Annotated in this window: 102 protein-coding genes and 1 riboswitch (2 of these 103 only partly in view); of the genes, 59 read left to right on the top strand and 43 right to left on the bottom strand. The window is 48.1% G+C overall.

All coding sequences use genetic code 11. The features are described 5' to 3' along the window. The 3 genes in view from AB8S08_RS11370 to AB8S08_RS11360 are tightly spaced (each overlapping or abutting the next) and all read right to left on the bottom strand, a layout consistent with a single transcriptional unit that may run on beyond the window. Nucleotides 1-1,138: the 5' portion of an AAA family ATPase gene (locus tag AB8S08_RS11370; RefSeq protein ID WP_369742813.1), read on the bottom strand. It extends 41 nt beyond the left edge of the window; only the first 1,138 of its 1,179 coding nucleotides appear in the window; the start codon lies at nt 1,136-1,138; its stop codon lies off the left edge, out of view. Beyond that, nucleotides 1,135-3,000 (bottom strand): DrmB family protein, encoded by a 1,866-nt coding sequence (drmB, locus tag AB8S08_RS11365; RefSeq protein ID WP_369742812.1) that lies wholly within the window; start codon nt 2,998-3,000, stop codon nt 1,135-1,137. The genes AB8S08_RS11370 and drmB overlap by 4 nt, the downstream gene beginning before the upstream one ends. Next, nucleotides 2,997-6,143, bottom strand: coding sequence for a helicase-related protein (locus AB8S08_RS11360; RefSeq protein WP_369742811.1), 3,147 nt, complete (start codon nt 6,141-6,143; stop codon nt 2,997-2,999). The genes drmB and AB8S08_RS11360 overlap by 4 nt, the downstream gene beginning before the upstream one ends. A 345-nt stretch (nt 6,144-6,488) precedes the next feature. On the opposite strand from AB8S08_RS11360, the gene AB8S08_RS11355 reads away from it, so the two are divergent. Next, on the top strand, nt 6,489-9,605 hold the full coding sequence (locus tag AB8S08_RS11355) for a DUF3427 domain-containing protein (RefSeq protein ID WP_369742810.1): 3,117 nt from the start codon (nt 6,489-6,491) through the stop codon (nt 9,603-9,605). A gap of 137 nt (nt 9,606-9,742) precedes the next feature. Then, nucleotides 9,743-10,183, top strand: a complete 441-nt coding sequence (locus tag AB8S08_RS11350; RefSeq protein WP_369742809.1) for a hypothetical protein — start codon at nt 9,743-9,745, stop codon at nt 10,181-10,183. A 14-nt stretch (nt 10,184-10,197) separates the two neighbouring features. Here the strand turns inward: AB8S08_RS11350 and AB8S08_RS11345 are convergent, their stop codons facing one another. From AB8S08_RS11345 to AB8S08_RS11330, 4 genes are read right to left on the bottom strand one after another with little or no spacing between them, the layout of a single operon-like run. Further along, nucleotides 10,198-11,364, bottom strand: coding sequence for an HNH endonuclease (locus AB8S08_RS11345; protein ID WP_369742808.1), 1,167 nt, complete (start codon nt 11,362-11,364; stop codon nt 10,198-10,200). A 1-nt stretch (nt 11,365) separates the two neighbouring features. After that, nucleotides 11,366-11,977 (bottom strand): class I SAM-dependent methyltransferase, encoded by a 612-nt coding sequence (locus tag AB8S08_RS11340; protein WP_369742807.1) that lies wholly within the window; start codon nt 11,975-11,977, stop codon nt 11,366-11,368. 54 nt (nt 11,978-12,031) lie between these two features. Next, nucleotides 12,032-12,451, bottom strand: a complete 420-nt coding sequence (locus AB8S08_RS11335; RefSeq protein WP_369742806.1) for a secondary thiamine-phosphate synthase enzyme YjbQ — start codon at nt 12,449-12,451, stop codon at nt 12,032-12,034. Nucleotides 12,452-12,480: 29 nt separating this feature from the next. Continuing rightward, complete coding sequence (locus AB8S08_RS11330; RefSeq protein ID WP_369742805.1) at nt 12,481-13,239, bottom strand: hypothetical protein; 759 nt, start codon at nt 13,237-13,239, stop codon at nt 12,481-12,483. A gap of 129 nt (nt 13,240-13,368) precedes the next feature. Between AB8S08_RS11330 and AB8S08_RS11325 the strand changes: the two genes are divergently transcribed. The 5 genes from AB8S08_RS11325 to AB8S08_RS11305 all read left to right on the top strand — a co-directional run bounded on the left by AB8S08_RS11325 (nt 13,369) and on the right by AB8S08_RS11305 (nt 17,638). Beyond that, on the top strand, nt 13,369-15,222 hold the full coding sequence (locus tag AB8S08_RS11325; protein WP_369742804.1) for a DUF885 family protein: 1,854 nt from the start codon (nt 13,369-13,371) through the stop codon (nt 15,220-15,222). A 116-nt stretch (nt 15,223-15,338) separates the two neighbouring features. Continuing rightward, on the top strand, nt 15,339-15,641 hold the full coding sequence (locus tag AB8S08_RS11320) for a helix-turn-helix domain-containing protein (RefSeq protein ID WP_110075584.1): 303 nt from the start codon (nt 15,339-15,341) through the stop codon (nt 15,639-15,641). Then, nucleotides 15,631-16,851, top strand: a complete 1,221-nt coding sequence (locus tag AB8S08_RS11315; protein ID WP_369742803.1) for a type II toxin-antitoxin system HipA family toxin — start codon at nt 15,631-15,633, stop codon at nt 16,849-16,851. The genes AB8S08_RS11320 and AB8S08_RS11315 overlap by 11 nt, the downstream gene beginning before the upstream one ends. Before the next feature lie 24 nt (nt 16,852-16,875). Continuing rightward, nucleotides 16,876-17,322, top strand: coding sequence for a YaiI/YqxD family protein (locus AB8S08_RS11310; protein ID WP_110075582.1), 447 nt, complete (start codon nt 16,876-16,878; stop codon nt 17,320-17,322). Between the two features lie 61 nt (nt 17,323-17,383). Further along, on the top strand, nt 17,384-17,638 hold the full coding sequence (locus AB8S08_RS11305) for a DUF1653 domain-containing protein (protein WP_369742802.1): 255 nt from the start codon (nt 17,384-17,386) through the stop codon (nt 17,636-17,638). A 1-nt stretch (nt 17,639) separates the two neighbouring features. Here AB8S08_RS11305 and AB8S08_RS11300 read toward each other — a convergent pair whose 3' ends face one another. The 3 genes from AB8S08_RS11300 to AB8S08_RS11290 are packed head-to-tail and all read right to left on the bottom strand — an operon-like array spanning nt 17,640 to nt 18,922. After that, nucleotides 17,640-18,098: a VOC family protein gene (locus AB8S08_RS11300; RefSeq protein ID WP_369742801.1), complete on the bottom strand. Its 459-nt coding sequence runs from the start codon at nt 18,096-18,098 to the stop codon at nt 17,640-17,642. 10 nt (nt 18,099-18,108) lie between these two features. Beyond that, nucleotides 18,109-18,315: a helix-turn-helix transcriptional regulator gene (locus tag AB8S08_RS11295; protein ID WP_055438999.1), complete on the bottom strand. Its 207-nt coding sequence runs from the start codon at nt 18,313-18,315 to the stop codon at nt 18,109-18,111. A gap of 1 nt (nt 18,316) precedes the next feature. Further along, on the bottom strand, nt 18,317-18,922 hold the full coding sequence (locus tag AB8S08_RS11290; protein ID WP_369742800.1) for a hypothetical protein: 606 nt from the start codon (nt 18,920-18,922) through the stop codon (nt 18,317-18,319). 195 nt (nt 18,923-19,117) lie between these two features. On the opposite strand from AB8S08_RS11290, the gene AB8S08_RS11285 reads away from it, so the two are divergent. Further along, nucleotides 19,118-19,660, top strand: a complete 543-nt coding sequence (locus AB8S08_RS11285; RefSeq protein ID WP_369742799.1) for a DUF805 domain-containing protein — start codon at nt 19,118-19,120, stop codon at nt 19,658-19,660. A 3-nt stretch (nt 19,661-19,663) separates the two neighbouring features. Here the strand turns inward: AB8S08_RS11285 and AB8S08_RS11280 are convergent, their stop codons facing one another. The 3 genes from AB8S08_RS11280 to AB8S08_RS11270 form a co-directional block, all read right to left on the bottom strand. Next, nucleotides 19,664-19,942 (bottom strand): peptidylprolyl isomerase, encoded by a 279-nt coding sequence (locus AB8S08_RS11280; RefSeq protein ID WP_313933183.1) that lies wholly within the window; start codon nt 19,940-19,942, stop codon nt 19,664-19,666. 11 nt (nt 19,943-19,953) lie between these two features. Beyond that, nucleotides 19,954-21,372 (bottom strand): M28 family peptidase, encoded by a 1,419-nt coding sequence (locus AB8S08_RS11275; protein WP_369742798.1) that lies wholly within the window; start codon nt 21,370-21,372, stop codon nt 19,954-19,956. Nucleotides 21,373-21,546: 174 nt separating this feature from the next. Further along, nucleotides 21,547-23,067 carry a phospholipase D family protein gene (locus tag AB8S08_RS11270; protein ID WP_369742797.1) on the bottom strand — a complete coding sequence of 507 codons (1,521 nt, stop codon included), beginning with the start codon at nt 23,065-23,067 and terminating at the stop codon, nt 21,547-21,549. Between the two features lie 158 nt (nt 23,068-23,225). Between AB8S08_RS11270 and AB8S08_RS11265 the strand changes: the two genes are divergently transcribed. Beyond that, the gene (locus AB8S08_RS11265; protein ID WP_369742796.1) at nt 23,226-24,752 is read left to right on the top strand and encodes an acetyl-CoA hydrolase/transferase family protein; all 1,527 of its coding nucleotides are present in this window, start codon (nt 23,226-23,228) and stop codon (nt 24,750-24,752) included. Nucleotides 24,753-24,772: 20 nt separating this feature from the next. Here the strand turns inward: AB8S08_RS11265 and AB8S08_RS11260 are convergent, their stop codons facing one another. Next, nucleotides 24,773-25,978: a TonB family protein gene (locus AB8S08_RS11260; RefSeq protein WP_369742795.1), complete on the bottom strand. Its 1,206-nt coding sequence runs from the start codon at nt 25,976-25,978 to the stop codon at nt 24,773-24,775. Then, nucleotides 25,972-26,364 carry a BlaI/MecI/CopY family transcriptional regulator gene (locus AB8S08_RS11255; RefSeq protein ID WP_369742794.1) on the bottom strand — a complete coding sequence of 131 codons (393 nt, stop codon included), beginning with the start codon at nt 26,362-26,364 and terminating at the stop codon, nt 25,972-25,974. Before AB8S08_RS11255 ends, AB8S08_RS11260 begins: the two co-directional genes overlap by 7 nt. Before the next feature lie 216 nt (nt 26,365-26,580). Here AB8S08_RS11255 and AB8S08_RS11250 point away from each other — a divergent pair, with 216 nt between their 5' ends. From AB8S08_RS11250 to AB8S08_RS11240, 3 genes are read left to right on the top strand one after another with little or no spacing between them, the layout of a single operon-like run. Then, nucleotides 26,581-27,357: a hypothetical protein gene (locus AB8S08_RS11250; RefSeq protein WP_369742793.1), complete on the top strand. Its 777-nt coding sequence runs from the start codon at nt 26,581-26,583 to the stop codon at nt 27,355-27,357. A gap of 27 nt (nt 27,358-27,384) precedes the next feature. Further along, nucleotides 27,385-28,485, top strand: a complete 1,101-nt coding sequence (locus AB8S08_RS11245; RefSeq protein WP_369742792.1) for a sensor histidine kinase — start codon at nt 27,385-27,387, stop codon at nt 28,483-28,485. Nucleotide 28,486: 1 nt separating this feature from the next. Then, nucleotides 28,487-29,230: a LytR/AlgR family response regulator transcription factor gene (locus AB8S08_RS11240; protein WP_369742791.1), complete on the top strand. Its 744-nt coding sequence runs from the start codon at nt 28,487-28,489 to the stop codon at nt 29,228-29,230. An 8-nt stretch (nt 29,231-29,238) separates the two neighbouring features. Here the strand turns inward: AB8S08_RS11240 and AB8S08_RS11235 are convergent, their stop codons facing one another. Both AB8S08_RS11235 and AB8S08_RS11230 read right to left on the bottom strand, forming a co-directional pair. Next, the gene (locus AB8S08_RS11235) at nt 29,239-29,424 is read right to left on the bottom strand and encodes a diguanylate cyclase domain-containing protein (protein WP_369742790.1); all 186 of its coding nucleotides are present in this window, start codon (nt 29,422-29,424) and stop codon (nt 29,239-29,241) included. A 180-nt stretch (nt 29,425-29,604) separates the two neighbouring features. Beyond that, nucleotides 29,605-30,408, bottom strand: a complete 804-nt coding sequence (locus tag AB8S08_RS11230; RefSeq protein WP_369742789.1) for an N-acetyltransferase family protein — start codon at nt 30,406-30,408, stop codon at nt 29,605-29,607. 236 nt (nt 30,409-30,644) lie between these two features. Between AB8S08_RS11230 and AB8S08_RS11225 the strand changes: the two genes are divergently transcribed. The 4 genes from AB8S08_RS11225 to AB8S08_RS11210 all read left to right on the top strand — a co-directional run bounded on the left by AB8S08_RS11225 (nt 30,645) and on the right by AB8S08_RS11210 (nt 36,866). Then, nucleotides 30,645-31,931, top strand: coding sequence for an ectonucleotide pyrophosphatase/phosphodiesterase (locus tag AB8S08_RS11225; RefSeq protein WP_369742788.1), 1,287 nt, complete (start codon nt 30,645-30,647; stop codon nt 31,929-31,931). A gap of 114 nt (nt 31,932-32,045) precedes the next feature. Continuing rightward, nucleotides 32,046-33,194, top strand: a complete 1,149-nt coding sequence (locus tag AB8S08_RS11220; protein ID WP_369742787.1) for a GGDEF domain-containing protein — start codon at nt 32,046-32,048, stop codon at nt 33,192-33,194. 83 nt (nt 33,195-33,277) lie between these two features. Further along, nucleotides 33,278-35,350, top strand: coding sequence for a polyphosphate kinase 1 (gene ppk1, locus AB8S08_RS11215; RefSeq protein ID WP_369742786.1), 2,073 nt, complete (start codon nt 33,278-33,280; stop codon nt 35,348-35,350). Continuing rightward, a complete protein-coding gene (locus AB8S08_RS11210) occupies nt 35,343-36,866 on the top strand; it encodes an exopolyphosphatase (RefSeq protein WP_110075570.1) in 1,524 nt (507 codons plus the stop codon). The genes ppk1 and AB8S08_RS11210 overlap by 8 nt, the downstream gene beginning before the upstream one ends. 5 nt (nt 36,867-36,871) lie before the next feature. On the opposite strand, the gene upp is transcribed toward AB8S08_RS11210, so the two are convergent. Further along, on the bottom strand, nt 36,872-37,501 hold the full coding sequence (gene upp, locus AB8S08_RS11205; protein WP_110075569.1) for a uracil phosphoribosyltransferase: 630 nt from the start codon (nt 37,499-37,501) through the stop codon (nt 36,872-36,874). Nucleotides 37,502-37,615: 114 nt separating this feature from the next. Here upp and AB8S08_RS11200 point away from each other — a divergent pair, with 114 nt between their 5' ends. The 3 genes from AB8S08_RS11200 (at nt 37,616) to katG (ending at nt 42,353) form a co-directional block, all read left to right on the top strand. Next, a complete protein-coding gene (locus AB8S08_RS11200) occupies nt 37,616-38,074 on the top strand; it encodes a cytochrome c family protein (protein WP_369742785.1) in 459 nt (152 codons plus the stop codon). A gap of 60 nt (nt 38,075-38,134) precedes the next feature. After that, nucleotides 38,135-39,964 carry a diguanylate cyclase gene (locus tag AB8S08_RS11195; RefSeq protein WP_369742784.1) on the top strand — a complete coding sequence of 610 codons (1,830 nt, stop codon included), beginning with the start codon at nt 38,135-38,137 and terminating at the stop codon, nt 39,962-39,964. Between the two features lie 163 nt (nt 39,965-40,127). Further along, nucleotides 40,128-42,353, top strand: a complete 2,226-nt coding sequence (katG, locus tag AB8S08_RS11190; protein ID WP_369742783.1) for a catalase/peroxidase HPI — start codon at nt 40,128-40,130, stop codon at nt 42,351-42,353. A gap of 96 nt (nt 42,354-42,449) precedes the next feature. Here katG and AB8S08_RS11185 read toward each other — a convergent pair whose 3' ends face one another. Both AB8S08_RS11185 and AB8S08_RS11180 read right to left on the bottom strand, forming a co-directional pair. Further along, nucleotides 42,450-43,457: a c-type cytochrome gene (locus AB8S08_RS11185; protein ID WP_369742782.1), complete on the bottom strand. Its 1,008-nt coding sequence runs from the start codon at nt 43,455-43,457 to the stop codon at nt 42,450-42,452. 14 nt (nt 43,458-43,471) lie between these two features. Beyond that, nucleotides 43,472-44,125 carry a cytochrome c gene (locus tag AB8S08_RS11180; RefSeq protein ID WP_369742781.1) on the bottom strand — a complete coding sequence of 218 codons (654 nt, stop codon included), beginning with the start codon at nt 44,123-44,125 and terminating at the stop codon, nt 43,472-43,474. 176 nt (nt 44,126-44,301) lie between these two features. Between AB8S08_RS11180 and AB8S08_RS11175 the strand changes: the two genes are divergently transcribed. Further along, on the top strand, nt 44,302-45,330 hold the full coding sequence (locus AB8S08_RS11175; RefSeq protein ID WP_369742780.1) for a hypothetical protein: 1,029 nt from the start codon (nt 44,302-44,304) through the stop codon (nt 45,328-45,330). Between the two features lie 7 nt (nt 45,331-45,337). Here AB8S08_RS11175 and AB8S08_RS11170 read toward each other — a convergent pair whose 3' ends face one another. Further along, nucleotides 45,338-45,922, bottom strand: coding sequence for a hypothetical protein (locus AB8S08_RS11170; RefSeq protein WP_369742779.1), 585 nt, complete (start codon nt 45,920-45,922; stop codon nt 45,338-45,340). Between the two features lie 30 nt (nt 45,923-45,952). Further along, the gene (locus AB8S08_RS11165) at nt 45,953-46,246 is read right to left on the bottom strand and encodes a GGDEF domain-containing protein (protein WP_369742778.1); all 294 of its coding nucleotides are present in this window, start codon (nt 46,244-46,246) and stop codon (nt 45,953-45,955) included. A 110-nt stretch (nt 46,247-46,356) separates the two neighbouring features. Between AB8S08_RS11165 and AB8S08_RS11160 the strand changes: the two genes are divergently transcribed. From AB8S08_RS11160 to AB8S08_RS11150, 3 genes are read left to right on the top strand one after another with little or no spacing between them, the layout of a single operon-like run. Continuing rightward, nucleotides 46,357-46,974, top strand: a complete 618-nt coding sequence (locus tag AB8S08_RS11160; protein ID WP_153826930.1) for a glutathione S-transferase family protein — start codon at nt 46,357-46,359, stop codon at nt 46,972-46,974. A gap of 3 nt (nt 46,975-46,977) precedes the next feature. Next, nucleotides 46,978-48,486 carry a flavin-containing monooxygenase gene (locus AB8S08_RS11155; protein WP_369742777.1) on the top strand — a complete coding sequence of 503 codons (1,509 nt, stop codon included), beginning with the start codon at nt 46,978-46,980 and terminating at the stop codon, nt 48,484-48,486. Then, on the top strand, nt 48,483-49,427 hold the full coding sequence (locus AB8S08_RS11150; RefSeq protein ID WP_110075558.1) for an alpha/beta fold hydrolase: 945 nt from the start codon (nt 48,483-48,485) through the stop codon (nt 49,425-49,427). Before AB8S08_RS11155 ends, AB8S08_RS11150 begins: the two co-directional genes overlap by 4 nt. Before the next feature lies 1 nt (nt 49,428). Here AB8S08_RS11150 and AB8S08_RS11145 read toward each other — a convergent pair whose 3' ends face one another. The 3 genes from AB8S08_RS11145 to AB8S08_RS11135 are packed head-to-tail and all read right to left on the bottom strand — an operon-like array spanning nt 49,429 to nt 50,878. Next, on the bottom strand, nt 49,429-49,782 hold the full coding sequence (locus AB8S08_RS11145; RefSeq protein WP_369742776.1) for a DUF6694 family lipoprotein: 354 nt from the start codon (nt 49,780-49,782) through the stop codon (nt 49,429-49,431). Nucleotides 49,783-49,811: 29 nt separating this feature from the next. Next, a complete protein-coding gene (locus tag AB8S08_RS11140) occupies nt 49,812-50,402 on the bottom strand; it encodes a TIGR00730 family Rossman fold protein (protein WP_369742775.1) in 591 nt (196 codons plus the stop codon). Continuing rightward, nucleotides 50,399-50,878, bottom strand: coding sequence for an EVE domain-containing protein (locus AB8S08_RS11135; protein ID WP_162014567.1), 480 nt, complete (start codon nt 50,876-50,878; stop codon nt 50,399-50,401). Before AB8S08_RS11135 ends, AB8S08_RS11140 begins: the two co-directional genes overlap by 4 nt. 129 nt (nt 50,879-51,007) lie before the next feature. Between AB8S08_RS11135 and AB8S08_RS11130 the strand changes: the two genes are divergently transcribed. Continuing rightward, nucleotides 51,008-51,646, top strand: coding sequence for a biliverdin-producing heme oxygenase (locus AB8S08_RS11130; RefSeq protein ID WP_369742774.1), 639 nt, complete (start codon nt 51,008-51,010; stop codon nt 51,644-51,646). A gap of 32 nt (nt 51,647-51,678) precedes the next feature. After that, a complete protein-coding gene (locus tag AB8S08_RS11125; RefSeq protein WP_369742773.1) occupies nt 51,679-54,336 on the top strand; it encodes an EAL domain-containing protein in 2,658 nt (885 codons plus the stop codon). On the opposite strand, the gene AB8S08_RS11120 is transcribed toward AB8S08_RS11125, so the two are convergent. From AB8S08_RS11120 to AB8S08_RS11105, 4 genes are read right to left on the bottom strand one after another with little or no spacing between them, the layout of a single operon-like run. Then, on the bottom strand, nt 54,322-55,611 hold the full coding sequence (locus tag AB8S08_RS11120; protein WP_369742772.1) for an anti-phage deoxyguanosine triphosphatase: 1,290 nt from the start codon (nt 55,609-55,611) through the stop codon (nt 54,322-54,324). The genes AB8S08_RS11125 and AB8S08_RS11120 overlap by 15 nt on opposite strands. Then, nucleotides 55,608-56,339, bottom strand: coding sequence for a class I SAM-dependent methyltransferase (locus AB8S08_RS11115; protein ID WP_369742771.1), 732 nt, complete (start codon nt 56,337-56,339; stop codon nt 55,608-55,610). The genes AB8S08_RS11120 and AB8S08_RS11115 overlap by 4 nt, the downstream gene beginning before the upstream one ends. After that, entirely contained in the window at nt 56,320-57,630 is a 1,311-nt protein-coding gene (locus AB8S08_RS11110) for a diguanylate cyclase domain-containing protein (RefSeq protein ID WP_369742770.1), read from the bottom strand. Before AB8S08_RS11110 ends, AB8S08_RS11115 begins: the two co-directional genes overlap by 20 nt. Beyond that, nucleotides 57,623-58,108 (bottom strand): YajQ family cyclic di-GMP-binding protein, encoded by a 486-nt coding sequence (locus AB8S08_RS11105; protein WP_369742769.1) that lies wholly within the window; start codon nt 58,106-58,108, stop codon nt 57,623-57,625. Before AB8S08_RS11105 ends, AB8S08_RS11110 begins: the two co-directional genes overlap by 8 nt. Before the next feature lie 171 nt (nt 58,109-58,279). On the opposite strand from AB8S08_RS11105, the gene AB8S08_RS11100 reads away from it, so the two are divergent. From AB8S08_RS11100 to AB8S08_RS11075, 6 genes are all read left to right on the top strand, one after another. Beyond that, the gene (locus tag AB8S08_RS11100) at nt 58,280-62,866 is read left to right on the top strand and encodes an EAL domain-containing protein (protein ID WP_369742768.1); all 4,587 of its coding nucleotides are present in this window, start codon (nt 58,280-58,282) and stop codon (nt 62,864-62,866) included. Then, entirely contained in the window at nt 62,867-64,312 is a 1,446-nt protein-coding gene (locus AB8S08_RS11095) for a GAF domain-containing protein (protein WP_369742767.1), read from the top strand. A 98-nt stretch (nt 64,313-64,410) separates the two neighbouring features. Then, nucleotides 64,411-65,340, top strand: a complete 930-nt coding sequence (locus AB8S08_RS11090; protein WP_369742766.1) for an alpha/beta fold hydrolase — start codon at nt 64,411-64,413, stop codon at nt 65,338-65,340. Then, nucleotides 65,334-66,401 carry a hypothetical protein gene (locus AB8S08_RS11085; RefSeq protein ID WP_369742765.1) on the top strand — a complete coding sequence of 356 codons (1,068 nt, stop codon included), beginning with the start codon at nt 65,334-65,336 and terminating at the stop codon, nt 66,399-66,401. Before AB8S08_RS11090 ends, AB8S08_RS11085 begins: the two co-directional genes overlap by 7 nt. An 83-nt stretch (nt 66,402-66,484) precedes the next feature. Further along, complete coding sequence (locus tag AB8S08_RS11080) at nt 66,485-67,768, top strand: O-acetylhomoserine aminocarboxypropyltransferase/cysteine synthase family protein (RefSeq protein WP_369742764.1); 1,284 nt, start codon at nt 66,485-66,487, stop codon at nt 67,766-67,768. Between the two features lie 75 nt (nt 67,769-67,843). After that, complete coding sequence (locus AB8S08_RS11075) at nt 67,844-68,821, top strand: alpha/beta fold hydrolase (RefSeq protein ID WP_369742763.1); 978 nt, start codon at nt 67,844-67,846, stop codon at nt 68,819-68,821. A 13-nt stretch (nt 68,822-68,834) separates the two neighbouring features. Here the strand turns inward: AB8S08_RS11075 and AB8S08_RS11070 are convergent, their stop codons facing one another. The 3 genes from AB8S08_RS11070 to AB8S08_RS11060 all read right to left on the bottom strand — a co-directional run bounded on the left by AB8S08_RS11070 (nt 68,835) and on the right by AB8S08_RS11060 (nt 72,247). Then, nucleotides 68,835-70,199, bottom strand: a complete 1,365-nt coding sequence (locus AB8S08_RS11070) for a DASH family cryptochrome (RefSeq protein WP_369742762.1) — start codon at nt 70,197-70,199, stop codon at nt 68,835-68,837. Nucleotides 70,200-70,238: 39 nt separating this feature from the next. Next, the gene (locus AB8S08_RS11065; protein ID WP_369742761.1) at nt 70,239-71,345 is read right to left on the bottom strand and encodes an NADH:flavin oxidoreductase; all 1,107 of its coding nucleotides are present in this window, start codon (nt 71,343-71,345) and stop codon (nt 70,239-70,241) included. A gap of 74 nt (nt 71,346-71,419) precedes the next feature. Further along, complete coding sequence (locus AB8S08_RS11060) at nt 71,420-72,247, bottom strand: MipA/OmpV family protein (RefSeq protein WP_369742760.1); 828 nt, start codon at nt 72,245-72,247, stop codon at nt 71,420-71,422. Nucleotides 72,248-72,435: 188 nt separating this feature from the next. Between AB8S08_RS11060 and AB8S08_RS11055 the strand changes: the two genes are divergently transcribed. Together AB8S08_RS11055 and AB8S08_RS11050 are read left to right on the top strand one after the other, a co-directional pair. Beyond that, nucleotides 72,436-73,674, top strand: coding sequence for an NRAMP family divalent metal transporter (locus tag AB8S08_RS11055; RefSeq protein ID WP_369742759.1), 1,239 nt, complete (start codon nt 72,436-72,438; stop codon nt 73,672-73,674). A gap of 129 nt (nt 73,675-73,803) precedes the next feature. After that, nucleotides 73,804-76,974 (top strand): amidohydrolase family protein, encoded by a 3,171-nt coding sequence (locus AB8S08_RS11050; protein WP_369742758.1) that lies wholly within the window; start codon nt 73,804-73,806, stop codon nt 76,972-76,974. Nucleotides 76,975-77,041: 67 nt separating this feature from the next. Here the strand turns inward: AB8S08_RS11050 and AB8S08_RS11045 are convergent, their stop codons facing one another. Next, the gene (locus AB8S08_RS11045) at nt 77,042-78,706 is read right to left on the bottom strand and encodes a M48 family metallopeptidase (protein ID WP_369742757.1); all 1,665 of its coding nucleotides are present in this window, start codon (nt 78,704-78,706) and stop codon (nt 77,042-77,044) included. A gap of 31 nt (nt 78,707-78,737) precedes the next feature. Continuing rightward, entirely contained in the window at nt 78,738-79,328 is a 591-nt protein-coding gene (locus AB8S08_RS11040) for a LemA family protein (RefSeq protein ID WP_369742756.1), read from the bottom strand. A 130-nt stretch (nt 79,329-79,458) separates the two neighbouring features. On the opposite strand from AB8S08_RS11040, the gene gmk reads away from it, so the two are divergent. From gmk to AB8S08_RS11020, 4 genes are read left to right on the top strand one after another with little or no spacing between them, the layout of a single operon-like run. Next, on the top strand, nt 79,459-80,103 hold the full coding sequence (gmk, locus tag AB8S08_RS11035) for a guanylate kinase (RefSeq protein WP_110075535.1): 645 nt from the start codon (nt 79,459-79,461) through the stop codon (nt 80,101-80,103). Between the two features lie 44 nt (nt 80,104-80,147). Then, nucleotides 80,148-80,423, top strand: coding sequence for a DNA-directed RNA polymerase subunit omega (gene rpoZ / locus AB8S08_RS11030; RefSeq protein WP_110075534.1), 276 nt, complete (start codon nt 80,148-80,150; stop codon nt 80,421-80,423). A gap of 5 nt (nt 80,424-80,428) precedes the next feature. Continuing rightward, nucleotides 80,429-82,543, top strand: a complete 2,115-nt coding sequence (gene spoT, locus AB8S08_RS11025; RefSeq protein ID WP_110075533.1) for a bifunctional GTP diphosphokinase/guanosine-3',5'-bis pyrophosphate 3'-pyrophosphohydrolase — start codon at nt 80,429-80,431, stop codon at nt 82,541-82,543. A gap of 57 nt (nt 82,544-82,600) precedes the next feature. Further along, nucleotides 82,601-82,993, top strand: coding sequence for a RidA family protein (locus AB8S08_RS11020; protein WP_110075532.1), 393 nt, complete (start codon nt 82,601-82,603; stop codon nt 82,991-82,993). On the opposite strand, the gene AB8S08_RS11015 is transcribed toward AB8S08_RS11020, so the two are convergent. Continuing rightward, complete coding sequence (locus AB8S08_RS11015) at nt 82,990-84,318, bottom strand: Na+/H+ antiporter NhaC family protein (protein ID WP_369742755.1); 1,329 nt, start codon at nt 84,316-84,318, stop codon at nt 82,990-82,992. The two genes, AB8S08_RS11020 and AB8S08_RS11015, sit on opposite strands and share 4 nt — an antisense overlap. Before the next feature lie 130 nt (nt 84,319-84,448). Here AB8S08_RS11015 and AB8S08_RS11010 point away from each other — a divergent pair, with 130 nt between their 5' ends. After that, nucleotides 84,449-85,972, top strand: coding sequence for a bifunctional GNAT family N-acetyltransferase/carbon-nitrogen hydrolase family protein (locus AB8S08_RS11010; RefSeq protein ID WP_110075530.1), 1,524 nt, complete (start codon nt 84,449-84,451; stop codon nt 85,970-85,972). A 38-nt stretch (nt 85,973-86,010) separates the two neighbouring features. Continuing rightward, a complete protein-coding gene (locus AB8S08_RS11005) occupies nt 86,011-87,663 on the top strand; it encodes a fatty acid--CoA ligase (protein ID WP_369742754.1) in 1,653 nt (550 codons plus the stop codon). A gap of 85 nt (nt 87,664-87,748) precedes the next feature. Here AB8S08_RS11005 and AB8S08_RS11000 read toward each other — a convergent pair whose 3' ends face one another. Further along, nucleotides 87,749-89,047, bottom strand: a complete 1,299-nt coding sequence (locus tag AB8S08_RS11000) for an amidohydrolase (RefSeq protein ID WP_369744202.1) — start codon at nt 89,045-89,047, stop codon at nt 87,749-87,751. A 22-nt stretch (nt 89,048-89,069) separates the two neighbouring features. Beyond that, nucleotides 89,070-89,726, bottom strand: coding sequence for a TIGR01621 family pseudouridine synthase (locus AB8S08_RS10995; protein ID WP_369742753.1), 657 nt, complete (start codon nt 89,724-89,726; stop codon nt 89,070-89,072). A 110-nt stretch (nt 89,727-89,836) separates the two neighbouring features. On the opposite strand from AB8S08_RS10995, the gene trmH reads away from it, so the two are divergent. Genes trmH through hemB form a run of 12 tightly spaced genes read left to right on the top strand, consistent with a single transcriptional unit; the run spans nt 89,837 to nt 101,196 of the window. Continuing rightward, nucleotides 89,837-90,523, top strand: coding sequence for a tRNA (guanosine(18)-2'-O)-methyltransferase TrmH (gene trmH, locus AB8S08_RS10990; RefSeq protein WP_110075526.1), 687 nt, complete (start codon nt 89,837-89,839; stop codon nt 90,521-90,523). After that, nucleotides 90,520-92,601: an ATP-dependent DNA helicase RecG gene (gene recG / locus AB8S08_RS10985; protein ID WP_110075525.1), complete on the top strand. Its 2,082-nt coding sequence runs from the start codon at nt 90,520-90,522 to the stop codon at nt 92,599-92,601. Before trmH ends, recG begins: the two co-directional genes overlap by 4 nt. Nucleotides 92,602-92,644: 43 nt before the next feature. Continuing rightward, nucleotides 92,645-93,400, top strand: coding sequence for a bifunctional demethylmenaquinone methyltransferase/2-methoxy-6-polyprenyl-1,4-benzoquinol methylase UbiE (ubiE, locus tag AB8S08_RS10980; RefSeq protein WP_110075524.1), 756 nt, complete (start codon nt 92,645-92,647; stop codon nt 93,398-93,400). After that, complete coding sequence (locus tag AB8S08_RS10975) at nt 93,400-93,996, top strand: SCP2 domain-containing protein (protein WP_369742752.1); 597 nt, start codon at nt 93,400-93,402, stop codon at nt 93,994-93,996. The genes ubiE and AB8S08_RS10975 overlap by 1 nt, the downstream gene beginning before the upstream one ends. Before the next feature lie 47 nt (nt 93,997-94,043). Then, a complete protein-coding gene (gene ubiB, locus AB8S08_RS10970; protein WP_369744201.1) occupies nt 94,044-95,651 on the top strand; it encodes a ubiquinone biosynthesis regulatory protein kinase UbiB in 1,608 nt (535 codons plus the stop codon). Between the two features lie 17 nt (nt 95,652-95,668). Further along, complete coding sequence (tatA, locus tag AB8S08_RS10965; RefSeq protein ID WP_110075522.1) at nt 95,669-95,893, top strand: Sec-independent protein translocase subunit TatA; 225 nt, start codon at nt 95,669-95,671, stop codon at nt 95,891-95,893. 3 nt (nt 95,894-95,896) lie between these two features. Then, nucleotides 95,897-96,244: a Sec-independent protein translocase protein TatB gene (tatB, locus tag AB8S08_RS10960; protein WP_369742751.1), complete on the top strand. Its 348-nt coding sequence runs from the start codon at nt 95,897-95,899 to the stop codon at nt 96,242-96,244. Continuing rightward, nucleotides 96,237-97,001, top strand: a complete 765-nt coding sequence (gene tatC / locus AB8S08_RS10955) for a twin-arginine translocase subunit TatC (protein ID WP_369742750.1) — start codon at nt 96,237-96,239, stop codon at nt 96,999-97,001. Before tatB ends, tatC begins: the two co-directional genes overlap by 8 nt. Nucleotides 97,002-97,003: 2 nt before the next feature. After that, nucleotides 97,004-97,555, top strand: coding sequence for a hypothetical protein (locus tag AB8S08_RS10950; RefSeq protein WP_313933234.1), 552 nt, complete (start codon nt 97,004-97,006; stop codon nt 97,553-97,555). Nucleotides 97,556-97,563: 8 nt separating this feature from the next. After that, nucleotides 97,564-98,352: a TatD family hydrolase gene (locus tag AB8S08_RS10945; RefSeq protein ID WP_110075518.1), complete on the top strand. Its 789-nt coding sequence runs from the start codon at nt 97,564-97,566 to the stop codon at nt 98,350-98,352. 7 nt (nt 98,353-98,359) lie between these two features. After that, complete coding sequence (locus AB8S08_RS10940) at nt 98,360-100,165, top strand: diguanylate cyclase (protein WP_369742749.1); 1,806 nt, start codon at nt 98,360-98,362, stop codon at nt 100,163-100,165. 26 nt (nt 100,166-100,191) lie between these two features. Next, entirely contained in the window at nt 100,192-101,196 is a 1,005-nt protein-coding gene (hemB, locus tag AB8S08_RS10935) for a porphobilinogen synthase (RefSeq protein ID WP_110075516.1), read from the top strand. Nucleotide 101,197: 1 nt separating this feature from the next. Here hemB and AB8S08_RS10930 read toward each other — a convergent pair whose 3' ends face one another. Then, nucleotides 101,198-102,130 (bottom strand): Ppx/GppA family phosphatase, encoded by a 933-nt coding sequence (locus tag AB8S08_RS10930; RefSeq protein ID WP_369742748.1) that lies wholly within the window; start codon nt 102,128-102,130, stop codon nt 101,198-101,200. Between the two features lie 6 nt (nt 102,131-102,136). Then, nucleotides 102,137-103,408: an ATP-dependent RNA helicase RhlB gene (gene rhlB, locus AB8S08_RS10925; RefSeq protein WP_153826895.1), complete on the bottom strand. Its 1,272-nt coding sequence runs from the start codon at nt 103,406-103,408 to the stop codon at nt 102,137-102,139. Between the two features lie 88 nt (nt 103,409-103,496). Between rhlB and trxA the strand changes: the two genes are divergently transcribed. Both trxA and rho read left to right on the top strand, forming a co-directional pair. Continuing rightward, nucleotides 103,497-103,823, top strand: a complete 327-nt coding sequence (gene trxA, locus AB8S08_RS10920) for a thioredoxin TrxA (protein ID WP_110075513.1) — start codon at nt 103,497-103,499, stop codon at nt 103,821-103,823. 228 nt (nt 103,824-104,051) lie between these two features. Next, nucleotides 104,052-105,317, top strand: a complete 1,266-nt coding sequence (gene rho / locus AB8S08_RS10915; protein ID WP_110075512.1) for a transcription termination factor Rho — start codon at nt 104,052-104,054, stop codon at nt 105,315-105,317. Between the two features lie 51 nt (nt 105,318-105,368). On the opposite strand, the gene AB8S08_RS10910 is transcribed toward rho, so the two are convergent. After that, nucleotides 105,369-106,349, bottom strand: coding sequence for an endonuclease/exonuclease/phosphatase family protein (locus AB8S08_RS10910; protein WP_369742747.1), 981 nt, complete (start codon nt 106,347-106,349; stop codon nt 105,369-105,371). Nucleotides 106,350-106,470: 121 nt separating this feature from the next. On the opposite strand from AB8S08_RS10910, the gene ubiD reads away from it, so the two are divergent. From ubiD to AB8S08_RS10880, 6 genes are all read left to right on the top strand, one after another. Continuing rightward, on the top strand, nt 106,471-107,949 hold the full coding sequence (gene ubiD / locus AB8S08_RS10905; protein WP_110075631.1) for a 4-hydroxy-3-polyprenylbenzoate decarboxylase: 1,479 nt from the start codon (nt 106,471-106,473) through the stop codon (nt 107,947-107,949). Between the two features lie 31 nt (nt 107,950-107,980). Further along, on the top strand, nt 107,981-108,685 hold the full coding sequence (gene fre / locus AB8S08_RS10900) for an NAD(P)H-flavin reductase (protein ID WP_369742746.1): 705 nt from the start codon (nt 107,981-107,983) through the stop codon (nt 108,683-108,685). Nucleotides 108,686-108,706: 21 nt separating this feature from the next. Then, a riboswitch (TPP riboswitch) is annotated at nt 108,707-108,817 on the top strand. Nucleotides 108,818-108,871: 54 nt separating this feature from the next. After that, nucleotides 108,872-111,022 (top strand): TonB-dependent receptor, encoded by a 2,151-nt coding sequence (locus AB8S08_RS10895; RefSeq protein ID WP_369742745.1) that lies wholly within the window; start codon nt 108,872-108,874, stop codon nt 111,020-111,022. Between the two features lie 9 nt (nt 111,023-111,031). Continuing rightward, on the top strand, nt 111,032-111,598 hold the full coding sequence (gene pnuC / locus AB8S08_RS10890) for a nicotinamide riboside transporter PnuC (protein ID WP_110075508.1): 567 nt from the start codon (nt 111,032-111,034) through the stop codon (nt 111,596-111,598). Continuing rightward, on the top strand, nt 111,580-112,359 hold the full coding sequence (locus AB8S08_RS10885; protein ID WP_369742744.1) for a phosphotransferase: 780 nt from the start codon (nt 111,580-111,582) through the stop codon (nt 112,357-112,359). The genes pnuC and AB8S08_RS10885 overlap by 19 nt, the downstream gene beginning before the upstream one ends. Before the next feature lie 58 nt (nt 112,360-112,417). After that, nucleotides 112,418-113,773 (top strand): MFS transporter, encoded by a 1,356-nt coding sequence (locus AB8S08_RS10880; RefSeq protein WP_369742743.1) that lies wholly within the window; start codon nt 112,418-112,420, stop codon nt 113,771-113,773. 96 nt (nt 113,774-113,869) lie between these two features. Here the strand turns inward: AB8S08_RS10880 and AB8S08_RS10875 are convergent, their stop codons facing one another. From AB8S08_RS10875 to AB8S08_RS10865, 3 genes are all read right to left on the bottom strand, one after another. After that, on the bottom strand, nt 113,870-114,067 hold the full coding sequence (locus AB8S08_RS10875) for a DUF3185 family protein (RefSeq protein WP_110075505.1): 198 nt from the start codon (nt 114,065-114,067) through the stop codon (nt 113,870-113,872). A gap of 158 nt (nt 114,068-114,225) precedes the next feature. Beyond that, the gene (locus AB8S08_RS10870; RefSeq protein ID WP_153826891.1) at nt 114,226-114,699 is read right to left on the bottom strand and encodes a Dps family protein; all 474 of its coding nucleotides are present in this window, start codon (nt 114,697-114,699) and stop codon (nt 114,226-114,228) included. A gap of 89 nt (nt 114,700-114,788) precedes the next feature. Further along, nucleotides 114,789-115,343 carry the 3' portion of a rhodanese-related sulfurtransferase gene (locus AB8S08_RS10865; RefSeq protein ID WP_153826890.1) on the bottom strand. The gene runs 375 nt beyond the window's last position, so only the last 555 of its 930 coding nucleotides appear in the window; its start codon lies off the right edge, out of view — the gene reads right to left on this strand; it ends in the stop codon at nt 114,789-114,791.

The raw sequence follows: 115,343 nt of genomic DNA, 5'->3' as shown, positions 1-115,343 counted from the left end.
TTGGTAGCCTTTCCATTAACTCTCTATTTTCTTGAAGGTTTTTAAGTAGAAAAAGCTTCTCTTTCGCACGTGAGGCATTAACGTACATAGACTTTTTAAAAGCCACCTCGTCAACTGAGCTCTTGATTTTCCAGATACTATCCAAGCAGACGTACACGACATCAAACTCAAGGCCTTTCACCGATGCATCGCACAAAACCACGATGCCGCCATGAGCGAAATCAATTTCGACCGTATCATGCGAGTTTTTGTAAGTCGCTACAGTCGGTCTTGGATTCTCCAGATTCATTCCTAGAGTACGTAGGCGGCTGATATAAAACTCCCTATCCTTGTGATCACCGACGATGACCCCGATCAGCTTTCTTGGGTCATTGTCGGCTTCCCTAAGTATTAACTTTATAGCGTGAAGCCTATACTTGCACTTTAATAGGGTCGGTATAAAACCAGCAACTCGTGTTGGCTCGTTTGAGGGCGGTGTCGACTTGTCACTATAGAAGAACTGTGAAAACTTGGCTATCTCGCTAGAATTTCGGTAATTCTCTTTAAGGGTCAAGACATCGTTATTGCTCAATGCTAAAGCGTCAACTAACTCCTCTCGGGTGGATTGTCTCTCGGTTATGGTTTGATTAAAGTCGGCCGCGACAAAGATATTCTCAAACCCGACACTCACCAAAAAGTTATAGAACCCCTCTGGCATATCCTGCCCTTCATCCACAACGAGATAAACACCCTTATTTACCTTAGCGTGGTCAGATGCGCGAACGCTTGCCTCCATAACTTCATAATCGATATCGTAATCCGATTGGGCAGCCGGTAATTTAGGTAGCTTCCTCCCTTGCTTTACCTGCTCGTCATAAAATTCACCAAGCCACTTAAATATTGTTGATGTTGTTATTTTCATGGCATTATCGCCAAATGATGTCCTCATCACTTGTTGGCAATAGCTATGAAGTACCTTGTTATATGCAAGAAACAATGCATCACCCGATGCACTTAATTGCTTCAAACGCTGCATTACTAGAACCGACTTCCCAGTTCCTGGTCCCCCTAGCAAAAGCCAAAATCCCTCTTTAGGCTTACCTAATACCTTAAATTGCTCATCTGACAATTCAGGAAGCCTTATTATACGCTCGTTCATGCGGCCCCCACTTGTTCACGCCTTTTCCCGAATACAAAGCTTTCGAGGCTAGGCAGTGCGTGCTCTTTTGAGCCAGAAATTAATTTCCGATCAAGTAATATATTGAGATAATCGCAACTCGTTTCGGGGACTAGTGAGCAGGCATGACATGCAGCCATATTCAAACTGTCAATACCCTGTCCACTTGCTTCACTGCAAACAGGATCAAGTGAACACCATTCAGCGCGCTTTGACATCGCTACGAAATTTGCCAGAAACTGTTTAGCTCTCCCCTGTTCCATAAGGCCACCTAATGTTCCCGCCACATCGGCAGATGTAGTGTAAATCAACACACCAGCCATATTTAAAGCTCGAGAACAATAAATTCTTTCACGAATAGATGCTGCAGGATAACCAGCTGAAGACTCAAGCTCACGAATGAACAAATGAGCAATCGTATGCAATAACACGAATCTAGGTGTTACACCCGCGCTGCTTAAGCTAGGTAATTCAACTGATGAAGATTCATAAGACCTGCTTAAATTATCTACATAATTTCTTACGGAATCTTGTCTTTCCCATTCACTGAGAAGATCATTATTCAGCGAGAAGAAAATGCCCTCGCCGAAAAGCTCTGTAGCCGGAAGCCATGAAGACTTTTGCTCAATATCAGGAGGCACAATTATGGGGTCATCTTCATTGCCTCGTTGAAACCCTTTAAAAATGAGAATCTCTCGTAGCCTTTTGACTATTACCAAATTCTCAATAAGCTTCGACACATATTCGTATTGAGGAAATTCTGAGTCGATAACCTCACGAAACCTATCTGTTTCATGTTCCGGAACAAAATCCTCATCCTCTTGCAGGTTGTCTAGCTCAGTTAGGAATGCCAAATACTCTTCTTCTTGTGGGTCTTTTTCGCTTTCCCAGTCAACAGGTTCTTCATACTCATTATCAAGTACCTGCTGAACAGCAGCACTTAATTCGTGTGGCGAGCAGCCAAGGCTTCTTGCTTCTTGACGTATGCGGGATTCCTTTCTCCTGGGGTTGCTTGCTATCAAATCAGATAAAAAAGCCGAACGATTTTTGAGTTGTTCAACGAGTGATGTTTCCTCTAACCTTCTGGACTCCGGAGGGATGACAATTCCTCTAACAGTAACAGGGGAATAGGTTATCGGATCGTTTATTTCTTTTACGTAGTATTGCGCGCTTTTACCATTCTCTGACTTATGAACAGGTTGGTGTTTGGTCGGGTTAAGCCAAGGCTGCACCTCGTTTACAAAGGCAAGTCGAGCTCGAGGTAGTTTTTGGCTTTGCGAGCATTTAGTACAGACGACTGATTCTTGCCCATTTACTCCCTGTATCTTGAGGAAATTTATATCATCATCAATTCGTCTTCTACATGAGCTGTGTTTCGTGTGACAAAGTGAATACCAATCTACCTCACTCAAGTAACCATTATTACCAATCGCACACCACGTTACTTGCTGAAGCTCACCGTTGCAGCTAGGCTGTCGACAACATAACTTTTCCGCATTCGCATCTAAATTCTGTTTAGCCCAAGGGTTTAGGTGCAGTGCCCCACATTTTCGACAAAAGCATGTTTTTGGGAAAAGTACGGCTGGTATAGTAGCTCCGTAAACTCTTCCGCTATCGACCTTGGAAACAGGCGGAGCTCTTAGTTCGCGCCCTTCGGCAAGTTGACTTGATATACGTTTTACATAAGAAATTGCTCTTGATGAATCTTCAGCACTATTCCAAAATCGAGTATCGCAAATTACTGCGGTTCTATAGTTGGCCAGTCGAACAATTGAGCCAACGCCAGAATAGCCAAGCAAATGTGAAAACCGCACCGGCGTGTAGTACAAATCGTCTTGCTTCATAACGCGTGCTCCATTATTTGCCTCACACAGCACAAGTTAGCCTCACTCTCGACATTGCGCATCGAGTTTAAAGTAGGCCATGCGCGACCAACGTTATTCAATAACTCAGTCGGTTCAATAAGGTTATTGCTAGAGCGATCTCGGGAAAAATATACAAGTGAATGTTGAGAGTTTTGCGCACGATCATGCCATTCTGCGACCAAGCCTTCGAACTGTTTTTGAACCTGTTGCCGCGCTTCAGCATGAGAACCAAGAGCAATAAATATTCGGTTTTTCAAATGCGATAGCGTTTTCTGTATTCCGGGCTCATTTATATTAAACAGGCCTGCAGCACCATTTTCGTGCATTCTCGGCGCACCATGGCGTACCGCTATCACAAGCGCCGCATGCAGCGCTCTCTTTCGCGCCTGATAGGTAAAGGGCGTTACACTGGAGGGTTCAACAAATCGGTAAAATGACTCATGATAGGTTCTAAAATTCTCGTAATGCGACCAGCTTCTCGACTGCCCCTTTAAGTAGTTAACGAGCACCACGCCAGGCGTTTCTCCCCGACCAACACGACTACTAGCCTGAATATACTCAGCTGTTGTTAACGGCTGTCCGTTAATAATCATCAATGCAAGGCGGCTTACATCCAGTCCAACTGAGATCATCGTTGACGCGAGGCCCACATCAACGTGTCGTTCATCTTCATCAAATCGATGGGATAGTCGGGCAAAGGACTTGGGAATTTCCTCAGGTTCTGTTTGACTCGTTAACGTTATTGTCTTTAGCGCATTGCGTTTATCGATAACGGACCGTACACGCTCTCTACTTTCTACATCAGTTACACCTTGCAAATATGCTTTTAACGCAGCCTCAAGTTTAGCTCGAACATCGCTTTCAAGCACAGTTGACGAATTATTCACTGACTTGAGACTGGAGTGATACACAAGCAAAGTCCACCACGCATCTATAAAATCGGAATCATTCTCTGCAAAAGCTTCTATTGGCGCTGCTAATGCTGCAGACATTATTGGCCCTAAGGATTTCGATTGGGCAATTAATGCTGCTAAAATTCCAACATATAAGCGCCCCGGTTTTTCTGAAAGCGGAACTTCTCTAGCGAAGTAAGCATCTTTGTGATTTAACCCAGAAGGCGGGAAGACAGCTGACTCTCTAGCAAATAATGATCTCGTCTGTTCATGAGCATTCCGAATAGTGGCCGTCGATGCGACATATTTAACTGTTAATCCCCGTGCACGGACTAACGCATCAATGCCGGCCTCATATAGTCCAAAAACAGAACCGATTGAACTACTAATAAGATGAAGTTCATCTTGAATTATCAATTCCGGAGGACGCTGTTGGTCTACTCCGAAAAAACGACTTGCTCTGCCATCCCATGCGAGTCGAGCAAACTTATCAACAGTGCCTAGTAACAAAGTCGGAGGGTTATCGTACAAGGCTTCATCCACTACCTTTATGGGTAAGTCCCCATTCTTGTAGAAGTCACACATAGAATTACAGCATTGGAACGATAACTGGCCATTCTCAAAAACATAGCTATCTTTCGTGAAACCGATATCACACCAAGGACAAGAAGTGAGAACTAGACGCGAATATCGCCCTTTAGTCCATAATTCGTTTGCTTCGGTATTTGTATTGGGTGAAGTGCTCGCACCCACCCAGAACCCTGAGGTAAATGGTTCATCCCCTAGTAAGGAAGGTCGGTCTCGTCGTAATAACTCTAATGCGCAAATAAGCCGATTTGCACGCAAAAATTGTTGTGATGCAAGCAGCCTCAACGTATAGCGCATCACACATACCGTCCCCGAACCAGAGGTTGGGTACTCTAGTCGACGGAAAATAAACAATATCGCCATCAGCCCTAAATAAGCTTCTGTCTTACCACCGCCAGTGGGAAACCATATTAAATCCAATATATCTCGGTCTCGACTGTCTTGGTTCAAAGTTGACTCTAACGCAACGAGTATGAAACCCAACTGAAAGGGCCTCCATTTAAATTCTTTCAATTCATTTAAAGAAGTTGAGTCTTGACTCACTGCACATTGATTCACCTGCGACAACATAGCTTGGTTTGCCAAAGAAAATGCTGTCCTTGCAGTGGCACTGGTGCGTAAAAAGCTAATTGCTTTCCTCATACGAGCTACAGCTGAAGTTTGTTTTTCGATAATCTTCGACGCTGATTTTTCGTCTAATTGCCATTCCTCATCGGTTAACGCATTTTTTTCTTTTTCTATCCATGAACCGTAGTTATTAATAAAATTCTCAAGATCATCAATTACCGCGGCTTGAGTTTGCAACGTCATCAAATAACGAGAATCTAAAACTAAGGACTCACTATCGCCCGTATCAGCGGTCATTTGTGGGATTTCAATCGTGGGGACGAAATCAGATTTGATAAGCCAATTACCATTAGTTAATTTGTCCCACGTTACTGCAGCACCGTGCCCGACGGCTAGAGTTTTCACTTGTCGGTATCGGAATTCAATTTCTCTTTGCTCATCGTCTAACAATGCACGGTCCGTCATCGGATATCCCGAAAGTGAGCCGCCTACAATTTCACATGATAGATGCGCTTCGAATAAGCAATTTTCGTTGAATTCTCGGTAATCAGATTCTGTAGATAGAAACTTATGGTTATACAACGTTACCGTTACTATATGACCATGGGTTAAAGGGCGTGACGTCAACGACAAAGTTGCATTACCTTCTAGGACGAGTCGTGTTGTTTGCTCCTGAGTTAATGCAAGAGTTATATCTTCATCGAGCAGCTTCGACTTAGTCCAAGAGTCTTTATTTTTTTTGCTAGAAAGATCATCGCTTCCAGCTTTCCGATAGTTGTAAATGCTCGCACCACAAGTGATAGCTAACTCAACTGTTTCGCCACTAATAAAGAATGAAAATCCGACGGAGCTGGGTGGTTGATATTTTCGGAAAGAATTTGAGCTGCCACTAGTTTCACTATCAGACAACTCATCGGCTGTTTCCTCAAGAGAAGGAGCATTATTCAATGGCGCGAGTATTGCTGTCACATGATGATCGGAGGGTTGTCGCGAGACTAATTCTTCTGGTGCATTTGCACCAGCAATCAACACATTTCTTATGTGTTCTACCAATCTATTGCGTAGCTGTTGCATCACGTTCCTAAAGTCTCAGGACTATTTGTTTCACAAAGCGCAATCTCACATTGAAGCGCAAAGCTTTCATAACAATTAATCATAAATATATTGGTTAAGAATGCAATAGGGTTGTAAATGCACCGTTAATAACACAATCAAATCATAGATTACTTATGCCGCTAAGCATAGAAGCAACTTTGATGTTGTCTCAGGGCAACGCACTCTACCTTTCTAACTTTTTTCGTTGGTATACCTTGTCGCGACCTTGATTAGAGGCTTTGTCAACTTGTCCTTGCATGTATTGTCTCTTTGCCAAAAACCTGGCACTTTAAGGATCTAGGTTTACAGCTAGGGAAGTCGGTAATGAAAGAAGGATTTTATGAACTTTTAAAAAGCGAAGAGCTCGAGCAAGCGATCGCTGAATCTGGTTTGAGTGAAATCAGTGAAAAGTTGGATTTAAAAACGAGCAGCCGACATCTAGCTGAAGTAATCACCGAAGAAATTTCCAATGCGTTAGCTGAATTACAAAATAACGGCGGCACAGAAAATGAAAAAATTCTGCGTCAGCTCGAAATTTTAAATGAGCTTTTGGTTTATGCTCGAAATATTGCGAATTTAGAGCCTGCATCCCCCTATCAATGTCCGCCGTCCGTTCTGCGCGCTCTTCATCGCCCTGAGCAAAAAGTGAACTTGCCTCAAGTGGGCATGGCGCAACCTTGGCTATTTACCTCAGGAAAAGATTCCCCAGCTCTATTTCATGAATTAAAAGCAGAGTTATCAAGCTGTCAGCACGTTGATATTTTGATGAGCTTTATTACCATGTCAGGTGTGCGAAAAATCATCAATTTACTTCGTGATATTACCGCGGTTGATGCGCACCAACAGTCTCGTACAAGCCTTCGCATTATCACCACTACTTACACGGGTGCGACTGATCTGAAAGCAGTAAAAATGCTCGCTGAATTACCCAACTGCCAGGTGAAAATTTCTCTTGATGGCCGGCGCAATCGGCTTCATGCAAAAGCCTGGATTTTTGAACGCGATACCGGTTTTGGTTCTGCTTATGTCGGCAGCGCAAACCTTTCAGGCGCAGCACTTATGGGCGGTCTCGAATGGACGGTTAAATTCACCGAAAGGGGTCAGAACTTCCTGTATCAACGGGCGCGTGCTCATTTTGAAACCCTTTGGCAAGATGAAGAGTTTCAAAGGTTCAATCCTAACAACGAAACGCACGAGAAAGAGCTTCGTGGGGCCTTAGCTCGTGAGCGCGGGGTTAAGGATCTTGGCGAGAATGTCATCACCACCTTCTTTGATATTCAGGCAAAACCGTTTCAGCAGATTATTCTTGACCAATTAGCGAACGAACGCGCGCATGGGCGTTTTCGTAATTTATTGGTTGCAGCCACAGGCACCGGTAAAACGGTGATGGCTGCGCTGGATTATAAGCGAATCTGCCAGCAACAGGGTGGGCAGCCCAAGGTACTATTTCTTGCGCATCGAAAAGAAATCCTGCAACAGTCATTGCAAACGTTTCGGCACGTGCTGCGCGATGGCTGTTTTGGCGACTATCTAGCTGACGGGCATGAGCCAGAATCCAAGACCCATTTGTTTGCGACCATTCAAAGTGTCAACAGTCGGCAACTTGTGGATGAATTAGGTGACGATTTCTGGAATATGGTGATCATCGATGAATGTCATCATATTGAAGCCAATTCATTTAAGTGTTTGATCGAGCAGCTAAACCCCAAATATTTACTAGGTTTGACAGCGACACCCGAGCGCTCTGATGAGTTAAATATCCTTCAACATTTTGATTTACGACCTGATGGAACACCTTCTGCCCAAATGCGTTTATGGCATGCTTTAGAGCAACAACTCTTGGCGCCTTTTGAATATTATGCCTGCGCAGATGGCATCGACTATTCCGGTGTGAACTGGCGTAGCGCAAATGAAACCGCACAGCTAGAACAGTTGCTCACGGGAGAAACTGGCCGTGCTATTGCGGTACTTAGAGCGTGGGAAGAGCACGTTAGCGCCATTAATGAATGTCGTGCGCTGGCTTTTTGTGTTTCGATTGCGCACGCCGAGTTCATGACTCGGTTTTTCCAGCAGCATGGAATTAATGCAGCATTAGTTACTGGCCAAACGCCATCATCAGAGCGAGCAAAACTTCCTGCCATGCTCGAGCGTCGCGAAATAAACGTCATCGTTACTGTAGACCTCTACAACGAAGGTGTCGATTTACCCTTTGTCGATACGCTTTTATTACTGCGCCCAACCCAGAGTGCAACGCTTTTTCAGCAGCAAATTGGTCGAGGATTACGTTTGTTTGAAGGGAAAGACAGCTGTTTGATTCTTGATTTTGTTGGGCAATATTCTGAAGACTTCCGCTTTGACGTGTTATACAGCTCACTTACTGGGCTCTCCAAAAGAGAGGTGATTGATGGTGTTGATCATGGGTTTGGAAACCTTCCGCCGGGCTGCTATTTACAAATGCAAAAGCAGGCACGAGAGCAGATACTGAATAGCCTGCGCTATGCGGTAAATTTGAATTGGCTTCGTTTGCAGACCGAGTTAACAAGTTATCGCGCGAGGCATGGTGCTGAAGAAATTCACTTAGCTGAATTTGTACGGGAACAGGCATTAGAGTTCGAAGATATTTACCGCAAAAATGGAGCGTCTGGTTGGACTCGATTAAAGCGTGATGCGCAAATGATTAGCGGAGTTCCAACCGAGTTGGAAACAAAGCTTAATAGACGTTTCAAAGACGTGCTGCACATAGATGACCCAGACTATTTAAGTGTGATGCGAGCAATTGGCCAAGGCGAGCTTACTGAGGATGAACTCTCCCATAAGCGCGCTTTAATGTTAGCCTACCAAATATGTGGAGGGAGCGGAGTTCAGACCCAAAGCCGTTTCTTGCAAGATTTAGCCGCAACACCAGAACTCATGAAAGAGTTAGTCGAACTGGCGGACGCGCTCGATGCTGCCACAAATGAACAATTTAAGCCTCTGCCAGAATTAGAAACGACCGGATTAAAACTTCATAGTGCCTACAAAATTCGCGAAATACTTACTGCTTTAGACTATTACACTGAAACTAGCTACTCGCCATTTCAAGCTGGAGTTTGGCGTAGTCACGAGGCCAAGCTTGAAGTCTTGTTCGTAACCTTAGATAAGCAAAACGCGCAGCATGAAGGTGTCGCTTACGATGATTACGCGATTAACAAAGAGCTATTTCATTGGCAATCGCAAAACACCACGGCACCGCATGGTGCCGTAGGGCAACGCTATTTAAATAGCGCTACCAACGGTTGGCAATTCCAGCTTTTTGTTCGTGAAAATAAAGATAAACCTTATCGAGCGTGTGGGCCGTTAGAATTTGTAAAAAGCGAGGGTTCTAAGCCGATGAGCATAACTTGGAAGTTGAAACATCCGCTAACCGCCAAGCTCTTTCAGGCCTATTCGGTGGTTCGTTGATACGTCCTATTTAGAAGCTTATGCTGGCTGTGAATACTATGTCATGATTATCCCTTAGCTCGCGCTAGTTTAATCGAGTAATTTGAAATAAAATTAACACTTTCAATGGTATACCGATTTATATGGAGTTGTATTAGGTGTTTTCTGGAATTGTTAATGGTTGGAAAAAAGGCGATGCAGTATCACTGCTTTCTACGGCACTCAAAAGAGTTATACAAACTTACCCTCATTTGCAAGGAATTAAAAAAACAACGGGGCTTGCAACCGAGATAATCGATATAGGTTGGGAGGCTAATGAAAGTCTATTTTCAGGAAGACGAGGGCCACGGCCGCATCGAATTAGTATCGCATTCTGGTCCGTTTCATACGCTCTCGAAAATACCAAGCCGTACAGCGAGATTAATCAACTCATGGTCTTTACGTTCGCAATGTTTGCCCAAGATATAGCTATGCATAGTCACAGTTATAACTTTAATGAAATAGACGAACTCATATTAGATGATGCCTACTCTCGTGGAGAAAGAGTAAGAAGCGATGCAAACCAAGCGAAATCAACCCCAATAGCTACCGATGGATAGCTGCTATGATTTGCTTACCCTAACTTCTCAAAATAAACATCCCGATGCTGCTCAATAAACGACAGGTGTTGCTCTTTCAGCGGCACCTGCATGTCTTTATGAATGCCCAGTGCATAATAGTCGCCAAGTGCGTCAGAAATCAGAATTCGGCCTTTTTCGTTGAATGAAATAAAGTGCAAATCAAACGCTTTATCTAGGTTGGGCGTTAGTAATAGACCGTTGTATGGATCTAATCGCTCAGCGTTATCGCTTGTTGACCATGGTTTAATGTGTGATGCCATTAGTAATGAAATATTGTTGTAGCCGGTTACGGCACAACCACCCCATTGTTTAATTAAACGCTCGCGAAACTTACCTTGGCCACGACGAGCTTGCACCAACACTGCTTTGGTTGTTTCGGCAATACTGTCATCATGTTGAATATGGTCGATGTCTAGTTGCGCTTCCACGTCGCTAAGTTGGTCCAAATATGCGCGGTATAACTCTAAAGCTTTCATACAATTTTCGACATGTGTCGACACAAGGCCGCCGTAAGTTGTGTTGGTAGCATCACTAATGCCGCGTAATTTATTAATCATGCGTGCTACATCGAAATAGTCATAAACAGTGAAAATGTTTGGTTGATCAAGGCCATCAAGTATCATTAAATCAGCGACTTTCTCTTTTAAAGCGACTACGTACTCATCTACTTTCGTTTCTGAGTGGCCAATAGCTTTAGCCCAGATCTTAAATCCGGCCTCATGTGTGTCGAGGTTCTCAGCGACGGCAGCTTTAAGTTTGTCGGCCGTTGTTGGGTTTTGCAGAAGTTTAAACAGCTCAACATCAATAAATGCATATTCAACAGTCTTAGCCAACGATGTCTCAGATGGTGTTTTTATTGCGTCATACTGAGCCTGCGCGTCAGGTTTAATGTAGTGGTGCCAAAAAGCTGATGAACGCAAATAATAAAACGGAAATGCAGCGTTAAGTTTGTCGCGAGGGGTTTTTAGTTGCTCAAAATAAAGCGCGAAACGGTTCTTCAATGTGTCATCAAAATAAATGCGCGAGTCGGTAATTAACCCGTCTTGGATGAGATCAATTACCGCAAATAGCATGCAGATTTTATGCGGGCTGGTGCTTCCACCCGTACGATTCGGCCGCACATCTTTAAATTGCTGACAGTAGTGTTCTAATGTAGCCATTCTAGGCCCCCGTCCCATCATCCGGCAACGTCAACAACACGGTTTCCCAGGCGACATCCTGCCGACCAAGCTGGTCATCACGGGCATTCAGAAGTCGAAAACTCAAGCCTTGCTGCTGCGCATATTGTTTCAATTCATTGGCCGATACAGGGTGCATGGTCCGGGAATCTGGACTGGCACCGTGCCGCAGTGAAACCACCATTTTACCGTTGGGTTTCAGTAGCGAGCTTAATTTACGAAAGGCGCGCTGGCGCGAAGACGGTGCCACATGCATCCAAACGGCGCTCAGTAAAATCAGGTCGAATTTCGTCGCATGACGCTGCACATGGGTAAGTTCAGGTAAGCTATCGTTTATCCAATGAATAGACGGGCTTGAATTATATTGCTGAGCGCGTTCGCGAATGCCATCTGCTGGCTCGACTGCATAAACAGTGAGCCCGCGAGCAGCGAGGTAACGGGCATCACGGCCTGAACCAGCACCAACATCCAGCACTAAGCCTTCTGTTGGAATGAGATCAAGCCAGTCGCGGTGTACTTGCTCAAAATCAAGGCTGTCATATTGCTCAGCAAGCGTTTCAGCGTTACGGGTGTAATAGTGAATTGTATCGTCCATAAGTACGCAATAACTTACCCTGTTGTGCGAATAGAACCACTATAAACCGAGTTGCTAAAAACTCAAACTAACCACTAATCGCCGAGCTCCGCCATGGTTGCGGTGTTCGCATAAGTAAACCCCTTGCCAAGTGCCCATATTCAATCGGCCATTAGTTACGGGAATGGTCACCGAGCTGCCCAACAAGCTTGATTTTAAATGAGCGGGCATGTCGTCTGGGCCCTCATAGGTATGCCGATAATAGTGCGCGTTTTCGGGCACCATTTCGTTAAAGTGGCTTTCAAAGTCTTGGCGTACCGTGGGGTCAGCGTTTTCGTTAATGGTTAACGAGGCCGAGGTGTGCTGAATAAATACATGCAATATGCCGGCTTCTACCGTATCCAGTTCAAATAACGCACGCTCAATATCGTCGGTTATTAAATGAAATCCACGTGGTTTGGCGGCAATAGTTATGGTGGTTTGTTTTACTGTCATGCGTACCCTCCATGTCGTATCTTACTCTACTAAAACTTTCTTGCTATCCACAAGGTTATCAGTTGCGTCAATGCTCCAACAATCACTGCGGTGCTGTACGTTATCAGTAAGCTAAATTGGGGTAGTCCGTAACTAACCACCGCAAAGAATAAAGTGAAACTGGGTAAACTCAGGGCTAAGCCGCGCATGACCATACGGGCAGACTCGGGCCCAACAAATCGGTGCGCAAATACAGTAAGAATGATGACCATAAAAGGGAAAGCCGCCAATATGCCACTGGCCGCGGCGCCAATGTGTGGTGCAATAGCGGATACAATTATAACTAGTAGCACAATGAGTATCATGCGGGCAGGAATATCCCAGCGCGATACGGGGACCACTTTATGTGCGTACTGTCGACGCGGTACCAGCACTATAGCTAAGGTACCCATAGCCGCGGCTGCGAGTAGGGTTTGTCCAAGGGTTAACGTGAGTGCCTGGGCTAACAAGGCTACTAGTATAAAGGCTGCCGTTGCGGCGCTAAGGGCGACCAAGATTCCGCGTTTGGCTAAGGCGTAGTAGGTTACGGCGATGGCAGCTTGGGCGCAGGCAGCGATGAGAGTGCCCTGAGCGGCATTTGCTGCGAACTCGGGGCCAAACTCTATGGCTAAAAATACCGAGATGGGGGCGGAGGTTAGGGGCAGACCTGCCAAAATTCCCCCAATCGCATGGCCCCATTTACGTGAGGCTAGCGAGGCAGCCAACAGCAGTAGCGGTGAAATAATAAGTTTGGAAAGTAATAATGACACCGCAAGCCCTGCATCCAATGATGTGAGAACAGCTATTGTAACTAGTCTTAGGTACCTGATGCCAGTAAATGGATCTAAAAGCCTATACAGTGCTAATCTAAAGCCCACATAATAATAAGGAGAACACCCATGGCGAACACCAAAACTCATGTAGCTCTGGCTATTGCGCTGGCGCTTGGCACCGCAGCTTGTTCAGAAGCTCCTGCACCTAGCGAGCAGTCACAGCAAGCCGCTACCCAGCAAGTGACTGCAGCTGAGCGTCAAGCGGAGTCAGAAAAGGCCAACCAGCTGTTTGAAGATATCTTTAAGCAGGCGGTTATGCGTAGCCCTATGTATCAGTCGTACTTGGGGATAAAAGATGACCAAGACCAGTGGGACGATATCTCTGATGCGAAGGCCGACGAAGAGCTGGCGATTGCAAAAGAGAACTTAGCTAAGGTTGAGGCTATTGATGAGGCCAAGCTAGACGAGCAGACCTATTTAAGCTGGCAGCTGATGAAGCAAGACCTTGAGGAGCAAATCGCAGATTACCAATGGCGTCATTACAATTACCCGGTAAACCAAATGTTTGGTCTGCATTCTAGTGTGGTGTCTTTGCTAATTAACCAGCATCGTATTAGTGAAGTAGAAGATGCTGAAGATTACATTGCTCGTTTGAATGGCTTGCCTGAACTCTTCGCGCAGTTGCAAGAGAACTTAAAGTTGCGTGCTGAAAAAGGCATTATGGCACCGAAATTCGTGTATCCGTACGTGATTAGCGATAGCCAAAACATCATTCAAGGTGCGCCTTTTGATGACGGCGAGCCAAGTGTGTTGCTAGAAGACTTCACCAATAAGATAAGTGATTTGGACATTGATCAAGCCCAGTACGATGCCTTGGTTGGTGCGGCTGAGCAGGCGCTGACCCAAGCAGTGAAACCCGCTTATGAAGGCTTAATTAGTGCGGTAGAAGAACTTGAGCAGCAGGCTGACACCAAAGACGGTGCGTGGAAGTTCCCTGACGGTGAAGCTTTTTACAATAACGCCCTGAAACGTACCACAACCACGGATTTAACCGCCGACGAGATTCACGAGATCGGGTTAAGCGAAGTGAAGCGTATTCATGATGAAATGCGTGTGATCATGCAGCAAGTTGGCTTTGAGGGCACCTTGCAAGAGTTCTTTGTGCATATGCGCAACAACCAAGATTTTATTTATCCTGATACTGCCGAAGGCCGCCAGCGCTATTTAGCAGAAGCTACTGCGCTTATCGACACCATGCGTGAGTTTTTAGACGAGCTGTTTATCACCAAGCCTAAAGCTGACATGATTGTTAAAGCGGTAGAACCCTTCCGTGAAAAGTCAGCCGGTAAAGCGTTCTATCAGCAGCCTTCTATGGACGGCAGCCGCCCGGGCGTTTACTACGCCAACTTGTACGACATGGCCTCGATGCCAACTTACCAAATGGAAGCGCTGGCGTACCACGAAGGTATTCCGGGGCACCACATGCAAATTGCGATTCAGCAAGAGCTTGAAGGTATTCCGTCGTTCCGTAAATTCGGTCGCTACACCGCCTACAGCGAAGGCTGGGGTTTGTACACCGAGATGCTACCCAAAGAATACGGCTTTTATAAAGACCCCTACTCAGACTTTGGTCGTTTAGCTATGGAGCTATGGCGCGCGGTTCGTTTGGTGGTTGATACTGGTATTCATGCGAAGCAGTGGACTCGCGAAGAAGGTATTGATTTTTACGTGAGCAATACGCCCAACGCTGAAGCCGATGCTCGTAAGATGGTTGAGCGCCACATTGTGATGCCTGGCCAAGCCACGGCGTACAAAATTGGTATGCTGAAAATTGTTGAGTTACGTGAAAAAGCGCGCACCGCCCTTGGCGACAAGTTTGATATTCGTGAATTCCACGATGTTGTACTTGCCAACGGCCCGGTGCCTTTGAATGTGCTTGAGCAGTTTGTTGACGACTATATTGCCGACAAACAGGGCTAACGCCAATCAGTCAGCCTTAACCTACGCAAAATATGGCGAGTTAATTGCTAATTCGCCATATTTTGCTATTCTGTTTGTGTGTTTCTTAATCGATAGTGCAACCTAAGGCTAAACACATGCAAACAGTTGACGATTTTCACGCTACACTTGGCGAATTAATTAAACGCCAGCGGGCACTCACAATGCCGCAGCGCGACTTCGCCCTGCGTGTTGGTTGCAGCCAGCGCACGCTTACCCGCCTTGAGCAAGGCCAGCCGGTTAACTCTGAAACTTTGTTTAACGCGCTAGCGGTGTTAGGGCTATTGGATGACTTTATTGCGCTAGCAGACAACAAACTTCATGCTGCCAAGCATTTACCCGAGCGCAAGCGCCAGACCGACAGCGAGAATTTCAACGAGAGTTTCGATAATGACTTCTAGCGCTTATGTGTTTATTGAAGGCTTGGCCGAGCAGCCGGTCATTTGTGGGCGTTTTGAGCTGGACAGCCAAGCCAAACACGGCCGTTTTGTATATGGGCGTTCTTATTTGGAGCGCCCAGATGCCTTTGCGCTAGACCCCGTACACCTGCCCTTAAACGACAGTATTCACCATTGCAACGTCAATAATGGCCTGTTTGGCGTGCTTGCCGATGCTGGCGCTGATGCCTGGGGGCGCAAGCTCATTCTGCAGCTACACCAAACCATGCCGCAAAACGAACTTGAGTTTCTTATTGCTGGCGCTGCTATGGGTGTTGGTGCGTTAACTTTTAGCTTGTCGCGCGAGAAAACGAAAACGAAGCACTCGCGTAATGCCATCAATGATCTCGAGCTATTACTACAAGGCAAAAACGCGATATTAGCCGCCGAAACTGTTTCTGACGAAGTAAAGCAAGCTTTTTTATACGGCTCGTCAATGGGCGGCGCGCGACCAAAAACACTGCTAACCCACAATGGGCAGGAATACTTGGTTAAATTCAACAAGCCCGACGACTTATATAATGTAGCCCGTGTTGAACATGCAACCATGCGCATGCTTGCCGAGTTAGACGGCGTGCGTGTAGCCGAAACTGAGGTATTACAAGGCATTGGTGCTAGCGAAGATGTCTTGTTAGTTAAGCGCTTCGACCGTGCCAATCAGCGCGTTAGCCACCACTTTATAAGTGCAAATAGCTTGCTGCTGGAAGGCGCGGTGAGTGAGCGTAGCTTAGCGGCAGGCTATAGTTACGGGCAGCTGGCTGAATTGCTTCGCTTGCATAGCGCGGTGGCCACTGATGCCCACGAGCTGTTTATGCGAATGGCGTTCAACGTGTTTATTGGTAATACCGACGATCATGCGCGCAATCATGCTTGGTTGCGGCCTATTGCCGCTGGGCGGCACGAGCCGGCATGGCAATTAGCGCCGGCGTACGACGTACTGCCCATTAGCGCTTCTAGGTTGCATGGGCTTGGTATAGGTGGCTTGGGGCGGCATGGCTCGATAGAAAATTTGCTTTCGCAAGCTAATCGGTTTGGTTTGCAAGAGTTCAAGGCCAAAGCTATTGTCAGCCAAGTGCGAGAGTTGGTAGCGCAGTGGCCACAATATATGGCGCGCTTTGGTGTGGGAGATGGCGACATAGAGCGCTTGCGTAAGATTATTCCAACTGTGGCTTAATGGCTCAGGATTAAGAGGTTGTACATGAAAATATGGGTGGACGCCGATGCGTGTCCGACGGTTATTAAAGACATTTTGTACCGAGCGGCCGAGCGCAAGCAGCTTGAGCTGATACTCGTAGCAAACCAAATGCTGCGTGTGCCGCCGTCAAAATGGATAAAAACCAAGCAGGTTGAGTCTGGTTTTGATGTGGCTGATGATTTTATTGCGCAAAGCTGTGAGGCTGGCGACATTGTTATTACTGCCGATATTCCGCTAGCGGCAGACGTGATTAAAAAAGGCGGCCAGGCGCTTAGCCCACGTGGCGAGTTGTTTACCACCGCCAACATTGGCAGTCGCTTGAACATGCGTGACTTTATGGACACCATGCGCAGTAGCGGCGAACACACCGGCGGGCCACCGCCCCTGCATCAGCGTGATCGTATGGCCTTTGCCAACGAGCTGGACAAGCTACTAGCGCGCGTTCGCTAATGTCTATTTGCGCACGCTATCACACTTTTACGCGCATAAAAGTGTAAGAAAAGTAGCATTTATGAAAATGAAACCCGGTAAGTATCAGCACTACAAAGGCCCCATGTACGAGGTGATCGATACCGTGCGCCATTCGGAAACCAAAGAATGGATGGTGTTATATCGCCCGCTATATGGCGACGAGCAGGGGCTGTGGGTGCGCCCCTACGACATGTTTTTGCAGTCGGTTAGCGTGGACGGTGTGCAAGTGCCACGCTTCCGCTTTTTAGGTGAAGAATTGGGTGAAGAATTGGGTGAAGAATGGGGCGACGAATAGTTTATTGGTTTGTGGCCTGCTCGGGCGTCATTTCCTGCCATAACTGAATGGGGTTGCCTTCAGGGTCTGCTATGCGAGCAAATCTGCCGTTCGGATGTGTTTCCGGGTCAACTTTCACTTCAATGCCAGCTTCGCGCAATTGAGCCACCATGGCATCTAAGTCGCGCACTCGAAAGTTAAACATAAATTGCTGATCGTCGGCACCAAAGTATTTGGTTTTACTATTAAACACACCAAACACTGTGCTGCCACCGGCCTGCACCCATGGCTGTTCTTCGTAGGTTGTAGGTGTTTGTTTTACGCCTAAGTTGTCTTCATACCACTTGGCTAACGCTGCTGGGTTTTCCGCTTTAAAAAATACCCCACCAAAACCTAAAACGGCTTCGCGCTCAGCTGCGGCTGCGGTGGTTAACATGCCCGCAGCGAGTGCTGCCGCGACGGTGCTTTTTAGTTTGTTCATGTTTCGTCCTTTACTGGTCAAGATACACCAAAATATCACCAGGCTGGCAGTTAAGCTCACGACAAATTGCCTCCAATGTGCTGAATCGAATGGCTTTCACCTTGCCTGTTTTCAGCAGCGACAGATTAGTCATGGACACCCCAACGCGCTCAGATAGTTCGGTAAGCGACATTTTGTTTTTGGCTAACTCAACATCTAAGTTAATTTGAATGGCCATATTAAACCACTTCGACAGCGTGTTCGTCGGTTAAAAAGTGATAAGCCAATAGTAACATCAGCGCCGGAAACAAAACGATGTTAACCACGGCAAGTACAAGTGTTAATTGCAATACGGCGGCAATAAGCATGCCGACAGCAAACAGTTTGAGCGTGGTGGATAGCGCAATAAAACGCGCAAACATAGCTGAGCACATGCCAATAAGTGCAAAACAATAGAGAAATAAAAACACAATGCCAGCAACTAAGGTTACGTCAATGATGGTTTCCGTTATGCTGGGAAATAAGCCCAAACCAAGCAAAATATCAACGGCAACTGTGCTATGAAATAGGGCAACAGAAAACGCCATGGCCAACAGCATATTGGCAATCAACCCGCCGCCAATTTGGTCACGAAAGTACTTACTGAGACTGAAATACACGTAAATTTCGAGTGCGCCGATGGCCACAAATAAAATATCCCAACCACTCAGTTCAAGAAAATCAGCGCGGAAGGCCATTTCAGCGTTATCGATAATAAATCCGAAAGTGGCTATCCAATAAATTGGAAACAATACCGCGAGGGCTATCGCTGCAATGCCGGCGAGTTTGTATTTGGTGCTATCCATGATTTTTCTCCAAATTGATGTGTTTATAAAATAGCCGCCAAATAAATGTTTTGCAATAAATAATTTATGATAAACATAAAATAATTACTTTTGGTTTATACAAATCCAGCCGGCACCTTGTGTGCCGTAAAGATGCCGTAGTGAATTTCATTGAATGTGGTAACTTGTGGCTAACTATTTTGTGGAATACGCATCATGAACATTAATTCAAACCGATTAAAGCAATTACGTGCCGAGCGTAATTGGTCGCAAGAACAACTCAGCGAAATGTGCGGTGTTAACCTGCGTACTATTCAGCGCATAGAAACACGCGGTACGGCTTCGTTAGAAACCGCTAAAGCCTTGGCCGCAGTGTTTGACGTGTCTGTTGATGAGTTGACCAGCAGCGATAGTGCCCCTGTAAAAAATGCTGTGCTGCAAAGCGTTTGGAGAAGTTTGCAGAACTTTGATGACTTTAGTGGCCGCTCAACACGTTATGAGTTTTGGTGGTTCTTTGTGCTTTTTGTGCTGGTGCTGGGTTTAGTGGAGTTCATTCATCCGGTTTTAATGAGCATGGTGGCTATTGTATTGTTGTTGCCGTTTTTAGCCGTATCTACGCGCCGTCTGCGCGATGCAGGGCAGAGCCCTTGGTGGCAACTGATGATGTTGGTGCCCTTTGGGATACTAATCGTCATGTATTACTGGGCCATGCCGCGACCAGAACAGCCGCCAGCTACCGAACGGCCCTCTGGTCAGTAATTTTTAACTTCTCGAAAGCGTTTTAATTAAGTGCCAACCAAATTTGGTTCTAATCGGTCCGTGCACTTCTAGGGTGGGCTTGCCGAACACCACTTTATCGAATTCTGGCACCATTTGGCCGCGCCCAAACTCACCTAAGTCACCGCCTTTTTTGCCGGACGGGCAAAGTGAGTGCTTACGTGCAAGGTCAGCGAATTTCTTGCCGCTGGCCAATTGTTGCTTCAGTTTTTCCGCTTCTTCGCGGGTTTTTACTAAAATATGCAGAGCATGTGCGCGTGCCATAGCTTGGTTCCTTAGTTATCGCGACCTACACGGAAGGCGCCCGCCGGGCCAGGATAGACGACTGGGCTTTCATAGCCATCTGCGCTGATACTAGCAACACCAAAAAAGTAATTATCAATCACCACGTTGTCTAAGGTGAACTGATCCACATCGCCTACATAGCGACTAAATTGCCACTGTGGCTGATCGGTATAGCGCCAGTAAATTTTGTAGCCGGCAGCGCCTGGTACCTTATCCCAACTGAGGCTGGTGCTTGGTTGCACGGCACCGGCAATAGTAACGTTAGCTGGCGGTGCTGGCGCCCAGGCCATGCTGGCCAGTGATACCGCATTAAGCGCGGTCAGTTTAGCGGCATAGTCAAAATCGACTCCGTCTAGGGTATCGCCAAATTTTATGCCATTTTCAGTGCGGAGGTCTTGATGCTGGCGATTGTAGTTTTCGTTAGTTTCCATGATGCGCACACCCGGAAAACCTAAATCGTTAAACGGGCGATGATGGCCGCCGCGGCCAAAGCGGTCTAATCGATACACCACCATAGTGTCTAAGTTTGGAATATAGCGATCAGCAATTTGGTCGATGTAGCGCGCCACGTTGCGGGTAGGTGAATCAACCTCGCCACCGGTAAAGCGGCGACGGTTAGCCTCGTTGGGCTGTTCATCCATGCGCGTACCTTCAGCAAAAATACGGGCGGTGGTGTTATCTATCACACCGTTAATGCCCTCGATGTTGCCAATCATGTCGTTGTTTAATACGGCTTCGATAAACCAGCCATCGGCGAGGGCTTGCTCAGCCATAATCCGGCCACCAAATAAGCCTTGCTCTTCGCCAGCTAAAGCAGCGTAAACAATACTGCCGTTAAATTGATACTTGCTCAGTACTCGGGCTGCTTCGAGGGTACCAGCTACGCCTGAGGCGTTATCGTTGGCACCTGGGGCATCAGAGGTGTAGTCCATCACATCGCTAACGCGTGAGTCGATATCACCCGACATGATCACGTAACGATTAGGATCGCTAGTGCCACGTTGCACAGCAATAACGCTGACTACTTCAACAGGGTCTGGAATACGTGGCTCACCGCTGATCACACGACTTTGAAAGTAGACCTCAAGACAACCGCCACAGTCTGCGGAGATGCGTTCAAACTCGGCTTTTATCCAACGTCGGGCAGCGCCAATACCACGGGTATCTGATTCGGTTTCAGAAAGGGTGTGACGGGTACCAAAGCTAACTAGTTTAGTGATATCGCGCTCGATATTATCGGCGTTTATTTGTGCTGCAATGTCGTGGAGCTTTTGTTGCTCGGCTGCTTCTGGTTGCTTATCTGTGGCTGCAATCGCGCCGACACTGAACGCCAAGCTGCCACTACTTAGCGCTAGAGCTAAAGCTGGTAGCCATTTACGTTTGGTTGGGGTTCGCAAAGATCTGTTCATAAGAGTCCCTGGTTGTTGTATTAGTTTGTCTTACTTTGCTTCTAATGGGCCTAGTTGTCTAACTCTTGCGCTAGCAAAATACGCTCAATAACGGGTTAGATGCGACAATATACGATAAATAGTATAGGAGCGTTCACTCTGTTTGGATAGGCTCGATTCTTTTGTTGTTCGCCCCTATAGCAGCCAATCAATCGGCAACAAGCCAAAAAAGCCGGAGGCAAAGCGCTGAAACCAACTGGTTTGGGGTTCTTGATCATGTCTGATGGTGCCTTCAGGACGTCGTTCTAACCAGTACATGTGGCCATCTTCGTCTAACAGCACCTGATAACTGCTGTAGGGTACGTTATTGGTAAATGTTTCAGCGAGTTGTGTCGCTAGATGCTGGTTATCAATAATAAATCCAAGCTCAGTATTCAACCTAGCCGAACGCGGGTCAAAATTAAATGACCCAACAAAAATACGATACTGATCTACGGCAAACGTTTTGGCATGCAAACTTGAAGCTGAGCTAGAAAATGCGCCGGTTTTAGTGGGATCAGAGCTGCCATTATTGGGGCGCATTTCAAACAGTTGAATACCAGCTTCTAATAAAGCGCGCCGCCGTTTGGCGTAACCTGAATGAACAATCGCCACATCGGTGGTGGCAAATGCATTGGTGAGTACTTTTACTTCTACACCCTGTGCGGCGATGGTTGCAAGTGCATCTACACCAGCTGCAGTAGGCACAAAATAGGGTGATACCAAGAGAAGTTGTCGTTCAGGCGAACCTATGGCTCGGGCGAGGGCGTCGGTAATAAGTTCCTCAGGTGCTGCAGTGCCAAGCCCCTTGTTGGGGCTGTCACTGATCATGGCGACGTTAGCCCACTGCCAGCGCTTGGCTTGAATAAGCTTGTCTAGGCTAACCTGCTGCGGTGTCACTAAGTCTGCCAAGTCGTTATTAGGAGGGCCTTGTCGCGGGTTATTGGCCGGTGAGTGGAGGAGTTCGTAGGGGTAAGCTGAATCGCTATTCCAATACTCATCAAAATCGTCTGAAACAGCGTTAACAACTGGACCCATGGCGAGTACATCAAGGTCGGCAAAGTAAAAACCGTCCGTGCGGTCAAAATAGTCATTGCCGATGTTGCGGCCACCGACAATGGTGGCCAAGTTATCAACAGTAAATGATTTATTGTGCATGCGCCGATTGGCTCGCGAAAAATCAAACATAAACCCAAGAGCACGCGAAAAACGTGGAATAAACGGGTTGAATAAGCGCACCTGAATATTAGGGTGTTGATTGAGGTAGGCAAACCAGACATCGGCGTCACGCGAATGTAAGTCGTCCATCAACAAGCGCACCCTTACCCCACGTTCAGCTGCAGCATAGATGGCCTCGAGTAATTGTTGGCCTGAGCTATCGTTGCGCCAAATATAGTATTGCAAATCAAGACTTACGTCTGCTTGCGCAGTTAGCAGTAAGCGGGTTGCGAGTGCTTGTTCTGCATCGGCTAACATCACCACGGCACTTTGTTGCGGAGAGCTTGTGGCTAAGTGCTCCTCTAGTACAGGAAGAATGCGTTGCCCCAAACGGCTATGCTGAGTTTGTGCCAAGTTGAAAGCGTAGCTGGCTTCGCGCTGAGTTAGATCAGGTAAACCTGTGCATGCTGCACAGCAGAACAATAATAGTGATAACAAAAATACTCGAAACATGGTCATGGTGATTGCCTTAGTTACCACGGTGCGCGGTGTTAGACTTTAGTCTAAGACCAACCTAAACCCCTACAATAAGGCGTAGAATAGCGCGCTTTGAATACCTGCATAGCCATTAATTAGCAAAGAATGCAGTCTTGTGAGTTAACAATACAGGTACAACTATGTCTACAGAATCTAGAATTTTATGTCCCGCGTTACAACAACGGGTGACTACTGCTGAAGCCGCTGCGGCCATGATCCCTGCAGGAGCCAACGTTGGGATGAGTGGCTTTACCGGCGCTGGCTATCCCAAAGCCGTACCAGGTGCCCTCGCTGAGCGAATTAAAGCGCATAATGCGGCTGGTGGTAAGCCCTTTCGCATTAATGTGTTAACCGGAGCTTCAACTGCGCCTGAATTAGATGGCAAGCTGGCAGAAGTAGATGGTATCGAAATGCGTTTGCCGTTTCAAAGCGATCCTATTTGTCGCGAACGCATCAATAATGGCACCATGAATTATGCTGACTATCACCTTTCTGAAGTAGCTCAATACGCTTGGTCGGGTTTTTTTGGCAAGATGGATATCGCCATTATTGAAGTGGTAGGTATTCGTGAAGATGGTTCTCTGATCCCCTCGTCGTCGCTGGGTAACAACAAAACCTGGATTGAGCAAGCCGATAAAATCATTCTTGAGGTTAACCATAAGCAAAACGCACGCATGGAAGGCATGCATGATGTCTATTATGGTGCGGCGTTACCGCCTAACCGTAAGCCGATTATGTTGACTGAACCAGGCCAGCGCATTGGCGAGCTTTATTTACGCTGTCCGATTGAGAAGGTGGTGGCGGTTGTTGAGACGAATGCTGCCGATCGTAACACGCCATTTAAAAAGCCAGATGATGCGTCGCGTAAGATTGCCGAACATATTCTCGAGTTTTTTGACCGTGAAATTAAATTGGGTCGCTTGCCAAAAGGTCTGTTGCCGTTGCAATCAGGCGTGGGCAACATTCCTAACGCGGTGTTAGAGGCGCTTGATAGTGGTCCTTATAAAAATCTAACGGCATACACCGAAGTCATTCAAGACGGCATGTTAAAAATGTTGAAGTCGGGCACCTTAGCCATGGCATCGGCTACGGCTTTTTCATTAAGCCCAGAAGGCATTGAAGAGTTTGATAAAGACATCGAATTTTATCGCCAGAAAATCCTGTTGCGCTCACAAGATATTAGTAACCATCCTGAAGTGGCACGGCGCTTAGGGGTTATTGCTACCAACGGTATGATCGAAGCGGATATCTATGGCAACGTGAACTCAACCCACGTAATGGGCACGCGCATGATGAACGGTATTGGTGGCTCAGGGGACTTTGCCCGAAATGGCTATTTGTCGATCTTTATGTCGCCATCTACCGCGAAAGACGGCAAAATTTCGTCGATTGTGCCAATGGTGTCGCATGTCGATCATACGGAGCACGATGTTAAAATTATCGTCACTGAGCAAGGCTTGGCTGACTTACGTGGGTTAGCTCCGCGTCAACGGGCTTTAGCTATCATCAATAACTGTGCCCACCCTGATTTTAAAGACCAGTTATTAGATTACTTTGAGCGGGCTTGTGCGAGTGGCCGTGGCATGCACACACCGCACTTGCTGAATGAGGCGTTAAGCTGGCACGAGCGCTTCGAGCAAATAGGTACCATGAAGCCTAACGCCTAGGCTAGCTGAATGACATGCGCTTAGGGTAAGCGCATGTCAATTCGTAGTTGCAGAGGTTGGTCGGTTTTGCCAGGAACATACCGCCAGCGCTGTAATGCTGCGATAACATTATCATCAAACACGCCTTCTGGTTGTGACTTCAGCACTTGAATATCCACCGGCTTGCCGTCGTTTCCAATCCGAAATTCTACCTCAACATAGCCTTCAATCCCCTCGGCTGCTGCCGCTTCCGGGTAGCGAGGATTAATACGGACAATCGGTGTGATGGTTTCTGCAGCCGCAGCTTGGGTAGGCGTTGAAATAGCTGGCGTATGCCAGAGCATACTTGCACTAACCATTCCCACGGCAGCAAGCACTAGGGGGAACTTTCGTAAGGGGTGGTGCTGCTGTAGTGTTTGAATGCGTTCTTTCATGAGATTAAATCTCCCTTGTTGATAACCGTAATGAGTACTGCAAGGGTTCACGACAGGGCCACCCCAAGCTCGGTTGGTACTGGTTTTGAGTAAAGCATGGGCATAGCCAACCCCATGCTGCGGTGAGGTGCGATGCTGACTAAGCACATCAGCATCACAGGCTAATTCTTGATCGGCACGAAAGCGCTGATAACCAAGCCAAGCCAATGGATTAAACCACTGCACGCTGAGCAACAACCAAGCGATCAGATTGGCTTGGGTGTCATGACGCCGCCAATGAGTCAGCTCATGCCTAAGTATTAATCGTTGCTCTAGAGTGCTGTAGCGTTTATTAAAATCCGTGGGTAAGAGCAAGGTTGGACGCCACCAACCAAATACGCCGGGGCTTGTTCCGGGCGCAGTGGTGGCCACAGTAAGGGCCAATCGGTTCTGCTTGGGTAGTTGCTGTAAGCGCCATTGCCCCAAGCCAATAAGGCTCAGCATAAGAGCTACGCCTAGCAGCCAAACGCCACTAATCAACGGCATCCAAGCATCTTTCGTACTAACTAGCTCAATAGGGGTAGCCCATAGGGCGGTATAGCTTTGTAGGGCCTGTGCAGCGGTACTCAAACCAAGCTTTTGTAAAACCCAGTAGAGGCTTTCTCCAAGCCAAGGGCCAGCAACAATAGCTAGGTAACTGATAGGCACCAAAGCCCAAAGTAGATACAAGGAACGTGGCCCCAAGTGACGCAACAGGCGCTGATGGCCCGTGGTGAAAATAACGCACAGCACTGAGGTGCAAAGGGTTATGAGCAGAACACTGGAGGTTAGCATGACGAGTCCTCTTGTTGCTCCCACTCAGCGATAATGGCCTTCAGTTGGGCGACATCCTGATCGCTAAGCTGACCCTGTTGCGCAAAACCGGCAACTAACCCAGCGACACTACCGGCAAACAAATTATTAATGAGCTTTGAGCCGGCTCGCTGTTGATAATCTCGCTGCGCAAGAATGGGGCTGTAGCGATAGGCGCGGCCGTCTTTTTCAAAGCTCAATGCGCCTTTTTTTACTAGGCGGTTAAGTAACGTTTTTATGGTCTTCTCATGCCAATCTTCTTGTTGTTGCACCCGCAGCACTATATCAGCAGATAGTAATGGGGCCTGTTGCCACAATACATTCAAAATAACGAGCTCGGCATTAGAGATTTCTACGGGTTCAGTCATCACAGTTATCCTCAATTACAAATGTAATCCTTGATTTAAGATTACACCTGTAATCAAAAAGATCAAGGAATTATTTTCATTCTTTAACTGGGGGATTAGGTTGGATTCCTTAGTTCATCAGCATTATTCCTTAGCTGGTGAGATGTTGCTGGCGGGTTGAAGGTAGGGGCGTTAATACTTGCCCTCAACAGCACAACAACTCACAAGGAATCAATCATGAACACACAAACTCAAGTCAAAGTTTTTGGTCTCGTTAGCTTAGTTAGTTTGGCTTTGTCGGCAACTTTAGGTGCACAGCAGTTGCTTCAACAACCAGCAGAACCAGCGACAACGGCGCATTTTAAAACCCTTTCGGTAGAGCGTTTGAATGTAGTAGAAGCTGACGGAACCGTTAAGCTTTTGCTGACCAATACTGAGCGCTTTCCGGTAACCGAAGAAGTGAACGGACGTATTCTTAACGAAGATCGTAAAAAACGAGCAGGCATGTTGTTCTTCAACGAAGAAGGCATGGAGGCTGGTGGCTTTATTTTTGATGGCAGCCGTAACGAGCAGGGTCATAGTGCGGGCATGTCGTTAACTTTTGATAAGTACGATGGCGACCAAGTGATGCAATTATTAACGGTAGATGAGAAGCGTGGTGAGCGCCGTATCGTGCGCTCAGGATTAGCTTTTAACGACCGTCCTGAGTTAGAAACACAACAAAAGGTGCGTGAAATTCAGCGTGAACTGGCGCAAATAGAAGACCGTCAATTACGCCGACAAAAATACATGGAATATCAACAGCAAGGTTATTTAGGCGGCGCTACACGAGTACTGCTAGGAAAAACGAGCCAAGCAAATAACGGTTTATTCTTATTTGCCAGCGATGGGTCGCCGCGCGCTATGTTTTATGTAGACGAGCAGGACGAAGTGCAGTTACAGTTCTTTAATGCCGCAGGTGAAATTACTCATTCGTGGACGGCAGGCGCTGCCACCGAACAGGCACCGCAATAGGCTTTCTGACAGATAAGGGCCGACCCTATGCTAAGACGTTGGTGTCAATTTTTACAAATAGACCGCACCTTTTTGGTGCTGGTCTTTTTGTTGTGTTATTTGCTGGTGATTTATAACCGTGTAAGCAGCGGGATGCTGTCTTGGTATACTTTTACCCCAGAAGGCCCCGTAGCTGAATTCATTGCTGCGCTGATTATTTTTAGTTTGGTGCGGATGAGTCTGCAGCGTTTCAGTTTGGCCCCGGATGGCGTTACTCACCAGCTACAGCCGGTGGCACCGCCATCGGTCGCAACCTATGCGATGGCTGCGGCAAGCACAGTGGTGCTTTATTTGTTGTTTTATAACGGATTGGGGCTAGCCATAGCCGCTCTATTTGGCAATATTGATCGTAACTTCTCGCAACTGCAAGTGCTGCAAGGTAACCTGCAAGCCTTCATCAACGTGATACTTTTTGGTGGCTTGTACTTGGCCTATACCCACAGCCGTAGCCTGAATCAATATCGAACGGCCTTACGCGAGGCGCAACAGCAGCACGAGCAACAGCTGGCTCAGGCCCATATTCGGCAACTTAAAGCGCAGCTTAATCCACATTTTGTATTCAATTCATTGAATACCTTAGATGAGTTGATGGTGCTTGATGTTGAACGTGCCAGCGGTTTCTTACATGATTTTGCTGATATCTATCGCCAAGCTTTACAGCATACCGGTGATGCCTTGGTACCCTTAGCCCAAGAGATTGAATTTGGGCGGAAATATTTTGCGCTTATGCAAGCAAGATTAGGCCCTCATTATCAGTTGGAGTGGCATGTTGATGACGAGCAAGTTGAGGGATTATGTTTACCCCCTTTTAGTTTACAAATTTTGCTAGAAAACGCTTTAGTACATAACCAAGCCAATGTGGATAACCCTTTAGTTATTCATGTGTATTTGCAGAATAACGAACTCATTGTGGATAACATGATTCAAGCTCATCGTACACCTAAGCAACAGCATAATGGCACCGCATTGGCAAACCTCTCTCAGCAGTGTCTCCATATGTGTGGCTGCCCGGTGCAGGTTGTGGCGGGGGCCGAACGTTTCAGGGTGAGGGTGCCTCTAGTTAGCCAGTCTCCAACAGAGGTTAGCTAGCATGATTAACGCCGTGATTATTGAAGATGAACCATTAGCTCGCAGCAAACTAAAACGTTTGTTAAACCAATTAGATGCGTCTATTCGGGTGGTGCGAGAGCTCGAAAGTGTGGCTCAGGTTCGCTACTGGCTTACCGAGCAAGCGTCGCAAGATAAGGTGCAGGTGATTTTTTCGGATATTCAGTTAAACGATGGCAATGTGTTTGAGGTGTATCAGCAGCAGCCGCAGCCTTGTCCAATAATTTTCATAACTGCCTACGACGATTTTTTGCTGCAAGCGTTTGAAAGTCAGGGGATTGCCTATCTGCTTAAGCCGTACAACAGTCAGAAACTAGAGCAAGCCTGGGCAAAATTTTGCGCTCTTAGCGTGCCTCAACCTACAGCTGTGAATGCCGCCGCCGGCGCTTCATATAAGCAGCATCGGCTTGCGATCAAGCATCATCAACAGGTGTATTTTCTTGATATAGGGGAGATTACTCACGTTCAAGCTGATGGTGGCTTAGTGATGGCTTTTGACCGCCAAGCAAAACGCCATTTTCTATCGTTCAGCTCACTGCAAGCGGCTGAACAAGCTTTGGCTGATTACCCATTTTTTCGGATTAATCGCAGCGAGTTAGTACAGCGTGAGCACGTACAAAGCCTACAAAGGTATTGTAAAAACACGCTAACTATCACGCTAACCTGCGGTGCTCAACTGAAAACCAGTCAGAGTCGCACCGCGGCTTTTAACGAATGGCTTCGTTAAGCGGCAGATTAGCTGGCAAGCTCATGAACAAAGATAGTATTTTTGCCCGCTCGTTTAGCTTGATACATAGCATTATCCGCCTCGGCTAAGATGATTTTAGCTGAGTTGATACCACTTTCGCCCGACGGTAGAAAAATAATACCGATGCTGGCGGAAACTTGTAGTTGTTGTTCTTTAATACGGGATTGGCTCATTGACGATGGCCAGCAAACGTTGTGCTAGCTGCAGACATTCTTCCTGATTACTTAAAGCGCTTATAAGAAGAACAAACTCATCTCCGCCAATTAAGAAAACTGGAACAACCCCTCGAATACCCGAATACACGCGGGCAATTTCAAAACCGGAGCGAGATTTCTTAAATTGGTGGGTGTCGACTACGGTGTGACGTACGGCTGTAAAATCATCGCCATCAAAATATCGCGCTGAGGATCGTTGCCTAGTTGAAATAGATGTTCGCCCACTTCAGTGAAGCCTAGTTTGCGGTAAAAAGCGATGGCACGTGGGTTATGTTCCCACACGCCTAGCCACACTACATCGTGTCCACGCTGGCGTAGTTTAGCTAAGGCTGTTTGCATTAAATCGTGCGCTACGCCTTTGCCATGCCAAGGTTTATCTACGTACAAGCGTTGAATTTCAGCTGCTGACTTAGCTGTTACACAGGCAGGGGTTTGGCCCCAGCGCAATTGCGCAAAGCCGACTATTTGAGCGTCAATAATAGCGAGCAAAGTTAATCGGTTGGGATCATTGATTTCATCACGCTGAATAGCTTCGCTGTATTGGCTGGCGCAATGCTGATCCATATCAGCAGCGCTATTATCGGCGGCGAAAGTATCGCGAAAAGTTCGCTCGGCCAGTTCGGCTAAGCGTTTGGCATCGTACTCAGTGGCGGTACGTAGGTGAGCACGTGATTTGCTGCCAAGCGCTTGACCATCAGCGGAGCGAGTAAAACGCTTGTCTGAACCTTCTTCGTGTTCCATTAGTACCAAAGTTAAGTAAATTTTTGTGGGTAACGATAACACCACGCCAAAAGCACTGAGTGCGGCGCCCAAAATAAAGCCTTGATGGCCAATACTATCGCTAGCGAAGGTTGCCGCCAACACTATGTGCCCACAAATCAGCAGGCAGATCCCTAAAATCATGGCGCTTTTTAATAACTTGACTTGGGTGCTGTTTTGCATGGGTACGAGCTTATTGTTGCTGCGAGATAGGTAGATAATAAACATAAATAATTAGGGGTAAAAGGCAAATTCGGCTTATCCCTGATTTTATTAGGGGTAATTGTCTGAAGTGACCTTATGGGCAACTTGTTTGAGCTCTGCCGTTCATTTTATGCGCCTAATTAGCATTTAACTGTCATAAAGCTGTGCTATTTTCGCCTGTGGATAAGATTCATTTGATGTTTGAGGAAAAGCTCTTGAAAAAATTTATGCGACCATTGCTGTCATTGCAAACTAGCGTGCTGATGCTGCTGGTTACTCTCGCCGGCTGCGCTCAAAGTGGCACCACAGGGGCGCACGGGCCAACGGCAGCGGATGAGTTGCTAGCGGAACAAACCGTGGTGCTGATCTCGATTGATGGCTTTCGGCATGATTACATTGAGCTGCATGGTGCCAACAATATCGCTAAGATAGCTGAGCAAGGTGTGCGTAGCGATGGTTTAATACCTGTTTATCCTTCTAAAACCTTTCCAAATCATTTATCGATTGTAACCGGCCAATATCCCTCTAAGCACGGCATTGTGGATAATAATTTTTACGATACAGAGCGCAAGCAGCGCTACAAAATGGGTGATGGCGCCAAGGATAGTAGTTGGTTAACCACCTTGCCTATATGGAACCTAGCAGAGTTTCAAGGAGTGAAGGCTGCGTCTTATTATTGGCCGGAGTCTGAAGCCAGAATCAATGGCCGCACCCCCAGTTACTATTTTAACTACAGTACACCTGCACCAAACCAACAACGGATTGACCAAATCATTGCTTGGTTAAAGCTGCCTGCTGAGGCGCGTCCGCGGTTTGTCACGGGATATTTTTCTATTGTCGACACCATGGGGCACCAGTTTGGGCCTGAATCCATTCAAGTGAAGAAATCCGTGCAATACATCGATAAGCTGATTGGTGAGTTATGGCTGCGTTTGCAAACTGAAGTTGAGGTGCCGGTTAATCTAATTCTGGTGTCCGACCATGGTATGTCTGATATTAAAGCCGAGCGCATGATAGACGTCGGTCAATTACCTGTGGATAGGGAGTTGTTTGAAACGCAAAATGCGCAAACTCGGTTTATGATTTATGCCAACGATGACACTACAGCGGCCCAAGTAGATAAATTGAAAACACAGCTTGAACAGTTGACCCACCTAGGTTTTTGGATTGAATCTGAGGCAACGTTAGCTGAGCTGGGGGTAACCGCAGGGCCGCGCAAGCCAACCATTGTGTTAGCGACGCAAGCACCGGTAACTTTTACCTCGCGTCCGCCTGAACGACGTGCCGATGGCGGCACACACGGGTTTCACTCTAACCGTGACATGGATGGCTTATTTGTTGCCGCGGGGCCGGCACTCGCTAGTGGGGTTACCTTGCCGCGTTTCAGTAATATTCATGTTTATCCATTTATGGCGCAACTCCTTGGGTTAGAGCTGATGACACCCATTGATGGTAAGGCTGACGTATTAGCGCCGATTGTGACGATGCAATCGCGTGATTAACCTAAAGTGCTGGAGCAAGGGTTTTTTGTTAATCATACTCACGATAAATGATTGAACAATCACCGCACATGCAGTAAAGATATGAGTTAAGAACAATAACAATAAGACTTGGCGATGAATTTTTGGCGTAAGTATCATAGTGACATCGATAGTAATGACCCGCGTTATAATCAGCTGACGCTGATCTATGCGATTGCATTGTTGATGGTGCTGTATTTTGGCGCGATTGGCTTACTCAACATCACCTTGTTTGATGCTGCCTATGTTGCTGTTTATGATTTTATCGGGTTCGTCATTGCCACTAGCATTTTCCTCTACGTGTATCGAGGCGGCAACCTTGCTGTAGCAGGTTGGGCCTTGGTACTCACGCTAATCACCATCCTGCTGGCGTTTATTGATTTATCTGAAGCAGAAAACTATTCCTTGGTTTGGGTGACTATTTTACCCCCCATCAGCTTTTTCTTATTGGGCTCGCGAGCTGCAACTATCCTTACTGGGCTGGTGTTCATTTATTGTGGTTGGTACCTGTACCAATTACTGCAAATTGGAGTGCCAGGACATTTAGGTTTAGGTGCTTTATTTAACTTCGCCGAGGTTGGTCTGGCGCATATTTTACTGTTTCGTTTTTACGAGCGTTCTCGTCAACGTGCATACGACAAGTTACGCAAACTATCGATTACAGACCGGCTAACAGGCGTTTATAACCGTCTGCATTTAGATAATAACCTTAAGCAGATGGTGGCGCTGGCGCAACGCACTCAGCAGCCGGTGTCAGTGCTGCTGCTGGATGTTGATCACTTTAAAAACATTAATGATAGCCACGGGCACTTAATGGGCGATGCGGTGTTAGTGCACTTGGCTAGCTTGTTGAAAAATCTGTCGCGCAACACGGATTTGGTGGGGCGCTGGGGAGGTGAAGAGTTTCTGCTGCTGTGTCCGAATACCGAGGCAAGCGCCGCGCTCTATTTGGCCCAGCGCATTATTAAGGCGTTGCAGAAAGAACATACTTACAGGGGCGCTAACCAACAGCAGGTAACCGTTGCGGTTACCGCCAGTATTGGGGTGGCGACCTATCATCCACAACAACCTTTTGTAGTACCAGCAGCTATTTCAGAGCAAGCGGCGACATCCTCAATTCCTACAGATAATGACACCGTGGTTACGCCAGAGGTGGCTGTGGCTATCAGTGAAAAGTTGTTATACATCGCTGACAAGCATCTTTATCAAGCCAAAGAAGCTGGCAGAAATAGAGCCATTGGCTAAGCTTTCATAACTGTCATAAAACTGTCATTAAGGCGCTGGGCTTATCGAGTACAGTAAACGTCTGCCGTAGTCAGGGAGTGGTTATGAAGTTTTTTGCACAAGAGCTGAGTTGGTTAGCCTTTAATGAACGGGTACTGCAAGAGGCTGCAGACCAAAGCGTCCCAGTGGTAGAGCGGATGCGTTTTTTAGGAATATTCTCAAACAACATGGACGAATTCTTTCGGGTGCGCGTTGCTGATGTGCGCCGGCGAATTTTCTTGGCGCAGAATACCGCTGAACACAGTGAGTCCGAGCAATTAATGGCGGAGATTCAGCAGCAGGTATTAGCCCTGCAGGATAAGTTTGAGGTGATCTACAAAGACGTGCTGAAAGCACTGCTACGCAAGAACATTCGGGTTATCGATGAACAGCAAACCACCACCGAAGAGCGCACTTGGCTGACCACCTTCTTTCGAGAAAAAATTAAACGCTACATAGTGCCACTACTGATTAGCCCAACTACTGATTTAGTGAAAGCAATTAACGAAGAAGCCACCTATTTATGTGTTGAGGTAGTGCAAGGCGATATTATCCGTTACGCAGCGCTCGAAGTGCCCACCGATGAATTTCCACGCTTTATAAAACTGCCATTTAAACATGCCAAGCGACAAAAACGAGTGATTTTACTCGATAACGTGATTTGCCTCTGCATGCATGAGCTGTTTCAAGGCATAGTGCCGTTTGATTCGCTGCGCGCTTTTTCGTTTAAATTAACCCGTGATGCCGAGTACCGGTTACCTCACGACATTGAACAAAGTGTGCTGGAGCAAATGGAAGAAGGCATTCGGCAGCGGTTTGAAGCAGAGCCAGTGCGGTTGGTCTATGACGCTGCTATGCCTCGTAATATGTTGTTCTTTTTACACGATAAACTGGAGCTAACGAGTCATGACTCATTAGTACCGGGTGGCCGTTATCGTAACACTCGCGATTTTGTCAGTTTTCCGAATGTGGGGCATAAGTCGCTCGTGAACCCCGCTTGGCAACCGTTAGAACATCCGCTGTTTACCAAGCATAACAGTGTGTTTGATGCGATAGCGGAGCAAGATATTCTACTGTATTACCCTTACCATAAGTTTGCTCATTTGACAGAATTGGTTCGCCAAGCAGCTTACGATCCATTGGTACAAAGCATCCAGATTTGTATTTATCGTGTGGCTAAGTTATCGCGTATCGTGCATTCGTTGGTAGAGGCGGTTAATAACGGCAAGAAAGTGACCGTGATGGTAGAGCTGCAAGCCCGTTTTGATGAAGAAGCCAATATTGAATGGGCCAAACACATGACTCAAGAGGGCATACGGGTTATTTTCGGTATCCAAGGGTTGAAAGTACACTCTAAGCTGCTGCTAATTAAACGCCGAACCGAGCCCGGTAGCGATAGCACGCAACTTTTTGCTCATATTGGTACCGGCAACTTTAATGAAAAAACTGCGCAGATCTACACCGACTTTAGCTTATTCACCGCAGATATAGGTATTTGCTCCGATGTCGAGCAGGTTTTTCAGTACTTAGAAGCCCCTTATAAGCGTTTTGATTTTGACCATATTTTGGTGTCGCCAGTTAATCTTAGAGAGACTTTAGAAGCGCTGATTGACACCGAAATTGCTTATGCCCAGCAAGGGCAGCGAGCAGAAATTATGGTGAAGGTGAATAACTTGGTCGACCCCGGCATCATTAAAAGATTGGTTGCAGCCGCCCGAGCAGGGGTGCGAGTGCGTGCGATTGTGCGAGGTATGTGTGGGTTAAAAGTCCCAGCGGATTTAAGTAAGCGATTAGAAATTATCAGTATTGTGGATCGTTTTTTAGAACATCCAAGGGTTTACTGGTTTTATCATGGTGGCAAAGAGCAGGTGTTTATCTCCTCAGCAGATTTAATGACGCGCAATTTAGATCGCCGCGTAGAAGTTGCTTGTCCCATTTACAACAGCCAATTGCAGTTGCAAATCAAGCATATTTTAGAGCTGCAGTGGCAAGATAACACCAAAGCCCGCATCATTGACGCTGAGCAGAAGAACCAGTATCGCAAGCGCGGTAATCGCAAAAAAATCCGCTCACAATTAGCTGTGTACGATTATCTGAAAGCCGAAATGAAACGTATGCTGGAGGCACCTCATGACTGATGTTCACAGTCCTCAAACCCAGCTAGCGGATGGGTTAAATTATTTTGCCGCGCTAGATTTAGGCTCGAATAGCTTTCACCTGGTGACCACTCGGGTTATCGATCAGCATGTGCAGCCGCTGCTTAAGTTCAAGCAAAAGGTTCGCTTAGCAAGTGGCCTGAGCAAAACCAATAAGCTCAGTGAAGAGGCCATGCAGCGAGGTTTGGCAGCGTTACAGTTATGTGCCCAGCGCTTACAAGGTTTTGCTACCGAGCAAGTGTATGTGGTGGCAACTCACACGTTGCGCGAAGCCAAGAATGCCGATGTATTTCTGGCGCGGGCGGCGGAGTTTTTTCCATTCCCTATCCATATTATTTCGGGCCACGAAGAAGCTCGGCTGATTTATCGTGGGGTAGCGCAAACCAGCTCTTACCAAGGGCGTCGGCTGGTGATTGATATCGGTGGCGGCAGTACTGAAATCATTGCTGGAGAAGAGTTTGAGCCGAAAATACTAGCCTCTCGGTCAATGGGGTGCGTGAGCTTTACCGAGCGTTTCTTTAAAGATGGCAAGCTCAGCGAAAAGCGATTTAAAAAGGCTTTGATTGCGGCGCGTAGCGAGCTTGAGCCGGTGGCGGCGGGCTTGCGCAAGTTCAATGCGGTTGAAGTAATCGGCACCTCTGGCACCATCAAGGCTATTGCGCAATGGGTGCAGCTACGTGATCAAAGCGCTCCGGATGTGATTACCCGTACCGCTTTGCAGCGCTGTGTGGAGCAGTTATTAACCCATACCAATATCAGTAGTTTTAACGAAGCGGCAATCGATGCAGATCGGCATGGGGTGATAGCAGCGGGGTTAGCGGTGCTGGTAGCCGTGATGGATGAGTTAGAGCTAACGAGCTTAACCTGCCATGATGCAGCCTTACGCGAGGGAGTATTATACGAGCTGGCGGAACGGGTGATTGGTCATCGTGATGTGCGGCAGCGCACGATAGATGGTATGGCGGCGCGTTACCAAGTGGACGAATTACAGGCCCAGCGAGTAGCTGAAACCGCGGTTTATTTATTGCGCCAAGTGGCGAAGCCATGGCAGTTGCAACAACCAGCTTGGCGACAACGGTTGCAATGGGCGGCGCGCGTGCATGAAGTGGGCTTACAAATTAATGCCAGCAGTTTACAAAGCCACTCAGGCTACATCATTGAGCATGCGGATATGCCGGGTTTTAGCAAAGAGGAACAAGCCTTTTTAGCTGCCTTGGTACGAAATTACCGTAAGAAGCTGCAGTTAGAGCGTTTACCGCAACTGTATCTTTTTGAACAACGTGATTTGTGGCGCATGATTGTGCTACTGCGGCTAGCTGTGTTGTTTAATACGGACCGCCAGTCGTCGTTATTGTTGAAGAAAATTCAGGTGCGCCAGGATACTTTGCTGCTAACCCTAACCAAAGAAGGAAGCGCGAATCCGATGCTGCTTAACGACTTGGCGTTAGAGGCTAAGCAGCAGGCAAAATTAGGGATTAATCTGCGCGTGCATGGCTAGCTGACTTAGCGGGTGCCAAATATCTTATCGCCAGCATCGCCTAAGCCAGGAATGATGTAGCCATGTTCGTTCAAATGAGAATCGAGTGCAGCCGTATAAATGTGCACATCTGGGTGCGCTGCTAGTACTTTCTCCACGCCTTCTGGGGCGGCGACTAGCACCAGCACTCGAATGCTTTCGCAACCATGTTGTTTCAGCATGTTCAAGGTAGCAATCATACTGCCGCCGGTAGCTAGCATGGGGTCGATAACAAGAGCAATACGCTGATCAATGTCACCCACAAACTTTTCGAAATACGGTACTGGCTCAAGGGTTTCTTCGTTACGATATAACCCAACTACGCTTACTTTTGCGCTTGGAACCAGCCCCAACACTCCGTCAAGCATACCGATACCAGCACGTAGAATAGGCACCACGGTCACTTTTTTGCCTTTAATTTGTTGCACCTCAATGGTGTCGCCGCTCCAACTTGTAATGGCGTGAGGTTCTAATTCAAAATCACTGGTAGCTTCGTAGGTGAGCAAATTACCTAACTCGTTGGAAAGTTCACGGAAGCTTTTGGTAGAAATACCAGCTTCACGCATAAGGCCCAATTTGTGCTGTACTAACGGATGATTGATCACATGTAATGGCATAATGCGTTCTCTTGCGGCGATGAATGGTTTTCATTATAGGCGTATAAGTGTAATAATTTTTTGCTTGGAAGCCTATAAAAAGTAATTTTTCTGGAACGTTAAAGGAGTGGTACGATGGCAGGCGATTGGCAACGCGCGGCTGCGGTGACTTTGATTTTGGGGTGGAGCATGGCGAGCGCAGGATGCACTCAAACCGAAACGGTAGCGGGACCGGTTGCGGAATCAGCGGTACCTGCTAAGTTTTTAACAGACCCAGAGTTATTCGCGCCTGGGGCGAAGGTTTTTAAGTACCGTTGTGCGGCCTGCCACTCCATGGATGTTAATAAAAGTCAGTTTTTTGGTCCTCATTTAGATGGCTTAATTCAGCGTAAAATAGCCAGCACGCCGGGCTATACCTTTACGGAAGAGGTGCAGCAATTGTCGATCGTTTGGACGACACCCGTACTATTAGAGTGGCTAGAACGACCACAACAGATGGTGGCTGATATGTGTATGCCTTTTACGGGCTTACCGAAACAAGCGGACCGCGAAGCTTTATTGGCGTATATTTATCAAGCATCTGAGGCTAAATAAGTTCATTTCAGCAGCTGGTCTTGCCGATTGTCGTAAACAATAATAAAAAGATGGTAAAGGATGACAACAATAGCGCATTGCCGGAGCACCTCTCGGTGTGGTCGGTTTCAAACCATGGTCTGTGCCGCGGCCGTTTTTTTAGGTAAATTAATCGGTTGGTTGGCACTGGCCGTGTTGCCCATGTTACTGTTTGCCGCTACGGCCACGGCCACCGCTGCTGGGCAGGTTCAACCTGAGCCAACCATAGAAGCAGCAAGCCCGCCGTTAGTTAAATTACCCGAGACTATCAAGCAGCCGTTGGCACTGGATCGTTTCACCATCAGTTATTGGGTGGATAGCAGCGGTCAAGCCAGTTTTGCTGAGGCCCGTGAGCAAAGCTACAACAACTCACCCAATCGCGTTAGTCTTGGTACTAGTGCTAAATCAACCTGGGTAAGGTTTCAGGTGGTTAACCCTGCAAGTGCCGAGCGCGACGTGTTTTTGCAATTTCCTCATGCTTATCACAATAAATCTTTAGGCTTTTATGAAACCGATGGCCAACGTTTATTACGCAAGGCCGTGATTGATTTAAATGCGCCTGAGGATAACCCCTATCTCTATAAAGGGGCGGGGATTTTTTCTTTTCAGCTAGCCCCAGGCGAGCAGAAAACCCTGTATGTGCATAGCGTCTCTTATTCTCACCAATGGTTTGAGTTGCAGTTACTGGATGCGTTTCATAGTAAACAAGCTTTGGTTAGCAGTTATACCGATAGTGCGCTGATGGTGGGTATTCTGATTGCACTGGTGATCTACAACTTGTTGTTGTATTTCTTTGCCAGCAAACGAGAAAACATTTTTTACTCGTTGTATTTGGTGTCAGCAGCGATTTGGATTGCGTTGTCGTACGGGCTCTTGTCTGGGGTGTTTGAAGTGTATGGCGACACGGCGTTGCAATTTCATACCAGCCTGATGGCGTTTCCGATTTTTCTGATATTGTTTATGACAGAAATTTTTAAAACGAAACTCCATCACCCCATTGAGCATAAGTTCTTGCAAGCCATGCTGGCGCTGTTAGTGATAGCATTTGTTTGGTCACTGTTCGATATTCAGGCAGCATTGCAGCCGGCCAGTAGTTTAGCGGCACTGATGATGGTGGTGACCCTGTCGGTGGGTATTTCGTTGTGGTTAAAAGGCGAAGTGCTGGCGCGATATTTTCTTATTGGACATGGCTTTTTTGTGTTCTTTAACGCGTTAGCGGTGCTCTACTACAAAGGCATGCTAGGCTTTCATTATGTAACCAGCCACGGGGTTGGTATTGGCATTATGCTTGAGGCGCTGATGTTGGCCTTTATCATTGCTTATCGGATGAAGCTGTTAGAAGACATGAAGGCGGTGCAAGAAGAGCTGAAATTACAAGCAGCCACGGATCCGTTAACGCGTTTGTACAATCGGCGCTTCTTTTATGCAGAGGCTGACTACCTATTGCAACGGGCACAAAGCGAGCATTATCCGGTGTCTATTTTGACGTTAGATATTGACCGCTTTAAGCAAGTTAACGATACCTTTGGGCATGCGATTGGCGACCGGATTTTGCAAGAGCTGGCGGATATTTTAAAGGGTAGCGTGCGCGAGTCCGATATAGTGGCACGGTTTGGCGGTGAAGAATTCGTCATCTTGTTGAATAAATGTGATTTTAGGGAGGCGGCTAAACTGGCTGAACAGATCCGTATCGCCGTCACTAAGCATGCCATTCAGTTAAGTGCTAGTGAGACCATGAGTTATACCATAAGTATCGGATTAACCGAGGTTTTATTAGGCAAAGAACAGATTGATGATGCTATTCATCGGGCCGATTTAGCGCTTTATAGCGCTAAAAAAGCAGGCCGCAATCGAGTAGAGGCGCGGGCTTGAGCCTACCCATAAGGTAAAATCGATTAATCTAATCTGTTTTTACCACATCTCATTTTCTGAAATTGTAACTATAGTTATATCCATTCTGTGCGACCTAGTTAGCGGTTATTAGCTAGGCCGCGCACAGTTGTGTACTTAACCTACAACGAAAGGGTGTAACATCATGATGAAAAAAGTCCTTCCAGTTGTTTCTGCGCTAGCAGTTGCTGTGTCCATGGGCATGGCTTCTTATTCTGCAACAGCGCAAGAAGCACAAGATAAAATGTTCTGGTGGCCAGACCAACTCGACCTTACGCCATTACGTGACCACGACGTATCTTCTAACCCTATGGGTGAAGACTTTGACTACATTGAAGAGTTCAAAAAAGTAGATATCGCGGCAGTTAAAAAAGATATCGAAGAGCTAATGACTTCCTCACAAGATTGGTGGCCAGCAGACTACGGTCATTACGGTCCCTTCTTTATTCGGATGGCATGGCACGGTGCTGGTACCTACCGGGTGAACGATGGCCGTGGTGGTGCAGGTGGCGGTCAACAGCGTTTTGAACCTCTCAACAGCTGGCCAGACAACGTGAGTTTAGACAAAGCCCGCCGTTTACTGTGGCCAATCAAGCAAAAGTACGGTTCAAGCATCTCTTGGGCAGACCTCATGGTCTTAACCGGTAACGTTGCGTTAGAGTCGATGGGCTTTAAAACCTATGGCTTTGCTGGTGGCCGTGAAGATGATTGGGAGCCAGATAACGTCTACTGGGGCCCAGAAAAGCAATGGTTAGAAGATAAGCGTTACAGCGGTGACCGTGAACTAGAGCGGCCGTTAGCAGCGGTACAGATGGGTTTGATTTATGTGAACCCAGAAGGTCCAAATGGTAACCCTGATCCTTTATTGGCGGCAAAAGATATTCGCGAAACTTTTGCGCGTATGGCGATGAACGATGAAGAAACCGTGGCTTTGATTGCTGGTGGTCACACCTTTGGTAAAGCCCACGGTGCGCATAAGCCAGATGAGTGTTTGGGGGCAGAACCTGCCGCCGCGCCAGTAGAAGAACAAGGCTTAGGTTGGAAGAACAAATGTGGTAAAGGCCACTCTGAAGACACCATCACTTCTGGTTTAGAAGGTGCTTGGTCGGTTAACCCGATTGCATGGACCACCCAGTACTTGGATAACCTGTTTGGTTTTGAGTGGGAACAAACGCGCAGCCCAGCTGGCGCTATTCAGTGGATTCCTAAAGATGGTCAAGCGGCAAACTTGGTGCCAGATGCGCACATTCCTGGTAAGCGCCACGCACCTATTATGTTCACCACTGACTTGTCGTTAAAAGTGGACCCAGAGTATCGCAAAATTGCTAAACGCTTCCACGAAAATCCGGAAGAGTTTGAGTTAGCCTTTGCTAAAGCTTGGTTTAAATTAACGCACCGCGACATGGGTCCTCGTGCACGTTACATCGTGGATACGTCACCAGATACCCCATTGCTTTGGCAAGATCCGGTACCAGACGTAGATCACGAGTTAATTAACGAGCGAGACATTGCTAACTTAAAAGGTAAAATCTTAGATTCAGGATTAACTGTATCTGAGCTGGTGCGCACTGCTTGGGCTTCTGCTTCTAGCTTCCGTGGTACCGACATGCGTGGTGGTGCCAATGGTGCTCGTTTGCGCTTAGCGCCACAGGCTAACTGGGAAGTAAACAACCCACAAGAGCTGAAAAAAGTGCTCGCTACGTTAGAAAAGGTACAGCGTGACTTTAACAAGTCGTTACCCAAAGGTAAGCGCGTATCTATGGCTGATACCATCGTTTTAGGTGGTGCCGCAGCTATCGAAAAAGCAGCGAAAGAAGCTGGTTTTGAAGTGACTGTACCTTTTGTGCCTGGCCGTACTGACGCAACTGCAGAAATGACTGAAGTAGCTTCGTTTGAGTTCTTGAAGCCAACAGCTGATGGCTTCCGTAATTACTACGACAAAGCTAGCCGGATGTCGCCTGCTGAGATGTTAGTGGATCGCGCTGATTTATTAACCTTAACAGTACCTGAGTTAACTGTATTAGTAGGTGGTATGCGCGCACTTGATGCTAATTACCAAGGGCTTGACCACGGTGTGTTTACCGACCGTCCCGGCCAGTTAACTAACGATTTCTTCGTTAACTTGTTAGATATGAGCACCGAATGGGCGCCAGCTAAGCAAGAGGGTATCTACGAAGGTCGTGACCGTAAGTCTGGCGAAGTGAAGTGGACTGCAACACCCGTTGACTTAATTTTCGGTTCTAACTCTGAGTTACGAGCGATTGCTGAAGTGTATGCCTTTAATGGCTCTGAGCAGAAGTTTGTTGACGACTTCGTAGCTGCTTGGACTAAAGTGATGCAGTTGGATCGTTTTGATTTGCACCAGAAATAAGCACATAATTTATTTGATTGCTTAATAAAAAGGGGGCTTGTTTAAGAGCCCCCTTTGTTTTTTTGTACGCTGCTAGCAGCAAGTTAGCGCTAGCCGTTACTCGTCACCAAAAGTACGTGGTTTTAACACTTCCGGTTTGAGAAATGGCTTCTCTCCGGTGTTATCATGTTGTCCAAGTACTTTCCCGTTCACCTCAGTGCCGTATAGGGTTGCTTTGTGAAAGTTAAGATACTTTTGTCGAGTTTCTTTGGCATCACCAGTATAACGAGGGTCCTGAGGGCGTTCTTGCGCATTAATAAAGTAGGCGACATCCCAAGCTTCTTTATCACTTAACCGCCCCGGTTGGCCTAATGGCATATTATTCTGAATAAAAGATGCCGCGGTAAAAATACGCGTCATGCCCGCACCCCAGTTATAGGAACCATCGCCCCATAACGGTGGGAATACCACCTCGCCATTAACTTTTTTGCCTTCGCCATTAGGGCCGTGGCAGACCGCACAGTTATTAGCATAAACAGCTGCACCTTGGCCAAAGCTGACATCTTTTGGTATATCTTTGCCGAGTGAGCTAAAACCACGGCCGCCGATGTTACGGTCATATACTTTGGCGCCTTTCGCCATGTACTGATGATAAGCCGCTAACGCCAGCATGGTGTCGCTACCGTACTCGGGTGCGGTACCGTTCATCGAAAATGAAAAACAGCCAGCAATCCGTTCTTCTAACGAGTTAACGTGGCCATTTTTGCCTCTGAAATCCGGCAATGTGGTGGCCGCCGGCCATACCGGGCCAGACCACGCCATGCGGCCCTCTCCCATGTGGCACGATTTACAGTTCATGTCATTAAACACGTACTTGCCGCGCAATTGTTGTGTGTTCATGAAGAGATCGCGGCCTTTAAGCACCACTTTCTTGAGTTCTGGGTGCAGCTCGCTATCATTTTCAATATCGGCCAAAGTTGGTGCTTGGTGATCGTATTGCCCTGGCTTCATGCTGGGTAGTTTAACTTGGCTCACATCGTTATTTTGCATCGCGATGGCAGCCACCGAGAGGCTTGCAGTAAATAGCGCCGCAAGGCTTAAAGTAATCGCATTGAGTGATTTCATAGTGCTGGTTCTCCTTACTGCTGTGGCGCGGCTGGTTGGCTCGCCAAATAAGCAGCAACGGCATCAATTTGTTCCGGGCTTAGCCGTTTAGCGATGGCCTCCATTAATTGCACCGGATCTGATTGACGTTGCCCTTGTTGCCAAGCTTGTAGTTGTTGCTTCAAGTAACTGGCGTGCTGCCCTGCAATGCCAGGAAAGTTACCATCTACGCCCTGATTGTTGGGGCCATGGCAGCTGGCGCAAGGAGGTAAATAATTATCCCAATCACCTTGTAGCGCGAGTTTTTCACCCAATTCTAATTGGGCTTGAGAAGCCGTTGCAGCAGCAGGTGCTGCTACCGGTAACGTAGCAAAGTAGGCCGCTAAATCTGCCAGTTGTTGCTGGTTAAAGTTATCAATGTTCATGGTCATGGCAGGGTTAACGCGTTTACCTTGTTGGAATGCTACCATTTGGCGCAGGGCATAATCGGCATCTAAGCCAGCAATGCGTGGAAAGGTGCCAGCGGCCATCCCTTCGCCATTGGCACCATGACAAGCTGCACAGGGTGCTCCACTACCATCTCCCTGAGTGGCCAAAGCTTGACCATTGGCGGCATCGCCCTTCGCATAGGCTGGCGCCTGCATTAAGCCTGCGCACACCAAAGCGGCAAATAATACTTTGATCTTCATCAGTACATCCTTTGTTGGTTGAGCTATTAACCTTCGAATTTTAGCTTATTCTAATATAAAATACCTACATAATGTAAGGTTTTGTGGTTGATCGTTTGTTGATACAGGTCATTGCTTGGCCCGGTATCAGGTATTACGACTAACGTGGTCAAAAACCCCCGTAGGAAGGAGACGTCATGATGACATTGGGTGAAATGAATCAATTGGGCAGCGCCGTTGCTGTTGCTGCAGCACTTTTGCTGGCTCCAGCAGCGATGGCGGCTGAAATGTCGCCAACAAAAATTTCAGGACAGGTGTTTGCTAACTTCAGCAATCTACAGATAGGTGATCAACGCACCGATAATGAAGGTTGGCAACCGGATTTGAAGCGCTTCTATATTGACGTAGAACACTCGTTCAATGCGGATTGGATGCTAAAGGTGACGACTGATGTGCAGTGGCAACGCCAGCAAGACCCGACCGATGTTTGGTTTCGTCACGCCTATGTGCAGCGCAATTGGGACAACGGCTATTATTTAAAGCTTGGTGTCGCTGAATTACCTTGGATAGATTACGTGGCTCGTAGGGTCGGTTATCGCTACATAGACCCAAGTATCAACCCCAAAAATCAGTTTGCTGGGCCAACCGACTTAGGCGTGCATGTTGGCCAAAAAGGTGAGCACTTTTCTTATGGTGTGGCCATGGTGACTGGAGCTGGTTTTAAGAAGCCTAAAGTAGCCGACCAAGTAGATATAGAGGCGGCGGCTATTTGGCATGTTACGCCAACCTTTGATTTAGCCATGGGCTGGTACGAAGGGACGCGGGCGTTAGACAAAGGCAGTAATATAGATAAGTTGCATAACGCACAACGCTGGAATATGGCTTTAAGCTACATGAAAAAAGGCATGCGGGCAGGTGTTGAGTACGTCTATAACGATAACTGGAAGCAAGTCACATCCGCTACCGAAGATGCCAGTGATGGCTGGAGTGCATGGGCCAGTTATGCTTTTAGTGCCAAACACTCAGCGTTTGTGCGCTACGATATTACTCACCCCAGCCGCCGGTTGAAACCAGAATTGGAGCAAGATTATTTGCAACTAGGGGTGGATTGGAAAGTGATGCCGTCACTGACACTAGCCTTTGTTGCCAAGCAAAGTGATATTGCTGATGTGATTATCGACCGTACTCAGAACGAAGTCGGGGTGTGGGCGATGTGGAACTGGTAACTAGCACCTAGCCAATTTGCTGTATCGTGCCGGCTTCAACACGATACAGCCCTGAGCTGGTATCCACGTAGATCTTCTGTTGATGAAACAAACTCAAAAACACATGAAACTCATTCGGATAGTCAGAAGCTGAATGGCTAGCAAATAGTGAGCCAGTCTGGGTGAGTGGCACATCTAAACACCCCCGTGATGACAAGCTGGAATCGTATTCACCATTGGCTTTTTGAATCAATTTAAGGTGTCGTCCAAACACCACTGTGTCGGCATCGTCACTGAACTTGATGGCATACCAATAGGTGCTGCCATTGGTGTCATCCGTTACCCCTAACTCAGTATAATTACCGGCACAGTAGAGCGGCCGCAACTCAGCAAAAACCTCGCGCTGTTGGTCACTGAACTCTAATTTGTGTGCGCCGCTGGTGTGAGCTTGATAGAGCAAATGGCCTAACCGCTCAACTTCGCGCAGCAGTTCGCGCTTAGTGTCAGCGCTTGGTGCAACCTCAGCTTGATGGGTGCTTTGACAGCCCGTGACCATCAACCAGCTAACTAGGCACAGGCTTAGTAATAATGGCTTACGTAAAGCTAGGGTCATAGAATTACCTCATCAAGCGTTATCGGGTCTCTATTGCGCTAACTCTAGGCGGTTTCGACCCTGTTGTTTGGCACGATACAAAGCTTGGTCAGCTGCTTTCAGTAGTAATTGATAATCGGGATGGCCAGCAAACGCTGCTAATCCCATACTTACGGTTACTTTGAGCTGCTGCTCGTTAGGTAACAAGAATACTTCTTTTTCTATGACTTTGCGGACCTTTTCGGCCACATTTTGCGCACTATTTACATCCGTATCGACAATCACCAGCAAAAACTCTTCACCACCCATCCTAAACACAAAGTCACCACTGCGACTGTTGTTCATCAAAAGAAGATTACAGTAACAAAGTTAAGCTAATTAGTCTGGTACAAAACCACAAACAATGTAATGCTATGTAGCAGCTTAAAAAAGCCACAAATAAGAGGAACTAACAGATGAAATTATATGAAACAGCAACGGCTCCAAATCCGCGTCGCGTACGCATGTTTATGGCCGAAAAAGGCCTTTTAGAGCAGGTTGAATGCATTGAAATTGATTTAGCTAAAGGCGAGAACCTGACTCCTGAATTTGTGGCTCGTAACCCGATGAAAAAAGTACCTGTGTTAGAACTTGATGATGGTACTTGTTTGGCTGAAACCATGGCGATTTGTCGTTATGTTGAAGAAGCCCACCCTGAAACACTACCGCTGTTGGGAACTAGCCCAAAACAAAAAGCATTGATTGAGCAATGGCTACGCTGGATTGATTTCTATTTTATGATGCCAGTGGGCATGTGCTTTCAACATACTTCCGGTTACTTCAAAGATCGGATGACGTGTTTCCCGGAATATGGCCAAGATTGCCATGGTAAAGCGCAAGAATTTATGGCGTTTTTGGATCAGCATTTAGCCACACATGATTATTTGGTAGGAGATGAGTTTAGCGCTGCTGATATCAATGCTTTTGCGACTTTAGCGTTCGCTCGTGTGGTTAAACTGCGCGCAGATAGTAGTCTGCCGAATCTCAGTGCTTGGTACGAGCGGATAGCAGCTCGCCCCTCAGCAAAAGTCTAACCGATGACGGCAGGTAGCTCAGTCGCTAAGCCCATTAGCGTTGCCATCATCGGGACTGGTTTTGGCGGCCAAAGTGCCGCCATTCAGTTGCTCAAACGTAGTCAGCAAGATTTTGTGATGCTGGAACGGCGTTCATTCATGGGCGGCACTTGGTGCCAGAATAGTTATCCAGGCGCGCAAGTAGATGTGCAGTCGCCACTCTATTCGTTGGCGAGTGAGCCTTATGTGTGGTCGCAAATGTTTGCGAAACAGCCCGAGCTGGCTGCCTACACCGAGCAAGTGATTGAGAAGTACCAACTGCGAGATAAAACTCAATTAGAAAGCCAAGTAACTGAGTTGCGCTGGCTAGCAGAGCAGCAATGCTGGCAGCTGAGCATAGCGAATAAGCCGGCGGTGTATGCGCGCTCAGTGATTTGCGCGCAAGGGCCACTAAGTAATGCGGTTATTCCTGACTTTAAAGGGCGTGAGCGCTTTCAAGGGGTGAGTTTTCATACCAACCAGTGGCGTCATGACGTGCCTTATCAAGGTAAACGGGTCGCCGTGATTGGCTCGGGTGCTAGCGCGGCCCAAGTTATTCCTAGTATTGCCAATGAGGTTGCGCAGTTGCATGTGTTTCAGCGTTCACCACACTGGGTGATGCCACGCCCAGATCGAGTTTTTGGACCCGTAGCACGGCGTCTACTCGCCACTAAGTTGGGTTATCAAACTCTGCGCAAAGCTATTTATTGGGGGCTTGAGTGGCGGGTTTTAGCGTTTAAATATTCCCATTCACTGATTAAGTTCTTTGCCCAGCGTAAAGCACTTAAACATCTACGTTCACAAGTACAAGATGCCGAACTGCGGGCAAAATTGACGCCAGATTACACCATCGGTTGTAAACGTATTATTGTGTCAAATACGCTGTACCCGGCGTTACAACTGCCGCAGGTGAGTTTGCATGACAAGCACGATGCGATAGCCGAAATCAACGAGCGCGGTATCGTTACCCAGCAGGGGCAGCAGATTGACCTAGACATGATTGTCTATTCAACCGGCTTTGATGCCACCGATGGGGCGATTGGCTTTGAGATTATTGGGCGTGATGGCCTATCGTTGCAGCAGGCTTGGCAACCTTTTCCGCATGCCTATTTAGGTACCTGTTTGCCGCAATTCCCCAATTTGTACTTGGTGACCGGGCCCAATACAGGTATTGGTCATACGTCCGCGATTTTTGTGATTGAGTCACAGCTAAAGTACATCATGAGCTGTTTAGATCACCTGCGCCAACAACAGGCCACGGCAATTGAAGTAAAAGCAGATGCTGAGCAAAATTATACCAGCATGATTCATCACGAAATGAAGAAAACCGTGTGGCACAGTGGTGGCTGTAACAGTTGGTACAAGAGCAAAAGTGGGCATGTGATTGCGATGTTCCCTGGCTTTAGTTTTACTTTTAGGTGGATGGCCAGCCATTTTAAACCGCAACATCATCAGTTGCTTTATTCGGCCACAACATCGGAGCTATCCTCATGAAAAAAATCATTCCTGCGCTGATTCTCTTGTTGGGCGTGACTTGGCTTGCCACCCAAAGTCCAAGCGTTGGTTTGTGGGTGTATGACCAAACGGCCAAATTAGAAGCTCAGTGGTATGGCTTTAGCAAACGCACGGTGAAGCTAGATGAATTAGAGTTAGTGCTGTATGAGCGTCAAGCCGAGGTGGCTGCTGGTGAGCAAGCGCCGACGCTGGTGTTGTTGCATGGCTACACGGCCTCAAAAGAACTATGGCTGCGGTTTGCTAATCATCTAGACGCAGGCTATCGGGTACTGATACCTGATCTGGCCGGCCATGGTGAAACCGGCTACCACCCCGAATGGTCTTATCGCGCCACGGCCCAGGCCGATCGTATCGCAGCACTATTGCAAGCGTTGCAGATAGACCAAGCAATTGTTGCCGGAAACTCGATGGGGGGCATGATTGCCGCTCATTTTGCGTTGCAATACCCAGCTCAAACTCAGGCTTTAATCGTGCTGGACCCTGCCGGTGTCACGCCGCCGCAACTTAGTGAAACCGAGGCTTTGTTTGCGGCCGGGCAATCGCCTTTTGAGATTGCTAATATTGGCCAATTTATGCGGTTTTATCACCTGACTATGGCACAACCGCCGTTTGCACCCGAATTTGTATTGCGAGGTGTAGCAGAGCGTTATATTGAGCGCCGAGATGCCTACGCACATATTGCGCAGGACTTCAGATTGCATGATAGTTTAGATGAGCGGTTGCCGCAGATTTCGGCACCCACTTTGATTATTTGGGGCGAACGCGATCGTATTCTGAGCGCCAGTGCCGCGCCTTTGTGGCAGCAGGGAATTGCCGCGAGTGAGTTATTGTTACTACCAGAAATTGGACATATGCCGATGGTTGAGCAACCGGCGATAACCGCCGCGCAAGTTGAAGCGTTTTTAGCGCGGCGGCTCTAGTTTAATTACTTAATTGTTCGCGATATTTTTTCGCCATATCGCTTACTTGCTTCGCAGTTTTGCCGTCTAGCTCAGCCAGCACTTCTGCTTGCACTTCGTCTGGCGAGGCGTTGCCGCTACTCGACATTTTCACTAACTGAGCACTAACCACAATATTGCTCAGGTCAGCTTGAAACTGGCGTTTTTCTGCCGCTGTCATAGGTGCCGTTACTTCTTTTAATGAAGCTTCATAGGCTTGCTCAGACGATGTGTCTAGGCGAGCAGCCGACGAACCACCTAAGGATAAGCCGTCGCCGCAACCGACCAAACTAAGTGCAAGTAGGCCAGCAGTGAGTAATTTTACTAGGTTTGTCATAGGTCTTCCTTGTTGTCTATTCAGATAAGTTAAAGTTCTGATTTAGTAAGCCATTTAGTTACTGTAGGCGCCTCATAGGCATGCATTTGGGCAATCAGATCCGGTGCATTGCTATCATTTAACAGCAATTGCCGATGCTCATCTTTAACAAACCCTTGCGATACAGTGTTATCTAAAAAGGTTAGTAGGGCGGTGTAATAACCGTCCACATTCAAAAGAGCGCACGGTTTTTGGTGAAAGCCAAGTTGTGCCCAAGTGACGACCTCAAAAATTTCTTCAAGTGTGCCCATGCCGCCTGGCATCGCAATAAAGCCATCAGCAAGTTCGGCCATCATAGCTTTGCGCTCGTGCATGGATGTCACCACATGCAGTTGGGTTAGACCATGGTGAGCAACCTCTTTGTCGACCAGTGCTTGTGGCATAATGCCTATCACTTCACCGCCTTGTGCCAATACGCGGTCGGCAAGTTGTCCCATTTGCCCTACTTTGGCGCCGCCGTAGACCAATCGAATACCTTGCTCAACTAAGGCATCAGCAAGTTCGATGGTCGCGTCAGTGTACACTGGCGAAAAGCCAGGATTAGAACCACAATAAACGCAAATGGTTGAAAGCTTAGTCATACGTCATCTTCCTTGTGGCGATTAGCGCGTTGATTAAGCGCTTCGCGTTGTTCAGAGCTAATAGGAACCACACTAAGGCGATTACCCTTGGCCACTAACGGGTGATCAGTAAAGGCCGGCATGGTTTTAATGGCAGCTAAGGGAATCACCTCAGTAAACCGTCTTATGTACTGTAAATCAACTGCCACCCAGCGTGGCTTATCAGGCTGACTTTTGCTATCAAAATACGTTGAAGCAGAATCAAATTGCGTTGGATCTGGGTAGGCGGCACGCACCACACGTACCAGACCAGCAACACCAATCTTGGCACAGCTGGAGTGGTAGATAAATACTTCATCACCTATGTGCATGTCTTGCATAAAGTTGCGGGCTTGATAATTACGCACACCATCCCAGCGGATCACCGCTGCTGGCGTTTTGGCAAAATCATCAATGCTGCATTCGTCTGGTTCGGTTTTCATTAACCAATACTGCACGGGATAATCCTTGTTTGAACTTACTAGGTATCTTTATCGGTCACTCACTATAGCTAATAATTTATTGGCATAATAGCCTGTTTCTGTCATGCTACCTTCATAAATAGGATGAATTTTGTACGCCAAACGATGACATCTTTACTCGAGCAACTACGCGCCGCCACTGCTGCACTTCATAGCCACTTAGATCGACACACTATGATGTCGGAGTTGATGAGTGCGGATTTAACCGAAGCGCGCTATCGGCAAATACTGCAGCACATGTACCCTGCTCATCAGCAGTTAGAAGCAGCGGTGCAGCAGGGCGTGCAGGAGTTGCGGTTGGGCTATCCCTTGCAAGCCCGATTGGCTTGGCTTGATGATGATTTAATAAAACTGCAATGTGACATTCCTACAATGGCGGCCGTGAAGAATATGACGAACCAAGCTGAGCTCGCGCATTCAGAGACTATGGCACCCGTAGCCATCGGCTCGCTGCCAGCATTGGTTGGTTGGCTGTATGTTCTAGAAGGATCTCGTCTAGGGGCGGCAGTGATTGCCAAGCGCCTGCAACGCCAATTGCCTAACTCACCTTGTAGTTTTTTTTCGCGTTCGATTGCGCCGCAGGCGTGGTCGCAATTTTTGCTGTTTGCACAACAGGTTGCTGCTGCTGATTCCAATGATGTGATTGATGCAGCGCAACAAGCATTTACCAGCTATATTGAGCAGCTCAAGGCGCCATTAGGCGCACCCTTAACATCAGCCAAGAGCGCCGAGTATGCTAATTAGCTTGAACCTTACTAAGTAAGCCATTGACTGTAATGATAGCCATTGAAAACAACCTATTATTGTTCATTTTTATCTTACTCATAGTCACTATGGCTACGGGTGCTGGCGCCTTGTGGTTTTGGTTGCGAGCACGTTATCAACAACGGTTATTGAAGCAGTGGGTACAGGCCAACTACGATACTTTGAGCAGTATTGCTACGGACCAACCGTTGGAGCAAAAACTATCGCGAATTTGTGCTTTGCTAGAATCACAAATTCCGTTTAGTTTAGCTTCGGTGATGGTAGTAAATGAACAACGCACCAGTTTAAGCGCGGTGGCGACTGCACGGTTACCTAAACCTTTGTTTGATGGCTTGCAAATGTTACCTATTGCTAACGGTGTGGGCGCCTGTGGCACGGCCGCCGCGCAAGGGCATCCGGTGGTGGTTGCCAAGATGCATGAAGACACTCGATTTGAAGCCTTTATGCCATTAATAAAGCAGTTTAAGCTAAGCTCAGCTTGGTCCTTTCCAGTGTATACCGCCCAGCAGCAGCTCTTGGGTACTCTTGCGGTCTACTCCGAGCGCGAGCGGTTACCTAATCAGCAACAACGCGCCATCATTGAACGTAGCTGTGAACTCTTAGCCCTAGTGATGCAACAACACCATGAACGCTTGGCGCGCGAACGCAGCGAGCAGCGAGCTAATTCTTTGTTTGCCTACAATCCAGAGGCAGTGTTTACGCTAGATTTAGAGGGGCGTTTTACCAGTTTAAACGCCGCTGGTGAAGCCTTGGTGCAAGCTTCGGAGCGAGAAATACTAGGCCAGCGTTACGATGTGGTGGTACTAGAAGAAGACAAGCAACGTACTCGGGAACATTTTCTCGCTGCTGTGGCAGGGCAGCCGCAGCGCTATGAAATCCGCATTTTAAATAGTGCGGGCCAACTGCGAACCCTCAATATTACCAACATGCCGATGAAGGTGAATCATCAGGTTGTGGGCGTGCATGGAATTGCAAAAGACGTCACCCAGCAACGCGAAGATGAAGAGCGCTTGGTGTTGTTCCGCCGTTGCTTAGAATCAAGCACTGATGGCATTGTGATCAGTGATGCACGTAAACCGGGTTATCCCTTAATCTATGTCAATCCAGCGTTTACTCAAATTACCGGTTATTCAGAAGCAGAAATGCTAGGGGATAATTGCGATAAACTGCGCGGCCCGGATACGGATCCGGCGGCGATAGCGGAAATAAATGAAGCCATAGCTAAGCAGCTAGAAGCTCGTACTATTATCAAGAATTACCGCAAAGACGGCAGCATGTTTTGGAATGAATTACTGTTGTCACCGGTACGCGATGATCAAGGTGAGCTAACTCACTGGGTAGGAGTGCAAACGGATATCACCGAGCGGGTAGAGCGGGAACATAGCCTCGCTTTTCATGCCAGCCATGATCCTTTAACAGGATTACCCAACCGCAGCATGTTAGAACAGCGTTTACAGCAAGCGCTAGCCGACGACTCCGCAGCGCTAAAATCCGTCTTTGTTTTATTTATTGATTTGGATGGCTTTAAACCTATCAATGATAGTTTGGGTCATGAGTTTGGTGATGAAATTTTAGTGCAGACAGGGCAGCGGCTGCGTGCTGTATTACCAGCAGAAGACTTGCTGGCGCGCTTTGGAGGTGACGAATTTGTTGCCGTGGTTCAGAGCCAAACCTCAGTTGCCGCAGTAACCCAGCTTGCGCAACGATTGCTCGATCAGTTCCTCCGTCCCTTTGTGTTTGAACAAGCAGAAGTATCTTTATCGGCGGCGATTGGGATTGCTACTAACGACAGCAGTGTGCGGTATCCGAATCAGCTGATTCAACACGCCGATGTTGCTATGTATGAAGTTAAGCGCCGCGGTAGCAACGGTTTGCAGTGGTTCTCGCCAGTGTTTGATGAGGGGGCACAATTACAGATTCAGCGCCGCTCGCAGTTACAAGAAGCCATTGCGCAGCAACAATTTGAGTTATTCTACCAGCCGATTGTAAGTGCGCAGGGGGCCATCCACGGGGTGGAAGCCTTGATTCGGTGGAAGCATCCGGAACAGGGGTTTATCTCACCAGCAGAGTTTATTCCATTAGCGGAAAAGACCGGCCAAATCATCGCAATTAGTGAGTGGGTGCTTAATCAGGCTTGTATGGATAGCCAAACCTTACGTGAAGCTGGGGTGCCCCATGTGGCGGTGAACTTCTCGCCGATGCAGTTTTATCGTGATGATTTTGTCGAGTCGGTAGAGCGAATCATTAAGCCGTATAACTTACGCCCCGGGCAACTGGTGGCAGAAATTACAGAAAATGTCTTGATGCGCGACAGCAGCCATATCTTTGAGATTTTGCAGCAACTACGCGAATTGGGGCTAGAGATAGCACTAGACGATTTTGGTACTGGCTATGCAAGCTTGAGCTATTTAACTCGGATACCAGCGCAACGTTTAAAAATAGACCGCAGCTTTATTGACAATATTCATCAGAATACAGCCAATGCGGCTATCACCCGAGGCATCTTAACCATGGCCGCGGAGCTTGGCATAGCGACCGTGGCAGAAGGTGTAGAAACCGAGGCGGAGCTAGCCTATTTACAGCGCTACGCCTGTGATTACATGCAAGGTTTCTTATTCTGCAAACCACTGCCGCTGCCAGAATTACTGGCTTGGCTAAACCATAAATAAATTGCGGTACATACGTTCCGCATAATCGTCGGTCATCCCGGCTACGTAGTCGCACAAAATACGATCGGCAGCAGTTGGGCCCCCTTGGCTGCCAGCTTGTAACCAGCGGGTGCGGGTATTGCGTGGCAACAGGCGCTCTGGCTCAGTGTGCAAAGCTGTAAATAAATCTAGCAGCATGTTCTGACTACGATAGCGTAATTGCTGAATCGCTGGGTCGTTAATTACATGCTCAAACACCACACTTTTCAAACTATTGAGTAACAGGCGTTCAGCCTCAGGTAAGGTTGCATTATAAGCAATCAAAGGTTGCTCAGCTGCTTCTAGCACCTGCTCTAAGCGAATTGCGGTAACAAAAATATTCACCATAGCGCCAATGGCATTTTTACGCAGATGATGTTCGTTGGCAAAAAGCTGTTGGCCAAGTTGCTGCATAAGTGCTGCCAACTCGTTCGGTAGCTGCACCAAGATTTGGTCTAGATGGCCATGCCATTGGCTTTCATTTAAGGTGCCTGTTACCACCGCATCTTCCAAATCATGCACGCCATAGGCGATATCATCGGCCAGCTCCATCAGGCTCGCATCCAAAGATTTGTGCAGTGAGCGTTGCCATGGCGATTGTGGTAATTGTTGCACTTGTTGGAACAGTTCGCGGTCTTGGTTGCTGAGTGGGTCTAACACCCAGTCGAGCAGGTCGGCATCACATGCAAACAATGCTTTTGCTGGCTTAAATTGGCTCAGGCTGATTGGCTGTGAGGTTGGTGGTGGGGCCGACAACGGCGGCATCAAAACCGGATACTTTAATAGCCCCAGTAGGGTACGGCGGGTTAAATCCATCCCATGCTGCGGGTGGTAAGCTTCAAGTTTGCCTACGATTCGAAACGTTTGGCCATTACCCTCAAACCCACCTGCCCCCAACATTTTATAATTGAGCGCCGTTTCACCACCATGACCAAACGGGGGGTGGCCGATATCATGGGCTAAACAAAGGGTTTCCATTAAGTTGAGATCAGGCAGCATAGCGGCTAATTCTGGCGCGCTGACCTGTTGCAACTGATTGATCAGTGAGGCGCCGATTTGTGCGGCTTCAAGGGAGTGGGTTAGGCGCGTTCGATAAAAGTCGTTTTCACCCACGTTCATGATTTGGGTTTTCGACTGTAACCGACGAAATGCCGCTGAATGGAGTACGCGGGCGCGATCACGCTGCCAAGCGGTGCGTAAATCACCGGGACGTGGCTGCGGGCCACCGGAACGTCGTTGTTGCCAAATTGCTGTCATGGGTGCTTATCCGTTAAGGGTTTACGCAATAGTACAACATCGCGCGGATGAAGGTGAAGCTGCAAGCCATGCAGGTGTGCCCAGCAACGAAAAGTTTGCTCGTGAAAAAAGCTGATATGGGTGGGGTCATGGCGATACCGCCAGCCAGCAAAGCGTTCTAGTGCGGTCCAGCGTTGGGTCATGATGGCCAACCAGCCACCGGGTTTAAGGCAGTCCAACAATTGCTGCAGTACGAGGCCCGGTTGGGCGAGGTGTTCGACCACCTCGGTGCAGGTGATAAAATCGTATTGGTGCTTTAACAGTTCCGGCTGATAGGCATAGTAGAGATCGTAGTTGGCACAGTGATGACCGTAATCGTTAAGCATCGATGCTAATGTAGGGCCAGGGCCACAACCAAAATCTAACCCTTGTGCTGGCTTTTGATGAGTTTGCTGCAGTTGGGCTACCAGTGGCTGCACTAAGCGGTCTAAAAAGGTGCGATAGCCGACATCTGCGGGACTATTTTGATGCAAGTCGTATTCGGCTTTTTCTTGCTCGGCAGTGAGTTGATCGGCTGCTGCGACATGGATTAATTGGCATTGTTGGCAATGCCAATAGCGCCGCCCCGTGAGTGCGCCTTTTGCCTGTTGATAACATAGCTTAGTGGCAACTGCAGCACATAATGGACAAGCCGGCGCTGCTTGCATGGATGGCATCATCATTTGGCCATCAGGGCAACGGGCACACATGGACGCAATTACGCCCCGCCGCCTTGGCGTTATACATAGCTTGGTCGGCTTGGCGCATGAGGTCTCCTAACTGTTCTGCATGGTAGGGATACAAAGCGACGCCGATACTGGCAGAAACCTCTAAGTGTAATTCGTCGATATGAATAGGTTGCTCTAAGGCGTGGCGGATCCGCTCTGCAACTTGTTTGGCCTCGGCCTCAATCAGGTTAGGATCACGCTCAAAACCATTCAGCAGCGCAGTAAATTCATCACCACCAATACGTCCCGCAACATCATGGTCGCGCAAGGCGCGTTGAATGCGTTGGGCTACGATTTTAAGCAAGGAGTCGCCCACTGCATGGCCGTGACAATCGTTGACCGGCTTAAACTTATCTAAATCAATAAAGAGCACGGCCAGTGCTTTGCCGTGATTATGAGCATGCTTGAGTTGTAGCTCTAATAATTCTTGAAAATGGGCCCGGTTAGGGAGCCCAGTGAGCAGATCATAACGGGCCATGTGGGCTAACTTATCCCGGGCTAGTTTGGCCTCGGTGATATCACGTGCAATCCCTAAAAAGTACAAGACGTGGCCGTTTGGGTCGGTAACAGCGGTGCCATTACTGGTATGCCATTGAATGCTGCCATCGGCGGCTAAGACTCGGTATTCAATAGCTGGAATCTTCTCATCTGGATTACCCAATACGTGCTGCAGATAAGTACGGCAAATTTCAATGTCGTCTGGATGGACAAACTTGTCAAAGGTTTGTGAGGCTGATTCATGTACTTGATAGCCCATTTGCTCATGCCAATTAGGAGATAAATATTGGAACTGGCCGTTTGCGGTAAGCGTGAAGATGATGTCGTTGGCATTTTCCACAATGCCCCGAAACAAAGCTTCGCTAGCCTGCACTCGCTTTTCTAGTTCTTTGCGCTCGCTGGTGTCGTTGAGGTAACCTGTCCACACTCGATTGCCGTATGCATCTTTGTGCCCACGGTCGTAGGCTTCTAACCAAACCTCTTGTTGGTTAGATTTGAGCATACGGAATTCTTGATGCCAGTAACTGCCGTTACTAGCTGCATGCTCGCTGGAACCAAGCACACCTTCAATATCCTCTGGATGAATACAAGCAAGTAAAGGTTGGGCATCGACTGCTAGATCAGCTGGGTCAAATCCAAACCAATCTTTAATGATGGGGCTAACGTAGGTAAATTTGAAGTGATTAGCGCTATTTGCTTCAAGCCGATAGACCACGCCAGGCAAGCTCTCAATGAGGTCTTGCCAGTCGCGCGCCAGTACTGACTTATCAGTCACGGAAGTTTTCATATTGCAAGGGTTGTTCTATGTCTGATTGACGTAGCAAGGCAATGGCTTCTTGCAAGTCATCGCGTTTTTTTCCAGTAACTCGCACTTTGTCCCCCTGAATAGAACTTTGTACTTTGATTTTGCTAGCTTTAATTAATTGCGTGATTTTTTTAGCTAAAGGCTGATCAATGCCTTGTTTAAAGTTGATGGTTAAGCTAAAAGTTTTACCACTGTGAGTAGGTTCATCAGGTATGTCACAGCCGGCTAAACTAATGTTACGTTTAGCGCAATGATTATTAAAAATGTCCTGAATTTGGCGTATCTGAAAATCAGATTCTGAAGTTAAGGTAACACTTAACTCTTGCTGCTCGATGGTGGCTAGAACCCCACGAAAATCAAAGCGTGTAGTGAGTTCACGGGTGGCATTATCCACGGCGTTTTTCAGTTCAACTTTGTCTATTTCAGACACAACATCAAAACTTGGCATGACAAAAATCTCATTGGTTAGTAAGTTGGTGCAGGTTAGGTTCGTATTTAAGTGTGCGAACTTGGACTGCAGTAATGATAGAATATTTGTTAAATATGCGCAGCATTATTTGTCAAAATACCAAGTTCCGCATATAACTGTTAATAACAGCTAGTAATATTAAGGAGACGTATGGCAGCACACGGAAAGCCCATGATTGTGATAGGTATTGGCGCCTCGGCCGGTGGATTAGAAGCTGTGAGTGCTCTCATTCATGATTTGGACGCTAAACTGCCTGCGTGTTATGTGGTGTTGCAGCACTTATCGCCAACCCACAAAAGCATGATGCCCGAAATTTTGGCACGTGAAACCAATCTTTCTGTGATGTCCTTGCAGCGCTCAACCAAGCCCCGTAGTGGCACCATCTATGTGGTGCCACCCAATAGTAATGCTATCTACCAAGACGGTCGCATCGAGTTGACGCCGGTTAAGCCTGAAATCTCTCCTAAACCCTCGGTAAATTTGTTCTTTAAAACCCTTGCTGAAGAAATGGGAGACCGAGCCATTGGGGTGGTGCTGTCGGGGACGGGTAGCGATGGTACCTTAGGCCTTCGAGCGATTCAGGCTGAAGGCGGAGTGACCATTGCGCAAGACCCGGCTACGGCCAAATATGCGGGTATGCCACAGTCGGCGATTGACGCGGGCTGTGCTGATTTTGTCTTAACGCCAGCAGCGATAGCCGCACAAATGCCAGAGTTTATTCGCATGCATTTGAGCGATGACAATAGTATTTCGGAGCAGGTTCTAGAGAGGGTTGTCGAGCTTTTAAAAGAACGCAAACAACTCGACTTCAGTGGTTATAAGACGGGTACTATGGCGCGCCGCATTCAACGTCGAATTGTAGCGACGGGTACGGGGCGGGTTAAAGATTACTTACACTTACTGCAAGAGCATGCCACCGAATTAGATGAATTAGCGCGGGATATTCTGATTTCGGTGACCTCATTTTTTCGCGATAAAGAGGCTTTTGAAAGCTTCAATGGCTTGTTAAAACAGCATTTGCAGCACCATCAACAACAAGAATTGCGGATTTGGATAGCTGGCTGTGCCACAGGTGAAGAGGCATATAGTGTGGCTATGCTAGCCGCCGAGGCGCTGCAGCATCTTGACCAGCCACCCGGGGTGGTCATTTTTGCCACGGATCTCGATGAAGAAGCCCTACGCATTGCCCGCCGTGGCGTGTATCCAGCGGGAGCTCTAGCCGATATTTCACCACGTTTGCTGGAGCGTTACTTCAAACCCTACAACGATCAGTTTGAGGTCAGTAAAAAGCTGCGTGATATGGTGGTGTTCGCTAAACACAATTTAGTATCGGATCCGCCTTTTATGCGGGTCGATTTTATTACCTGTCGCAATGTGCTGATCTATTTCTCGCCACAACTACAACGCAAGGTATTACAACGCTTTCATTTTGCTTTAGCTAACGACGGTGTGTTGTTTTTGGGGCGTTCTGAAAGTATCAGTCACGCTGAAGAATTCTTCAGTGTCAGCCATCGCCGTGATCGGCTCTACAGCAAATCGCCCGAGGTAACGGTTACGCCCGAGCTCACCCAAGCTCCTACCAGCGCCAAACCTAAATCCAGCAATGTGATGAAGGTTGATGCACAGCAGTTGTTACAGCATCTCCATCATTGGTTGCGCCATGTCCCTGCCGCCGCAGTGGTGTGCCAAGCCGATGGTATCGTGGTACGGGCATTGGGCCGGGTCGACCGGTTTTTTAAACAGGGGCCCGCAGCTGAGCGCTTAACCGATTTGCCATTAGCAGCAGTCGAATTGCAACAGCCGTTATCAGATGTGGGCTTGAACGCGATTGCTAAGGCGTTACAGGGGCTGGCGCTGAAAGATATTATTCATCCCCGCTTTAAAGCTGAACTTGGTAATTTGCTTAGTAACTACGATTGGACTGCCGAACGTATGTTGGGGCATATTCACCATGTGGCGGGAGAGCACTGGCAATTGATGGTGATGCCGCTAGCGCACGCTCAAACCAAGTTATTTATGGTCACTGTGTTGCCAGCCTTTATGCCCAATGCGCGTGAGCAAGCCCAAGAGCTAACCCGTAACTCAGCCGCAACCCAGCAACTGTTGCAAGACGAATTGTTTGCGACCCGTGAGCATCTTCAAGCCATGGTAGAAGAGCTGGCTTCTTCTAATGAAGAAATGCAAAGCTTAAACGAAGAGATGCAAGCTTCTAATGAAGAGCTGCAAGCTACCAACGAAGAACTCGAGGCCGCCAACGAAGAGTTGCAAGCTACCAATGAAGAACTGATTAGTCTTAACCAAGAACTGAACGTCAAAACAACGGAGCTGATTGCTCTAAACGATGAATATGCTCATGTTTACGATGCCTTAGAATTTCCACTATTGGTGTTTGATACCGATGGTAAGCTGCTGCGTTATAACGCTGCAGCACAGCGCCGGCTAGCCTTACGTGGAAATATGATAGGGCGTGATTTTGCTAAGCTTAAGTTACCTCATTTTATCCAAAACGATGCTATTAAGTTGTTTGAGCAAGCCTACTCTGAGGGGGATACGGCTCAGCAAGTGGTGCATAGCCAACAAGAGGTGGTACAAGTGACCGTCACGCCCGGGCTTAATCGGCGTGGTGATGTGTATGCGGTATTGGTGACCTTGATTGATGTCACCGAAATCACTCGTACTCAAGAGCAGTTACAGGCATCGCAACATCAGTTGGCGCGGATCATGGAAAATACCACCATGATTTTGGCGTTGAAATCTCTTAACGGTGAGTACTCACTGATTAATCCTAGCTTTGAAAGTAAGTTTAACTTAACAGCAGACGACGTATTAGGACGAACAGACTTTGATTTGTTTCCTCACGATTTTGCCGCCTCCATGCTTGAGTGTGATTTGCGTGCGGTGCGCTCGTTGAAGTCGGTTACTCATGAACACCACTTAAACAGTCAGCAAGGTCAGCAGGTGTATCGCACCGTGCATCAAGCCTTGTTGAATGAACAGGGCAAAGCCTATGCCATTTTAATCGAGGCCGAGGATATTACGCTGCGTAAGAAAGCGGAGCAGCAATTACAAATCGCCGCACGAGTTTACGAACAAGCGGGCGAAGCGATTGTAGTGATGGATCAACAAGGGATGATTCAGACTGTTAACTCAGCGTTTGAGCATTTAACTCAATTAGTTGAAGCTGATGCGCTAGAGAGTTGCTTTTGGAACTTGGTGCATTGCGAACGTGATGCTGAAATGGCAGTGCAACGGCTAACCACAGAACTCAGCCAAGCCGGCTTTTGGCAAGGTGAAGTTTCATTAATGCAACAGGGCGAGAAGGCGGCCAGCAGTGTTGCGGTGTGGTTAACCATCAATAGAATCCAGTCACCAGAATTAGACAGCGCTGCTTACGTTGCAGTCTTTGCTGATATTTCTAACTTAAAAGAATCGCAGCGCAAAGCCGAATATTTAGCCACCCATGATAGTCTGACCGGTTTACCTAATCGAACCTTATTACAAGACCGTTTAGGTCATGCCATTGATGTGGCCAAGCGTGATAACTCAGCAGTGGCATTATTGTTTATCGACCTAGATAACTTTAAGAATCTCAACGATACTCTCGGCCATGATGCTGGTGATGAGCTATTAATACAGGCTGCTGAGCGCTTAAAGGCGGTTGTGCGAGAAGTGGATACAGTCGCACGCTTGGGCGGCGACGAATTTACCATTGTTTTAGGTGATGCCGCTTTGGGGGCAGCCGAACGTGTTGCGCGGCAAGCCTTGGAGGTCTTAAGCCAACCTTTTGTGATTCAACGGCATCGCCATTACATGAGCGGCAGTATTGGCATCGCTATCTATCCGGATGATGGTGTGGATACCACCACCCTGATCAAGGCAGCCGATACTGCGATGTACCGTGCCAAGGATAACGGTCGAAATCGCTACGAATTGTATAAAGAAGAGTTGCAATCCCAGCTGTTACGCCAAGCCGATGTCGAGAACAAATTACGCGAAGCCTTACGTCGTGGTGATTTGTATCTAGCCTATCAGCCTAAATTTAAAGTGGCTGAGCCTGAGCATATTGTCGGCGCCGAAGCTTTATTGCGCTGGCATCATAACGAGTTAGGACAAGTTAGCCCAGCTGATTTTATTGCCGTAGCGGAACAAAGTAATTTAATTGTCGATGTGGATTTTTATGTAGCCAGCGAGCTGATTCGACAACTAGCCAAGTGGCAGCAGCAAGGTATTGATTATCCGGTGATGGCCTTAAATGTGTCGCCCAAGAGCTTTCAGCATGAGGGTTATGTTGACCTGATTTTACGTTTGTTGGAGCAATATAAAGTGCACTCGCTGATGATTCAGATTGAGTTAACCGAGCGTACTTTGGTATCGCAACGGAATTCTGAGTTAGGCAATATTGAACGCTTACGCAATGCGGGTATTCAGCTCAGTATTGATGATTTTGGCACGGGTTATTCGTCGATGAGTTATTTGAAGCGGCTGCCCCTCGCCGAGTTGAAAATCGATAAGAGCTTTGTGGATGGGTTAGCACAAGAAGCCAACGATGAAGCTATTGCTAAGGCCATTTTAGCGATGGCCCAGGCCTTAGATATTCGTACCGTAGCTGAAGGTGTTGAAACGAAACAGCAATTAGATTGGTTAGCGACTTACGGCTGTGACTATGCGCAAGGCTATTTATTGGCGAAGCCAATGAGTGCGGATGACTTTGTGAAGCTATTGAAAGGAAGCAAATAAATGGTAACTAGCGGTGGATTTATTCAAGCCTGTGAGCGAGAACAACTGCACTTGAGTGGCGCCATTCAAAGTTATGGTGCCTTGCTGATTGCGAACAAAAAGACTTTTCAGATCACTCATTTATCAACCAATATTAGCGATTTTATTAGTGGTTTTGATGAGCATTCGGTGGGCCATTTGGTACCAGAAATTTTAGAAGGGCTGATCCAAAATTTTAACGGCACAACGCAATTTTATGAGAATGAGCTACAGGGGATTAAGAGCCGTTTAGACGTTATTTTGAATGCAGTTGATGAGCAACATGTGGCCATCGAATTGGTCCCTAGTTTGCCGCATGTGCGCTTGCAGTCAGCAGTCAAGGTGTTGCCACCTAGCATCGAGAGTGATGCTGTGCTCAATTCAGTTCGCCAGCAGTTGGTTGATTATATCGCCGAACTGACTGGTTTTGAACGAGTGATGTATTACGAGTTTCTACCCTCGGGCGATGGTGAAGTCATTGCCGAGAGTTGTCAACGTGAGGGCATGGGGAGTTACCTCGGGTTAAGGTTTCCAGCCAGTGATATCCCGCAGATTGCCCGCGACTTATATTTAAAAACACCGTGGCGGGCAATTTATGACGCCAGTGCGCCAACGGCTGCAGTGATGGGGCATTTTACCCCAGACCTTACTCACAGCCATTTGCGCAGTGTCTCGCCGGTTCATATTCAATACATGCGCAATATGGGCGTCATGAGCTCCGTTAGCTGGTCCATTATTGGGCGTAACGAGCTATCCGCATTACTTTCTATTCATGATGCTGAAGCTAAGGCAATACCTTTACCTGTGATGCAACATTTATGGGAAGTGATCGCCCAATTTAACCTTATGCTGCGCGAGTTTGCTGCGCGTAAACGGATGAATCTACATGCGCGCATGCAAGAGCAGTTGAATAAACTCCAAGTGCGAATCAATAGTGCCGAGAGCTTCAGCGATGTTTGGCCGCAGCTAAGTGCCTGGTTGATGAAAGAGTTTAAGCTACAAGGGGTGCTATTGGTGCATGCTAACGAGCAATTCACGGCAGGTACTCTTAGACTAGAACCTCATGCTTTCAAACAGGTGCAAGCGAAGCTTTTAAACAGTAAAGAAATGCTGTGGCAAACGGATAACTTGCTCGGTGCGTTGCCAGCTATTGAATTAAGCGAAGTGGCTGGCGTTGCCGCGCTTAATGCATTGCCGCAGAGCCAGCAGGGGTTTCAATTATACCTGTTGCGGAGTTGTGAAACCTATCAGATTTCGTGGGGTGGACGGCCTGATAAGCCGCACGAGCAACAAGGTGAGCTGGCTATTTCACCTCGCCGATCCTTTGAGAAGTGGATAGAAACACGGTTATCTTTCAGTATGCCTTGGAGTGAGGATACTCGACTAAAGCTGATGAAACTGCGGTTACTGCTACAATTACTCAAATAATTTATGGATGTCTAAACGTCTATATTGATAAAGGTCCAAAACCGCGTTAAAGTAGCCCGCAATGGGTGTTTACCTGATCGCAGTTGAAGGACCTTTGTATGTTATCCACACCATGGCCTGTCGCCATAACTCACCAGTGTCAGTTACCAAACGGGGTACTCTACGTTAACGAATACGGTGCTAGCACGGCGCCTGCGCTGCTTATTTTGGGCGGGATTTCCGCTACCCGTGATGCTATTACCGCAGCGGGTGATGGTTGGTGGCAAGGGTTAGCTGCAGCCATTGAGAGCCATCGCTGGCGTGTTTTTACCTTGGATTATGGTGGTGGCAATGGTGACTCTAGCATAGCCGAGGCACCGACCTCGATTGCGGCGCAAGCAGAACTTTGTGCCAGAGCTTTGCAACAACTTGGAGTCACTGAACTAGCGGCAATTGTGGGTGGCTCTTACGGCGGTCTAGTTGGGCTGGAAATTCATCGCCAAGCTCTATTGCCGGTACCACACTTGGCCATTATAGGTGCGGCTCATCGCCCTACCGCACAGGCCGTGATGTTAAGACATATTCAGCGTGAATTGGTCCGCCTAGGAGATGCCGCTGGCGTGCCAGCACGCGGAGCACAGCTCGCTCGAGCCTTAGCGATGCTCAGCTATCGTAGTGCTGATGCCATGGACCAGTTTTACCCGGATCCGCAAGCAGCGGTGGCTTATATCGAAAGCCGTGGACTGCGTACGGTAACCCGCTCGTTGCCTCGTACGCAGCAATTGTTTGAAGTTTTTGGGCCGGCGTTAGATAACTATCGAATTGATCCTGCCAGTATCACTGCAGCTACTTTATTGCTGGGTTTTGACAGTGATCAGCTGGTACCACCGGCGGTATTGCATGAATTTGCTGAGCAATTGCCCGACTGTCAGGGATGTTGGATCACGCCTTCAAGTTATGGCCACGATGGCTTTATCAAAGATACCGAGCGCTACGCTGAGTTACTGCGGCAGTTTTTACAGCAAGCCCTAGCGGAGGCATCATGCTAGCCATTATTGTTGTTGGCTGTGGCAATATCGGTCAAACTTGGCTGCAGCAGTTTGCTCCACATCTGCCAGCAGTTGCCTACGTGAGCGCAGTGGCGAATACCCAAGGCTTGCGTTTATCGCAGCCGTTAGCGCTAGTTGCTCACAGCGATATTTCTCAGGGGCAGTATCAGCACCCTTATCAGGGTCATCCAGCGGACCAAGTGCGGGCGCATATCTTGCAGTTGCAGCAGCAAGAGCAGCAGGTTGTGGTGTTAGATTTAACCGCAAGTAAAGCTATCAGTAGGGCCTATACTGCTTGGATTGCGGCTGGTGCTCATCTTATTAGCGCCAACAAATACGCCGGCTCAAGTCACCCTGATTATTATCGAGAAGTGATCAAGCAGCTTCAGCGTTATCAGCGCCATTGGCTTTACAACACTACAGTGGGCGCCGGTTTACCCATTCAAAAAGCAATTAATGAACGCTTGGCTTGCCATGATGAGCTAAAAGCGATGGAAGGTAATTTTTCAGGTTCGCTAAGTTGGGTGTTTCAGCAGTACCGGCCTGGCGATAAGCTCAGCGATTGGCTTCAGCAAGCCGCCACGCAAGGCCTCACCGAACCTGACCCGCGCTTAGATCTGTCGGGGATGGATGTGGCGCGCAAACTACTGATCTTAGCGCGTGAAGCCGGCTGGCAACTGAAATTAGCGGATATCGAGGTGCATAATCTGGTACCACCGCCGCTGCGACAACTGTCATTAAAGGAATTTTGGCAGCAGCGCCATATACTCGATGATACCTTCGAACGCTGGCGGCTTGAGCATTACCCAGAGGCCACACAATTCTGCTACTTAGGTAGCGTGGCTTTGAACGAGCAAGGGCAGGTACAAGCAGCGGCTTCGTTGCAGCCAATTGCGGCTACGTCAAGCTATGCGCAGTTACCCCCAGGCAATGCAAACTTTATGATTCGGAGTCGTCAGTATTGGCATAATCCTTTAATTATTCAGGGCCCCGGAGCCGGTGCCGAAGTAACCGCTGCTGGTGTGCATAGCGATATTTTAGAATTGCTAAAGCGCTTATAAAAAAGACTTGCGTGTTGGTAAAATCCAATTATTATGGACGTCTAAACATCTAGAAATTTAAATGTCTATAATTGAGGTTTGCCATGACGACGACTCAGCATCCAGCTACCCTTGCTTTGCATCACGGCTTTTCTGCCGACCCAACCACCAAAGCGGTGGCCGTGCCCCTGTATCAAACCGCCGCTTTTGCTTTTGATGATGCACAGCACGGTGCCGATTTATTTGATTTAGCCGTACCCGGCAATATTTATACGCGCATTATGAATCCGACGACGGATGTGTTGGAGCAGCGCTTGGCTGCACTTGAAGGCGGTGTCGCTAGCTTAGCGGTGGCTTCAGGGATGGCGGCCATTCACTATGCCTTAATTACGTTAGCTAAGCAGGGGGATAATATTGTGACCACCCCGCAAGTGTATGGCGGAACCTATACCTTGTTTGCGCATCAATTGCCGGCGTTGGGTATTGAAGTGCGCTTTGCAGCAAGTGATCAAGCTGCTGACGTCGCGGCGTTAGTGGATGCTAATACTAAGGCCATTTACTGTGAAAGTATTGGTAACCCTGCCGGCAATATCGCAGATATTCCAGCGTTAGCGGCGGTGGCTAATGAGCATGGCATTCCGTTGGTGGTTGATAATACGGTGGCCACACCAATCCTGTGTAAACCTATTGAGTTAGGTGCGCATATTGTGGTGCACTCACTCACCAAATACATCGGCGGTCATGGCACTACGATTGCTGGCGCTATTGTTGATGGCGGTACCTTTGATTGGTTGGCGGCAGCGCCAAAGTTTCCGCAGTTCAGTCAGCCAGAACCTGCTTATCATGGGGTGGTGTACACCGAGGCGTTTGGTCCGGCTGCATTTATCGCACGGGTACGGACGGTAGCTCTGCGTAACACAGGTGCAGCTTTGTCACCCTTTAATGCGTTTTTGATTCTACAAGGATTAGAAACGTTAGAGCTGCGCATGCAGCGTCATTGTGACAATGCGGCAAAAGTGGTGGCGTTTTTACAACAACATCCACAGGTGGCTTGGGTCAATTATGCCGGCAGCTCAGAGCATCCGCATTACCCACTAGCGCAACGCCTCATTCAAGGTGGCTTACCAGCAAGTCTGCTAACGTTTGGCGTGGCCGGCGGGTATGCCGCAGGAGTACGTTTTTACGATAGCCTGAAATTGTTCAAGCGCTTGGTCAACATCGGTGATACTAAGTCACTTGCTTGTCATCCCGCATCAACGACCCATCGCCAGTTAAGCGTTGAAGAGCAAGCCAAGGTTGGGGTTAAGCCCGAAGCGATTCGTCTGTGTGTAGGGATTGAGCATATCGATGACATTTTGGCGGATTTAGAGCAGGCTCTGGCGCAATAGCGTTGCCGTTAACTTTATTAGTGGTATTATCCAGAGCCTTACTTATTGAATAATCGATTGAATCAGGGGCTCTGGATGTTGCGTAAATTCACCGTGGCGAGTGTTGTTTTTATCTTAATGGGAACCTTGTTATCGGGGTGTTCTAGCTACGTAGAATATCAATTACTGCAACGCGCAGAGCCTATTGGTATGCCCACTACTATGCCTGAAGTGATTGCCGAAGCGGGCATGGAATCGCGGCAGTTCTGCATGCCACACTTAGGCGGCTGCACTGGTTATCTGTATGCACCACCTAAGACTGAGACCAACAAAAGCTCTTGGGACTTTACCATGGCTTTTACCGATCGAACCGTGAACTATCAGCTAGAGCTAGACCGTGAGCAAATACCAGAAGCTCGTCGCGGTACTATGATCTTGCTGCATGGTTTTGGTGGCAGCAAAGAAACCATGTACCTATTGGCAGACTACTATCGTTTTCTCGGCTTTCACGTAGTGATACCTGATCTGCAAGGGCATGGTGCCTCATCGCATGACGAGCCAGGGTTTGGCGTGCTAGACGCCGACATCATTGATACCCTGATTAACTCGCTGCCCGCACGAGAGCGCCCACACCCGCTCTATTTGACTGGTTTTTCTATGGGGGCAGTGGCTGCCGCACATGTGGCAAGCCGCCGTGATGATATTAGCGGTATGCTGTTGTTTGCACCTATGCGTGATTTTGCGGAAGCTGCCTGGCAAGTAAGCAAGATGACTCATGCACGCAGCAGTAAAATAGTCACTGAAGAAGCCATCAAAGAAGGCGTTCACAGTGCGCTAGCGCATAAACAGTTGCAGCCTGAACAGTTAGATCTGCTACAGCTGTTGCCAGCGATAAAGGTACCTACCTTGATTCTGGCCAGTGAGCACGACAAGGTTGCTCCTTATTCTTATTTTGCGCCGTTGCAGTCAGAATCGATTCAGGTGACCGAAGTAGCTGAGCGCAATCATTTTGTGATGATGATAATGGACCAACCCTTACACCAGCAACTGTACCCTTGGTTGCAGCAACATTAAGTTAAGCAAGCAATTAGGACAGCGGCCAATCGGCCGCATCGACATGATCTAGCTGGTGATCAAACTGGTCGCCTTGCCAACGTTTGATGAACTCTTGCTGGGGGTCGTACTGGGCGGTTTGCTTGGCTAAATCGAACCAGCGATGGCCACGAGGGTCCGCGCCAACTCCGGCTAGATATTGCCAATTACCCCAATTGGCAGCCACCTCATAATCCACCAGTTGTTGTTCAAAATAAGCAGCCCCGTAGCGCCAGTCCAGCCCTAGCTCGTGCACCAGACAACTAGCCACCAACTGGCGTCCGCGATTGGACATGTAACCGGTTGCATTAAGCTGCTTCATGCAAGCATTCACAATCGGAAAAGGGGTGTTGCCCTGGCACCATTTTTGAAATCTACCGGCGTAAAAACTGGTGCGCGATGGCCGTTGGCTGATGCCGGCAAAAGCAAACAAGCGCTGCTGATAATGGCGTGCATACCAGTAAAAATACTCGCGCCACAGCAACTCAAATAAAATCCAATAAGTACTATCGTTGGCACCTTGCTGAGCTTCATGAAGCCGCAACTGGGCTAATATTTGACGTGGTGAGAGCGAGCCGTTGGCTAACCAAGGTGAAAATTTGGTGGAATGGCTAAACTCATCTAAGCTATTGCGAGTTTGCTTGTAAGTTTGCGCATGAGCAGCGGCAAAGTAAGCTTGAAGATGTGTCAGACCAGCTTCGCAACCGCCGTCAAATAAAGGCGTATCCGCCGGTGTGGTTGGTAGCTGCAAGTCTGTATAGGGCGCTAAACTAGCAGCTAGTTTAGCCAGCTGTGCTGGTGGCGGTGGTAAGCTTGCTGGCGCCGCCAAGGGCGTAGCAATAGCATCAATGAGGCGGTTACCAGCCGCGCCTTGTTCAAGTGCCTTTCTAAATTTAGAAAAACTGCTAGGAAAGGGCTGCAGCAAAGACGCTAGCTGAGCTTGTTCAAACAGCGAGTGAGTATGCTCTTGTACATAATCCAAAAACGGATAGCGCTGGCGCACAATATCCCAATATTGCTGCTCGTAATAGCCCGCCTGCTCACTACGGTACAGCACATCAATCCCACATTGACTAATGAGGCGGGCGATGGTTTCTAGCGGTGGGCGATAACTTACCAACAGTTGCTGGCCCAGAGATGCTAACTGCTGGTGTAGTTGTCGTAAACTCTGCTGTAAAAACCGCCAACGATGCTGGCCCATACTGCGTAAGCCATAACGATTTGGACTAAACCACTTAGGGTTAACGCAGTAGACGCATATCAGCTGGTCTGTTTCAGTTGCAGCTAGGCGCAGCAACGAATGATCTTGCACTCGTAAATCGTGCTCAAACCACATTAATCCCACTCGATGCTTTGTCATGCTTTACTTCACTCTTCAGACGAAGGTTTATGCTGGGTGTTAGTCCAAAGTTTGCAACGCTGCTTTACTAAAGGCTGCCACTTCGTCAGCTCTGCCGGTGCGCATTTTTACTAACCACTGAGGGTCTTGCAGTAAAGCCCGGCCGACCGCAATCAGATCAAATTCTTGGTTGCCCATGCGTCTTAGCAGCTCGTCAATACCAGACTTTTCGACCGCCGGTTTATCAGAGGCAAAAGTACCGCTGATGAAATCTTCAGTGAGACCAACGCTACCCACCGAAATGGTAGGCTTACCGCTCAGTTTTTGCGTCCAGCCAGCCAGATTCAGATCGGATCCAGCGAATTCCGGCTCCCAAAAACGGCGGGTTGATGCGTGAAAAATATCCACGCCAGCTGCTACTAAAAGATCCAATAATTGTTTTAATTGCTCTGGCGACTCCGCTAATTTTGCCTCATAGGCTTGTTGCTTCCATTGCGAGAACCGAAACACAATAGCAAAATCTTCGCCAACGGCAGCCCGTACCGCTTGTACGACTTCGACGGCGAAGCGAGCGCGATTCGCTAGCGAACCACCGTATTCGTCATCACGAATGTTGGTGCCTTCCCATAAAAATTGGTCAATCAAATAGCCATGCGCACCATGAATTTCAACCCCGTCAAAACCGACTGCTTTGGCATTGCGAGCGGCTTCAGCAAAGGCGTCGATGGCAGCTTTAATATCGCTTTTGGTCATAGCTACGCCGCTAGGTTTGCTTGGCGCAAATAACCCAGAAGGGCTGTAAGCCGGAGCCGCACCTTCGTGCTCAGGTTTACGAACCGCACCCACATGCCATAATTGCGGAATGATTTGGCCACCAGCCGCATGCACCGCATCTACCACTTGTTTCCAGCCTGCTAGCGCGGCATCGCCGAACAACTGCGGCACATTAGGGAAGCCACTGGCACCAGCATGATTGATTTCGACACCTTCGGTGATGATCAAGCCAATTTCGCCTGCTGCGCGACGTTGATAATAATCTGCGATAGCTTGGTTGGGGATATTGTTCGGGGCGAAACTACGGGTCATGGGAGCCATTGCAACGCGGTTACGTAAGGTTAAGCTTTTACAGCTGAAGGGTTGCAATAACGGGGATAAATCTAAAGACATGGTAACTCCTGTTAAGACAGACAACGCAGCACATCACTATGCTGCGTCTAGATGAGCAAGTACTTGTGTGAGAACTAGAAAATGTAGATAAAACCTACGCCTAGCTCAGCTTCATAGTCGTTGCGAGTGATTGGGCTGTCTTTGATGTCACCAACATAGTGTTCGTACAGCCCTTCAACAAAGACTAACCAGTTTTCGTTGATATAAGTGCGATAATTGTAGTGTAAGCCGATTGACCGCATACCGCTACTGTAGGATGCTTGAGCTAACCCAGAAGCAGCAGATTGTGCGGCGTTGATACCAAAGTCTTGGTTGGCGCGATCGCTATCTTGGTACACGGCTACTAGCGACAACTCATTTCCGGTACCGTCTCGCTGATCACCAAAGCGAGTACCTACGCCAAAAATACCTAGGTTACCATCTTCGCTGGCAATCACACGGCCGTCTAACCAGTAACGCCAATCGGCATCAAAGGCGCGGCGTGCTTGTAGCACAAATTCAGCGCCTTCATCAGAATCGCCAAGGCCATTGAGGTAGCCTTTGTCAGAATCAGCTTCTTCACGACCTTCATCAAAACCAATGGTTGCTTCAAATAGCCAAGTGTCAGCACGTAAGCCGCGCCAACCGATGGCTTCACCCGCAAAGTAGAAAATATCATTGCCACGGCGCCATTGCACGGCCCCTGCTGGGTCCACTTCAAAACCAAATTCATCTGAGCCCTCGTATGCTGACTCGTATTCAACCCCCGCACCTAAGCCAATGGCCCAGCCATCTTGACCTTTGGTGAAATCATCTAAGGATGGCAAAGGTACTAATGCTGCTTGGCTATCTTGTGCCAGTGCAGTCGAATTGGCTCCCGCTAACAACGCTAAGGGTAATAAGATTGCTGAAAGCTTTTTCATGGCACTTCTCCAAAAAGTATTTAATTGCCCGTAAGTACGTATAGCTGTTGGTAGCAGATCTGTCATGCCAGCAAAAAAGTTAGTTAGGAAATGACTGCAACGCAGCAAACTTGTGGCTTGGCCAATTGGTGGTAATATCCTTATCAGTCATTCTCCCTAGTCATTAGCATAATAATAAGATACCTATCATGACGCAGATCACACAATCATCACGGTTACGGGCGCTGGGCCCAGGAGTTATCTTGGCCGCCGCCGCAGTTGGGGCTTCGCATTTAGTTGCTTCAACCCAGGCGGGGGCTTTGTTTGGTTGGCAGCTGTGGTGGGTGATTTTGCTGGTTAATGTACTTAAGTACCCGTTCTTCCGCTTTGCTGTGTCTTATACCTTGCAACACAACGAAAGCCTGATCAGCGGCTATTATCGACAAGGGCCATGGTATTTATGGGCCTTTACGCTGCTTAATATTATCGCGGCGGTGGTGAATACCGCTGGGGTGTTGTTACTTACCGCGACCTTGTTGCAGTTATTTATTCCGAGTCTATCGGTGCCGGTCTTGTGTTGGTTGATTCTAGTCAACAGTTGGCTGATTTTATTGGGTAGCCAGTACCGAGCGCTGGATCGCATCGCCAAATGGATCATGGCGATTTTGAGTCTGGCGACACTGGTTGCGGTCATGATTGCCTTGGTGAATGCGGCTCCGCCCCCTGCGGACTTTGTGTCACCATCACCCTGGAGCCTAGCGGCGATCGCTTTTTTAGTAGCCATGATGGGTTGGATGCCGGTCCCCATTGAGCTGTCGGCGATTAATTCATTATGGCTGCGTAGCAAACAAAAACTGACTCAGGTAACCCTCAAGCATGGCCTATTTGATTTTAATCTCGGCTATTGGGTGACGGCTTTGCTGGCGCTTTTGTTCCTAGCGTTGGGAGCCTTAGTGCAGTATGGCACAGCGCAACCTATTGCTATGGCTGGCAGTCAATTCGCTGCTCAGTTTGTTAGCTTATATGGGGCAACGATTGGCAAGTGGTCCGAATACTTGGTAGGAGCTATTGCCTTCCTGTGCATGTTCGGTACCACCTTAGCAGTTCTCGATGGCTATGCCCGTACCCTGCGTGAGAGTTTTCGTATCATGGCGCCAGCCTCGCCGAGCAACAAAGAGACCACCGTTGGCGAATCACTCACCGTTTGGATTGTAGGCCAATCCATAGCTGGGATGTTAGTGATTCTTTACTTTAAAAGTGCGCTCGGCCCGATGCTAACCTTTGCCATGACGTTGGCATTTTTAACCACGCCATTTTTTGCTTGGCTCAACTTTAAGTTAGCGCAACGCAAACCTTTATCCTTGGCAATGCGACTTTATGCTTGGCTGGGATTATTGTATTTGATTGGTTTTGCGCTGGCCTATGTGTATTACTTGGTCGCCCTGTAAAGCTCATAGTGGTCTTGAAAAACAGTCCGTTGAGCTCAGTTCGCTTGAGTTGTGTGGCCTGAACGAATAACTATAACCTGAGCTGCTTGTTATCAAGCGGCATTGGACGAACAACAAAGGTGCTTATCTATGAAATCATTATCAACGCTGGCCCTTGCCGTTAGCGTCGCTCTATCTTTCTCAGCGCAGGCGCAAACCGAGCAGGGCTGGGATGTGAGCAATCCGCAAGGTGAATTTAAAGACATCCAAATCAAGACCACCGAAGGTACTTGGATGAACGTTGATATGAGCCCTGATGGCAAGTATATCCTGTTCGATATGCTTGGTGATATTTACCGAATTCCAGCAACTGGCGGTGATGCAGAGCTATTAATAGGCGGTATTGCTTGGCATATGCAGCCGGTGTATTCGCCAGATGGCAACTACATTGCTTTTACGTCTGATGCCGATGGTGGTGACAACATTTGGGTGATGAATGCTGATGGCAGCAATCCTCGACAAGTCACCGATGAAACCTTTCGCTTGCTCAACAGCCCGGCCTGGAGCCCTGATGGGGAGTTTATTGTGGCGCGTAAGCACTTTACCGCAAGCCGCTCGCTCGGTGCCGGCGAAGTTTGGATGTACCATCGCTCTGGTGGTTCGGGCGTGATGCTAACTGAGCGCCCGAACGATCAAAAAGATCTCGGTGAACCAGCATTTTCGCCGGATGGCCGATATATTTATTTCTCCCAAGATGATACGCCCGGCAAAACTTTCCATTACAGCAAAGACTCGTTGGAAGGCATATATAAAATCAAACGTTATGACCGTGAAACGGGCGCTATTGAAGTGATTCTGGGCGGTGCTGGTGGGGCTATTCGACCTACGCCATCGCCAGATGGTAACTACTTGGCTTACATTAAGCGCGAAGACTTTAATAGCGTGTTGTATTTGTACGACTTACGCTCAGGCGAACAGACTCGTTTGTACAGTCAGTTGGATCGGGACATGCAAGAAACTTGGGCCATTCATGGGGTTTATCCCACCATGGATTGGAGCCCAGACGGCAAAAAAATAGTCTTCTGGGCGGACGGCAAAATCATGCAACTTGATGTTGCCAGCCGTAGCACTCGAGTTATTCCTTTTAGTGTTGAAACCACCAAGAAAGTGCAACATGCGCTGCGTTTCGAACAAAATATCGACCAAGATCAGTTCCAGGTAAAAATGCTACGGATGGTGCAAGTGGCACCTAATGCCAAGCAGGTTGTGTACGAAGCTTTAGGTAAACTCTATGTGCGCAACCTACCCAATGGCGAGCCGAAGCGACTCACGGATCGCGAGGGTGCGTGGGAGCTGTATCCAAGCTACTCGCGTGACGGTAGTAAACTGGTTTATGCCACTTGGGATGATCAGCAACAGGGGCAGTTGATTGTCCGTGACTTACGCTCAGGCAAGGAAACTGTGTTACCTACGGGTACCGGTAAATTTGTCGAACCCGTGTTTAGCCCAGATGGGCAAGCTGTGGTGTATCGCAAGTTACGCGGTGGCTATATCACACCAGACACCTATGGCTTAAATCCTGGGGTGTATCATTTATCTTTGAACGACGCTCAAGCGCAGCCGCAGTTGGTGAGTAAAAATGGCAGTTCACCGCAATTTGGTGCTCGTAGCGATCGCTTGTATCTGATGGCTTATAGTGGCAGCCCAGCGCTTATCAGTGTGGACTTAACCACCAAAGAGCAACGCACGCTCTACACCGCCGAGCATGCTACTGAATTTAGAGTGTCACCTGATGGTCAGCATTTAGCCTTTGCTGAACGCTTTAAGGTTTTTGTGACGCCGTTTGTGGAGCGTGGCGCGGCGATTAAAATTGGCCCCAACGATAAACAGTTTCCGGTCGAGCAGTTATCGGTACGAGCGGGCGAGAATATTTCTTGGGCTGGTGATGGTGGGGCGCTTTACTGGTCGTTAGGGCCAGAGCTTTACCATGCCTCGGTTGCTGGCTTGTTTGGCATCGATGATGTCAGCGGGTTCGAGCAAGTCGCTAACGGTTTAGACATTAGCTTTGTTGCCGATGCTGCCATTCATGACGACACCGTCGCTTTTGTCGGTGGGCAAGTGATCACCATGGCCGGTGATAAAGTGATTGAGAATGGCACCGTTGTTGTCACTGGCAATAAAATTGTCGCGGTGGGGCCTAGTACTGATGTGCAAGTGCCAGCGGGTGCCACTATCATAGATACAAAGGGTAAAACGGTCATGCCTGGGCTATTTGATGGACACGCACACGGGCCGCAAGGCGACAACGAGATCATTCCCGAACAAAACTGGAAAACTTATGCCACGTTGGCATTTGGGGTGACTTCAATTCATGACCCTTCTAATGATACCAGTGAGATTTTTGCGGCGAGCGAGTTACAGAAAGCGGGCTTGATTGCGGCGCCACGAACCTTCTCAACCGGGACGATTTTGTACGGAGCCAATGGCCCTGGGTACACGGCTCATGTGGATAACTTGGATGATGCTAAGTTTCATCTTGAGCGCTTGAAAAAAGTCGGGGCGTTTTCAGTAAAGAGCTACAACCAGCCTCGTCGCAATCAGCGTCAACAGATTATTCAAGCAGGCCGCGAACTAGAGATGATGGTGGTGCCAGAAGGTGGCTCCTTATTGCAGCATAACCTGAGCATGATTGCCGATGGGCATACCACCGTTGAGCATTCTATTCCGATTGCTAAAGTTTATGATGATATCAAACAGTTCTGGAGCCAAACCGAAGTGAACTATACGCCTACCTTAGGGGTGGCGTACGGTGGTATTTGGGGTGAGAACTATTGGTATGCAGAAACTGACGTTTGGCGCCATCCCAAGTTGGCTAAGTTTGTGCCGCAGCCGGCTTTGGTCAGCTCGGTGCGACGCGAAAAAGCCCCGCATAATCACTACAATCACTTTAATAACGCTGATGTAGCTAAGCAGCTGCAAGATTTGGGCGTGGATGTAGTTGCTGGCGCCCATGGTCAGCGCGAAGGTCTAGCGCAACATTGGGAAATTTGGATGATGGCACAAGGCGGTATGACGCCTTTGCAGGCGTTAGCTACCGCCACCATTAATCCCGCCAAAGAGTTTGGCATGGCCAACTACCTAGGTTCGCTAGAGCAGGGCAAATTGGCGGACATCATCGTCATTGATGGCGATCCGTTACAGGATATTAGGGTGACGGATCGCGTGACTCATACCATGGTGAATGGCCGCTTGTACGATGCCGAAACCATGAATCAGTTGGTTCCTAAAGCAGCGCCGCGGAAGGCCTTCTTCTGGGAATAACTGGTAATCGAAAATAAGCAAAAAAACCCGCTTTACCTGACCGGTGTAGCGGGGTTTTTTATAGCTATCATTCTGGCTCGAGATCAGGCTCGAGATCAGGCTCGAGATCAGGCAACGGAGCGCCGATACATGCGCATAAAGTGGCGATGAGTTTGTGCTCTACTGAGGAAACTTTGGCATCAGCATGAATGGTTTCGTACCAACGTTGTACTAAGGTTTGCTTAGCCTGCGGTGACCAACTCTTGCAGGTATTAAGAGCCCGTTCAAGTTGCGTAAAATCGATGGCTTGCTGCTGCTCCGCTGCGGTTAGGGCAGCTACCGTACTATCAAAAGCTTGGTCATTCGCAAGGGTATGCTTGAATTTGCTAGCAGGTAATAAGTGCCGCGCAAGTAACTGATACAGACACCAATGAAATAAATCACCGCCGTTGGCAACGCGTTGGGCCAAGTGCTCTAAATCTTTCACAATATCCAGTTGGCTACTGGTTGAGGCGAGCTGCAGCGCCGGAATCGCAAGTTCAACCAAGGCTAATTGCTGCGCAGCGCTAAGCTCAGCTAGTGGGCTGACTGTGCCAATCACGTTAGCCTCTAGCAACCCCCGAATAAGCTGTGGAGCTTGCTGCGGGCTACGAGCTTGCTCCAGTAGCAACGCCGGTAGGGCTAACTTAGCTAACTGCTCCAGCGCATTAGGGCGCTGTTGCTGCTGTCGTACCTGTTGGGTTTGGCTAAAGTGTTGTTGTGGGCTTGGATACTTACCGTTCCAGTGCGGAGTAAGGCGCTTGATACGTTGCGCTAGTGGTGGATGCGTTGCCATCAAGGTCAACCAAGAACTCAATGCTTGGCCGAAGAATAAATGAGAGGCCTCGTCGGCATTGCTATGTTGCACGCGACTGCCATGCTGGCGCGCGCCAATTTGCTGTAGGGCGCCGGCAAGCGCTTCGGGATTGCGGGTAAATTGCACCGCTGCAGCATCGGCTAAATATTCACGCTGGCGACTCACGGCAGCTTTAATCAACTGCCCGAAGAATACCCCAATGCTGCCTACTACCAGCAGCGCCACACCCACTAAAGGTAGTGCATTTTTATTGTTGCGCCGCGAACTAAAGCGCGACGAACGTAGCAGCATGTAACCCAAGTGGGTTAACGAAAGAATACCGGCTAGGGCGGCAATTAAGCGAATATTGAGCCGCATATCACCATTGAGGATATGGCTGAACTCGTGGGCGACCACTGCTTGCAACTGTTCGCGTGAAAAGGTTTCAACGGCACCACGAGTAAGGCCAATGGCGGCATCTTTGGTTTCGTAGCCAGCGGCAAAGGCATTAATACCGGCTTCGTTGGGGAGTAGATAGACTGCTGGTACCGGTAAGTTGGCGGCGATAGCCATTTCTTCAACCACGTTAAGAACACGTCGTTCTAGTGGGTCGCTGCTATCAGGTGCGAGTTGGATGCCGCCTAAACTTTCAGCCACCACATGCCCGCCAGGACGAAGCTGCAGCCATTTTACGAGGCAAACCAACAAAATCCCCCCAGCAACAACGGCCATAGTAATTATCAGCGGTTGCCAAAAAATCTGGGTGGGGGCGGTGTCACTTACGATCACAGCGCCCGAAAAAATTGCAACGGCGGCCGTGATCAAGCCAATGATTGAGATAAAGGCTAGAAGAAATAACAGCACCAGCAGGCTGGTATTGCGCTTGGCCTGCTGTTGCTGAGCAAAGAAATTCACCATGTTCGCTTACCTAATTTATCCGCAGCTAACATTAAAAGGACACTTTAGGTGCAGCTTGAATCTCGTTACTATCGGCAAACTCAAGTAAGCTGGCATCGTCGCGATGACCAAAAAAGCCGGCAAAGACCACCGGTGGAAAGGATTGTTTGTAGGTGTTGTAGGACATCACGGCATCGTTGAATGCCTGCCGTGCAAAAGCAACCCGATTTTCGGTGCTGGTGAGCTCTTCAGACACTTGCATCATGTTTTGGTTAGCTTTTAAATCTGGGTAAGCCTCCATCACCACATTTAACCGGCCCAAAGCACTCCCTAGGGCGCCTTCGGCTCCACCTAATTGTTGCATGGCTTGATTGTTGGTGAGGTCTTGTTTGGCTTGTGGTAATGCAGCTAAAGCCTGGTTTCTTGCCTGAATCACGGCTTCGAGTGTATCGGCTTCGTGCTTCATGTAGGCCTTAGCTGTTTCCACTAAGTTGGGGATGAGATCGTAACGGCGTTTAAGCTGTACTTCGATCTGCGCAAAGGCATTCTTAAATTGATTACGCAAGCGCACTAGGTTGTTATAGATGCTAATCGCCCAAACGAGTAACAACACTGCAATGATAATAATAATCCAGCCAGTCATGGGTCATCTCCTGCGCCACCTAAGATGGCAATCATAGTTTTTAGAATGAGGTACAGCATCAGGTATCGCACGTTTTAATGCAACATGCTATGCTTTGCCGTTATTCGCAAGCCATTCAATGTAAGCATTCATGACAACAAATAGCATAGCTACCGGCAATTTATTTATCTTAGCGGCTCCTAGTGGGGCCGGTAAATCTAGTTTAATTCGTGCGTTACTAGAGCGCCATAGCCACGATAGTATGCAGGTTTCTGTGTCTTGCACAACGCGAGCTCCACGCCCCGGTGAAGTAGACGGTGAACACTATCATTTTCTTTCTGAGGCTGAATTTAAAGAAAAAATTGCTAACGATGAATTTTATGAATGGGCCCATGTGTTTGGTAATTATTACGGCACTTCACGCGTTTACATTGAACAGACGTTAGCGGAAGGCATTGATGTCTTTCTTGATATCGATTGGCAAGGAGCACGGCAAGTGCGAGAGGCACATCCCCATGCGCAATCTATTTTTATCATCCCGCCTAGCTTAGAGATCTTAGAGCAACGCTTGCGTGGCCGCGGTCAAGATAGCGATGAAGTTATTCGTGGGCGGATGGCAAAAGCGCAAGCAGAGCTATCTCATTACCATGAATTTGACTACCTACTGGTGAATGATAAATTTGCGCAAACGTTGGCTCAATTAGAGCATATTGTGTTTGCGCAGCGCCTTAAGGTAGGATTACAGCAAGTGCGGCATGCCGCAAAACTTAAAGATCTCTTGGCGAATGGCGGGTAAATCCGTATAATTCCTGACCCGTTTTGCACATAGTTGGAGTAATCATGGCTCGCGTAACCGTAGAAGAAGCAGTTGACCGCATTGGCAACAGATTTGATTTAGTGCTAGTAGCAGCACGTCGTGCTCGTCAATTGGCGACTCAAGGTAAAGATTCATTGGTACCTTGGAAGAACAACGAAAAGGCAACCGTGATCGCGTTGCGTGAAATTGAGTCTGGTAAAATTGATGCAGGTCGCCTAGATGCTGCCGAGCGCACTGAAGCCGCGCAAATGGAAGCTGATGAATTGGCAGCCGTTGACGCAGTTCGTGGGCTTGAGTAAATCGGGTGTATTTGTTTGAAGGCCTCAGGCAACAACTGACTGAGTACTTACCACCAGAGCAGGTGGAGCGCACCGCTGCGGCTTATCGATTAGCCGCAGAAGCGCACAAGCCACAAAAACGTAGTAGTGGCGAACCTTACATTACCCATCCAGTAGCTGTGGCTAGCTTATTAGCAGACATGCGCTTGGATCACGAAACCATCATGGCAGCGCTGTTGCATGATGTGATTGAAGACACGCCTTTTACCCAAGAAGATTTGGCTGAACAGTTTGGTAGCACCGTTGCCGAGCTGGTTGAAGGCGTGTCTAAACTAGATAAATTGCAGTTTAATTCAAAAGAAGAGCTGCAAACGGAAAACTATCGCAAGATGATTATGGCGATGGTGCATGATATTCGAGTGATTCTGATTAAATTAGCAGACCGCACTCATAACATGCGTACTATCGGTCATTTACGTCCTGATAAACGGCGTCGTATTGCCCGTGAAACCCTCGAAATTTATGCCCCCTTGGCGCATCGCTTAGGTATTCATGACATCAAAAATGAATTAGAGCTGCTTGGTTTTCATGCGCTGTATCCGTGGCGAGCGCGCTTGCTTGAGTCTCAGGTGAAAATGGCTCGCGGTAATCGCCGCGAGCTGGTGGAACGGGTTCAGCAAGAAATCGAAAAACGCTTACACGATGTGGGTATCAAAGCGCGAGTATTGGGCCGCGAAAAGCATTTGTACAGTATCTACCAAAAGATGCTGCACAAAGAATTACGCTTTGAACAGGTCATGGACATTTATGCATTTCGCGTGATTGTCGATGAAGTTGATACCTGCTATCGCGTGTTAGGTGCCCTGCACAATCTCTACAAGCCCATTGAAACCCGCTTTAAAGATTACATTGCAATCCCTAAATCAAACGGTTATCAGTCGTTACATACGTCGCTGAAGGGGCCTTATGGCATTCCGGTCGAAGTCCAAATTCGAACTGAAGAAATGAACTTGATGGCAGACCGCGGTGTGGCGGCGCATTGGTTATATAAAACTGAAGATAGTAGTGGCACCACGGCACAGGTTCGAGCACGGCGCTGGATGCAGAGCTTACTTGAGTTGCAGCAAAGTACTGGGAATGCGTTTGAGTTTATCGAAAACGTTAAATCTGAGCTGTTTCCAGAAGAAATTTATGTGTTTACTCCCGAGGGGCGCATCATTGAGTTGCCACAAGGGGCAACGCCGGTAGACTTTGCTTACGCAGTGCACACGGATATAGGTAACACTTGTATTGGTGCCAAAGTGAATCACAAAGTGCACTCGCTTTCTAAGCCGTTAGAAACAGGGCAAACCGTTGAAATCAAAACAGCACCAGGCTCACGCCCTAATATTGCTTGGTTGAACTTTGTGGTCACTGGCAAGGCGCGGGCCAAAATCCGTCAGTATTTGAAAGGACAAGAGTTCCGTGAAGCGGAAAATCTTGGCGAACGTCTGTTACGTGCTGCCTTAGGCCCCGTCAATTTTGATGAGATCAGCGCCGCCGAATTTACCCGTGTGCTACACGAAGTGAAGTTAGAGTCTAAAGAGCAACTGCTGCGCGAAATCGGTTTAGGCAATATGATGTCGATTGCGATTGCCAAGCGTCTATTGGGTGAATTAGCACAGCTGAAAGATGATGGTAGCGCCAGCCCTGTTCGTAGTACGCTAGCTATTCGCGGTGCCGAAGGCTTGTTGATGAGCTTTGCGAAGTGTTGTCGGCCGATACCGGGTGATGAGATTATTGCCCACGTCAGCCCAGGTAAGGGCTTGGTAGTACACCGGCGAGAATGTAAAAACGTGCGTGGTTTTGAAGATGAGCCTGGACGCTACTTCCCCGTGCAGTGGGAAGCCAACCCGGACGGAGAATTTATTACCGAAGTGCGGGTAGAGGTGATTAATCATCAAGGTGTGTTAGCTAAGCTAACGACAGCTATTGCTGCTGCTGGATGTAATATTCATGGCCTAAAAACCGAAGAGCTCGATGCTAATATTTACTATATTGATGTGGCTCTTACCGTACGAGATCGAACTCAACTAGCCAACGTGCTGCGACATATCCGAAAGATGCCCGATGTGCAACGCGTGTGGCGACTGCGCAAATAATCCCCTTAGTTATCTATTATTACCCCAATTAACAGAACTTACTTTTTAGGAACAACTATGTCGAAAGTTATTATCAGTACCGATAATGCTCCAGCCGCAATTGGTACCTACTCACAAGCAGTAAAAATTGGCACTACCGTGTATTTATCTGGTCAAATCCCATTAGTGCCGAGCACTATGACGGTGATTAGCGAAGATTTTCGTGAACAAGCGGTGCAAGTGTTCAAGAATCTTGCGGCAGTTTGTGAAGCTGCCGGTGGTGAACTGCAGGATATGGTGAAAGTACAAATTTATTTAACCGATTTAAGTCATTTTGCTGTGGTGAATGAAGTGATGGCTGAGTTCTTCCAAGCGCCGTACCCCGCTCGCGCAGCGATTGGAGTACGGGCATTACCCAAAAATGTACAGATTGAAATTGATGGTGTGATGGAACTGCCTAGTACTAACTAGGCAGTTGCTGTATTACTGGCGCGGCTCTCTAGGGGTTTGCGCCAGATGATCATCGCTAAGGATACTCCCCCTAAAATAAAGCAGTAGCCGGTATGCAAGCTCACTTCTAACGGCGATAAACCAAAACTAGCCCCCATCAATAAGGCTTGTGCGCCGTAAGGCAAAGCACCTTGTACCACACAGGCAAAAATATCCAGTAGGCTGGCGCTTTGTCGTGGAGCTAGATCGCCTTCTTCAGCCAGACGTTTACTCACTTCGCCACTTAATAAAATGGTGACTGTATTATTAGCTACAGCAAAGTTTGTTAGCGCGGTTAAGCCTGCCACACCAAAGGCCGCCCGTTGTTGTTTGTGCTTGAATAGACGTTTGGTGACTGTGCCTACGGCATCCGCAAGAAATTGTAGGCCACCTTGCTGGCGGATCAGCGCACTCAAGCCGCCAATTAGCAGTGACAGCAAGAAGATTTCTTGCATGCTGGTAAAGCCTTGGTAGATATCTTTGCTAAAGGCAACCCATTGATAATCAACCGTGGCCATGCCGAACGCAGCAGCTAAAATGATACCCAGGGTCAGCACAGCAAACACATTTAAGCCGAGCACGGCAAGCACAATAATAAAAAAGTACGGCAAGGCTAGCCACAGGTTAGCCTCTGGTATTTTCGGAGGGACTGCACCGGTATCGTAGGTAAATAGCCAAATCAGCGTAATGGCAGCAGCTGGCAAAGCAATTTTTAGATTAGCTTTGAACTTGTCGCTCATGGCGCAGCCTTGGGTACGTGTAGCTGCGATAGTCGTGTCTGAAATAAATGACAAGTTATCCCCGAACATGGATCCGCTGACCAACACCCCAGCCAATAACGCTAAGTCGATATCAGCGGCCTGACCGAGGCCCAGAGCGACAGGAGCTAGCGCAGCTAGGGTGCCCATCGAGGTACCCATAGCGGTAGACACCACAGCGGCAATAATAAATAAGCCTGGCAGCAAGAACTGCGGTGGAATCACGTTTAAACCCAAGGCCACCATGGCATCGACGCCACCGGTCGCCGCTGCTACCGTAGAAAATGCTCCGGCTAATAAATAAATCATGCACATGGTGACGATATTGCGCTCGCCGACACCCGCCACGAAAGTATTGATACGTTCTTCAAAGGCTTGTTTGCTGAGTAGTACTGCTAAAATAATAGCGGGCAGAATAGCAACGGGACTATTAAGCTGATAGAAGGCGTAGTCGACCCCAGTCACTTGAAAGTAGACACCTACACCTAAAAACAGCGAAAGAAAGAGCAGTAAGGGTAAAAGTGCTTTGGCACTAGCGGGTTGATTCATCGTTTTTCCTGCGCAGTGTTATTGTTGTTTTAGACGTCCAGAAGTTTATATGTCTTATGTTGACGTTGCAAGCTTTGCCTATTCGTCATACCTTTAATTGATGTTGTACACAGAACCACAAAGGAAGTCTATGAGCCCTGATGATCTACATTTACAGTTACGTAATCTAAAAGATGAGGATTACCCTCAGTTAAAACCGTTAATGGACAAGGTGTATCCAGACATTGGCGGGGCTTGGGGTGAGGCTACCATTCGGAAATTAATCAAAGAATTTCCTGAAGGTCAGATCTGCTTAGAAGATGGCGGCCAGTTGGTTGGTGTAGCGTTAACCGTGCGAGTTAAATACGCTCGTTTTAGTAATCCCCATACCTACGATGATTTAATGGATGCGCGCGAGAATATTCTCAATGATCGTAAAGGTGATGCGCTCTATGGCCTGGATGTACTGATTCATCCGGATTATCGTGGCTATCGTTTAGGTCGGCGTTTGTACGATGCGCGTAAAGAACTTTGCCGCCAGCTTAATCTGAAGGCCATTTTAGCGGGTGGTCGCATAGTTAACTTTCACAAATATGCTGATGAGCTGAGCCCTGGGCAATACATTGAAGGGGTGCATCGGCGCGAAATTTATGACCCTATTTTAACCTTTCAGTTAGCTAACGATTTCACCGTAAAACGTTTGTTAGGTAAGTACCTCCCAGAGGATAAGCGTTCGGCTGGTTTTGCCACGCTCCTGGAATGGAATAACTTTTTGTACGAGCCATCGGATAATATTCTAGGTAGCCGCATCCGTAATGTCCGGGTTGGGGCCGTGCAGTGGCAAATGCGCTCAGTGGAATCGGTAGAAGAGATGCTGCGCCAGGTCGAATACTTTGTCGATGCTATGTCGAGCTATCAAAGTGATTTTGCGGTGTTTCCAGAATTTTTTAATGCACCGCTGATGGGGCTGACAGATCAGAGCCAGCAGAAAGATGCGATCCGGTTTTTAGCTAGCTTTACCGAACGTTTTAAACGTGAAATGTCACAGATGGCGGTCAGTTACAACGTCAATATCATTACTGGCTCGATGCCACTCGATGAAGATGACGTGATTTATAACGTGTCTTATTTGTGTCGCCGCGACGGTACCGTTGAAGAGCAACGAAAAATACATGTCACCCCTCACGAAAAGCGTGACTGGGTGATTGAGGGCGGCGACGTGGTTAAAGTGTTTGACACCGATGCCGGCCGCGTGGGCATTTTAATTTGCTACGACGTGGAGTTTCCTGAATTGGGTCGACTGATGGCGGCCGAAGGTTTAGAAGTGTTGTTTGTGCCGTTTTGGACAGATACCCGCAATGCCTATCTGCGTGTGCGTCACTGCGCCCAAGCCCGCGCGGTTGAAAACGAGTGTTATGTGGTGACCTGTGGCAGCGTGGGTAACTTACCGCAAGTAGAAAGTCTGGATGTGCAGTACGCCCAGTCTGCGGTGTTCTCACCGTCAGACTTTGCCTTTCCGTACGATGCTATTTTAGCGGAAACCACGCCAAACACTGAGCAACTTATTTTCTCGGATCTAAACTTAGACGAATTACGTTATTTACATCATGAAGGCTCGGTCACGAACCTGAAAGATCGTCGTACCGATATTTACGAAGTTACCCGTAAGTGGTAACTCTATAAAAATAAAAGACAGAACAACAAGGACAACTTATGCCAGTAAAACTACTAAAGCCGGCTGATGAAGCCTACCAATATCCGTTACTGATAAAGCAGTTATTACTCTCAAGCGAGCGCTACGGCGCTAATAACGAGATCGTTGGCGGTAATAATGGCAAGCGTTACAGTTATGCTGAGTTTAATCAGCGCGTGCAACGCCTCGCTAATATGCTGACCGAGCAAGGAGTGAAGCAAGGTGATGTGGTGGCGGTGTTGGATTGGGATACACCGCGCTATCTTGAGTGCTTTTTCGCTATTCCCATGCTTGGCGCTGTGTTGCATACGGTGAACGTGCGCTTAGCCCCCGAGCAAATTGTCTACACCATGAATCATGCCGAGGATAAAGTGGTGTTGGCGCACGATGACTTCTTGCCGTTGTTAGCGAAAGTAAAACATGAGCTGGTAACCGTCGAAAAATACATCCAGCTAAGTGATAGCGATACTCCAGCGGAGCCTGCGCTGGCCACCGTGGGTGAATATGAGCGTTTATTAGCAGCTGCGTTGCCAGAATTTGACTTCCCTGATTTTGACGAAAACGCTATTGCCACAACGTTTTACACCACCGGCACCACTGGTAACCCGAAAGGGGTGTATTTCTCTCATCGGCAATTGGTGCTGCACACGCTCACGTTAGCAGCCACAACTAGCATGAATGACAATATGCAGTTGATGCAGGCCAGCAGTGTGTACATGCCAATCACTCCAATGTTTCACGTGCATGCTTGGGGTGTGCCTTACGTCGCCACCATGATGGGGCTCAAGCAAGTGTATCCTGGTCGTTACGAACCAGCGACTTTGTTGCAGTTATTTGTACGAGAAAAAGTGACCTTCTCGCACTGTGTGCCGACCATTTTACAGATGGTACTGAGTAGTGAAAAAGCTCAAGCGATTGATTTTAGCGGCTGGCAGGTGTTAATTGGAGGCAGTGCGCTAACGGCGGGCTTAGCTGATGCCGCCCTCGCACGCGGCATTCAGGTCTATACCGGCTACGGTATGTCCGAAACCTGTCCACTGTTGAGTACCACTTGGTTGCCGCTTGAGGCCTCGGAGTTTGATCAGCAGCGCCAAGTACAAGAGCGAATCAAAACCGGGCGCCCAGTGCCACTGGTAAATATGCGTATTATTGATAATAACGGTCGTTTTTTACCTCATGATGGTGAAGCTATGGGTGAGGTTGTGGTGCGCACACCATGGCTCACTCAGGGCTATCTAAACGAGCCAGAAAAAAGTGCTGAGTTGTGGGCTAATGGCTGGATGCATACAGGCGATGTTGGCACCATTGATAGTAACTACACCCTGCAAATTCGTGACCGTATAAAAGATGTGATTAAAACGGGCGGCGAATGGATTTCCTCGTTAGATCTGGAAAACCTCATCAGTCAGCATCCTGACATTGAACTGACAGCTGTGGTTGGACTACCTGATACAGAGTGGGGTGAGCGTCCTCATGCCATGCTTACAGTGAAAGCTGATGCTGCCGTTGATCGCGAGCAAGTTGCTGATCATTTACAGCAGTTTATTGAGGCCGGCTTGATTGAAAAATGGGCGATTCCTGATTCGGTCACCGTGGTTGCGGAGATTCCTCGCACCAGCGTTGGTAAAATCGATAAAAAACTGATTCGCAAGCAGCTGCAAGCAGCAAACTAGCGGGCATCTTTTAGTTGTAGCTACCCACAAAAAAGGCCCGTAATGGGCCTTTTTTATCAGGGCGGCTATGCTAGCACCGAGATCGTTAAGGTAATTTAGCGTAATCAATAGCCCAGTTGACATAAAGTTCAGTACCGGTTTTAAGCGCACGCTCATCAGCATAAAAGAAGGGTGAATGGTTGCTTGGCGCCGTAGCAGGATCTTGATCTTCTGGAGTTATCCCCAAAAATACAAATAATCCTGGCACCTCTAGTGCATAAAATGAGAAATCTTCTGCACCAGTTACTAATGCATTCACGTTTACCTTATCGGCTCCTGCTACCTTGTGCATGGTAGGCAGCATGGCACGGGTTAATTCTGGATTGTTAATGGTAACTGGGTAGCCCTCATCAATATGCACATGCGCCTCAGCGCCACTGGCTTGTGCGGTATGCTCAGCAGTCGTTTTTAAGTTAGCAAAAATTTGCGCACGGTTATCCATATCAAAGTTACGGATAGTCCCTTCGAGATAGACCTCATCGGGGATGATATTGTTGCGGACACCGCCCTCAACAATACCAAAGCTCACTACCGCTGGCGCCTTGGTAATATCGACCTGACGGCTAACAATGGCTTGGGTGTTATTAATAATCTGGCCCGCCGCCACAATCGGGTCCACGCCTCCCCATGGCCGTGAACCATGAGTTTGTTGGCCTTTGACGGTTATTTCAAAGCGGTCTGACGAGGCCATCAGTGGGCCTTCGCGATAACCAATGTGACCAGTGTGTCCCGCTGACCACACATGAATACCAAACACGGCTTCAGGTTGATACTGTTTGAATAACCCTTCTTTAAGCATCAACTCAGCACCACCTTCTTCACCTGCAGGAGCACCTTCTTCGGCCGGTTGAAAAATAAACACCACATTGCCAGCTAATTGCTCGCGCAGTTCGGTGAGTTGTTGGGCTGCACCCATCAACATAGCCACATGCAAATCATGACCACAGGCATGCATAACCCCGACTTCTTTACCGCGATACTCGGCTACTGCAGTGGATTTAAAAGCAACATCGGTTTGCTCAACCACGGGAAGAGCATCCATATCGGCCCGCAAGGCAATGGTTGGGCCTGGCTTAGCACCTTTGAGCAGGGCCACGACGCCGGTATGTGCTACCCCTGTCTGCACTTCTAAACCAAGGCTCTGCAAGTGCTCCGTAATGACTTTTGCGGTACGAAATTCACGATTACTTAATTCAGGGTGTTGATGCAAATCACGTCGCCATTCGATCACTTGCTGCTCTAAGGATGACGAAATTTGCACCGGTTCAGCGGCCTGCGTTGGGCTGATAGCCCAGCAGCTCGTGGCTAAGGTGGTGGCAATGACAGCTTTATTTAACATGGACATACGCATAGGGAGTTCCTTGCAATTAGGTAGCAGAGATAAGCAAGCCTAGATCAGGTTGGGGGGGTAAGTCTAGAAAGTGTTCATATTCTGGCCATGGTGCGGTGATGCTGAACTGCTGTTGTTGATAGCAGAACTGCAATTGCCAAGCATGCAAATGCAGGTGCTGCGCCGCTTCACCGCCGTAACGCTGGTCGCCACAAATCGGCGTCCCCAAACTCTTCAGTGCGACTCTAAGTTGATGGGTTTTGCCGGTGCTTGGCTTGAGCACATAATAGCGGTAGCCAGGTTTTAGTGCGTGACTAATAAAACGGGTGCGGGCTGGATTATTTTGTGTACGCAACAGGCGCCAGTTGCCACGTCGTACTTTATCCATGTCGCCACAGATCAGTCCTTGTTTTTTACTGGGCTTACCAGCCGCTACCGCAAGGTAATATTTGTGTATTTGGCGTTCGGCAAAGAGGCCACTCAAGGTGGCTGCCGCAGCCTGATTACGAGCCACCAGCAGCGCCCCAGAAGTTGGGGTATCTAAGCGATGCACTGGCCACAATTGTTGCTGCAACTGTTGCCCGAGTTGATGTACCACGCTTGCTTGTTGTTGGTTGGCATGCATGGGCGCTCCGGCGGGCTTATTCAGCACGTAGAAATCGGGGTGGCTAAAAACTAGGGTTAACTCATGCATGCCGTTATACTTGCCTGGTGCGGACTGCCACTGCGGCCCTTTATACTTGGTGTTAAATTCATTATTGTAGCTAATTATTTGAAAGCGGAAGTCAGATCTTGGAATTTACCATGACTAGCGAGCGTTTGGCTCGGATAAATCAATTACTTGATCAGCGCCAAGCTGATTTAACGCTCTGCTTAGAGAGTGTGCATAAAAATCACAATCTGTCAGCACTGATTCGTTCCGCTGATGCGGTAGGGATACATGAGGTTCATGCCATTTGGTACGGCCCGCGTTTGCGGGTACGGGCGGGGGCTGCGGTAGGCACCAATAAATGGGTTAAGGTGCACAACCATGACGGGTTGCCAAGTGCCATTGAGCAGTTAAAAGCGGAAAAAAAACAAATCATAGTGACTAACTTGTCGCCCCAAGCGGTCGATTTTAGGGCCATTGATTATACCAAGCCAACGGCCATTATTTTGGGACAAGAGCGTCGCGGAGTTACGCCAGAAGCGATTGCTGCGGCAGACCATCAAGTGATGGTGCCTATGGTCGGGATGGCGGAGTCGCTGAATGTTTCCGTGGCAGCGGCTGTGATTTTATACGAAGCACAACGCCAACGTGCGGCAGTTGGGCGCTATCAACAACCTTCATTGCCACAAGCAGAGCGGCAGCGGGTGCTGTTTGAGGGTGGCCACCCTATTTTCGCGCGGCTTTGTCGACTCAATGATATTCCTTATCCGGCAGTGGGCGAGCAAGGTGAAATTCTTGCTGATGAGCAGTGGTGGCAACGGATTCGGAGCGCTAAAAGATGAGTTTAAGCAGCTTGCACCTCATCCCGCTGAGCAATCTGAAGGGGGTTGGGCCGAAACTACAAACTAAATTAGAAAAACTAGGCCTGATGAATGTGCAAGATGTGCTCCTGCATTTACCCTTGCGCTACGAAGACAGATCACGGATTTATCCGATTGCAGCGCTGCAACAGGGCACCACCGCCACGGTGGTAGCGGAAGTGATAAAAGCTGAGATTACCTACGGCCGCAAGCGCATGCTCAAGGTGCGAGTAAAAGATACGAGCGGCGTGTTAACCGCGGTTTTTTTTCAGTTTAGTGCAGCCCAGCTGAAACAGTTTGAACAAGGCACTAGGTTACAGCTTTTTGGTGAAGTAAAACGAGGCCTGCAGGGCCCCGATATGATTCATCCAGAGTATAAAATAATAGAAGGGCAAGTGCCCATCCTAGCTGAGCAGTCTTTAACCCCCGTCTACCCAGCGACAGAAGGGGTTCAACAAGCCACGTTAAGAAAGCTATCTGAGCAAGCGCTTACTTATCTAAATGAGCAGGCACTGCCTGAATTGCTGCCAGAATCTCTGCAGCCAGGTGGAATTTCGTTGGCAGCCGCCCTACGGGTTCTACATCGCCCTCCCTTGGACGTTAGTTTAAGCCAATTAGCAGAGGGTACACACCCTGCTCAGGTGAGGCTGGCAGCGGAAGAGTTATTGGCACATCAGCTCAGTTTATTGAAACTAAGAGCACTAAAGCAGGCTCATCAAGCTCGAGCGTTAGCCGTGAATCCTGTCTTGCAGCAGCAATTTCTACAGCAATTACCCTTTGCACCGACGGCTGCACAGCAGCGCGTGGTTGGCGAAATACAAGCGGATTTGGCGTTGTCACAACCGATGATGCGCTTAGTACAAGGAGACGTGGGTTCAGGCAAGACCTTGGTCGCTGCTTTAAGCGCACTGACGGCTATAGGGCAAGGTTTTCAGGTGGCTTTGATGGCCCCAACGGAGATTTTGGCTGAGCAGCATGCGCTTACTTTTCGACAGTGGTTTGAGCCCCTCGGTATTGCTGTGGGCTGGTTAGCGGGCAAACAGAAAGCCAAAGAGCGGCAACAAAACTTAGCCGCAATAGCCGCCGGTGAGGTGCAACTGGTGGTGGGCACCCATGCGTTATTTCAGAGCGAAGTGACCTACGCCAATTTGGTATTGGTTATTATTGACGAACAGCATAGGTTTGGCGTGCACCAGCGCCTAGAACTGCGGCAAAAGGGGATTGATCAGGGTTTTCAGCCACATCAGCTCATCATGACCGCAACCCCTATTCCGCGAACCTTGGCGATGACTGCCTACGCCGACTTAGCGACCTCCATTATTGATGAGCTGCCGCCAGGACGGACACCAGTAACCACGGTTGCGATTCCTGATACCCGTCGTGAGCAAGTGATCCAGCGAGTAGAACATGTCTGTACTGAACAAGGGCGACAAGCATACTGGGTGTGCACCTTAATTGAAGAATCCGAGGCGCTGCAATGCCAAGCCGCTGAGGATACCGCCACGCAACTGGCAGCAGCTCTACCACAACTGCGCATTGGCTTAGTGCATGGGCGCTTAAAAAGTGCCGAAAAAGAAGCGGTGATGAGTGCTTTTAAGGCCCACGAACTCGATTTACTGGTGGCAACGACAGTGATTGAGGTTGGGGTAGATGTGCCCAATGCTAGTTTAATGATTATTGAAAATCCAGAGCGCTTGGGGCTGGCTCAGTTACATCAGTTACGTGGTCGAGTAGGGCGGGGGGCAGCGGCGAGTCACTGTGTGCTGTTGTACCATGCTCCGTTATCGAAAACTGCTACACAGCGGCTAGGCGTATTGCGCGACAGTACCGATGGTTTTGTCATAGCCCAGCGTGATTTGGAGTTACGTGGGCCAGGTGAATTGCTTGGGCAGCGACAAACCGGCTTAACCGAAATGAAAGTAGCCGACCTCATGAAACATAGTTATTTACTTGATCAAGTTCAGCACTTGGCAAGCCAAATCTGGCACCATTACCCGCACACTGCTGATGCACTGATACAGCGGTGGTTACCACGACGGGATCACTACGCCCAAGCATGATTTCGTAGTACACTAGGGCGCAGCGACAGAAAAAGGTTTAAAGATGAAAGATAACCAGCAAGACACCATAGATTTTGGCTATAAACAAGTTGCCAAAACAGAAAAGCAAAACTTAGTGGCCAATGTGTTTAACTCAGTGGCGCAAAAATACGATGTGATGAACGATTTAATGTCGTTCGGTATCCACCGCTTATGGAAGCGCTACACCATTGATTGCAGCGGTGTTCGGACGGGCATGAAAGTGTTAGATATTGCTGGTGGTACCGGCGATTTAACCGCTGCCTTCGCGCGTCGAGTAGGCCCTACAGGCGAAGTGGTGTTGGCAGATATCAACGATGCCATGTTAGAAGTAGGGCGCGACAAGCTGCGTAACCGCGGCATTGTTGGCAACGTGAGTTATGTGCAAGCCAATGCTGAAGAACTTCCTTTTGCTGATGATAGTTTTGACATCATTACGATTGCTTTTGGTTTACGTAATGTCACCGATAAGCAGAAGGCCTTAGAGTCGATGTTTAGAGTGTTGAAGCCGGGCGGTCGCTTGCTGGTATTAGAATTCTCGAAACCGGTACAACCTTTGTTAAATCAAGCCTACGATTTTTACTCATTCAATGTGTTGCCGAAGATGGGCCAGTTGGTGGCCGGTGATGCTGAAAGCTATCAGTACTTGGCTGAATCGATCCGGATGCATCCAGACCAAGAAACGCTCAAAGGCATGATGGAAACCGCAGGCTACGATCAGGTCACGTTTGATAATTTAACCGGCGGCATTGTAGCACTGCATCGTGGGTTTAAATTCTAATGCTGTGGACTGTATTGCCAACCAGTGCTGCAGAGGCTTTGGCTAATCATTTACTTAGCTTAGACAGTGCTAGCTCAGCGCGGTTGCAGAAGGTGGCAGGTAAACGTTTGCGAGTAACCCTCACTGAACTCGGAAAACCCCTTACGTTGCAGGCGAGTGAGCAAGGTGTACTGTTGAGCTGGGTCGATGCTGATAGCGTCGATTGTCATATTATCACGCGCTTGGCGGTTCTCCCTGAGTTGCAAGATAGTGCCAATATCACTCGCTTGATTAAAGCCGACGCTTTAGATATCGAGGGTGATCCTATGCTGGCGCAACAATTCAGTCAGCTGTTTGTAGCCCTAGATATTGATTGGGAAGAGCAATTGAGCCGGCGTATAGGTGACGTCCCAGCGCATTTTGTCAGCCAGGCATTTAGGCGCAGCCAACAATGGCTTCAGCAACGGTTAGCAGAGCAGCAACAGTGGCTAGCGGATGTCCTTATTGAAGAAAAACATATTTTAGTTGGCTCCCAGCAAATGGCGGAGTTTAAACAGCAGGTGCAGCAATTACGTGCGCAAGTAGATAAGCTAGAGCGAGCGTTAAAAACAAGGTAGGGATTGTGAGTACTCGACTAAAACGCCTGTATAAGATCACCCAAACCATGCTCAGCTATGGTTTAGACGAAATCATTCCTGCCCATTGGTTGCCTTGGTCGGTGCGTTTGGGACGGCATTTGTTGTTTTGGATTCCGAACAAGCACAAACAGCAACCTGCTGGAGTACGCCTTCGATTAGCGCTAGAGTCACTAGGGCCGGTGTGGGTCAAGTTTGGACAAATGCTGTCCACCCGTCGCGATTTGTTGCCGCCTGATATCGCCGATGAATTGGCCGTGTTGCAAGATAAAGTTAAAGCTTTTGATGGCCAACAGGCGCAACGGCTGATTGAAAAAGCACTTGAGCTAGAAAATATTCATGACGCTTTTGACGATTTTATGGTGCAGCCGTTAGCATCGGCATCCATTGCACAAGTTCATACCGCCACCCTAAAACATGGTGATGATGCGGGTACTGAGGTTGTCATCAAGGTGATTCGACCTGATATCCGACCGACCATTGATGCGGATTTACGGTTAATGGAAACCTTGGCTTCCGTATTAGCGCGACATCTGCCAGATGGGCGGCGTTTGAAGCCGCGCGAAGTGGTAAAAGAGTACCGTAAAACCTTAATCGATGAGTTGGATTTATTGCGTGAAGCAGCCAACGCAATTCAGCTGAAACGTAATTTTGCGGACTCGAAATTATTGTATATTCCGACTGTGTTCAGTGATTACAGTCGCCCGAACGTGATGGTCATGGAACGCATAGACGGCATCCCGGTGAGTGATGTTGATACCCTGATGGCTATGGGCGTGGATATGAAAAAACTCGCTGAACGCGGCGTTGAGGTGTTCTTTACGCAAGTGTTCCGCGACAGTTTCTTTCATGCCGATATGCATCCAGGCAATATTTTTGTGTCACGTCAGCACCCCGACGACCCTCAGTACCTAGGTATTGATTTTGGTATTGTCGGCACGCTTAATCGTGAAGATAAGCGTTATTTGGCCGAGAACTTTTTGGCGTTTTTCAATCGCGATTACCGCAAGGTGGCCGAGCTACATATTGACTCGGGTTGGGTGCCAAAGCACGTGAATGTGGAAGAGTTTGAAAGTGCCATTCGAACCGTGTGCGAACCTATTTTCAATAAGCCCCTAGCTGAGATTTCGTTTGGTAACGTCTTGGTTAATTTGTTCAATACCGCCCGCCGCTTTGAAATGGAAGTACAACCGCAGTTGGTGTTACTGCAGAAGACCTTGCTTTATGTGGAAGGTTTAGGGCGTACTTTGTATCCACAACTCGATTTATGGAAAACAGCAAAACCGTTCCTAGAACGTTGGATGCATGAGCAGTTGGGCTGGCGCGCAGTGATACGCTCGGTAAAAGAAAATGCACCTTTTTGGGCAGAAAAGCTGCCAGAAATGCCGACCTTGCTTTATGATTACTTAAATACTCAACGGCATCAGGCGGATTATCAACAACGTATGATGTTGCAATTGGCCGAGCAACAACGCCAACATGCACAACAAGTATGGTGGGGAATGATTACCGCAGCCATGCTGGTCAGTACCACCTTATTGGTGGTGGCTAAGGTCGCTTGGTTTTATCCTGCCGCTACTGGCGCTGCAGCACTCGTCGGTGCTTGGCTAAGTTGGCGACGCAAACGTTCATCGTAAGAGGCAAAGGCAAAGATATGGGAATTGGAATTTGGCAAGCGCTGATTGTGTTACTGATTATTGTGCTGTTATTTGGCACCAAGCGTTTGCGCAACATTGGTAGTGATTTAGGCTCAGCCATTAAAGGTTTCAAAAAGTCAGTGAATGACGATAGCGAGACTAAACCGCAAGAAAAAACCAACGATCAGGTTGAACATCAGCAGCAATCTGAAGCTACGCGTACCGACCACAAAGACCAGTAGACCATGTTTGATATTGGCTTTTGGGAGCTGGTGGTAATCGCTGTGCTGGGGCTGATTGTGTTGGGTCCTGAGCGCCTGCCAGGAGCTTTGCGCTCAATGCAGCGAGGGGTGAGTAAAGTCAAAGAGTTTACCAGTAACATGCAACAAGAGCTGAATCATGAGCTGCGGATTAAAGAGTTGCATGAGCATTTGAAGCAAGCTGAAGAACTCGGCATGGACAAATTACCGCCCGACGTGCAGCGGTCTATTGTTGAATTACAGGCAGCAGCGCAACAAGTGCAGCGCCCTTATGCCACCCCTGCTACTACGGGCAACAGCACCGATAAACCTAAGGATTCGTCAGATGGCTAGTCAGATGCCCTTTTTGGAGCACTTACTAGAATTACGAACGCGGGTGCTACGAAGTCTGCTGGCGGTAGGTGTTATTTTTGCCCTGTTGGCGGCCTTTGCCAACGATATATACCACTGGCTAGCGCTGCCTATGCTGGAGAGTTTGCCGCAGGGCACCAGTATGATAGCCACCGATGTGGCCACACCATTTTTCACCCCCTTCAAGTTGGTTTTAGTAGTAGCTATTGCATTGGCTATTCCATTTTTGCTGTGGCAATTGTGGGGATTCATCGCCCCGGGTTTGTATAAGCGCGAAAAACGCTTAGTGGTGCCGCTGCTGTTAAGTAGTACGTTATTATTTTATGCTGGGGTGGCGTTTGCTTACTGGGTGGTGTTGCCGTTAGCCTTAAACTTTTTAGCTGGGGCCGCTCCAGAAGGGGTGACAGTAGCAACTGATATAGCTCGCTATTTAGACTTTGTGCTGGCCATTTTTATGGCGTTTGGGATTGCCTTTGAAACCCCAGTAGCTATTATTTTATTGGTTTGGAGTGGCGTAACAAGTGTCGCTGCATTGCGTGCTAAGCGAGCTTATGTCATTGTAATTGCTTTTATTGTGGGCATGATTCTGACACCACCGGATGTCATCTCACAAACGTTGCTTGCTATTCCAATGTGGTTATTGTTTGAACTTGGGCTAGTTATTGCAGGTCTATATCAAAAAGCGGGAGTTAAGCCAGCTGCTGACTCCGCCGATGCAACTAATACGAATGGGAAGTAGCTATGCGAAAGCTGATGTATGGGTTTGGAACAAGTGCTTTGATGTTGACGACAGTACTGACGGCCGCCTGGTCGGCGCCAGCAACGGCACAAACAGCAGTGGATGCTGAGTTGTTACGTTGTGCTGATATCAAGAATGCGTTACAGCGCTTGGTTTGTTTTGATGAACTCGCAGCACAGGTTACCGTAGCGCAACGCGGTAGTGATGAGACTGCGGTAGCAGCTAGTGCGCCGGGTGCAAGTGGTATGAATCGCTCGGCCCGCGCGGCAGAGCGAAGCCAAGCTGATGTGAAACAAAAATTTGGTAAGGAACATCGTACCGCAACCGAAGATGCCCCTGATCGACAGTACATTACGATTACCAAACTGGAACAAAATGCGCGCGGTTATTGGGTAGTTGAAACTGAAGATGGGCAAATCTGGGAGCAATCTGAGTCCGGAACATTTTTGTTTAAGGATAACGCACGCTACTACATTGAGCGTGGCGCCTTTACCAGTTTCTTCTTAAGTTACGAAGGTACCCCGCGGCGGATTAAAGTGCGGCGCATCGATTAACTCTAAACATGAGCGCATTACGCTGGTTTGATGTTGGGGTGAATTTAACCAATCCTAAGCTACTGGTGCAAGCCGAACAGGTGATTGCACGTGGCTTAGCCGCTGGCGTTGAGCGTCAACTGGTGATTGGTACTAATGTGTTGGAAAGCGAGCAAGCACTGGCTTTGTGTGAACGTTTTCCGCAGCAGTTGGTGGCCTGTGTTGGTATTCATCCACACGATGCGGCGGCTAGCCAGCCCACCGATTTAGCCCGACTACGAGAACTAGCTCAACATCCAGCGGTGGTAGCGATTGGTGAATGCGGGCTAGATTTTAACCGTAATTACTCGCCCGCAGCTATTCAGCAGCAGGTTTTTACCGCTCAGTTGGAACTAGCTGCTGAATTGAAGTTGCCTGTCTATTTACATGAACGTGATGCGCAAGCACAGCAATTAGCATTATTAAAGCCCTTCTTAAAAAGTATTCCACGGATGCTAGCGCATTGTTTTACTGGCGGCGAAAAAGAGCTTGCTAATTACCTCGATCTTGGTTGTTATATAGGCATCACGGGCTGGCTATGTGATGAACGTCGAGGAACAGAGTTACAACAGGCGGTGCCATGGATACCAGCGAACAGATTGCTGTTAGAAACCGATGCACCGTTTTTACTACCGCGAACGATTCGGCCAAGACCCAAATACAATGAACCTAGTTTACTCCCCGCTATAGGTGAGTATCTGGCGCAGCTAAGACAACAGGAAGTCACCACTATTGCTGCTCAGTGCTGGCAGAACAGCCTAGAATTTATACAACAATAGGGATGCTATGAACGTTTCTTGGGGCCGTTGGGTGACCTTGGTGCTGTTGCTTATTATTGGTGTAGCCGTAGCTGCGGTTAAAGCGCAGTCGAAACCACCAAAGCCGCCACAGGTTGTTAAACCAACCATCCATTATCAAGCTGAAACCAATACAACCACGCTCCTAGGCTTGCTGCAACAGCCAGCCGCAGCATGGCAGCAGGTGCCAGCAGGTGAGGCGGTGTCTTTTGGATACACGCCACAGGCGTATTGGTTTAAAGTATCGGTAGGTGCTAATGACGCCGATCGTATGCTCTATTTAGGCTATCCCTTACTCGACTCGATCGACGTTTACTTTGTGCAAGCAGGGCAAGTGCTGAGTCAGGTCAGCATGGGCGATCAATATCCCTTTGCGCAGCGACCCATTCACAATAAAAACTTTGTCGTTCCACTGCCTACCCATGCAGCCCACGATATTTACCTCAGAGTCCAAACTGAAAGCTCGCTAAGGTTTCCGCTAGAGATCTGGCCACCGTTGCAATTCATGGAGTTTCATCAGTATCAGGTGGCCGCTACTGGGCTATATTTCGGCCTGATTTTGTGCATGGTGTTTTATAACCTCTTCACCTATTTAGTCACTCGAGACCGTAGTTTCTTAAATTACTCAGCTTACACTCTCTCCGTCGGGCTGCTAATGGCCGGTTTAGATGGGGTGGGCTATCAGTACCTGTGGCCAGGGTCGGTATGGATTCAAGATCGAATTGTTACCATGATAGGTAGCATCATGATTTTGTTTGCAACGCTGGTGACCATGGGCGTGTTACAAACCAAGCAGCACAGTGCCAGATTACATAGGGTGTTGCGCTTCTTTATGGCGCTGTATGGCGTTATTTTTCTGCTCAGCTTGATTTTGCCCTACGCGGTTTTGATACCTTTTGTACTTGGTTTTGCGGTTATATGCTGTGGCTTTTTATTGAGTTGCGGCATCATTTTATGGCGCCGCGGCCTGATTTATGCGCGTATTTATACCTTCGCGTTAGGCGGTTTGCTAGCCGCTATCAGTGTTAATGCCTTGGGCTACTTGGGGCTGTTTGAATCGGTTTTTGTGCAACGTTACGCCATCATGGCAGCGTCAGCATTTGAGGTGTTGCTGCTGTCTTGGGCTTTGGCATTGCGCTTTAACGAAAGTAGGCAAGAGCAGTTGGTGTTGAAAGAGCAATTAAATCATCAACTCGAAGATATGGTGACGAAACGAACTCAAGAGCTGAAGCAGGTGATGCTACGACTACAAAAAGCCAATCAAGAACTCGAGCAAAAGAGCAACGAAGACGGTCTTACTGGCTTGTACAATAGGCGTTTTCTGAACCAAGAATTTAAGCGCGAGTTTCGTCGGTCCATGCGCAGTGGCCGCGAATTAACGCTGATTATGCTTGATATCGATCATTTTAAACCTTTGAACGATAGCCACGGACATTTGGTGGGCGACCAAATATTAATTGAACTGGCGCAGGTGCTGCGGCAATTGCTACGTCGCGCTAGTGATACTGTCTATCGTTATGGCGGTGAAGAATTTGTGGTGCTGCTGCCAGATACGGATGAAATTGGCGCTCGTGATATTGCCATGAAGATTGCCGAGAAGGTACGTCAGCATGCCTTTGATACGGATCAAGGGGAGATGCGCATCACCGTCAGTATGGGGGTTGCAGTAGCTCGTCCTGGGGTCTATGATCAGCCCACCCAATTACTAGCAGCCGCCGATGAAGCGCTGTACCGCGCTAAAGCTGCTGGTCGTGACCAAATTCGGGTGGTTGCTAAGCGTTTAGCGAGCGACTAACCGTCCGCCATCTTAGAGGATAATCTATGCAGCATGTCAGCCATTTTCCGTTTCGTCGTATGCGCCGTTTACGCCGTCATGAATTTAGTCGTCGTATGGTGGCAGAAAATCAGCTAACAGCTGCCGATTTTATTTATCCGGTGTTTGTCTTACCGGGTACTGAACAACGTGAAACGGTGGCGTCAATGCCGGGCGTTGAGCGCTTATCCATAGATTTGTTAGTGCAGGAATGCAAAGAAATTGCAGCGTTAGGCATTCCTGCTGTAGCTTTGTTTCCTGTGACTCCAGCCGAGCATAAATCATTGACTGCTGAGGCCGCTTGGGACCCGAACGGCATCGCCCAGCAAGCGGTTCGCGCTATCAAGGCAGCGGTACCTGAGTTAGGCGTTATTACCGATGTAGCGTTAGATCCCTTTACCACCCACGGCCAAGACGGCATTATTGACGAAGCCGGTTATGTGCAAAACGATATCACCACGGAAGCCTTAGTTCGCCAAGCACTATCTCATGCCGAGGCTGGTGCTGATGTGGTGGCACCGTCGGATATGATGGATGGCCGCATTGGAGCTATTCGTGAAGCCCTCGAGCAGCATGGCTACATCAACGTCCAAATCATGGCGTATTCTGCTAAATATGCGTCTGCATTCTACGGTCCATTTCGGGATGCGGTCGGCTCTGCCGGTAATTTAAAAGGCGGTAATAAAAAGACTTACCAAATGGACCCGGCCAATAGCGATGAAGCTTTGCACGAAGTTGCACTTGATCTTGAAGAAGGTGCGGATATGGTGATGGTTAAGCCGGGCATGCCCTACCTGGATATCGTACGACGCGTTAAGGATACCTTTAAGGTGCCTACTTTTGCTTACCAGGTGAGTGGTGAGTACGCCATGATGCAAGCTGCCATCGCCAACGGTTGGTTGAGTGAAGATGTGATTTTAGAGTCGTTGTTGGGCTTTAAGCGCGCTGGTGCCGATGGCATCTTAACTTATTTTGCCAAGGTAGCTGCGCAAAAGTTGCAACAATCAAGCTAACCTAACTGTTGCTGGGTGCTGTTACTGCCGCTAGTTGTTGTAGTAACAGCCCCTCACGCAATGCTCCCGCGGCCAGGTGCACCCGGTGAATGCCTAGCTCTTCGAGCAAGGCAATCAAGATACAGAGCCCACCTACAAAGACAGCCGTGCGGTCGCGCCGTAACGGGAGCTCGTGTAACCGTTGTACATGTCCTACAGCAATAACTTCAGCTAACACCTGCTGTAACCAAGTCGCATCTATCACTGGAGTGAGTTGTCGGCTCTGCCTTAAGTCTAACAGCGCGCGGAAGGTGCCTGAGGCGCCGCTTACCTGCTCCCATCCCAATTCTTTGAACCTACCTACATGGTCGGCCAAAAGTGCTCGTGCTGAGGCTATAGCGTCGTTACAGGCAGTTGCTGAAATAGTTTGGTTATGAAAAAAGCGCTGTTGCCAAACCACGCAGCCTAAATCAAAACTTTCTAAGTGCAGAGGTTCAGTACCATGACCGACGATAACCTCTGTGCTGGCACCGCCGATATCCAGCACCAGTAGGGGCTTGCTCGAGCCGGCATAGGCACTCGTCGCCCCTTGGTAAATGAGTTTGGCTTCAGTGTGACCAGAAATGACTTCAATGGGACAGCCTAAAGCTTCCTCAAATTGGGCGATCATTTGCTGCTGGTTACTGGCTTTGCGCAAGGTTGCGGTAGCCACGCAACGAATGTGACCCAACGGAATGTCGGCCAGCATGTTACGAAACATGGATAAGCACTGTAAGCCGCGACCAATGGCCGCATCATTGACCCATAGCTGCTGATCTAAGCCAGCAGCTAAACGGACTTTGTGGCGGTAGCGGGAGATGATCCGATAACCGCCAGCGCGCTTGGTTGCAGCAATAATTAGATGAAAACTATTCGAACCAAGATCAATTGCTGCAAAGCGCGCTTCCTGCGTCATAAATGATTACCGCGGACTTTGTTTGCGGTTATTCTGTGGTCGCCGTTGTTGGCTGCCACCCCGACGACCACCACGCGGTCGACGTTGACTGGTACGAGGGCTACGAAGATCCGTAAGTAGAGCCTCGGGAGCATACTTAGTCACTGGAATTGCATGGCCAATGTATTCTTCAATGGCTGGCAAATTATAGACGTATTCTTCGCAGGCTAAGTTAACCGCTTTACCACTAGCTCCAGCGCGTCCGGTTCGACCAATCCGATGCACATAATCTTCAAAGTCATCCGGGAGGTCGTAATTATAGACATGACTCACTTCAGGAATGTGCAAGCCACGCGCGGCAACATCCGTAGCTACTAAGAAATCAAGCTCACCCGAGGTAAATTGCTCGAGAATCTTCAAGCGCTTACGTTGTGGTACATCACCCGTCAGCAAACCCACGCGGTGACCATCAGCTTCCAACCATTGAAATACTTTTTCGCAGGTATGTTTGGTATTCGCAAAGATAATGGCTTTTTCGGGCCAATCTTCTTCAATCAGCGTAAGCAGTAGCTTTATTTTGTCTTGCTTAGACGGGTAAAAAAGCTCCTCGGTAATACGCGTACCGGTTTTTTGTAAAGGTTCTACTTCAACTTTAGTAGGTGAGTTCATATGCTCGTAAGCCAGTTCCTGAACCCGCTGCGATAGCGTGGCAGAAAACAACAAGCTCTGACGCTGCTTAGGTGGTGGCATTTTCTGGAACATGTAGCGAATGTCTTTGATAAAGCCTAAATCGAACATGCGATCGGCTTCATCTAACACCACCACTTCAATTTTATCCAGTTGGTAGATGCCTTGTTTACAGTAATCTATTAATCTACCCGTGGTACCGATCAGAATATCAACGCCTTGTTCTAACTGCTGCCGTTGAGATTCATAACCCTCGCCCCCATAAATAATGCCAAGACGCATATCGCAATGTTTGGCAAGCAATTCAGCATCGTTAGCGATCTGAATGGCAAGCTCACGCGTAGGCGCCATAATGATGGCACGCGGATAACGTTGGTCACCAGTACGCGGTTTGTTTAACAGCGTGGTGAAAGTAGCGACTAAAAAGGCTAAAGTTTTACCTGTACCGGTTTGCGCCTGTCCTGCAACGTCTTTTCCGATTAGGGCAATCGGTAAGCTTAATGCTTGAATAGGTGTACAATGTTCAAACCCAGCGCTTTGTAGCGCGGCTAATACCTGCGGGTGCAGGTCGAGATCGGCGAAGCGTGTCTCTGTCAAATGTGTTTTACTCATGGCGTAAGCATATCAGTTTGCGCTAACATTCAAAAACAGAAATAATAGTGTTTTATTATTTCACGCGTATTCAGCAGCGGAGATTATCATGAGTGATAAAATTGTTCAGCTAAGTGATGAAAGTTTTGAGAGCGATGTTCTTAATTCAGACAAACCAGTTTTAGTAGATTTTTGGGCAGAGTGGTGTGGCCCATGCAAAATGATTGCACCTATTCTAGATGAGATTGCCAACGACTTTGGCGATCGCATCACTGTGGGTAAATTAAACGTTGACCACAACAATCAAACTCCGCCTAAGTACGGTATTCGTGGTATCCCAACCCTGTTGCTGTTCAAAAATGGTGAAGTGGCTGGCACTAAAGTGGGTGCCTTATCAAAAGCTCAGTTAGCTGAGTTTATTGAGCAAAATCTGTAATTGTTTGGCCCATTAAGGTTGTCTTAGATTGATCCAAGGCAACCTTGAGTGGGTCATTTCGCTATTTTTTTATTAAAATCGACGAAAAACTGGACGTTTTTCGATTTAGGTGTTACTTTTCTTCGCATAACTTTTCTCAGGGTGCCAGCCTTCAGGTATCCGAAGCAGTCGAAATCCCTAAATTAAACAACTCAATTTTTTATTGGCCACAAAAGTCATTACCCCCCTATGAACTTAACTGAATTAAAGAACAAACCAATCAGCGAGCTGGTGCAGCTCTCAGAAACTATGGGCCTAGAATCAATGGCTCGGATGCGCAAGCAAGATATTATTTTTGCTATTCTTAAAGCTCATGCCAAAAGCGGTGAAGATATTTACGGCGATGGCGTGCTTGAGATTTTGCAAGATGGCTTCGGCTTTTTGCGCTCGGCCGACTCTTCTTATCTAGCTGGCCCTGATGATATCTATGTGTCGCCCAGCCAGATCCGTCGTTTTAACTTACGCACGGGTGATACGGTGTCGGGTAAGATTCGTCCGCCCAAAGAAGGCGAACGTTATTTTGCTCTCCTCAAAATCCGTGAAGTAAACTTCGACAAACCTGAAAATTCCCGCAATAAAGTCCTTTTTGAAAACCTTACTCCGATTCATGCTGACGAACGTCTGCGGATGGAACGTGGAAATGGTTCAACGGAAGATATTACTGCGCGAGTGTTAGATTTAGCATCGCCTATAGGTAAAGGTCAGCGTGGCTTGATTGTTGCGCCACCGAAAGCTGGTAAAACCTTACTATTACAGAATATTGCGCAGTCAATAGCGGCCAATCATCCCGATTGTGTACTCATGGTACTGCTAATTGATGAGCGTCCAGAAGAAGTCACCGAGATGCATCGCTTGGTAAAAGGTGAAGTGGTTGCATCGACCTTTGATGAACCAGCTAGCCGCCACGTGCAAGTAGCCGAAATGGTGATTGAGAAAGCTAAACGATTGGTAGAGCATAAAAAGGATGTGGTTATCCTGCTCGACTCCATTACCCGTTTGGCGCGCGCCTACAATACCGTGATTCCTAGCTCAGGTAAGGTGCTCACCGGTGGTGTGGACGCAAACGCGTTACATAAACCCAAGCGCTTTTTTGGTGCAGCCCGTAATATTGAAGAAGGTGGCAGCTTAACCATTATTGCTACCGCGTTGATAGATACCGGCTCGAAGATGGATGAAGTGATTTACGAAGAATTTAAAGGTACCGGTAACATGGAACTTCATTTAAACCGAAAAATTGCTGAAAAACGAGTCTTCCCAGCGATCGATTTTAATCGTTCAGGTACCCGTCGCGAAGAGTTACTGACCAATCAAGAAGAGCTACAGAAGATGTGGATTCTACGCAAAATTGTGCACCCAATGGGTGAAACAGAAGCGATGGAGTTCTTGATTGATAAGTTGCAAATGACCAAAACTAACGATGAATTCTTTGAAGCGATGAAACGCCAAAAGAGCTAAGTCGCTCGTCTTAGTTATTAGTAAAAAGCCAGCTTATTTTGCTGGCTTTTTTTATTTTTTCAGAGCCAACTCAGTGAGTAACGCAAAGTGATCGGAACCAAACGCTGGTAAGCGCTTAATCTTCACCAGCATAAAGTGGGGACTATGAAAAATGTGGTCGAGCGGCCAGCGTAGCAACGGTATTTTGGCATGAAAGGTGTTATAAATACCGCGTCCCATCCGAGGGTCTAATAATTTGCTAATGCGCATAAAAGTGCGGGTTGAGCGTGACCAAGCAACGTCATTGAGATCACCCGTGACTATCACCGGGCCGGTTTCATTTAAGGCGATGCGGGCCACCGCTTGCAATTCTTTGTCACGTTCGCGCGATTTTTCGTTTTCAGTAGGGCTAGGTGGAGCAGGGTGCACACAGTGCATACGTACCTGTGAATTGGGTAACTGCAAGGTAAAATGCATTGAAGGTACCTGTGGCTCTACCATAAAGCGCGTTTCAGCATCCACTAACGGCCATTTAGAATACACCAGCATGCCGTATAAATTATCTAACGGGCAGCGCTGCACGTAAGGTAAATGATCTTGCATTTCATCAAGTTGTTGCATCCACCAAGAATCCGTTTCTACCGCTACAACAATATCGGGGCGGTGTTGATGAATTAATTTCAGGAGTTTAATGGCATTGCGATTGGGCTCGAGTACATTGACCGTGAGAATCCGTAAATGATCACTGATGCTCGGCTCATGCTTGCGTCGATATCTGGCAACGGTGCGCTCAGCAAAAGGAGTGTAGGGAAAAATCCACCACAAATGCCAAGCCCCACAAGCTAGTTGTAGCGCTACTAGCACCCAGGTACTGGGTTGGTGGGCAGGCAAAAAAGTTGCACTAGCGATTAATAAGAAGAGTGCGATGGCGGTTTCTTGTAAACGCGGAAAATCCCAGATTCTGACCCACCATACTTTACTACTAGAAAATGGCGCTAAGGTTGTTATCACGAGCACTAGCGTTAGTGCAGAAATGATCCAAAATGCGAGCATTTGATTATCCTTGGTAGAATTCCTTGGTAGAAAAACAGCTATCGCTGAAAACTATATCAAAAACATTTATACTGCGCGCCTAATTGCTTTTACAGCACCCATGCAAATAGTGAGTGTCACCGTGAAATATCAAGATTTACGTGGTTTTATAGCATTATTGGAACAACGAGGCGAACTGAAGCGTATTCAGCAGCCGATTGATCCCTACCTAGAAATGACAGAAATAGCTGACAGAACGCTCAAGGCGGGCGGTCCAGCATTGTTGTTTGAGAACGTGAAAGGCCACGATATTCCGGTGTTAGCTAATCTGTTTGGTACACCTGAACGGGTCGCGCTAGGAATGGGGCAAGACTCAGTAGCAGCGTTACGGGATGTGGGCAAGTTACTGGCTTTTTTGAAAGAGCCAGAGCCGCCTAAGGGCTTTCGAGATGCGTTAAATCTGTTGCCGTTGTATAAGAAAGTGCTAAGCATGTCACCTAAACAACTGAAAAAGGCGCCGTGCCAAGAGTTGGTCTTAACGGGTGAGCAAGTGGATTTAACCAAGTTGCCGATACAGCATTGCTGGCCAGGCGACGTAGCTCCGCTCGTAACTTGGGGCTTGACGGTAACCAAAGGTCCCCACAAAGAACGACAAAATCTAGGTATTTATCGACAACAGGTGCTAGGTAAAAACAAACTCATCATGCGCTGGTTGTCGCATCGTGGCGGTGCGTTGGATTTTCAAGAGTTCAAACGTCGTCATCCGGGCGAAAACTTTCCAGTAGCTGTGGCGTTAGGAGCCGACCCTGCGACCATCCTTGGCGCCGTTACGCCGGTACCAGATACGCTCTCAGAGTACGCTTTTGCTGGCCTGTTGCGTGATGGCAAGACCGAAGTAACTCAGTGCGTTAGTAACACTCTGCAAGTACCAGCTCATGCCGAGATTATTCTAGAGGGCTATATTGCGCCTGACGAAATGGCTCCAGAAGGACCCTATGGCGATCACACCGGTTATTATAACGAGGTGGATGATTTCCCTGTCTTTACCGTGACGCATATCACCATGCGTAAGCAACCCATTTATCATAGTACTTATACCGGACGACCGCCTGATGAGCCGGCGGTGCTGGGGGTGGCGCTTAACGAAGTGTTTGTGCCGTTACTGCAGAAACAGTTTCCAGAAATTGTTGATTTTTATCTACCACCAGAAGGCTGCTCGTACCGAGTGGCGGTGGTGACCATGAAGAAGCAATACGCCGGACACGCCAAACGAGTGATGATGGGGGTATGGAGTTTCCTACGCCAATTTATGTACACCAAGTTTGTCATTGTTTGTGATGACGACATCAATGCCCGTGATTGGAAAGATGTTATCTGGGCAATGACAACTCGGATGGATCCCGCACGCGATACGGTGTTGATAGAAAACACCCCGATTGATTATCTGGATTTTGCCTCACCAGTATCAGGGCTTGGCTCAAAAATGGGGATGGACGCAACTAATAAATGGCCAGGTGAAACCCAACGAGAATGGGGTACGCCAATTGTGATGGATGAGCAAGTCCGCGCCCGGGTAGACCAATTGTGGGATGAGCTGGATATCTTTAATACTCAGCCGTAAACACCTACAACATAGATATAGGAAAAATGTGATGCAAACCATGTTGTGCCAAGTAACGGCCATCGAAGCTTTGACTGCCGCTGTGTATCGCGTGCAACTGCAACCGCCGCAAGCGATGAAATTTAAAGCGGGGCAATATTTGCAAGTAGTGATGGGGGAGCGGGATAAACGGCCGTTCTCGATCGCCTCGTGCCCCTCAGATGGCAGTCTGTTAGAGTTGCATATTGGTGCTACGCCAGAGAATAAGTACGCCTATGAGGTGCTTGAAAGCATGCGCAACAACGGCTGTATCGAGATTGAAGGACCGCTCGGCGACGCTTGGTACCGTGATGATACGCAAAGTACTCGACCGCTTATTTTGATTGCTGGAGGCACCGGGTTTTCTTACGCATGGTCTATTGCACAGGCACATTTACAGCACAAATCAACTCGTCCAGTCACTTTGTATTGGGGCGTGCGTAGCAGCGCTGATCTTTATTTGCATGATCAATTGCAAGCGTTAGCCGAAGTCTATCCTCATTTTTATTACCGCCCTGTGGTGCAATACCCAGAGCCCACTTGGACGGGACTTACTGGCTTGGTTCACCAAGCCGTGCTAACCGACCAAAGTGATCTTGGCGAAGCCGATGTTTATGCTGCTGGGCGCTTTGAAATGGTAAGGATTATTCGCGACGAATTTCATGCCAATGGCTTACCACTGGTCCAACTTTACGGCGATGCTCTGGCCTTTATCTAAGCGTCTCTGTTATACTTTGTCCGCATTACCAAGGGGTGCCGGTCGTTCACGACGACTGGCTGAGATGCAACTTGCGAACCCTTTGCACCTGATCCGGTTAATACTGGCGTAGGGATGGTAGCTAACAACCTCCATTATAGACCTGCCAAGCCGGATTGTTTCTTATGTGTTTTAAGGAAATAATCCATGTTTAACTCTGTTGTACCTGTTGTTTCGAGCCTGTTAGTAGGCTTCACCCTAGTCACTAGTCTTGCCCATGCCGCCACTGAGGCCACGCAGCCGACCTCTGCTGATGACGCTGCTATCGAGTTAGAGCGTATTCGCGTGCAAGGTCAATTTCGGCAGCTAACGGTCAATGAAACCCCTACCAGTGTCGCCACTATTAGCGCAAGCATGGTGGCTGAGCGCGGCGCTATGCATCTTGATGAAGTACTGCAAGGCGTTGCTAACGTTAATTTTGCAGGGGGGAGCTCGCGCGCACGGTTCATTCAAATTCGTGGTATTGGTGAGCGTAGTCAGTTTGTTGACCCTATTAATCCTTCGGTAGGTTTGCTTATTGATGGTATTAATTACAGCGGGTTAGGCCAAGCCGCACAATTGTTTGATATCAGCCAAGTTGAGATCTATCGCGGCCCCCAAAGTGGCCGCTTTGGTGCCGATGGCATGGCCGGCATGTTGGTGCTAGAAAGCACTCGAGCTAAAGCAGAACATAGTGGCGAGTGGTTACTCGGCATTGCAAACTACGGTGGTCGCCGCGCTGGCCTAGCGCTGGGTGGGGCGGTTGGTGCTTTGGGCGACGCGCGTTTAAGTATTTATCAACAGCGGGATGATGGTTTTACCGAAAACCTCTATTTGCAACGAGACGATACCCAACAGCGTTCCGAACGTGCAGTACGTTTGAATGTTTTTACCGAGTTAGGCAGCGATTGGAGTTTACGTTCTACCCTGCATAGCTATCGGCAAGATAATGGCTACGATGCCTTTAGCCTGGATAATACCCGGCAAAGTTATGCCGACCAACCTGGAGAAGATGATTTAACCCAGCAAGCAGTGCGCTTTGCCGCAACCTTTTCGGGTTGGCAATACAGCGAGTTGTTGCTGGCTTACAGTTATCTTAATGCTGATAGTAAGTACAGTTATGACGAAGATTGGAGCTATCCAGGGATTGCGCCGGGATGGGAATATGCCTCGGTAGATAGCTATCAACGGCAGCGCCAAGACCATAGTGTAGAAGTACGTTGGTTAAGTACACAGCCGCAAGTATGGCTGGGCTTACCAACAGATTGGGTGTTAGGGCTGTATGCCTATCAGCGTGATGAGGACATGCAACGAGATTTTATGAACTGGGATATTGACCAGCAAGATCGCTTTGTTAGTTCTTATCAAAGCCGGCACCTCGCCCTTTATGGTGAGCTGGTTCAGCAGTTAAGCGATCGCTGGCAACTCACTACCGGACTGCGTTTAGAGCGTTATCGTAATCCTTATCAGGATAGTAATCAGGTGGCAGCTAAGCCGAGTGATTCTATGTGGGGCGGACGGCTGAGTTTAAGTTATCAAACCCTAGCTGGTGGCATGTGGTACAGCACCCTAGCGCGTGGCTATAAGACGGGTGGGGTGAATGGTGAGGCGCTGGGTAAGGTGAGTGGTCAGTTAGATACCGAGTTGGGCCAGTTCCTGCAGCAGCGGGCTACCTTTGCACCTGAGTTGCTCACCAGTTACGAGCTTGGTTACAAATATATCAACGATAGCGATACCCTGTTGTTTAATGCAGCTTTGTTTTACCAAGACCGTAATGACGTACAGCTTAAGAGTTGGATTAATCGACAACAGCAGTTTGTTGGTTACATTGAAAACGCTGCCAGTGGCAATAGCTATGGTGCGGAATTAGAGCTACGGTATCGCTTTACGGAGCAGTTACAGAGCTTTGCTGCATTGGGCTGGTTAGAAAGTGACATGCAAGGCTTTGTGACCGAAGATGGGGTTGACATGAGTGGTCGTGAATTGGCCTATGCACCAAATCATCAGGCCAATGTCGGCATCACTTGGCAGCCATTAGAGCAACTGTCGGTGACGCTGCAAACAGACTACAAAGATAGCTTCTATTATTCAGATTCGCATAATAGTCGTAGTGCTGCTGTACAACTTTGGCACGCCAGTGTGGATTGGCAGTTAGCAGACTGGCATTTGAGCCTGTGGGCGCGTAATCTCAGTGACCAAGACTATGGTATACGCGGCTTCTATTTTGGCAATGATCCAAGAATTGAATATGCGCCACAAACCTATGAGCAGTGGGGTGAGCCACGACGTGTTGGCTTCACCGCAAGCTATAGTTTTTAGGAGCAAGGGATGGAAATCCTCGCAATTATTCTAGCACTTCTGTATTTACTGTTGGCGGCTCGGCAGTCGGTATGGTGTTGGTTAGCTGGCGCCTTAAGTTGCGCCATCTATGCCTGGCTGATGTTTCATGTGCAGCTGTATTTAGAAAGTGCCTTACAAGCCATCTATGTGCTATTGGCAGGTTATGGTTGGTGGCAGTGGCGCTATGGCACGGCAAGTGATAGTGCTGCTACTCAAGTAGGGTATAGTTGGCGTTGGCATGTCATTGTTGGCGTGCTGCTGGCGCTGGTTGCGGCACTTTTGGCTTGGTTGATGCAAACCTATACGCAGGCTGACCAAGTATGGTTAGACAGCTATACTACTGTCTATAGTTTGTTTGCCACTTGGCTTCTTACGCGCAAATTATTTTCAAATTGGGTGTATTGGCTGGTGATTGATAGCGCCTATATTTATTTATATGCCATTAAGGGATTTGAGCAAACCGCTGGGCTTTATGTGGTGTATTTAGTTTTGGTAGTTTATGCAATGTGGCAATGGCGGCAAGGACAACAACAAGCATGCAACAGCAGTGGTTAACTAACCTCCCTATTCATGGTGTTTTAGATACGCAACCCCTTCTCAAAGGGGTTGCTAACGACGTGTATAAAATTATCACGACCGAGCAGAGTTATGTGTTAAAGCATTTCCGCTACGATCATCCTTACGGTCTTAATCGCGACCAAGAAGTAGCGTTACAACAACAACTCGCCGAGCAACAACTCGCCCCCGCCGTTCTCTATTACGATACCATTCAGGGATTGCTACTACAGCCGTTTATTAGCGGCGATGATTTAGCTCACAGCACCTTGGCTATGAGCACCAAAATCCAGCGCTTAGCCGAGGTGAGTGCCAGAATTCATCGGGTGCAAGTTGATGTGCCGGTGTGGTCGTTGCGGTCGCGGTTACAAATCTATTGTGATGCCTTAGCTCGTTATGATGAAGAGCGCGCGCGCCAGTTTCGTAAACGTATTGGGCAGCAACGCAAGTTAATTGACTGCTTTGGTATGAACCCGGTTTTTTGTCACAACGACTTAGCTTTTCATCATGTTTTTACGCAACCTCACTTACAGGTAATCGATTGGGAATATGCGGGCATGGGTGAACGCTATTTTGATTTGGCGAATAGCATGTTGGCCAACGATTTTGATAACACTCAGCAACGAGCTTTTATTCATAGCTACGAAGGTGTTGCTGGTATTCATATTCACTCACAACAATTAGCCGATTGGCTGCAGTTGGCTGAAACTGTCAGCCAATTATGGTATGAATTACATCATAACTTACAAGGCCATACTTAATTGGCCGCGCCGGTGTTAGGCCGCTAGGGCCGCTAACATCGTCAACCAAGGAGCCATTATGAGTAGTACCGAGCAGCAGTCGTTAACAAACAAACTCTATGGCTACCTAGCAGAAGATGAAGATGCGCGCGTGTGCAAAGATATCCCCGACGCCGCCTGTAACGACCAACCACAAGCCTTTTTAGCTCATTTATGGGCACTTACCCTAACTAAGTTGGGTGATTCTTTAGTAAGTGCTCGGCTGGTGCTGCCGTGGATGTTAACCGCCTTAGGTGCGCCTAGCTTTTTCATCAGTGCGCTGGTGCCGCTACGTGAGTCGTTGGCTCTTTTACCGCAATTAATTATTGCCCAGCAACTGCGGCAGACCCCAGTAAGAAAATGGTTTTGGGTAGCAGGTAGCCTTGGTCAAGCAGCGGCCTTGGTGGGCATGTTGGTGGCTGTACTTACCACGCGCGGTGAGCTGCTAGGCTGGATCATTATTGTGTTACTTACGCTCTTTAGCATTGCCCGGGGCGTCTGTTCCGTTGCTATCAAAGATGTGCAAGGTAAAACCATTTCTAAAACCAAACGCGGTCGCCTCACAGGTTTGGCGGCTTCAATCGCTGGGCTGTTATCACTGTTAACTGCGTTAGTGATTATTGGGGTGCCCCAGGTAGGTAGCGACAATCAAGCTAGTGAGTGGTTGTTTGCAGCGTTACTGGGTGCGGCTGCGCTCCTATGGCTGTGCGCTGCGCTGATTTATGCTGCGGTACCGGAAGTACCAGGTGCCACCGAAGGCGGTGGTAATGCTTTAGTTGAGGCACTGAAATCGTTACGTTTATTGTGGCAAGACCGTCAGTTTGGTCAGTTTGTAATAACCCGCGCGCTGCTGGTGGCTTCGGCCTTTGCCATCCCTTATTTGGTGGTGATGATCCAAGTGGCTGGCACCGACCAAACGGGTGATGATTTGCAACTCACTAGCTTGGGCGGTTTGATGTTGGCGAGCGGGCTTGCTGGTTTACTTGCAGGTCGGTTTTGGGGGCGCTGGTCCGATCGCGCTAGCCACCAAGTGATGGCGGTAGCAGCTTTGTTGGCTACGGCAGTGATGGCGATAGCTGTGGCGGTGATGGCCTTGGCCCCTGCTTGGTTAGCCCAGCCATGGGTAGGCGGTGGACTGATCTTTGCTGCAGCCGTAGCTCATCATGGGGCTCGCGTGGGCCGTAAAACCTATTTGGTGGATATGGCAACGCAGGGTAATCGTGCCCAATTTACTGCGGTGTCGAACACGGTTATTGGTTTAGTTTTATTGCTAGGCATGCTGCTAGGCGTAGTAGATAGCCTGTTAGGTATTGAAGCAGTGATGCTCACATTGATTGGTTTAGGTTTATTAGCGGCCGTGCGGGCTTGGCGGTTACCTAATGTGCAACAAGATTAATAACTAGCTGCCCTTCGCCGTTTTGGCTGTGGGCCAAGAGTGGCGGTGAGCCGAGCTGGCTGCTCGCCAGCAAGTACTCACCGCAGCTGTGTTGAGTTATTTGCCACGAATGATGCCGTAGAGGCCTACAATAACTGCAATAGCGCCGCCAATCAGATACCACATCGCGTTATCTGTGGTTTCTCCGGTTGCCATTTGGCTGAGCTCCGATGCCGCCGAGTTATAGGCTTCCCAGCCGAAATACAACAAAATAATACCAACCACTAGTAAGACAATGCCGATAAGCTTGTTCATAGTTTATTCCTTATGGTCTGTTTAATTATTGCTCTTGTTATTATCGTACAGCAGTTGTAAGCATAGCAGGTTTTTTTATAAAAAAAGCCCGACGCCAATAATTGGTGTCGGGCTTTTCTTTATTTTTCATTTAACTAGCTGCTAGTAAACAAATACTGTTAGCTCAAGTATGAGGTGAGCATCCAAGCAGTTTTCTCCTGCTCTTTGATGTAATCACTCATCAATGAGGACGTACCTTCATCACCGGCTTCGCTAGCAAGTTCAAGAATTTCGCGTTGCAAGCGGATAGTGACTTTGTAGCTATCAAGAATTTCACGAACACAAGCCTTGCCATCATGAATATCTTTAGATTCTTGAATTTCGCTTGCTTCAATGTAAGTAGAATATGCGTGCAGCGGACGCTGGCCTAAGGTTAGGACACGCTCTGCAATTTCATCTACTTTCAGTAATAACTCGTTGTAGGTTTCTTCAAACTTAGCATGCAGTTCAAAGAACTCTTTACCTTTAATGTTCCAATGGAAGCCGCGCACATTCATGTAGAAAATCTGATAGTTGGCCAGTAGTTGATTTAACCGTTCAGCAAGCTGTTCAGAATGTTTTTGGTCTAAGCCAATCACGTTCAGCTGTTTCATCTATGACTCCTTGTTACGCTAAGAAAAAACTTTCTATATCACTCTATCTATGACCGAGTATAGACCTTTTCAAGGGCAATAGAAACGGCTTAATTCTGCTGTAACTGCTCTAACTTGCCATCGCGAATGTGCTGTTCGCCTCGTTGTTTTGCCAGCTGAATTTGCTTTTCGCGTTCAGCAAATCGTTGCTTTTGCTCAGTACTGGTTTTGTCATGACAATGAGGGCAGCTAACGCCTTTAACGTAATGCTCTGACTGCATTTCTTCAGCAGTAATCGGCATGCGGCAAGCGTAGCACTGATCATAGTTGCCTTGCTTCAAGCCATGGCTTACGGTCACGCGCTGATCAAACACAAAACAATCACCATGCCAGCTGGTTTCTTCTTCGGGTACTTCTTCTAAATACTTAAGAATGCCGCCCTTAAGATGGTATACCTCGTTAAAGCCAAGTGATTTTAAATAGGCTGTAGATTTTTCACAGCGAATGCCACCGGTACAGAACATGGCTACCTTTTTATGTTGGCTTGGGTCGAGGTGCTCTTTCACATACTCAGGAAATTCACGAAAGCTCTCGGTTTTAGGGTTGATCGCACCCTCAAAAGTTCCGACGGCGTATTCGTAGTCGTTACGAGTATCAATAAGCAG

Origin of the sequence: Pseudidiomarina sp. PP-1MA, from assembly GCF_041200125.1 — a bacterium.
Classification (GTDB): Bacteria; Pseudomonadota; Gammaproteobacteria; order Enterobacterales; family Alteromonadaceae; genus Pseudidiomarina; species Pseudidiomarina fusca.
The sequence above is the reverse complement of the archived record's forward strand: the minus strand, read 5'-3'. Positions and strand labels throughout refer to the sequence as shown.

Bases quoted from the DNA above. Each gene is read 5' to 3' on its own strand.
- drmB (WP_369742812.1), bottom strand. From the start codon at position 3,000: ATGAAGCAAGACGATTTGTACTACACGCCGGTGCGGTTTTCACATTTG.
- AB8S08_RS11360 (WP_369742811.1), bottom strand. From the start codon at position 6,143: ATGCAACAGCTACGCAATAGATTGGTAGAACACATAAGAAATGTGTTG.
- AB8S08_RS11355 (WP_369742810.1), top strand. From the start codon at position 6,489: ATGAAAGAAGGATTTTATGAACTTTTAAAAAGCGAAGAGCTCGAGCAA.
- AB8S08_RS11345 (WP_369742808.1), bottom strand. From the start codon at position 11,364: ATGGCTACATTAGAACACTACTGTCAGCAATTTAAAGATGTGCGGCCG.
- AB8S08_RS11340 (WP_369742807.1), bottom strand. From the start codon at position 11,977: ATGGACGATACAATTCACTATTACACCCGTAACGCTGAAACGCTTGCT.
- AB8S08_RS11335 (WP_369742806.1), bottom strand. From the start codon at position 12,451: ATGACAGTAAAACAAACCACCATAACTATTGCCGCCAAACCACGTGGA.
- AB8S08_RS11325 (WP_369742804.1), top strand. From the start codon at position 13,369: ATGGCGAACACCAAAACTCATGTAGCTCTGGCTATTGCGCTGGCGCTT.
- AB8S08_RS11320 (WP_110075584.1), top strand. From the start codon at position 15,339: ATGCAAACAGTTGACGATTTTCACGCTACACTTGGCGAATTAATTAAA.
- AB8S08_RS11315 (WP_369742803.1), top strand. From the start codon at position 15,631: ATGACTTCTAGCGCTTATGTGTTTATTGAAGGCTTGGCCGAGCAGCCG.
- AB8S08_RS11310 (WP_110075582.1), top strand. From the start codon at position 16,876: ATGAAAATATGGGTGGACGCCGATGCGTGTCCGACGGTTATTAAAGAC.
- AB8S08_RS11305 (WP_369742802.1), top strand. From the start codon at position 17,384: ATGAAAATGAAACCCGGTAAGTATCAGCACTACAAAGGCCCCATGTAC.
- AB8S08_RS11300 (WP_369742801.1), bottom strand. From the start codon at position 18,098: ATGAACAAACTAAAAAGCACCGTCGCGGCAGCACTCGCTGCGGGCATG.
- AB8S08_RS11295 (WP_055438999.1), bottom strand. From the start codon at position 18,315: ATGGCCATTCAAATTAACTTAGATGTTGAGTTAGCCAAAAACAAAATG.
- AB8S08_RS11290 (WP_369742800.1), bottom strand. From the start codon at position 18,922: ATGGATAGCACCAAATACAAACTCGCCGGCATTGCAGCGATAGCCCTC.
- AB8S08_RS11285 (WP_369742799.1), top strand. From the start codon at position 19,118: ATGAACATTAATTCAAACCGATTAAAGCAATTACGTGCCGAGCGTAAT.
- AB8S08_RS11280 (WP_313933183.1), bottom strand. From the start codon at position 19,942: ATGGCACGCGCACATGCTCTGCATATTTTAGTAAAAACCCGCGAAGAA.
- AB8S08_RS11275 (WP_369742798.1), bottom strand. From the start codon at position 21,372: ATGAACAGATCTTTGCGAACCCCAACCAAACGTAAATGGCTACCAGCT.
- AB8S08_RS11270 (WP_369742797.1), bottom strand. From the start codon at position 23,067: ATGACCATGTTTCGAGTATTTTTGTTATCACTATTATTGTTCTGCTGT.
- AB8S08_RS11265 (WP_369742796.1), top strand. From the start codon at position 23,226: ATGTCTACAGAATCTAGAATTTTATGTCCCGCGTTACAACAACGGGTG.
- AB8S08_RS11260 (WP_369742795.1), bottom strand. From the start codon at position 25,978: ATGCTAACCTCCAGTGTTCTGCTCATAACCCTTTGCACCTCAGTGCTG.
- AB8S08_RS11255 (WP_369742794.1), bottom strand. From the start codon at position 26,364: ATGACTGAACCCGTAGAAATCTCTAATGCCGAGCTCGTTATTTTGAAT.
- AB8S08_RS11250 (WP_369742793.1), top strand. From the start codon at position 26,581: ATGAACACACAAACTCAAGTCAAAGTTTTTGGTCTCGTTAGCTTAGTT.
- AB8S08_RS11245 (WP_369742792.1), top strand. From the start codon at position 27,385: ATGCTAAGACGTTGGTGTCAATTTTTACAAATAGACCGCACCTTTTTG.
- AB8S08_RS11240 (WP_369742791.1), top strand. From the start codon at position 28,487: ATGATTAACGCCGTGATTATTGAAGATGAACCATTAGCTCGCAGCAAA.
- AB8S08_RS11235 (WP_369742790.1), bottom strand. From the start codon at position 29,424: ATGAGCCAATCCCGTATTAAAGAACAACAACTACAAGTTTCCGCCAGC.
- AB8S08_RS11230 (WP_369742789.1), bottom strand. From the start codon at position 30,408: ATGCAAAACAGCACCCAAGTCAAGTTATTAAAAAGCGCCATGATTTTA.
- AB8S08_RS11220 (WP_369742787.1), top strand. From the start codon at position 32,046: ATGAATTTTTGGCGTAAGTATCATAGTGACATCGATAGTAATGACCCG.
- ppk1 (WP_369742786.1), top strand. From the start codon at position 33,278: ATGAAGTTTTTTGCACAAGAGCTGAGTTGGTTAGCCTTTAATGAACGG.
- AB8S08_RS11210 (WP_110075570.1), top strand. From the start codon at position 35,343: ATGACTGATGTTCACAGTCCTCAAACCCAGCTAGCGGATGGGTTAAAT.
- upp (WP_110075569.1), bottom strand. From the start codon at position 37,501: ATGCCATTACATGTGATCAATCATCCGTTAGTACAGCACAAATTGGGC.
- AB8S08_RS11200 (WP_369742785.1), top strand. From the start codon at position 37,616: ATGGCAGGCGATTGGCAACGCGCGGCTGCGGTGACTTTGATTTTGGGG.
- AB8S08_RS11195 (WP_369742784.1), top strand. From the start codon at position 38,135: ATGACAACAATAGCGCATTGCCGGAGCACCTCTCGGTGTGGTCGGTTT.
- katG (WP_369742783.1), top strand. From the start codon at position 40,128: ATGATGAAAAAAGTCCTTCCAGTTGTTTCTGCGCTAGCAGTTGCTGTG.
- AB8S08_RS11185 (WP_369742782.1), bottom strand. From the start codon at position 43,457: ATGAAATCACTCAATGCGATTACTTTAAGCCTTGCGGCGCTATTTACT.
- AB8S08_RS11180 (WP_369742781.1), bottom strand. From the start codon at position 44,125: ATGAAGATCAAAGTATTATTTGCCGCTTTGGTGTGCGCAGGCTTAATG.
- AB8S08_RS11175 (WP_369742780.1), top strand. From the start codon at position 44,302: ATGATGACATTGGGTGAAATGAATCAATTGGGCAGCGCCGTTGCTGTT.
- AB8S08_RS11170 (WP_369742779.1), bottom strand. From the start codon at position 45,922: ATGACCCTAGCTTTACGTAAGCCATTATTACTAAGCCTGTGCCTAGTT.
- AB8S08_RS11165 (WP_369742778.1), bottom strand. From the start codon at position 46,246: ATGAACAACAGTCGCAGTGGTGACTTTGTGTTTAGGATGGGTGGTGAA.
- AB8S08_RS11160 (WP_153826930.1), top strand. From the start codon at position 46,357: ATGAAATTATATGAAACAGCAACGGCTCCAAATCCGCGTCGCGTACGC.
- AB8S08_RS11155 (WP_369742777.1), top strand. From the start codon at position 46,978: ATGACGGCAGGTAGCTCAGTCGCTAAGCCCATTAGCGTTGCCATCATC.
- AB8S08_RS11150 (WP_110075558.1), top strand. From the start codon at position 48,483: ATGAAAAAAATCATTCCTGCGCTGATTCTCTTGTTGGGCGTGACTTGG.
- AB8S08_RS11145 (WP_369742776.1), bottom strand. From the start codon at position 49,782: ATGACAAACCTAGTAAAATTACTCACTGCTGGCCTACTTGCACTTAGT.
- AB8S08_RS11140 (WP_369742775.1), bottom strand. From the start codon at position 50,402: ATGACTAAGCTTTCAACCATTTGCGTTTATTGTGGTTCTAATCCTGGC.
- AB8S08_RS11130 (WP_369742774.1), top strand. From the start codon at position 51,008: ATGACATCTTTACTCGAGCAACTACGCGCCGCCACTGCTGCACTTCAT.
- AB8S08_RS11125 (WP_369742773.1), top strand. From the start codon at position 51,679: ATGATAGCCATTGAAAACAACCTATTATTGTTCATTTTTATCTTACTC.
- AB8S08_RS11120 (WP_369742772.1), bottom strand. From the start codon at position 55,611: ATGACAGCAATTTGGCAACAACGACGTTCCGGTGGCCCGCAGCCACGT.
- AB8S08_RS11115 (WP_369742771.1), bottom strand. From the start codon at position 56,339: ATGTGTGCCCGTTGCCCTGATGGCCAAATGATGATGCCATCCATGCAA.
- AB8S08_RS11105 (WP_369742769.1), bottom strand. From the start codon at position 58,108: ATGCCAAGTTTTGATGTTGTGTCTGAAATAGACAAAGTTGAACTGAAA.
- AB8S08_RS11100 (WP_369742768.1), top strand. From the start codon at position 58,280: ATGGCAGCACACGGAAAGCCCATGATTGTGATAGGTATTGGCGCCTCG.
- AB8S08_RS11095 (WP_369742767.1), top strand. From the start codon at position 62,867: ATGGTAACTAGCGGTGGATTTATTCAAGCCTGTGAGCGAGAACAACTG.
- AB8S08_RS11090 (WP_369742766.1), top strand. From the start codon at position 64,411: ATGTTATCCACACCATGGCCTGTCGCCATAACTCACCAGTGTCAGTTA.
- AB8S08_RS11085 (WP_369742765.1), top strand. From the start codon at position 65,334: ATGCTAGCCATTATTGTTGTTGGCTGTGGCAATATCGGTCAAACTTGG.
- AB8S08_RS11080 (WP_369742764.1), top strand. From the start codon at position 66,485: ATGACGACGACTCAGCATCCAGCTACCCTTGCTTTGCATCACGGCTTT.
- AB8S08_RS11075 (WP_369742763.1), top strand. From the start codon at position 67,844: ATGTTGCGTAAATTCACCGTGGCGAGTGTTGTTTTTATCTTAATGGGA.
- AB8S08_RS11070 (WP_369742762.1), bottom strand. From the start codon at position 70,199: ATGACAAAGCATCGAGTGGGATTAATGTGGTTTGAGCACGATTTACGA.
- AB8S08_RS11065 (WP_369742761.1), bottom strand. From the start codon at position 71,345: ATGTCTTTAGATTTATCCCCGTTATTGCAACCCTTCAGCTGTAAAAGC.
- AB8S08_RS11060 (WP_369742760.1), bottom strand. From the start codon at position 72,247: ATGAAAAAGCTTTCAGCAATCTTATTACCCTTAGCGTTGTTAGCGGGA.
- AB8S08_RS11055 (WP_369742759.1), top strand. From the start codon at position 72,436: ATGACGCAGATCACACAATCATCACGGTTACGGGCGCTGGGCCCAGGA.
- AB8S08_RS11050 (WP_369742758.1), top strand. From the start codon at position 73,804: ATGAAATCATTATCAACGCTGGCCCTTGCCGTTAGCGTCGCTCTATCT.
- AB8S08_RS11045 (WP_369742757.1), bottom strand. From the start codon at position 78,706: ATGGTGAATTTCTTTGCTCAGCAACAGCAGGCCAAGCGCAATACCAGC.
- AB8S08_RS11040 (WP_369742756.1), bottom strand. From the start codon at position 79,328: ATGACTGGCTGGATTATTATTATCATTGCAGTGTTGTTACTCGTTTGG.
- gmk (WP_110075535.1), top strand. From the start codon at position 79,459: ATGACAACAAATAGCATAGCTACCGGCAATTTATTTATCTTAGCGGCT.
- rpoZ (WP_110075534.1), top strand. From the start codon at position 80,148: ATGGCTCGCGTAACCGTAGAAGAAGCAGTTGACCGCATTGGCAACAGA.
- AB8S08_RS11020 (WP_110075532.1), top strand. From the start codon at position 82,601: ATGTCGAAAGTTATTATCAGTACCGATAATGCTCCAGCCGCAATTGGT.
- AB8S08_RS11015 (WP_369742755.1), bottom strand. From the start codon at position 84,318: ATGAATCAACCCGCTAGTGCCAAAGCACTTTTACCCTTACTGCTCTTT.
- AB8S08_RS11010 (WP_110075530.1), top strand. From the start codon at position 84,449: ATGAGCCCTGATGATCTACATTTACAGTTACGTAATCTAAAAGATGAG.
- AB8S08_RS11005 (WP_369742754.1), top strand. From the start codon at position 86,011: ATGCCAGTAAAACTACTAAAGCCGGCTGATGAAGCCTACCAATATCCG.
- AB8S08_RS11000 (WP_369744202.1), bottom strand. From the start codon at position 89,047: ATGTCCATGTTAAATAAAGCTGTCATTGCCACCACCTTAGCCACGAGC.
- AB8S08_RS10995 (WP_369742753.1), bottom strand. From the start codon at position 89,726: ATGCATGAGTTAACCCTAGTTTTTAGCCACCCCGATTTCTACGTGCTG.
- trmH (WP_110075526.1), top strand. From the start codon at position 89,837: ATGACTAGCGAGCGTTTGGCTCGGATAAATCAATTACTTGATCAGCGC.
- recG (WP_110075525.1), top strand. From the start codon at position 90,520: ATGAGTTTAAGCAGCTTGCACCTCATCCCGCTGAGCAATCTGAAGGGG.
- ubiE (WP_110075524.1), top strand. From the start codon at position 92,645: ATGAAAGATAACCAGCAAGACACCATAGATTTTGGCTATAAACAAGTT.
- AB8S08_RS10975 (WP_369742752.1), top strand. From the start codon at position 93,400: ATGCTGTGGACTGTATTGCCAACCAGTGCTGCAGAGGCTTTGGCTAAT.
- ubiB (WP_369744201.1), top strand. From the start codon at position 94,044: ATGCTCAGCTATGGTTTAGACGAAATCATTCCTGCCCATTGGTTGCCT.
- tatA (WP_110075522.1), top strand. From the start codon at position 95,669: ATGGGAATTGGAATTTGGCAAGCGCTGATTGTGTTACTGATTATTGTG.
- tatB (WP_369742751.1), top strand. From the start codon at position 95,897: ATGTTTGATATTGGCTTTTGGGAGCTGGTGGTAATCGCTGTGCTGGGG.
- tatC (WP_369742750.1), top strand. From the start codon at position 96,237: ATGGCTAGTCAGATGCCCTTTTTGGAGCACTTACTAGAATTACGAACG.
- AB8S08_RS10950 (WP_313933234.1), top strand. From the start codon at position 97,004: ATGCGAAAGCTGATGTATGGGTTTGGAACAAGTGCTTTGATGTTGACG.
- AB8S08_RS10945 (WP_110075518.1), top strand. From the start codon at position 97,564: ATGAGCGCATTACGCTGGTTTGATGTTGGGGTGAATTTAACCAATCCT.
- AB8S08_RS10940 (WP_369742749.1), top strand. From the start codon at position 98,360: ATGAACGTTTCTTGGGGCCGTTGGGTGACCTTGGTGCTGTTGCTTATT.
- hemB (WP_110075516.1), top strand. From the start codon at position 100,192: ATGCAGCATGTCAGCCATTTTCCGTTTCGTCGTATGCGCCGTTTACGC.
- AB8S08_RS10930 (WP_369742748.1), bottom strand. From the start codon at position 102,130: ATGACGCAGGAAGCGCGCTTTGCAGCAATTGATCTTGGTTCGAATAGT.
- rhlB (WP_153826895.1), bottom strand. From the start codon at position 103,408: ATGAGTAAAACACATTTGACAGAGACACGCTTCGCCGATCTCGACCTG.
- trxA (WP_110075513.1), top strand. From the start codon at position 103,497: ATGAGTGATAAAATTGTTCAGCTAAGTGATGAAAGTTTTGAGAGCGAT.
- rho (WP_110075512.1), top strand. From the start codon at position 104,052: ATGAACTTAACTGAATTAAAGAACAAACCAATCAGCGAGCTGGTGCAG.
- AB8S08_RS10910 (WP_369742747.1), bottom strand. From the start codon at position 106,349: ATGCTCGCATTTTGGATCATTTCTGCACTAACGCTAGTGCTCGTGATA.
- fre (WP_369742746.1), top strand. From the start codon at position 107,981: ATGCAAACCATGTTGTGCCAAGTAACGGCCATCGAAGCTTTGACTGCC.
- AB8S08_RS10895 (WP_369742745.1), top strand. From the start codon at position 108,872: ATGTTTAACTCTGTTGTACCTGTTGTTTCGAGCCTGTTAGTAGGCTTC.
- pnuC (WP_110075508.1), top strand. From the start codon at position 111,032: ATGGAAATCCTCGCAATTATTCTAGCACTTCTGTATTTACTGTTGGCG.
- AB8S08_RS10885 (WP_369742744.1), top strand. From the start codon at position 111,580: ATGCAACAGCAGTGGTTAACTAACCTCCCTATTCATGGTGTTTTAGAT.
- AB8S08_RS10880 (WP_369742743.1), top strand. From the start codon at position 112,418: ATGAGTAGTACCGAGCAGCAGTCGTTAACAAACAAACTCTATGGCTAC.
- AB8S08_RS10875 (WP_110075505.1), bottom strand. From the start codon at position 114,067: ATGAACAAGCTTATCGGCATTGTCTTACTAGTGGTTGGTATTATTTTG.
- AB8S08_RS10870 (WP_153826891.1), bottom strand. From the start codon at position 114,699: ATGAAACAGCTGAACGTGATTGGCTTAGACCAAAAACATTCTGAACAG.